This window comes from Mycobacterium shottsii (assembly GCF_010728525.1).
Lineage (GTDB): Bacteria > Actinomycetota > Actinomycetes > Mycobacteriales > Mycobacteriaceae > Mycobacterium > Mycobacterium marinum.
In genome coordinates this window covers 749,110-864,452 of sequence record NZ_AP022572.1, presented here as the reverse complement: position 1 = coordinate 864,452, position 115,343 = coordinate 749,110, and the positions used below count along the sequence as shown (strand labels likewise).

The window sequence follows — 115,343 nt, the reverse complement described above, 5'->3', positions numbered from 1 at the left end:
GAATCCAGACCGGACGCCAGGATCACCACTTGCCGCACACCGGCGTCGGCCACACCCAGAAAGAACTCATCGAAGAATGCCGTCCGCGTCGCCATGAAGTCGATCATCTGGCGGACCCGAGCCCCCACCTGTGACTCGATTTCTGGTGCGCCGGCCAGCAAAGAGGGGTTGGCGAATATGCTCCACATGCCATCGCCGGCGGCGTCGACAAAGACTCGCGCGAACGGGTCCTCGATGAGGGGGTTCTCGCTCTCGGTCTCCGCGGCCCGGGAGGCTGCCACACCCAAGGCGGTGGCTCCCACGCTCTCGGTGATGGTCCAGGAATCATTGTCGGTTCGTGGCATTGCCAGCCTCCCAGGCAGAAATGGGTTCCTGCCATCCAGTCTTGCAGCCGCCGCGGGCCGTGGCCGCTCGCCGGGAGTGTCCTACGCTTTTTCCCAGAGGGTCTACAGGTTGCAAGGGAGCACCATGACACGGACGCCGCAGGAAGTATTCGCCCACCACGGCCGTGCGCTCGCCGCCGGTGACCTCGACGAGATCATCGCCGACTACGACGACGACTCCGTGCTACTGACCGCTGCGAGTGTCGCGCGCGGCAAGGATGCCATCCGCCAGGTGTTCGTCAAGTTGCTCGACGACCTACCCGGGGCCACCTGGGACCTGAAATCCCAGGTCTTCGACGGCGACCTGTTGTTCCTGGAATGGGCCGCCGATTCCGCGCACCACCGGGTTGACGACGGCGTGGACACCTTCATCTTCGACGGCGGCATGATCCGGGCCCAAACGGTTCGATACACGCCACAAGCCAAGGGCTGACGCCGATGCACCCGGTGGATCCCGACGCGGTCGCGGAATGGATGTCCGGGCAGGGACTGGGTGAAGGTCCCTTGTACGACGTCTGCGCGGTCACCGGTGGAACACAGAACGTGATGCTGCGGTTCACCCGCTCCGGACGCGCCTACGTGCTGCGCCGCGGCCCCCGCCACCTGCGTCCGCGCAGCAACAGCGTGATCCTGCGCGAGACCAAGGTGCTTGCGGCGCTGGCCGGCACCGACGTTCCACACCCACGTTTGATCGCTGCCTGCCCGGACCCCACCGTGCTCGGTGATGCGGTCTTCTATCTGATGGAACCCGTCGAAGGCTTCAATGCCGGTGAGGGGCTGCCGCCGCTGCACGCCGGGGACGCGAGCATCCGGTTTCAGATGGGCCTGTCGATGGCCGACGCGCTGGCCAAGCTCGGCGCGGTCGACCATGCCGCCGTGGGTCTCGCCGACTTCGGCAAGCCGGCGGGATTTCTGGAACGCCAGGTGCCGCGCTGGCTTGCCGAACTGGAGTCCTATCGGCAGTACGACGGCTACCCGGGACCCGACATCCCCGGCATCGGGGAAGTGTCCGCCTGGCTGGACAGCCATCGCCCGACGGCGTGGACGCCCGGCATCCTGCATGGCGATTACCACATGGCCAATGTCATGTTCTCCCGCACCGGACCGGAGGTGGTGGCCATCTGCGATTGGGAGATGTGCACGATCGGTGACCCGCTGCTGGATCTGGGCTGGCTGCTGGCCACGTGGCGGCAGTCCGACGGGGCCAGCGTGTTCGGCCACGCCCTGGGCGCCCAAGACGGGTTGGCCAGCACCGACGATCTGCTGCAGCGATATGCGGCCAACACCACGCGAGATCTATCTCACATCACCTGGTACACCGTGCTGGCCTGCTTCAAGCTCGGCATCGTCATCGAGGGCACGCTGGCACGCTCCTGCGCGGGCCAGGCCGAGAAAGAAGTGGGCGATCAGCTCCATGCCGCCACGGTGCACCTGTTCGAACGGGCACTGGGGCTGATCGGCGCCTAGGTCCTGTCTGCTAATTGCGGACGCGGTGGTAGGTGATGATGGCGGCCAGGGTGACACCGCCGAGGTAGGTCAGGGCGTATTTGTCGTAGCAGGTGGCGACCGCGCGCCAGTGTTTGAGCCGGTTGAAGCTTCGCTCGACGGTGTTACGGTGCTTGTAGATTCGGCCTGAGAACCCCGGAGGCCGTCCTCTGTTGCGGCCTTTGGCTTTGCGGCGGGTGATCTGGTCGCTGCGCTCGGGGATGGTATGGGCGATCTTGAGCCGGCGCAGCTGTGCCCGCGTCGAGTCATAGGAGTACGCCTTGTCCGCCAGCAGGCGAAACGGGGCGTATGAGTTGCTGCACCGGGCGGCCAGCAGTGGCCAAAGCATCGGATTATCACCGGCTTGACCGGCCGACAGTGCCAGGGTGACCGGACTGCACAGCTGGTCGGTCAAGGCGTGGATCTTGGTAGTCAGCCCGCCGCGGGAACGCCCAATGGCGTGGTCATCGGGCTCATCGAGATATTTCTTGTAATTCGACAGATCCCCCTGTGCGGCGCCCGGAGCGCGCTCCGGCTGCGTGTCGGTGGGCGCGCACACTGGTCGAATCGACCGACAACAGTGCGCCCAGGTCGGCGTCCTCGGCGTCGAGGTCAGAGGCGATCGCCGCGAAGATCCGCGCGTAGATGCCATCGACCGACCAGCGTAGATGCCTCTCGGCCACCGATTGCCAGGGACCGAAGTGCTCGGGCAGGTCACACCACGGAGATCCCGTACGGTAACGCCAGATAATGCCCTCCAGAGTACGTCGATGATCGTTCCACGGCCGGCCACGCCGCCGCCCCGCAGGCAACACCGCCACGATCAGCGACCACAAATCATCAGAAATCGCATGCGTCCGCATCACCCAAACAGCATCAGCCAAAACACCATTCACATTAAGCAGACACGCCCTAGCCCGCAGCCCGGGTAGCGGCGCGGCGCCGACGCAGAAAAGCCCGAACCCCCATCGAGGGTTCGGGCCGATTCCCGCCAACTCAGATGTCCTTAGACATCACAGAGCGCGCCCGAAGGGATTCGAACCCCTAACCTTCTGATCCGTAGTCAGATGCTCTATCCGTTGAGCTACGGGCGCCGATGTTCAGTTGTGTCCCCGAAGGAACCGCGCGGAGGCGAGAGGATTTGAACCTCCGGTCCCCTTGAAGGGGGACAACTCATTAGCAGTGAGCCCCATTCGGCCGCTCTGGCACGCCTCCTTTGGACTTCCTGAGGGTACCCGACGCTGGGAACCCCCCGAGCCGCCGGAGGCTTAGCGTACACAGCCGCAACATATGCTGTCGAAGTGACCGCCCGCCTACGCCCCGTATTGGGCGGGTTGCCAGTCTACGTTCCCGGCAAAACAGTGCCGGGAGCCATCAAACTGGCCAGCAATGAGACGGTGTTCGGCCCCCTGCCCAGCGTGCGCGCGGCCATAGAACACGCCACCCAGTCGATCAACCGCTACCCCGACAACGGCTGTCTTGCGGTCAAGGCGGCGTTGGCCCGCCACGTCAGCTCGCTGAGCGCGGCGGACTTCGGCCCCGAGCACATCGCCGTCGGGTGCGGTTCGGTGAGTCTGTGCCAGCAGCTGGTGCAGATCACCGCCTCGGTGGGAGACGAGGTGATTTTCGGGTGGCGCAGCTTCGAGCTCTACCCACCCCAGGTGCAGGTGGCCGGCGCCACCGCCATCCAGGTGCCGCTGACCAACCACACCTTCGACCTCGAGGCGATGCTGGCCGCGGTGACCGAGCGCACCCGGCTGATCATCGTCTGCAACCCGAACAACCCGACGTCGACGGTGGTGCAGCCGGAGGCTCTCGCCGAGTTCGTTCGCTCGGTTCCGCCGCACATCCTGGTCGCCATCGACGAGGCCTACGTCGAGTACCTGCGCGACGGCACGGTTCCCGACAGCCCGCACCTGGTCCGCACTCACAGCAACGTCGTGGTCTTGCGAACCTTCTCCAAGGCGTACGGCCTGGCGGGCCTGCGCGTCGGCTACGCGGTGGGGCAGCCCGACGTGATCGCCGCGCTGGACAAGGTCTACGTGCCGTTCACCGTGTCCAGCCTCGCCCAGGCCGCGGCCATCGCCTCGGTGCAGGCCGCCGATGAGCTGTTGGCCCGCACCGACGCGGTGGTGGCCGAACGCGGCAGGGTCAGCGCCGAACTGCGTGCCGCCGGCTTCACCGTGCCGCCGTCACAGGCCAACTTTCTGTGGCTGCCGCTGGAAGACCGGACCACCGACTTCGTCACACAGGCCGCCAAGGCGCACATCGTGGTCCGCCCTTACGGGGTCGACGGGGTGCGAGTCACCATTGCCGCTCCCGAAGAAAACGACGCCCTGCTGCGGTTCGCCCGCTGCTGGATCACCCACCGCGACGGTGCGCGATGAGCGCCCGTGACACGTTCACCGAGCTGAAGAACCGTATGGGTGCGATTCCGGATGCGGAGCTCGACGACTTCTGGGCGACCCTGGAACCGGCAACCATCGACGGCATGATCGGCGAGTGGAAGGGCGGTGAGTTCGACACCGGTCACAAGATGAACGGACAGTTGGAAAAGGCCCGCTGGTTCGGCAAGACCTTCGCCTCGCCCACCGATGTGCAGCCACTGGTGTGCCTGGACGCCGATGGAAACAAGTTCTCCAGCGTGGCAATGGGCAAGGGCGAGGCCAGCCTGTGGCTCGAGGACTTCCGGGGAGAAACCACCGCCACGATGGTCTACGACGGCCAGCCGGTGCACGACCACTTCAAGCGGATCGACGACGACGCGGTGATGGGCATCATGAACGGCAAAGGCGTTCTCGATAGCGGCCGCTATTACTACTTCTATCTGGAACGGGTGTAGGGCCGCGCCGAGGCGTGGAGGGTGCCTACCTGATCGGGTTGCGGCCGGTGAAGGCGACCAGCCGGTGCAGCCCGCTGACATCGTCGCCAACCTGGACCGGATCATCGAACCCGGCGGCACCGCGTTCGTGCGGCTGGATCAGATTCTGCGCTAGACCCAGGACATAGTCGGCCAGCGAGTCCGGGACGTGAATGTCATGCCCCACCGCCGTCGCGTAGTCCCACGCGTGCACCAGGAATTCAATCGAGAACACCGAGACGGCCACCCTGGCGGGCATCGAGGCGGGGCCCAGCGGCACGTCGCCCTCCATGCCGCGGCGATGCCAGGCATCCAGTGCCGGACGCGCGGCGCTGACCACCTGACCTTCCGCCGAGGAGGTGTGGTCGCGCATCGTGAATTCGGCGCCGGCCATACCGCCGAGCACCACGATGGAGTTCAGCAAGTGCCCAGTCAGCCCGGACACGTCGTACTCGGGGCACGGCGTTGGCCGGAACAGGTCACCATCTCCGATCGGGTGCAGCAGCTGCTGCAAGACCGCCAGGGCGCGTTCGGCGCTGGCCAGCTCGTCGGTCGGCGGAGAATCTGGTCCGGGTCGCAAATCAGAGGCCATATCCGCCACGCTACGGTCTGGACATGGGCGAAACATACGAATCTGTCACCGTCGAGATCAAAGACCAGGTCGCACAGGTGACGTTGATCGGGCCGGGCAAGGGTAATGCAATGGGACCCGCTTTCTGGTCGGAGCTGCCGGAAGTCTTCGCGGCGCTGGACGCCGACCGTGATGTGCGGGCGATCGTCATCACCGGGTCGGGCAAGAACTTCAGTTACGGACTGGACGTGCCGGCGATGGGTGGAACTTTCGCCCCGCTGATGGCCGAAGGGGCGCTGGCGCGTCCCCGCACCGACTTTCATGCCGAGGTGCTGCGGATGCAGAAGGCGACCAATGCGGTCGCCGATTGCCGGACCCCGACCATCGCGTCGGTGCACGGCTGGTGCATTGGCGGCGGCGTCGACCTGATCTCGGCGGTGGACATGCGCTACGCGAGTGCGGATGCGAAGTTCTCGATACGCGAGGTCAAGCTCGCCATCGTCGCCGACATGGGCAGCCTGGCCCGCCTTCCGATGATCCTCAACGACGGTCATCTGCGGGAGCTGGCGCTGACCGGTCGGGATATCGACGCCGCTCGGGCCGAGAAGATCGGCCTGGTCAACCAGGTGTTCGAAGACGCCGACGCAACCTTGGCCGCCGCCCACGCCACCGCCACCGAGATTGCCGCCAATCCCCCGCTGGCGGTGTACGGCGTCAAAGACGTCCTCGACCAGCAGCGCGCGTCGGCCGTCGCGGAAAACCTGCGCTACGTCGCGGCCTGGAATGCGGCGTTTCTGCCGTCCAAGGACCTCACCGAGGGGATATCGGCGACCTTCGCCAAGCGGCCGCCCCAGTTCACCGGGGAGTAGCCGGCGGCCTCCACGTACCCTCGCGGTGTGGCGAGTATGACCGAAGACGGCAGGATTCGAGTCCCGGCCGACCTTGACGCCGTCACGGCGCTCGGTGCGGAAGATCACTCCGAAATCGACAGTGCGGCTATCGAGCGGATCTGGCAGGCCGCTCGGTACTGGTACCAAGCCGGGATGCATCCGGCGATCCAGTTGTGCATCAGGCACAACGGCCGGGTGGTGCTCAACCGGGCGATTGGCCACGGCTGGGGTAACGCACCCAGCGATGCGCCCGACGCCGCGAAAATCCCGGTCAGCACCGATACACCGTTCTGTACGTATTCCTCGGCCAAGGCCATCACCGCCACGGTCGCGCACATGCTGGCCGAGCGCGGGCACTTCTCGCTCGATGACCGCGTCTGCGAGTACATACCCAGCTACACCAGCCACGGCAAAGACCGCACCACCATCCGGCACGTGCTGACCCACAGCGCCGGTGTCCCCTTCCCCACCGGGCCCCGCCCCGACGTCACCCGGGCCGACGACCACGAGTACGCCGCACGCAAGCTGGGCGAGCTGCGGCCGCTCTACCCGCCGGGGCTGGTGCACATCTACCACGCGCTGACCTGGGGACCGTTAATGCGCGAGATCATCTGGGCCACCACCGGCAAGGAGATTCGCGACATCCTTGCCACCGAGATCCTCGACCCGCTGGGCTTTCGCTGGACCAACTTCGGCGTCGCCGAGGAGGACCTCCCGCTGGTGGCGCCCAGCCACGCCACCGGGCGACCGTTGCCCCCGGTGATCGCCGCGGCGTTCCGCAAGGCGATCGGCGGCACCGTGCACGAGGTCATCCCCTACACCAACAAGCCGCTGTTCCTGCGCACCATCATCCCGTCGTCCAACACGGTGTCGACCGCCAACGAGCTGTCCCGTTTCATGGAGATCCTGCGCCGCGGTGGCGAACTCGACGGGGTTCGGATCATGGCGCCCGAAACGGTGCGCAGCGCGGCCACAGAATGCCGGCGTCTGCGGCCCGATTTCGCGACGGGACTCGCTCCCCTGCGCTGGGGAACCGGATTCATGTTGGGTTCAAACAGATTCGGACCGTTCGGCCGAAATGCACCGGCGGCCTTCGGACATCTCGGGCTGGTCAATATCGCCACCTGGGCCGACCCTGACCGCGGACTATCGGTCGGCCTCATCAACAGCGGAAAGCCCGGCAGGGATCCCGACGCCAAACGCTACGTCGCCCTCAAGAATGCCATCACCGCTGAGATTCCCCCGAAAACTGTCGAGTAATGTCGCCGATCGGGGCCCGCGAATTTTAGTGGAAGTAACCTGATATGTAGTCCTTGGCGTTGAGCACGCCCGAGGAATAATCAGCTAATTGTCCGAAACCGGAATCGCCGGTACCGGTACTGAAGAATCCCGAATTGACCGCTCCCACGTTGACAAATCCAGAGGTATTACCAACGGGCGTTCCCGATGGGTAGACGGTGTTTCTGAATCCGGAATTATAGTTGCCATAGTTCAGGAATCCCGCATTGTTGCTTCCAATGTTCAGAACGCCCGAATTGCTGGTCATCCCGGCCTCGTGCCCGGCACTGTCAGCACCCGAGTTATAGGTTCCCCTATTAGCGAATCCGGAGTTATAGTCACCGGTTCCCCTGATTCCCGAGTTTCCGGTACCCGTATTCATGAATCCCGAATTCGCGACGTTCTGATCAACTGGACTGCCGATGCCAGTATTGAGATCCCCGGAGTCGAAAAATCCCGTGTTACTGGCCCCCGAGTTGAAACCCCCCGTATTGTAGTTACCCGACCCTGCGTAACCGGTGTTCGAGTCGCCCGAGTTAAAGGCCAGTGTGTTCGAGCTTCCTGCATTGAAGCTGCCGGTGTTCGTGCTGCCGGCATTGAAGGCGGCGAAGTTGTTGTTGCCCGAATTGAAGAGCCCCGTGTTGACGTCACCCGAGTTGAACAAGCCCGTATTGAGGTTCCCGGAGTTGAAGAAACCCGTATTGGTGTCGCCGGAGTTTCCGATGCCCGTGTTGTGGGAGCCCGAGTTGAACCAACCGGTGTTGGTAGTCGCGCTCGACCCACCCGAGTTGAACAGGCCCGTGTTGAGGTCGCCGGAATTTCCGATGCCCGCACTCAAGTTCGGACCTCGACCCGTGCCAAGGCCCGAGTTGATGAAGCCCTTGTTCTCACTGCCCGAATTCAGGAAGCCGACATTATTGTCACCCGAGTTGAAGAAGCCGATATTGTTGTTGCCCGCGTTCCCGAAACCAATATTTCCGGAGCCCGAGTTCAGGCCGCCGATGCCTATCTGACCATCTCCGGTCAGACCGAACCCGATATTGTTGTTGCCGCTGTTGCCAAAGCCAATATTGTTGTTGCCGGAGTTCCCGAAGCCGAAGTTTCCGGAACCGATATTCCCGCTGCCAAAATTCGAATTTCCGTAGTTTCCGCCGCCTACGTTGTGGTTGCCGCTGTTGCCGTTACCGAAATTGTGACCGCCAGTGTTGCCGCTACCGAAATTGTGACCGCCGGTGTTACCGCCACCGAGATTGAAGTTGCCGGTATTCCCAATCCCAAAGTTGCCCTTGCCGATATTGCCGCTACCCAGGTTGAGGTTGCCGATATTGCCGCTGCCCAGGTTGAGCTTGCCCGCGTTTCCCCAACCCGGGTTGAAACTACCGGTGTTGCCGCTGCCCAGGTTGATTCCACCGGTTTTTCCGCTGCCGAGGTTCAGGTTGCCGGCGTTACCCCAGCCCAGGTTCAGGTTCCCGGTGTTACCGAGACCGAGGTTCAGCAGGCCACGGTTGCCGATGGACAGGCCCGGGATGACAAAGCCGCCGAGGCGACCGCCAGCCACCGCCGAGCTGACCGACCGGCCAGACAGGCCCGCCAACATCCGATGAAACGGGGTCAACTGTTCGGCGGCCGCCGAGCTGGTCGAGTGATAACCGACCATCGCGGTCACGTCCTGCGCCCACATGTCCTCGTAGTCCGTCTCAACCGCCGCGATCGCGGGCGCGTTCTGCCCGAAGATGTTCGAGAGCGCCAGCGACACAAACTGAGCGCGGTTGGCCGCGACCAAGGCCGGATGCACCGTGGCAGCGCGCACCGCCTCAAAGGCGCTTGCCACTACCCGGGCCTGGGCGGCGGCCTGTTCGGCCTGGCCCGCCAGGCCCTGCAACAGTCGCGCATGGGGGGTAGCTACCGCCGCCATCGCCGTCGCCGACGCGCCCTGCCAGGCCCCAGCCACCAGGTTTGCGTTCACCGACTCGAACGAGGACGCCGCCAGGCGTAACTCCTCAGCTAACCCATCCCAGACCTGCGCGGCCGAGAACATCTGCCCCGAACCCGGACCGAAATAAATTCGCGCCGGCGTTAATTCCGGCGGATCGACCAAGAAATTCACTAATGCTCTCTCTTTCCCGGAGGGGTCTCATTAGTAGCCAAATGCGTGGCAGTGCAGCGGCCGACTTCTGCCACCACTTTCTATACGAAATACCCTCCATTTTCCAGTCTTTCGTGACAGCAACTGACCTCATAGTCGGGGCTTTGATCCGGAAGTTACGGGGCTCCGGAAGATGCCAAAATGCGAATACTCGGTTGCGAATACCCAGCCGCGAATGCTCAAACAAGAATGCGTAGATGCGAATACTCAAAGGCACTGCCGAAAACTTGCCGGGGGTCGATCTTGCTCACGAAAATCCTCGGCTGGCAAAGTCGACACGGCACGTGCGGGCTGTGCCAGCCGGCCGCTCACCGCGCGGACGTGCGGTCCGGGCGCCTTGCTACTGAGCTGCTACCGGGCTGCTGCTCGATTGATCACATGGCGGTGGCGGAGGGATTTGAACCCCCGGACGGTTTTAGCCGTCTCTCGCTTTCAAGGCGAGTGCATTAGGCCGCTCTGCCACGCCACCGCTGCTAAGGGTAACTGGGCCCGATTCGGAGGTAGTAGCGTGGCGTTCGTGCACGCCATCGTCGCCGAATCCGCGGATCATCTGGTTTGGCAGCAAGTACCCGATGTCACGGCCGGGGCCGGCGAGGTAGTCATCAAGGTCGCCGCCGCCGGCGTCAACCGCGCGGACGTCTTGCAGGCCGCCGGCAAGTATCCCCCGCCGCCGGGAGCCAGCGAGATCATCGGCATGGAAGTCAGCGGCACCATCACCGATATCGGCGACGGTGTCACGGAATGGTCTGCCGGGCAAGAGGTTTGCGCACTGCTGGCCGGTGGTGGCTACGCCGAGTACGTGGCCGTTCCGGCCGGCCAGGTGCTACCGATGCCGCCCGGGGTCAGCCTGATCGACTCCGGGGCGCTGCCCGAGGTCGCCTGCACGGTGTGGTCGAACCTGGTGATGACCGCGCACCTGGGGCCGGGTCAGCTGGTGCTGATTCACGGTGGCGCTAGCGGCATCGGCAGCCACGCGATCCAGGTCTGCACCGCGTTGGGCGCCCGCGTGGCGGTCACCGCGGGGTCGTCCGAGAAGCTGCAGCTGTGTCGCGATCTGGGAGCCCAGATCACCATCAATTACCGCGACGAGGACTTCGTGGCGCGCCTGAAGCAAGAGACCGACGGTTCGGGTGCCGACGTGATCCTCGACATCATGGGCGCGGCCTACCTGGACCGCAACGTCGACGCGCTGGCCGTGGACGGACAGCTGGTGATCATCGGCATGCAGGGCGGGATCAAAGCGGAACTCAACCTGGGCAAACTGCTGACCAAACGTGCTCGCGTCATCGGCACCACGCTGCGGGCCCGGCCGCTGCAGGGTCCGAACGGCAAGGCCGTGATCGCCCAGGACGTGACAGCCTCGGTGTGGCCGATGATCGCCAGCAACCGGGTGCGGCCTATCATCGGCTCCCGACTGCCCATTCAGCAGGCGACACAGGCGCATCAACTGCTGCTGTCAGGTCAGAGCTACGGAAAGATCCTGCTCACCGTCGACGGCTAGCCGGGACGTAGGCCGTCGGGAAACCCCCAACCCCCGGGCTCAGCCCAACGAGGCCAGCGCACGCACCAGCTGGTCCACTTCGGCCATCGTCGAATAGTGGGCCAGCCCGACGGTCACCGCGCCGCCGACATCGTTGACGCCCAACACATCGAAAACCCGCGAACTGGAGTTGGAAACCGCCAGGATGCCGTTGTCGGCCAAGCGCTGCACCACCCGGTCGGCCGGCACGTCCTGCAGCGCGAAGCTGACCACCGGTATCCGCGCCTCCGGTCGGCCGATCAGCATCACCAGCGGCAGCGACCGCAGCGAGACCATCAGGTAGTCGAAGATCCGGTTCAAGTAGGCCGACGCGGACTGCATCGATACCGACAGGCGCTCGCGCCGGGTTCCGCGCGCCGACTCGTCGAGCGAGGCGAGGTATTCGATGCTGGCGACCACACCGGCCAGGAATCCGAATTGGTGTAAACCGGTCTCCAGCCGTTCCGGTCCGGTCGCGTGCGGATCGGTCGACACCGAGCTGAAGCTGTGCATGAGAGCCGGTTCCCGAAAGACCATCGCCCCGATGGGCGGACCGCCCCAGCCGACCGCGTTCATCGCGACCACGTCGGCCTCGGTCTCCTTGATGTCGAAAAGCCGGTAGGGCGCCGCAGCGGAATGGTCAACCACGACCAGGCCGCCGATGTCGTGAACCAGCTTGGTCATCGCCCGCAGATCAGTGACCGCGCCCAGGGTTCCCGAAGCCGAGGTGACGGCGACCAGCCGGGTCGACTTGCTGATCAGGCTCTCCCATTGCCAGGTCGGTAGCTCACCGGTCTCGATGTCGACCTCGGCCCACTTCACCTTGGCCCCGTAGCGGTGGGCGGCGCGCAGCCAGGGGGCGATGTTGGCTTCGTCGTCGAGGCGGCTGACGATCACCTCGTACCCCAGCCCCGCGCGTGACGACGGCGCCTCGGCCAGCGCCGACAACAGCACGGCACGGTCGGCGCCCAGCACCACACCGGCCGGGTCGGCGTTGACCAGATCGGCCACCGCCTCCCGCGCCGTTTGCAGCACGGCGGCGCTGCGCCGGGCGGACGGATGCGCGCCCGCGGTGCTGGCGGCCGAACGCCGGAAGGCCGTGGACACAGTGGTCGCGACGGAATCGGGAATGAGCATGCCGGTGGGTGCATCGAAATACACCCACCCGTCGCCCAAGGACGGGTGCAGTCCGCGCACCCGGGCGACGTCATATGCCATGCCTGCCACTTTAGAGAATCTAGCCACTCACGCGGATTGGTGACGTGTAGCGGGTGGCCCGGATCGTTCCAGACATTCCAACCGTTCCGGCTTCCGGAGCCAGGTCACCCGGCCCCGCCATACTAGTCGAGTGACCTTGTGGTTCGGAACGCTGATCGCATTGATCCTGCTGATCGCACCGGGGACCCTCATCGCACGTATCGCGCAGCTCAGTTGGCCGATCGCTATCGCGGTGGGCCCGCCGCTGACCTACGGCGTGATCGCACTGGCGATCGTCCCCTACGGCGCGCTCGGGATCCCGTGGAACGGCTGGACAGCACTGCTGGCGCTGGCCGGCGTGGCCGCGGCGGTAACTGGTTTCCAGCTGCTACTCGGCCGCTGCCGCGACAAGGAGGCAGAGGCCCGCGGTGTCAGCCGTGGCCCGGCGCTCACCGTCGCGGCGGGCGTGGCGCTGGGGACGCTGTTCATTGCCTGGGCGGCCTACCGAGGCATCCCGCACTGGCAGTCCATCCCCAGCACCTGGGACGCGGTCTGGCACGCCAACACCGTGCGCTTCATTCTCGACACCGGCCAAGCCTCCCCTACCCACATGGGCGAGCTGCGCAACGTCGAAACCCATGCGCTGTTGTACTACCCCTCGGTGTTTCATGGCCTGACCACGGTGTTCTGCCAACTCACCGGCGCGGCGCCCACCACCGGCTACACACTGAACTCGCTGGCCGCCGCGATCTGGCTGTTTCCGGTCAGCGCGGCAACGCTGACCTGGCGCGCGATGCGCAGCCACCTGACGGAATGGCGCACCGCGGGCTCCGCGGCGACCGCAGCGGCACTGTCCGCATCGTTCACCGCGCTGCCCTACGTGGAGTTCGACACCGCGGCCATGCCCAATCTGGCCTCCTACGGAGTCGCGGTACCCGCCATGGTGTTGATCACCTCGACGCCGCGGCACCGCGACCGCATTCCGATAGCGGTGCTGGCACTGGTGGGGGTGCTGTCGGTGCACATCGCGGGCGGCATGGTGGTGGTGCTCTTGGTCGCAGCCTGGTGGTTGTTCGAGGCGCTGTGGCATCCGGCGCGGGGCCGGCTGGCCGATCTGGCGACGCTGGCGGGGGTGGCCGCAATCTCCGGGTTGATCATGTTGCCGCAGTTCATCAGCGTGGAACAGCAGGAAGACATCATCGCCGGGCACTCGTTTCTCACCTACCTGAGCAAGAAGCGGGGCGTGTTCGATGCGGTGTTCCAGCATTCGCGCCATCTCAACGACTTCCCGGTGCAATACGCGCTGATTGCACTGGCCGCGATCGGCGGGTTCATTCTGCTGATCAAAAAGATTTGGTGGCCACTGGCGGTGTGGCTGCTGCTGGTCGTCATGAACGTCAACGCGGGAACCCCCTTGGGCGGTCCGATCGACACGGTGGCCGGGTCGCTCGGCGAGTTCTTCTACAACGATCCACGCCGCATCGCCGCCGCCACCACGCTGCAGCTGATGCTGATGGCCGGCGTGGCTTTGTTCTGGATCGTCACGCTGGTGGTGACGGCGGCGCGGGGCCTCACGAATCGATTCCGGCCACTGCCCCAACCGTTCTGGGTCTCGGTCACCGTGGCACTACTGCTGGGGGTCTGCCTAGTCAGCACCTGGCACTACTTTCCGCGCCATCGGTTCCTGTTCGGCGACAAGTACGACTCGGTGATGATCGACCAGAAGGACCTCGACGCCATGGCGTACCTGGCCACCCTTCCCGGCGCGCGCGACACCATGATCGGCAATGCCAACACCGACGGCACCGCCTGGATGTATGCCGTGGCGGATCTGCATCCGTTGTGGACCCACTACGACTATCCCGTGCAGCAGGGGCCGGGATATCACCGGTTCATTTTCTGGGCCTACGCAGGTAGAGGCGATTCCGATCCCCGGGTAGTCGAGTCGATCAAGGCACTCGATATTCGCTACATCCTGACCAGCAGCCCGACGGTCAGAGGGTTCGCCGTTCCCGACGGGATAGTCTCTCTGGAGAATTCGCCGTCGTGGAAGAAGATTTACGACAACGGTGGAGCCCGAATTTACGAGTGGCGCGGCAAGACCGCACAGACGCACTCCAAGTAGGTAGGTAAGAGGATGGTGACTGGATTGAGTACCGGCAACGATGACCCGGAGGCCGAGGACGTCGAGGTCATCGGTGGCATCGACCCGAGGCTCATGGCGGTAACCGACGAAGACTCCGACGAGCGCTTATTGACCGACCTGGTTGAACAGCCTGCCAAGGTGATGCGCATCGGCACCATGATCAAGCAACTGCTCGAAGAGGTCCGGGCCGCACCGCTAGACGAAGCCAGCCGCAACCGGTTACGCGACATCCACGCCACCAGCATCCAAGAGCTTGAAGAAGGCCTGGCACCGGAGCTGCGCGAAGAACTCGACCGGCTGACCCTGCCGTTCAACGAGGACGCCGCGCCGTCGGACGCGGAGTTGCGCATCGCACAGGCGCAACTGGTCGGATGGCTGGAAGGGCTGTTCCATGGCATCCAGACCGCCCTGTTCGCCCAACAGATGGCCGCCCGTGCGCAGCTGGAACAGATGCGCCAGGGCGCGCTGCCCCCAGGCATCGGCAAACCGGGACCTCACGGTCACGGCACCGGACAGTACCTCTAGACCGTGTCTGAGGCGCCACGGATCGAAACCCGCGACGCGTGGGTCGAATTCCCCATCTTCGATGCCAAGTCGCGATCGCTGAAGAAAGCCTTTCTGGGCAAGGCCGGCGGTTCCATCGGCCGCAACAGCTCCAATGTCGTCGTCATCGAGGCGTTGCGCGACATCACCATGTCCCTCGAACACGGCGACCGGGTCGGCTTGGTCGGCCACAACGGGGCCGGGAAATCCACGCTGCTGCGCTTGTTGTCCGGCATCTACGAGCCGACCCGCGGTCTGGCCAAAGTCACCGGCCGGGTGGCGCCGGTCTTCGACCTGGGGATCGGCATGGACCCCGAGATCTCCGGCTACGAGAACATCATCATCCGCGGCTTGTTCCTGGGACAGACCCGCAAGCAGATGCTGGCCAAGGTCGACGAAATCGCCGAATTCACCGAACTGGGCGACTACCTGTCCATGCCATTGCGCACCTATTCCACCGGCATGCGCGTCCGGCTGGCCATGGGCGTGGTGACCAGCATCGACCCGGAAATCCTGCTGCTTGACGAAGGCATTGGCGCGGTGGACGCCGAGTTCCTCAAAAAGGCCCAATCCCGGCTGCAGGGCCTGGTCGAGCGTTCCGGAATCCTGGTGTTCGCAAGCCATTCCAACGAGTTCCTGGCGCGGCTGTGCAAGACGGCGATGTGGATCGACCACGGCGAGATCAAGCTCAGCGGCGGTATCGAGGACGTCGTGCGGGCCTATGAGGGCGAAGACGCGGCCCGGCATGTCCGAGACGTGCTGGCCGAAACGCAGCGTGACAACATCGCTCAACAGCCGCTGGCGCACGAAGCTTCCGGGGATGAGTGACACCGTCATCGCCGTCGTGGTCACCCACCGGCGCCCCGATGAGCTGGCCAAGTCACTGGACGTGCTGAGCACTCAGACCAGGTTGCCCGATCACCTGATCGTGGTCGACAACGACGCTGCCGAGGGCTCCGGCGCCAACCGGGTTGGCGATCTTGTTGCGGGACAACCGATCCCCACTACCTACTTGAAGTCACGTCGAAACCTCGGCGGCGCGGGCGGTTTCGCGCTCGGCATGTTGCACGCGCTGGCACTGGGGGCCGACTGGGTGTGGCTGGCCGACGACGACGGACGCCCCCGGGACACCGGCGTATTGGCGACCCTGTTGGCATGCGCCGAAAAGTACGGACTGGCCGAAGTGTCACCGATCGTCTGCAACACGGACGACCCGCAGCGCCTGGCCTTTCCGTTGCGGCGTGGCCTGGTGTGGCGCAGGCACGCCAGCGAATTGCGCACCGAGGCGGGCCAGGAGTTGCTGGCGGGGATAGCCTCGCTGTTCAACGGAGCGCTGTTCCGCGCGTCGACGCTGGAAGCGATCGGCGTCCCGGACCTGAGGCTTTTCATCCGGGGTGACGAGGTGGAGATCCACCGCCGGCTGGTTCGGTCCGGCCTACCCTTCGGAACCTGCCTGGACACAGCCTATCTGCACCCGTGCGGGTCGGACGAGTTCAAACCGATCCTCGGCGGCCGGATGCACACCCAATACCCTGACGACCCCGGCAAACGGTTCTTCACCTACCGCAACCGCGGCTACGTGCTGTCTCAGCCCGGCCTGCGTAAGTTGCTGCCCCAGGAGTGGCTGAGGTTCGGCTGGTTCTTCCTGGTGACCCGCCACGACCCCAAGGGTCTGCAGGAGTGGATTCGGTTGCGCCGCTTGGGGCGTCACGAGAAGTTCGGAAAGCCCGATCTTGGAGGATCCACATGACGTTCATCGACGCGGCGGCCCAGTCCAGGACGTTCGCCCGCGCCCGGGGTGACCTGCTGGAGGGCTTTCGGCGCCACGAACTGTGGCTGCACCTGGGCTGGCAAGACATCAAACAGCGCTACCGCAGATCGGTGCTGGGACCGTTCTGGATCACCATCGCGACCGGCACCACCGCCCTGGCGATGGGCGGGCTGTACTCCAAGCTCTTCCACCTCGAGCTGTCCGCACATCTGCCCTACGTCACCCTGGGGCTGATCATCTGGAACCTGATCAACGCGGCCATCCTGGACGGCGCCGACGTCTTCGTCTCCAACGAAGGCTTGATCAAACAGCTGCCGGCACCGTTGAGCGTGCACGTCTACCGGCTGGTTTGGCGGCAGATGATCTTTTTCGCCCACAACATCGTGATCTACTTCGTCGTCGCGATCATCTTTCCCAAGCCGTGGTCCTGGGCCGACCTGTCGGTACTGCCGGCGCTGGGTTTGATCGTTCTCAATTGTGTATGGGTGTCAATATGTTTCGGCATCCTGGCGACCCGCTATCGCGACATCGCACCGCTGCTCAATTCGCTGGTGCAGCTGCTGTTCTTCATGACGCCGATCATCTGGAACGACGAGACCCTGCACCGCCAGGGCGCGGGTCGGTGGGCACGCATCGTCGAACTCAATCCCCTGCTGCACTACCTCGACATCGTGCGCGCGCCATTGCTGGGTGCCCATCAAGAGCTGAGGCACTGGCTGGTGGTGATCGCACTGACGATCGGCGGCTGGGTGCTGGCGGCGTTCGCGATGCGGCAATACCGCGCGCGGGTGCCCTACTGGGTGTAGCCGCTGTCGCGTAAACGCTTCGGCGGAAACCGCGGATATTTTGAGTACCACCGCGTAATCTCCAATCCATTCCAAACAGGCGGCGAGTGGCTGATCTGTGCACTGCCGCCGGCTAGGGGCGGGAGATTGCCGATGTCTTATCTGATCGCTTCGCCAGAGCACCTGGCAAGCTCAGCGCGGAATCTGGTCAGGCTGGGGTCGGTAATCACGGACGCGAACGTCGCGGCGGCCACTCCCACAACCGGTGTGCTTGCCGCGGCCGTCGACGAGGTGTCAATTCAGATCGCAGCACTGTTCGGCGCACACGCGCGCAACTATCAACAGCTCAGCGCCCAGGCGGCGACGTTTCACGAACAGTTCGTGCACACACTCGCCACCGCCAGTCGGGCATACGCCAGTGCTGAGGCCGTCAACGCGTCACCGTTGCAAACGCTAGAGCAGCAGGTACTCAGCGTGATCAACGCGCCGACCGAGGCGCTGTTGCGTCGCCCGCTCATCGGCGACGGCGCCAATGGGTCGGCGCCGGGCCAGGCCGGGGCGCCGGAGGGTTGTTGTACGGCAACGGCGGTAGCGGCCCAGCCGGCGCCGCCGGCCAAGCTGGTGGGGCCGGAGGCGCGGCCGGCTTGTGGGGTAGCGGCGGAACCGGTGGCGCAGGCGGTGCCGGCGCGGCCGGCGGCTCCGGCGGCAACGGGGGGCTGCTGTACGGCAACGGCGGTGCCGGCGGAACCGGCGGGATGGCACTGGCCGGGATCAACGGCGGCAGCCCGGGCAGCGGCGGCGACGGCGGCAGCGCTTTGCTGTTCGGCAGCGGCGGCGACGGTGGGCAGGGCGACACCGGGCTGGTCGGGGCCGATGGAAGCAACCCCACCCCCACCGGCACCCAGGCGGGCGATGGAAGCTCTGCCGGCCCAAATGCCGCGGTCGGCGACATCCTTGCAGTAAGCGGCGGGATTGGGGCCGACGGCCAGTCCGGTGGCCCGGGAGTGGGTGGCGGTAGCGGCGGAAACGGCGGCGCTGCGGTGGCCTACTCCAACGGCACCTCCGCCAACATGCTTGCGGCTAACGGCGGCGACGGCGGCGGCGGTGGCTTGGCCGGTGCCGGTGCTGCGGGCGGGGATGGCGGCACTGGTGGCGGGCCAGGTGTCCAAGATCTCTTGGGCGACTCGGGGAGTTCCGGTGCGGCCTTGGGCGGCGCTGGTGGCACCAGGGCATCCGGCGGCGCCCACGGCGGGGCCGGCGGTAACGGTGGTGAAGGCGGATACGCCTCGGCCACCAGTGACAATTACGCGGCTACCGCCACCGGCGGCCATGGCGGTATGGGCGGCGCTGGCGCCTCGGGTGCGGTCGGCCTCGACGGCGGAACCGGCGGGGCCGGCGGGAATGGAGGTCACGGCGGTCTGCTCATCGGCAACGGTGGCAACGGGGGCGCCGGCGGCATTGGTGGCAGCGGCGGTGCTGGCGACATCGGCGGGGCCGGCGGCAACGGCGGAGCGGGCGGCGTCGCCTCGTCAAGCGGCATCTCCACCAGCCACGGCGGCGACGGCGGCGGCGCCGGCGCCGGTGGGGTCGGCGGAGTAGGCGGCAAAGGCGGCAACGGCGGACTGCTGACGGGCACGGGCGGTGACGGCGGATCGGGCGGAAGCGGCGGCGACGGCGGTCTGGGCGGGAATGGCGGCCACGGCGGCGCCGGCGGCAAAGGGGGCAACGCAGACCAACACGCCGACGACGGCGCCCCGGGCATCGGCGGCGAGGGCGGTGACGCCGGCGCCGGTGGTACCGCAGGCAGCGGTGGGGCCGGCGGCGGTGCCGGGACCGGCGGCGCCCTACTCGGCTCAGCCGGGGTAGGCGGAGCTCTCGGCGCAGCTGGTCTCATGGGAGCGGGCGGCACTGGCGGCGCTCCCGGGTGACGGCCCACCCGAGCCCGCCGGTCCCGTACCGATAGGCAGACCGCCGACACCGACCGCGGTACCACCCGCGTAGCCGCGTGCTACCGGCCGTCTGATCAACGGTCTCACCTATCTCCTTGCCTACCAGCCCCCGCCGCCGGTTTGGTGCCGCAGCCGGGGCAGGCTGTAGAAGCGCCAGGTCACATCCAGCACGGCGGCCAGCAAGCGCCCGGGCACCCACGCCGGGGTGTCGAAGCTGATGGAGTAGTCCAGTCGCGTGCCGCGTCCGGGGACGGCGGTGAGTTCGATGCGGCCGAAATGATTGCGCACCGGGCCGCGAATGGTCCGATATTCGATGAGCCGGGCCGGCCGGTGACCGACAATCTCTTCCTGGATCGGCCAAACGCCCAACGCGCGTTGCGCCCGGACCGACCGCAGGCCGTCTGGCGCACGGGGATGCACCCCCGGCACGCACCCGCCGGTGGCGTACCGGCCACAAAGTCGCCAAATGGTGGGTGAGCACGTCGAAAGTCCACTCGGGTGGAGCGTCGAATTCGACGGTGTATTGCAGGCGGTGCCGCCCGACCGGCGCCGTGACCGCGGTGTCCCGCGTGCACTCGTCGAGCCGCGCGGAAAACCAGTCACGTAGGAACGGAAACACGTCCGCGCTCGCCGAGGGATGCAGCAGCGGGGATTCGTGGTTGTGATTGCGGGCGAATCCGTGGCGACGTGCGGCGGATTGGATGCGCCGGTCAGCGCTGCCGAATGCCTGCGCCAGCCGCTTGCAGCGCCCAGCGGGGGCGATGACGTCGCGGGGAGCTGTGATGGCGGGTGCGGGCACACGCACGGCCTGCAGCGCCGCCGACAACTCGCCGCCAGCGGGTTCGGCACGGCCCCAGGAGATCGCGTCTTGGAAGGCGGCCACTGGCTCGTCTTCGGGACCGAGCCGAAACAGCCGGGCCGGGAGCATACCGCGCCACATGCTGGCCTGCACGGTCGCGGCCACCACCCGATTCGCCAACAATGGGATATCGACGGCGCTTTCCACCAACACCAGTCCCGCGATCTGTGCTTGTTGCATCGTCTCCGCGGCGGCGCGGGCCAGTGCCACCCCGCCAAATGAGTGCGCCACCCAGAATGCCGGACGACCGTTGTGGGTGGCGATCAGCCGTTGGACGGCCGGCAGATCGATGCGAACCATCTCCTCCCAGCCCGCGCGGACCCCGGTATCGACCGCTACCCCACCTGCTCCACGCCGCTCGACGATCCATATGTCCAGGCCGCTACCTGCCAGCGCTTCGGCCAGCCCACCCCCACCCGGCCACAAATACAGACGACGGTTGTCGAACATCCCGGGAAGCAGCACCACCGGAGATCCCTAACCCTCACCGACTCGGGTGACCCGAAACCGGCCCCCGTCTGCGACGGTCATTGCGGTGATCTGCACTGGTTGCCGCGAATGCTGCTCGCTGATCCATTCAGCAAGCCGTGAATCGTCGTTCATGGTCTCCTAGGTCGCCGACCGTAGTCGTGGCATTCGTCGCGGCCGGCATTGGTCCAACGCCAGCCCTTCGCGAGTCCGTCGGGTAGTTGCTCACTACCGACCAGACATCTGGCAGCCATTCTTCTATGACCGCGATGAGCGCGACTCGCACCGTCCGAAAGAACTTCTTGCCCCCAATTCAGGAAACATCGGGTCTCACACTGCTAACATCTGAGTTTCGTTGATGGTCACCCTCCGGCGAATTCCGGTCGGTGTGGTGTTGGTCCGTTCCGGGGTGGGGTGATCAGTGATGTCGTTTGTGGTGGTTTCTGCGCAGGAGCTGGAGTCGGCGGCCGCGCTACTGGCCGGTGTCGGTTCCAATGTTGGTGCGGCCGGTTCGGCTGCGGCGGGTCCGACCGCTGCGGTGTTGGGCGCGTTGGGTGCCGATGAGGTCTCAGCGGCGGTGGCGGAGTTGTTCGGTGACCATGCTCAGGCCTATCAAGTGGTCAGTGCGCAGGCGGCTGCGTTTCATCAGCGGTTCGTGGTGGCGTTGGCCGCGGCGGCGGGCTCCTATGGCCGGGCCGAGTCCGCTGGTGCGGCGGTGTTACAGACGGTGGGCGCCGATGTGCTCGGTGCGGTGAATGCGCCGACGATGGCGGTGTTGGGGCGCCCGTTGATCGGTGACGGTGTTGATGCGGCCGCGGGCAGCGGCCACAACGGCGGCGCGGGCGGCCTGTTGTGGGGCAACGGCGGCGACGGCGGGGCCGGGGCGGCGGGTCAGGCCGGCGGCCGCGGCGGTGACGCCGGGTTGATCGGCACCGGCGGCGCCGGTGGGGCGGGCGGGGCCGGCGGCGCGGGCGGCAATGGTGGTGCCGGTGGGGCCGGGGGTCGCGGCGGACTGGTGTTCGGAGGTGGCGGAGCGGGCGGGGCCGGCGGTGACGGCGGGACCGCCACGATCGGGGCCCAGGGATTGGCGGGCCAGACCGGGCAAACCGGACACTCCGGCGGGGCCGGCGGTGACGGCGGGGCCGGTGGCCGAGGCGGCTGGCTGTGGAGTGCGGGTGGCGACGGTGGAGCCGGCGGTCTGGGCGGCACCGGCGGCGCGGGCGGGGCCGGGGGCACCGGTATCGCGGCCACCACGGCCGGCGGCATCGGACAAGCCGGCGGTGACGGCGGGGCCGGGGGCGCCGGAGGGGCCGGCGGTAACGGCGGAGCCGGCGGCTGGTTCGGCAGCACCGGGATGACCGGAGCCGGCGGGGCCGGCAGACACGGCGGCAACGGCGCGATCGCCGGCAATGGCGGTGCCGGCGCCAATGGTGACATGACCCACCTCGACGGCGGCAACGGCGGCAACCCCGGACTCGGCGGAGCCGGCGGAAACGGCGGCGCCGGTTCCCACGCCGGCGCTCACGGCCTGGCCGGGTCCTCCCCCACCACCAACGCCGGCCACGGCGGCAAAGGCGGGGACGGCTACACCTCCACCGACCCCGGTACCGACGGCGGCAACGGCGGTCACGGTGGGGCCGGCGGCTACTACGGCAACGGCGGGGCAGGCGGCAACGGCGGCAACGGCGCCACCGGCACCCTCGGGGCCGCACCCCTGGCCAAGGGCGAACCGGGCGGCGACGGCGGGGCCGGCGGCAACGGCGGGACCGGCGGGGGCGGCGGGGCCGGCGGCGTGATCTCTGGTGACGGCGGGGCCGGCGGGCACAGCGGGGGCGGCGGGGGCGGCGGTAACGGGGCGGCCGGGGCCAACGGCACCAACGCCACCATCGCCGGCACCAACGGCGGCAACGGCGGCAACGGCGGCAACGGCGGCAACGGCGGCAACGGCGGCGCCGGCGGGGCCGCAACCCACGGCAGCGCGGGCGCCAACGGGGCCGGCGGTAACGGCGGCGACGGCGCGATCGCCGGTGACGGCGCGATCGCCGGTGACGGCGGCAACGGCGCCAACCCCGGCATCGGCGGACGCGGCGGAGACGGCTACACCTCCACCGACCCCACCCTCAACGGCGGCAAAGGCGGCACCGGAGGCAACGGCGGCGACTACGGCAACGGCGGCGCCGGCGGAAACGGCACCAACCCCACCCCCCACCCCATCACCAGCCACGCCAACCCCGGCACCGACGGCACCACCAGCAACGGCGGGAACGGTACGACCGGCAGCGACGGCACCGCCGCAGGACAACAGGGCGGCACCGGTGGCGCCGGATACAACAGCGGCGGCCCGGGCGATACGAATCCCTTCGGAGGCAATGGCGGCACCGGCGGTATGGGCGGCCCCGGCACCCAAGGCGGCGCCGGCGGCAGCGGCGGCTACGGTCCGCTGGTAGGCGGTTGGGGAGGCGACGGCGGGGCAGGCGGCGACGGCGGCGGAGCAGGCGGCGACGGCGGCACCGGCGGCGCGTCGTCCGGCGCCAACGGCTTCACCGGCCAAGCCGGCAACGGCGGGGGCAGCGGCGGTAATGGCGGCGACGGGGGCGATGCCAACTACGCCATTCCCTGGGGCAACTCCGCCTACGCCGGCGATGGCGGCGACGGGGGCACCGGCGGCACCGGCAGCGATGGCGGCGCAGACGGCGCAGGCGGCGTAGGCCGCGCAGGCGGCGTAGGCCGCGCAGGCGGCGCCGGCGGACTCTACGGCAACGGCGGCAATGGCGGCACGGGTGGCACCGGAGGAGACGGCGGAACCGGAGCCACCGGAGGCACCGGAGGCACCGGAGGCACCGGCGGCAATGGCGGCGACTCCACCGGCGACTCCACCGGTAACAGCCTCTCGTCGCTCCCCGGGAACGGTGGCGACGGTGGGGACGGAGGTACCGGCGGCACTGGAGGCACCGGGGGCAGCGGCGGCGACGGCGGCGCCGCGGGTGCAGGCGGCACCTACGGGCAATCCGGCACCAACGGCACCGGAGGCGCCGCGGGCAGCGGCGGCGAGGGCGGTGCGGGCGGCACCGGTGGCGACGGCGGCAGCGGCGGCGTTACCTACGACAGCGACTACAACCCCGGCCCCCCTACGGCACCAGCGGCCAGTCCGGGGCTACCGGGGCGACAGGAGCTACCGGCCAAGCCGGCATGGCCGGTACCACCCCCGGCACCGGCACCCCGGGACCTGGAGGCGACGGCGGCGACGGTACCGGCGGCAACGGCGGCAACGGCGGACCGGGCTTCCCCTGATACGCGACGCGCGCCTCCGGGTCGCCACCGACGCGCGTGGCCAGCTAGCACCGCGCCACGGCCCAGCCGAATCCCTACAGCCCGCGCGCACCCGAGATTTCGGCGCCTATCGACCGCCCGACCCGTCACCTGCGAGCAGCGAGCTTGTCTGCTGGATCTGAATGAGATTGCCGCAGGTGTCGTCGAGAACCGCGGTGGTCACCGGCCCCATCTCGGTGGGTTCCTGGGTAAAGCGAACGCCGAGGGCCCGGAGTCGGTCGAACTCGGCTCGCACGTTGTCGACCGCGAAGGCCGTGAACGGAATCCCGTCGGAGCTCAGCGCGTCCTTGAACGGCTTGGCCGCCGGGTGCTCGTCGGGCTCGAGGACCAGCTCGGTGCCGTCTGGGTCCTCCGGTGAGACAACGGTAATCCATCGGAACTGGCCCATCGGAACGTCGTGTTTGGTCTGGAAGCCGAGGATTTCGGTATAGAAGCGCAGTGCCTTGTCTTGGTCGTCGACCAGGACACTGGCCAGATTGATCCTCATGTAGTCCCTCTTCCGGAGTCGGCGGTATCGATGCGCCACCTCTCGGCGATCTGGCCAAGAGGAGCGGTGTTGAGGTAGTGGAATTTTTGCCGGCCGCCGCGCTGCGTTTCGATCAACTCAGCCGCCTCCAGCACATCGAGGTGCTGCGAAATCGCCTGTCGTGTCGAACAAGTCCCATGTTTCGTAGTCAGACGAGCGCAGATCTCGAAGAGAGTTTGGCCGTTCCGGTCGGTCAGCTCGTCGAGGATTACACGCCGGGTGGGATCCGCCAGCGCCTTGAAGACATCGCCCACCTCTCGCACGATATGCAAGCCGCTACTTGCCTCTCAACGGATCGGCAAGCATCACGAAAAATGCCCGTGAAGCGTCCTCGGTGCATCACGTAAAAATGCCCGCGAAACGGTCGATCCTTGGCAGGCATGGGAAGTGGGCTGTCGATGTCGTCTCGGGCCGAGATCACCGCGAAGTTCGCCAGGGGGTATGTGGGGGCGCCGAAGGCGGACAAGGGGCAGATTCTGGATCAGGTGGTGGCGGTCACCGGCTGGTCGCGTGACAACGCCCGGCGGCGGTTGAGGGCGGCGGCCGCGCCGCCGGGAGCGGGTCGGCAGGTCGCCAAACGGACTCGCCGGCAACGCAATCCGAAGTACTCCTAGGATGCGCTCAAGGTGTTGCAGAAGGTGTGGGCGGCCTCAGGCGGGCAGTGCGGCCGGTACCTGGCCGCTTCCATGGCACTTCAGTTGGATGCTCTAGAACGCCACGGCGAACTGGTGGACGGCCGTGACCGTTACGGCCCGGCGGTGCGTGCCGAGCTGTTGGCGATGAGCAGCGCCACGATCGACCGCTACCTGCGCGGCGCCAAGGCCCGCGACCAGATCTCGGGTGTGTCGACGACGAAACCCTCCCGCTGCTGCGGTCCTCGATCACCATCTGCAAAGCAGGCGATGAGGCCGAAGAATCTCCGGGGTTCTTCGAAGGCGACACCGTGGCGCACTGCGGCCCGACACTGAAAGGTGAGTTCGCCCGCACGGTCAACCTCACCGACATGCACATCGGCTGGGTGTTCACCCGCACGGTGCGCAACAACGCCCACCCCCACATCCTGGGCGCCCTCAAAACCGGAATTACTAAAATCCCTATAAGGTAACGGGTTTGGACTTCGACAACGGCACCGAATTCCTCAATAAGGCGGTCATCAAGTGGGCCGCGGACATGGAGATCTTCTTCACCCGCTCACGACCCTACAAGAAGAACGACCAGGCCACCATCGAGTCCAAAAACAACCACCTCGTGCGTCGCTACGGGTTCTACTACCGCTACGACACCGACGAAGAACGCGCCGTGCTCAACCGGCTGTGGCACCTGGTCAACGACCGGCTCAACTACCTGACCCCCACCATCAAACCCATCAGCTACGGCTGCAGCCGCGACGGTCACCGCCGCCGGCTCTACGACAAGCCCCAGACCCCCCTGGACCGGCTGCTGGCCGCCGGAGTCCTCTCAGCGGCCCAACAAACAGAGCTGCTCACCTACCGCAACAGCCTCAACCCCGCCGCGATCGCCCACCAGATCGCCGACCTGCAAGCCGCCCTGCTCAGACTCGCCAAAGACAAGACCGAACAGCTCTACCTCACCGCCATACCCGCCGCTCTACCCGCCCTCAAAGCCGGCATCCGCATCAAAAGCAAGACCACCACCTGACCCCGATTTCGCGGGCATTCCTTACCTGATGCATGAACCAGGTTTCGCAGGCATCTTGACTCGATGCATCACGCGGATGAGGGCTTGCCAGCCACTCACACCCAGGTGAGCAATCGTTACCCAAACTCGGAAGCGTGTGTTATCACTTTGCTAGTGATTGCCGTGCTCATGGTGCGGTGATCGCGGATTTGGTGGTGTCGGGCGCCTAACGGTCGGGGGAACTAACGATGTCTCATGTCTTCGCGAGCCCGGAGGTGCTCAACGCCGCCGCTGCTGAGGTCTCGACCATCGGATCCAGCCTGCAGACGGCCAACGCGTCGGCGGCGGCGCCGACCACGGCCCTGCTGAGTGCGTTGGGCGCTGATGAAGTCTCAGCGGCGGTCACCGCGATGTTCGGCAACCACGCCCAGGCCTATCAGGCCGTCAGCACCCAGGCGGCGGAGTTTCACGACCGCTTCGTGGCCGCGTTGACCGCGGGCGCGGACGCCTACTCCAGTGCGGAAGCCTCGAGTGCCGCAACCTTGCAGAGCCTGCCCCAAGACCTGCTCAACGTGGTCACCGCGCCCACTCAGGCACTGCTGGGGCGGGCCCTGATCGGCAACGGCGCCAACGGCGCCGACGGGACCGGGCAGAACGGGGGCGATGGCGGCCTGTTGTGGGGCAACGGGGGTAACGGCGGAACCGGAGCGGCGGGGCAGGCCGGCGGCAACGGGGGCGCGGCGGGCCTAATCGGCAATGGCGGCGCCGGCGGGGCCGGCGGAGCGGGCGCCACCGGAGGCGCCGGGGGTACCGGCGGGGCCGGCGGCTGGTTGACCGGGGCCGGAGGGACCGGCGGGGCCGGCGGGACCGGCACTAGTGGCGGCGGGGGGATGGGCGGGGCCGGCGGGCAGGCCGGGTGGCTGTCCGGGGCCGGCGGGACCGGCGGGGCCGGCGGGGCCGGCGACAACGGCAGCGGTGGGTCCGGCGGCAGCGGCGGGGCCGGCGGCTTGTTCAACGCCGGTGGTGCCGGCGGCGCCGGTGGGACTTCCCTGGGCAACAGCGGCGACGCCGGCGGACAGGCGGACCGGGGGGGGCATCGTGGGGGGCGGCGCCGGGGGCGGGGCCTGCAGCGGCGCCGGCGGCACCGGCGGCGACGGCGGATTCCTATTGGGCCAAGGAGCGGCAGGCGGGGCCGGCGGCAACGGCGGGGCCGGCACTACCGGTATCTCCGGGCCAGCCGGTCAAACCGGAGGCGACGGCGGGGCCGCCGGCAACGGCGGAAACGGCGGCGCCGGCGGCAAAGGCGGGCTGCTGTTGGGCGGCGGCGGGCGCGGCGGGGCCGGCGGCCTGGGCGGGGCCGGTGGGGTCGGCGGCATCGGCGCGGCCGCCACCACGCCCGGCGCCACCGGAGGCGACGGCGGCAACGGCGGGCTCGGCGGGACCGGCGGCACCGGTGGAAACGGCGGCGCCGGCGGACAAGCCGGCCTGTTCGGCGCCCAGGGTCAACAGGGCGCGGGCGGGGCCGGCGGCAACGGCGGGACCGGTGGGATCGCCAGCGACGGCGGCACCGGCGGGGCCGGTGATGCCACCCATCTCGATGGCGGCAAGGGCGGCAACGGCGGAAATCCAGGGCTCGGCGGGACCGGCGGCGCCGGCGGAAACGGCGGTCTCTACGGAAACGGCGGAAACGGCGGAAACGGCGGAAACGGCGGAAACGGCGGAAACGGCGGAAACGGCGGAAACGGCGGAAACGGCGGAAACGGAACTGTTGGCGCCGCCGGCGTCAACCCCACCCCAAACCCGGTCCTCGGGCAGGCTGACCCCGGGACCGACGGTATTGACACCACCGGTATCGGTGGCGACGGCGGACCGGGTAGCCCGGGGGTGTTCGCCGGGCAGCAGGGCGGCAACGGCGGTGAGGGTGGCACGGGCGTCGATGTGGGTGGCGGCGGTGGTGATGGCCAAACCGGCGGTCCCGGCACCCTGGGAGGCAATGGCGGCAACGGCGGCACCGCCAGCATGGGCGGGTCCGGCGGCGGCGGCGGGTCCGGCGGCGATGGCGGCGGCGGGGGCGGCGCCGGGGGCAACGGTGCGATCGGCGGCTTTTCCGGCGGCAACGGTGGGGACGGCGGTAGCGGCGGGTCCGGCGGCGGCGCGGGGGGCAACGGCGGCGATGGCGGCAACGCCACCGACCTCATGTTCGCCAACGGCGGCAACGGTGGCACCGGGGGTGAGGGAACCGCCGGCAGCGGTGGTGGTAGCGGCGGCAACGGAGGCGCCGGCGGGGCGGGCGGACTGTACGGCAACGGCGGCAACGGCGGCACGGGTGGCTCGGGTGCCGCCGGTGGCGTCGGCGCCATGGGCGGTAACGGAGGAAATGGCGACAGCGGTGGCACTGGCACGACTGCCGGCGCCGACGGCAATGGCGGCAACGGCGGCACGGGTGGCGCCGCTGGCTCGGGTGGAATGTTCGGCCAGATGGGCGACGCGGGCGACGGTGGTGACGCCGGCACTGGCGGCGAGGGCGGCGACGGCGGGACCGGCGGCAGCGGCGCAATGTCGGGCCAGACCGGTGACCAGGGCGCCGGCGGGACACCGGGCACCGCCGGCGCATCGGGCTAATCAGGGACGGCCCGCTCGCCGCACGCGCTTTACCGGTCCTGGGCCTCGGGCAGCCGATAGAACGCGGCCGAGTTCTCCCACAGCACCTTGCTGGCGCCCGCGTCCCCGAGCGCCTCGCTGATCAGATCGATGTCGCTGTCCTCGAACGGGCGCCGAGCACGCGTCGAGGGCAGGTCAGTGCCGAACATCAGGGCATCGGGGTTGACCGCGTGGATCGTCTTCACCGTGTCCCGCACATCCAAACCGACCCGGCCGAAGCCGGTCGCCTTGACCCGAATCCCCTTGTCCACCAACGGCAGCAACAGCTCAACCCCTTCGGCTGACATGCCCAGATGGTCGATGCTGACCGCTGGCAGCGCAATGAGCTGATCGGCCGACTGCCCGAGGTGCGCGGCATCGACATAGAGCTCGACATGCCAACCCGCAATGTCGTGGACCCGGCGGGCGAACGAGTTCAATTCGTCGATGGTTTCGGACCCACCGCGATAGAGATTGAACCGGACCGCACGGATTCCGGCGGCATCAAGATCGCGTATCTCCGCGTCCGAAGTCGTCGAGGGCAACTGAGTGACCCCGACAAAGCCGGGCCCCAACCGCGCCAGCGAATCCCGCAAATACCCTTGGTCGAACCCCTGGAATGACCCTGAAACAACGGCACCGCCCCGGATGCCCAGCCCGGCGGTGCGGGCGCGGTAGTCGCCGATGGTAAAGGCGGGCGGGAAATAGCCATCGTTTCCGATCAGCGGAAACGAGGGGTCGATGATGTGGAAATGCGCATCGAATAGCCTTGCCGGCGGCTGCCGCTGCGATGCCCGCATGACAAATCTCCTGTCCCGCGCAGCCTGCCTGCGACGATGGCGGCACGCCAGGCTACCAACCCCGCGAAACCCGTGCCGGCGACACCGGTATTGGCCGCCTTTGCTCTGGTCTCCCGCCGGAGCCATAAGGTGTTCCGACACGCCGCCGCACGTATACTTCATCAATGAAACGGCCTTCACGATATTTCGAAATCAGCTGACAAGTCCTGCCATTGCGTGTGAGCATCGATTCACGTCGCTATTGCCGATGAGACTCGAAGGGTAGCGGATGGAAATTCTGGTCATCGGGGGCGCGGGCTTCCAAGGCAGCCACCTGACCGAATCCCTATTGGCCGATGGATATTGGGTAACCGTCCTCAATACACCTTCTAAAAACACCACTCGCAACATGCAAGGGTTCCAATCGCATGAACGGGTTTCATTTATCTCCGGATCGGTAACCGACGGGGAGACGGTGTATCGCGCGGTGCGTGATCACCACGTCGTATTTCACCTGGCGGCCAGAACCAACGTTGACGAGTCGCTTAGCGAACCGAAAAGCTTTCTCGAAACAAATGTCATGGGCACCTACCGAGCACTCGAAGTGGTGCGCCGCTACCGCAACCGGCTGATATAAGTGTCCACCTGCGAAGTTTACGGAGATGGGCACAATCTCGAGGAAGGCCAGCGCCTCGACGAACACGCCGAACTCAAACCGAATAGCCCCTACGCCGCGTCCAAGGCCGCCGCCGACCGGCTGTGCTACTCGTATTTTCGCTCCTTCGGAATCGACGTCGCCATCGTCCGCCCGTTCAATATCTTTGGAATTCGCCAAAAGACCGGCCGATTCGGCGCGCTGATTCCACGGCTCGTCCGACAGGAAATCAATGGCAAGAACCTGACAATTTTCGGCGCGGGGACTTCGAGCCGCGATTATCTCTACATCAGCGATATCGTGAACGCCTACAACCTGATATTGCAAACCCCGTCCCTGCGTGGCCAGACCATCAATTTTGCCATCGGTAAAGACACCTGCGTGAAGGATATCGTCGAGTACGTCGCAGGTAAATTCGATGCCACAATCGAACATCGCGATGCCCGCCCTGGGGAGGTCCAGCGATTTCCCGCCGATATCTCATTGGCGAGAAGCATCGGATTCGAGCCGCAAGTCGATATTTGGGAAGGCATCGACAGGTACATCACCTGGACTAAGGATCAGCCCCAGCAAGCATACGAGCTGGACGGGCTCGGCGACAGGTCGACCGCGAACGGATGACCGTCCCCCACTAGCGCTGGGGCGCGGTAATCGTGCACAGGGTGGCCGGCGGATAACTGCCCGACACCGCCCGCAGCCGCCCGGGCGGCGGCCACGGCCGCAGCCCCAGGTTGGCGAGATAGCGCAGCGGGTTGACGTGCGAGCCGCGCTGTCTGACCTCGAAATGCAGATAGCCGTCGTCCGAGTCGCCCTCCGCGCCGATCGCGCCCAGCCGCGCACCCGCACGCACCTGGTCGCCAACCGACATTCCGTTTCGCTCTGCCGGGCGAAACACATAGACGACGTCGAAACCCGGGCCCTGCGAGATCGTCATTGACAGCAAGCCGTCGACATCATCGACAGCGCTGACCGCCCCGGACACCACGGCGTACACAGGTGTTCCCGGGTCGGCGGCGAAGTCGACACCGGGGTGAAAACCACCGGCGCGTTGCCCGTATCCACGGCCGATGGCCCGCGGTTCCCGGTCAATCGGCAGCCGCCCGCCCGGCTCGAGCGGGTCGAAGTCGCCGCGGATGCGCCGCTGATAGTCGGCTTTGAGCAGGTCGACCTCGTCGAGCGCGTAACCGAACAGCAGGGACCGGTCGTAGGCCACCCCGAAGTTGTGCCGGTAGTCCGGATCGAGCCGGAGATAGTGCTCGACTCTCGAGATCCGCTCCGCCAGCGTCGACCAACCGTCGTGCACCAGCCGGACCCCCTCCAGCCGGCCGATCCGACCGTGGTCGGTGATATTGGCCGGCCAGTGCGGGTTGTGCATCAGCTTGATCCCGGCACGCAGCCCCGGAGACCAGCGCCAGAAGGGCCCGCGCAGCGCTTCAGCGGTTCCCATGACCGGAATCAGCTCGGGGTACTCGGGATCGTCCCAGCTGGACACGATCGGGCACAGCAGCGCCGCCACGTCCTCGGGGGTGCGGGCCAGGGCCGCACGGACATCGATGTCGGTCTCGACAAGCCAATCCGCGTCGACCATCATCACCCAGTCCGGGCGGCAGAAATCGGCCATCCGATACAGCAGTTCCAGCCCGGTGGACTCCGGAATCAGCCAGGGCGTGGCGGGAAGATCAGAACGGGCACGCACCACATTCGTCACCGCAGGGTGGTTCGCCAGAATCTCGGCGGTGTCATCGGTGCTGCGGTCATCGATCACATAGATGTCGTCGCTGAACGCAGCCAACGAGTCCAACGTGCGCACCAACGTCCGTCCGGCGTTGTGCGCGCGTGTTACCGCCAGAATCCGCATGCAGTCTCTCTATCACCCGAGAACGCAAAAGCCAGTAGCTGGAAGAATATGCAAGTGTGAGCGACGCCTCGGTGATCGGTTGCGTCGGGACGTTGGTGGTCGCGACCCGCGGCAAACATGGTGCCGGCGAGGTCCTGCTCACCGTTCGGGGCTCCAAGGAGGCCTTCCTGGCACGATCTGACCATCCGTTACCCAAAGGCACCACGGTGCTGGTGGTAGGGGTTCGGGGAGCCCGGACGGTGCTCGTCGAGCCCTGGAACGATCTGGTCGTAACCGAACTTCTCTGATCCAAACCACGAAAAATTCAAGGAGTCCAACAATGCTCGGTTACAAGGTTCCCGATCCGGATGAGGCAATGCTGATATCCGGGGGCCGGGTCAAAGGCAACGCGCCGTTTCGCGTGGTAACCGGCCACGGGTCCTTCGTCGTTCCGTTCTTCCGTAAGGTCCGCTTCCTCACGCTGGCGATGTGTGAAGCCGAGGTCGCCGAGAAATGCGTGACGCAGCAGGGCATCACGCTCAACGTCCGGGCGGTCATCGCCTTCAAGGTCGGCAACGACACCGAGAGCATCATCGCCGCGGCGCAACGATTCCTCTCCGAACAAGACCAGATGTCGGTCTTGACCGGGCGCATCTTTGCCGGTCACCTGCGCTCGATCATCGGCTCCATGACCGTCGAAGAGATCATCCGGGAGCGCCAAAAGCTCGCGACCGAGGTGCTCGACGGTTCCAAGGAAGAGATGGCCCGAATCGGCCTCAACGTCGACGCCCTGCAGATCCAGTCGATCGATGACGACGGGCTCGGCTACATCGACGCGATGTCGGCACCGCACAATGCGGCGATCCAGCAGCAAGCACAGATCGCCCAGGCGCAGGCCAACCAGTTGTCCGCCGAGGCAGAGCAGGAATCGCAGCGCAAGCAAGCCGAATTCGCCCGTGAGACCGCCATTGTCAAGGCGCAATACAAGGCCGGAGGTCGACAAGGCCCAGGCCGCCCAGGCCGCCCAGGCCGGTCCGCTGGCCGAGGCCCAGTCCCAGCGCGAGGTGCTCGAGATGCGCACCGAACTGGCCGAGCGGGCCGCCGAGTTGCGCCAGCAGGAGCTGGTCGCCGAGGTGGTCAAGCCGGCCGAGGCCGAAGCCGAACGGGTCCGCATCCTGGCCGTCGCCGACGCCGAGAAGATGAAGATCCAGGCCGAGGCCGCGGCGTCGCACAACCGGGTGGCGCTGGATCGCATGCTCATCGACCAGCTGCCCGACATCGTCGAAAAGGCCGCCCTGGGTCTCTCGGGCGCAAATCTCACCGTGCTCAATGGCGCCGACGGGCTCAGCCAGGTGGCCGCGGGGCTGGTCTCTCAAGGGGTCGCCATTTTCGACGCGATGCGCGGCAGCGTCGCTGACGACAACGACGGGAAGAACGCGGTGGCGCCCTGGAACGCCGGAACCACAGACAACGTCTAGCAAGGCGGTTGGCGCCACCGGCGGGTGGCCACGACGGTCCGGGGCAAGCCGCCGGACTTTATCGGGCTGTAAACGCTTCACGAATACAGGTGACGGCGGCCTGTCAGTGGTGTAACACTGGAACGCCACATGGCCGATGAGTTATTGGCAAACGGAACTACGGGCAACCCACATCGGACGAAAGGTCGACGGACGTGAGTGAGGAAGTCCAATCACCAGGGCTGGCAGAGGCAGCGCGCGATAACCTCGCCGCCGAGCTGGCCCGGCTCCGGCAACGCCACGACCGGCTGGAGATCGAGGTCAAAAACGACCGCGGAATGATCGGCGATCACGGCGACGCGGCCGAGGCGATTCAGCGCGCCGACGAACTGGCCGTGCTGACCGAACGGATCCACGAGCTCGATCGGCGACTGAAAGCCGGGCCGTCCAACGCGACCGGGTCCGAAACGCTGCCAAGTGGCACCGAGGTCACCTTGCGCTTCGACGATGGCGAGGTGGTCACGATGCACGTGATCGCCATCGTCGAGGAGAACCCGGTCGGCCACGAGTACGAGACGCTGACCGCGCACAGCCCGCTGGGGCAGGCCCTGGCGGGGCGCCAGGCGGGTGACACGGTGACCTACTCCACCCCGCGCGGACCGAGCCAGGTGGAACTCCTCTCGATCAAGTTGCCCACCTAGTAGCGCCCGTTCCCGACAGAACGCCAGAATCGCTCGCCAACCTGGTTAGACTTCCCCCGATGATCCCGCCAGAGCCCGCTGCCGCGCCCGCCGAAGAGCACCAGCGCCAGCATTTGCATCTGACGACTCAGATGATCCGCTTCATCGTGACCGGCGGTTTCGCGGCAATCGTCGACTTCAGCGTGTACGTGGTGCTCTACAAGGTGGTCGGCCTGCAGGTCGACCTGTCCAAGTTCATCAGCGTCGTGATCGGCACCATCACCGCCTACCTGATCAATCGCCGGTGGACGTTCCAGGCGGCACCAAGCGGGGCGCGATTTGCCGCCGTGATGGCTCTCTACGGGGTCACCTTCGCCGTGCAGGTCGGAATCAACCACCTCTGTCTTGCACTTATGCACTATCGCGGGTGGGCCATACCGGTCGCATTCGTGATCGCCCAGGCCGTTGCTACGGTGATCAACTTCGTGGTGCAGCGGGCCGTGATCTTCCGCAGGCACTGAGCCGGTCCCGCCCAAACTGCACTTTCCCCGCCGGCAAAACGCCCGCTACCGGCGTGAGCGTGGGCATCCTTGCCGAACCAAGCGGTACCCTCTTTGACGATGTTTAGCGCGCCCGTTCCCACCACACCCACCCGGCTGACCGGATGGGGTCGAACCGCGCCGTCGGTTGCCGAGGTGCTCCGCACCCCAGATCCCGAGGTGATCGCGACAGCAGTCGCGCGTGTCGCCGACTCCGGTGCCAGGGGCGTCATCGCCCGCGGCCTGGGCAGGTCCTACGGCGACAACGCGCAAAACGGCGGCGGGTTGGTGATCGACATGAGCCCGCTGAACAAGATCCACTCGATCAGCGCCGACAGCAAGCTTGTCGACGTCGATGCCGGGGTGAATCTCGACCAGCTGATGAAGGCGGCGCTACCGCTGGGCCTGTGGGTCCCGGTATTGCCGGGCACCCGGCAAGTCACCATCGGCGGTGCGATCGCATGCGACATCCACGGCAAGAACCACCACAGCGCGGGCAGCTTCGGCAACCATGTGCGCAGCCTGGACCTGCTGACCGCCGACGGCGAAGTCCGCCACCTCACCCCGACGGGCACCGAGACCGCAGACACCGAGCTGTTTTGGGCCACCGTCGGCGGCAACGGCCTGACCGGGATCATCCTGCGCGCCACCATCGAGATGACGCCCACCGAGACGGCGTACTTCATCGCCGACGGCGACGTCACCGCCAGCCTGGACGAAACCATCGCGTTGCACAGCGACGGCAGCGAAGGCAACTACACCTATTCCAGCGCCTGGTTCGACGCGATCAGCGGGCCGCCCAAGCTGGGCCGTGCCGCGGTGTCGCGCGGCTGCTTGGCCACCATCGACCAGCTCCCCACCAAGCTGCAACGGGATCCGCTGAAATTCGACGCGCCGCAACTGCTCACATTTCCCGACGTATTCCCCAATGGGCTGGCCAACAAATACACCTTCGGGCCGATCGGCGAGCTCTGGTACCGCAAGTTCGGCACCTATCGGGGCAAGGCCCAGAATCTGACGCAGTTCTACCACCCGCTGGACATGTTCGGTGAGTGGAACCGCGCCTATGGTCCGGCGGGTTTCCTGCAATATCAGTTCGTGGTTCCCACCGAGGCGGTCGACGAGTTCAAGCGGATCATCGGCGACATCCAGGCCAGCGGGCACTACTCATTTCTCAATGTGTTCAAGTTGTTCGGCGCCGGGAATCAGGCCCCGCTGAGCTTCCCGATTCCCGGCTGGAACATCTGCGTCGACTTTCCGATCAAGGCGGGTCTGAACGAGTTCGTCAGCGAACTCGATCGCCGGGTCATGGAATTCGGCGGCCGCCTCTACACCGCCAAGGACTCTCGTACCACCGCTGAAACCTTTCACGCCATGTATCCGCGCATCGACGAATGGATCGCCGTGCGCCGCAAGGTGGACCCCTGCGGGGTGTTCGCCTCCGACATGGCCCGACGTTTGGAACTGCTCTAAATGGTGCTGGACGCCGTAGGAAATCCCCAGAGCGTGCTGCTGCTCGGCGGCACCTCCGAAATCGGTCTGGCCATTTGCCAGCGCTACCTGCGTAACGCTCCGGCCCGGATCGTGCTGGCCTGCCTGCCCGATGACCCGGGCCGCGACGACGCGGTCGCGCAGATGAAGGCCGCCGGCGCCTCCTCGGTCGAGCTGATCGACTTCGACGCGATGGACACCGACAGTCACCCGAAGGTGATCGAGCAGTCATTCGGCGGCGGCGATGTCGACGTGGCCATCGTCGCGTTCGGTTTGCTCGGCGATGCCGAAGAGCTGTGGCAAAACCAGCACAAGGCCGTGCAGATCGCCGAGGTCAACTACACCGCGGCGGTGTCGGTGGGCGTGCTGCTGGGCGAGAAGATGCGGGCCCAGGGCTTCGGCCAGATCATCGCCATGAGCACGGTGGCCGGTGAACGCGTACGACGCTCCAACTTCGTCTACGGATCCACCAAGGCCGGCCTGGACGGCTTCTACCTCGGGCTGTCAGAGGCTCTGCGTGAACACGGGGTTCGTGTCCTGGTGATCCGGCCGGGTCAGGTGCGCACCCGGATGAGCGCACACGTCAAGGAAGCTCCACTGACGGTGGACAAGGAGTACGTCGCCAACCTCGCGGTGACCGCCGCCGCAAAAGGTAAGGAACTGGTTTGGACGCCAGCAGCATTTCGCTACGTGATGATGGTGTTGCGTCACATCCCGCGGAGCATCTTCCGCAGGCTGCCAATCTGAGCATGCGTAATGCACTGGCCACCCTCGGCCAGATGGCGGCCGCGGTACTGGTGGCCGTGACCGTCGCGGTGGTCGCCCTGTCCGCCATTTCGCAGGTGCAGTGGCCGGCCTTTCCGTCGTCCAACCAGCTGCACGCGCTGACCACCGTCGGCCAGGTCGGCTGCCTGGCCGGCCTGCTCGGCGCCGGCTGGGCCTGGCGACGCGGCGGCCGGCTGCGGTGGCCGGCTCAGCTGGGTGGCTTGGTGTTCGTCTCGGCGTTCACCGTGGTGACGCTCGGCATGCCGCTGGGGGCCACCCGGCTGTACCTGTTCGGCATCTCGGTGGACCAGCAGTTCCGCACCGAATACCTGACCCGGCTGACCGACAGCCCGGCACTGCACGACATGACCTACATCGGGCTGCCGCCGTTCTACCCGCCGGGCTGGTTCTGGATCGGCGGTCGCGCCGCGGCGCTGACCGGCAGCCCCGCCTGGGAAATGTTCAAGCCGTGGGCCATCACCTCGATCGCCGTCGCGGTCGCGGTCGCGCTGGTGCTGTGGTGGCGAATGATTCGCTTCGAGTACGCGCTGCTGGTCACCATCGCCACCACGGCGGTGACGCTGGCCTACAGCTCGCCGGAGCCCTACGCCGCGATGATCACGGTGCTGCTGCCGCCGGTGCTGGTGCTGACGTGGTCGGGCCTGCGCGCCGGCGCCCCGCCCGCCCCCGAACGTCACGCCAGCGTGGCGCCCGACGCCGAAAGCCACGCTGACGTGACGCTGGGCGCCGCGGCGGCTCGGGGCTGGGCCGCGGTGGTCGGCGCCGGGATCTTCCTCGGCTTCGCCGCCACCTGGTACACGCTGCTGGTGGCCTACAGCGCGTTCACGGTCACGCTGATGGCCGCGCTGTTGGCCGTGTCGCGGTGGCGTCGCGGCGGGCTCAGGGCCGCGGTGGATCCGCTGCGACGGCTCGCCGTGATCGCCGCGATCGCCGCGACGATCGCGTCCACCACCTGGCTGCCCTACCTGTTGCGGGCGGCCCGTGACCCGGTCAGCGACACCGGCAGCGCCCAGCACTACCTGCCCGCCGACGGCGCCGAACTGACCTTCCCGATGCTGCAGTTCTCGCTGCTGGGCGCGCTGTGCATGCTGGGCACCCTGTGGCTGGTGGCGCGGGCACGGTCCTCGACCCGGGCTGGCGCCCTGGCCATCGGGGTGCTGGCCGTCTACCTGTGGTCACTGCTGTCGATGCTGACCACGCTGGCGCGCACCACCCTGTTGTCGTTCCGGTTGCAGCCGACCCTGACCGTGCTGTTAGTCACGGCCGGGGTCTTTGGCTTCCTGGAAGGAACGCGTGCGCTGACCACCCGCAGCCGCGCCGCGCTGCCCGTCGCCGCCGCGATCGGGCTGGCCGGGGCGATCGCGTTGAGCCAGGACATTCCCGACGTGTTGCGGCCCGACCTCACGATTGCCTACACCGACACCGACGGGTACGGCGAGCGCGGCGATCAGCGCCCGCCCGGTTCCGAGAAGTACTACTCGACGATCGACACGGCCATCCGAAAGGTCACCGGCAAGCCGCGCGATCAGGTCGTCGTGATGACCGCCGACTACAGCTTCCTGTCCTACTACCCCTACTGGGGTTTTCAAGGTCTGACGTCGCATTACGCCAACCCGCTGGCGCAGTTCGACAAGCGCGCGGCCCAGATCGAGAGCTGGGCCAGGCTCAAGACGTCCGACGAGTTCGTCCAGGCCCTGGACAAACTGCCCTGGCCGGCGCCAACGGTTTTCCTGATGCGACGCGGCGCCGGTCCCGGTTCGGGCGCTAGCTACACCCTGCGGCTGGCCGAAGACGTCTACCCCAACCAGCCCAATGTCCGGCGTTACACCGTCGACCTCAAGGCGGCGCTGTTCGCCGACCCACGCTTCACCGTCGAGACCATCGGCCCCTTCGTGCTGGCCATCCGCAAGCCGGCGGCGAGCGCCTGATGGCGACCGAGACCGCACCCGGCGCATTGGAACAATTACCATCTACGTCCGTGAGCGATTCGGGAGCAAAGTACCGGATTGCCCGACTCGTCGCCGTGCTCACGGGTCTGCTGGGGACCCTTCTGGCGCTGGCAACCCCGCTGCTGCCGGTCGACCAGACCACGGCCAAGCTGAATTGGCCGCAGAACGGCACGTTCAGCAGCGTCGAGGCACCGCTGATCAGCTATGTGGCCACCGATCTCGATGTCACCATCCCCTGTTCGGCGGCCGCCGGGCTGGCCGGCCCGCAGAAAAACGGCAAGACGGTGCTGCTGTCGACGGTGCCCAAGCAAGCCCCCAACGCCGTCGACCGTGGACTACTCGTTCAGCGCGCCAATGACGATCTGGTTCTCGTGGTGCGCAACGTCCCGGTGGTCTCCGCGCCGCTGAGCCAAGTGCTCAGCCCCGCCTGCCAGCGTTTGACCTTCACCGCGCACGCCGAGAGCGTCACCGCCGAATTCGTCGGGCTCAAGCAGGGCCCCAACGCCGAGCATCCGGGCGAGCCGTTGCGCGGCGAACGCAGCGGCTACGACTTCCGGCCGCAAATCGTCGGGGTGTTCACCGATCTGACCGGGCCGACACCGCCGGGCCTGAGCTTCTCCGCAACCATCGACACCCGCTACAGCAGCAGCCCCACTCCGTTGAAGATGGCCGCGATGATCATCGGCCTGCTGTCCACCGCGGTCGCCCTGGTCGCTCTGCACATCCTCGATACCGCCGACGGCACCCGGCATCGGCGCATCCTGCCGCCGCGCTGGTGGTCGATCGGCGCGCTGGACGGGCTGGTCACCGCCGTGTTGGTGTGGTGGCACTTCGTCGGCGCCAACACCTCCGACGACGGCTACATCCTGACCATGGCCCGGGTGTCCGAGCACGCCGGCTACATGGCGAACTACTACCGCTGGTTCGGCACGCCCGAGGCGCCGTTCGGCTGGTACTACGACCTGTTGGCGATGTGGGCCCATGTCAGCACCGCCAGCGTCTGGATGCGCCTGCCCACCCTGTCGATGGCATTGACCTGCTGGTGGGTGATCAGCCGGGAGGTCATCCCGCGGCTGGGGCACGCCGTCAAGACCAACCGGGCCGCGGCCTGGACGGCCGCGGGCATGTTCCTGGCGGTCTGGCTGCCGCTGAACAACGGGCTGCGCCCAGAGCCGATCATCGCCCTGGGCATCCTGCTGACCTGGTGTTCGGTCGAGCGAGCGGTGGCCACCAGCCGGCTGCTGCCGGTGGCAATCGCCTGCATCATCGGTGCCCTGACCCTGTTCTCCGGGCCTACCGGCATCGCCTCCATCGGCGCGCTGCTGGTCGCGATCGGGCCGCTGCGCACCATCCTGCACCGCCGCTACAAACAGTTCGGCGCGCTGCCGCTGCTGGCGCCGCTGCTCGCCGCGGCCACCGTCACCGTGATCCTGATCTTCCGTGACCAGACCTTCGCGGGAGAGGCTCAGGCCAGCGTGCTCAAACGCGCCGTCGGCCCCAGCCTCAAGTGGTTTGACGAGCACATCCGCTACGAGCGACTGTTCATGGCCAGCCCCGACGGCTCGGTGGCCCGTCGCTTCGCGGTCCTGGCGCTAATCCTCGCGCTCGCCGTCGTGGTGGCGATGTCGCTGCGCAAGGGCCGGATTCCTGGCACTGCGGCAGGCCCCAGCCGCCGCATCATCGGCATCACGATCATCTCGTTCTTGGCGATGATGTTCACCCCGACCAAATGGACCCACCACTTCGGGGTGTTCGCCGGGCTGGCCGGCTCGCTGGGAGCGCTGGCCGCCGTCGCCGTGACCGGCGTGGCGATGCGCTCGCGTCGCAACCGCACCGTGTTCGCCGCCGTGGTGCTGTTTGTGATGGCGCTGTCGTTCGCCAGCGTCAACGGCTGGTGGTATGTCTCCAACTTCGGCGTTCCGTGGTCGAACTCGTTCCCCAGACTGCGGTGGTCGCTGACCACCGCACTGCTCGAGCTGTCGGTGATCGTGCTGGTGGTGGCCGCCTGGTTCAACTTCGTCGCCACCGGGGACGGGCCGCCCAGGACCCGCCTCGGGGCGCGGCTGGCGCCGATCGTCCAAGCGCCGCTGGCCATTGCCACCTGGTTGCTGGTGACGATGGAAGTCGTCTCGTTGACCCAGGGCATGATGTCGCAGTACCCGGCGTGGTCGGTGGGCCGGTCCAACCTGCAGGCGCTGACCGGCAAGAGCTGTGGGCTGGCCGAAGACGTGCTGGTGGAGCTGGATCCCGACGCGGGAATGCTGCCCCCGATGAGCGCTCCGGTGGCCGATGCGCTGGGCGCCGGCCTGTCAGACGGGTTCACCGCCAACGGAATCCCCGCCAACGTCTCCGCGGACCCGGTGATGGAGCGCCCGGGCGACCGCAGCTTCGTCAACGACGACGGTCTGGTGACCGGCACCGAGGCCGGCACCGAGGGCGGCACCACTGCCGCACCGGGCATCAATGGCTCGCGCGCGCGGCTGCCTTTCAACCTCGATCCGGCGCGCACGCCGGTGCTGGGCAGCTGGCGATCCGGCATCCAGGTGCCTGCCATGCTGCGGTCGGGCTGGTATCGGCTGCCCCCCGCGGATCAGCGGAGGAAGACACCGCTACTGGTGGTGTCCGCGGCCGGCCGGTTCGATCCCCGCGAAGTCCAGGTGCAGTGGGCCACCGATGAGCAAGCGGCAGCTGGGAAGCACGGCGGCTCGATGGGGTTTGCCGACGTCGGCGCAGCACCGGCGTGGCGCAACCTGCGGGCGACGCTGTCCGCCATCCCCGACTCCGCCACGCAAATCCGCCTGGTGGCCGACGACAACGACCTGGCTCCGCAGCACTGGATCGCCCTGACCCCGCCGCGGATCCCGCAACTGCGCACGTTGCAGGAGGTGGTGGGCTCCAAGGATCCGGTGTTCCTGGACTGGCTGGTGGGCCTGGCCTTCCCGTGCCAGCGGCCATTCGGCCATCAGAACGGTGTCGATGAATCACCGAAATGGCGGATCCTGCCGGACCGGTTCGGCGCGGAAGCTAACTCACCCGTGATGGACAAGAACGGCGGTGGCCCGCTCGGCGTCACCGAGCTGCTGTTCCATGCGACGACGGTCGCCAGCTACCTCAAGGACGACTGGTTCCGGGACTGGGGCGCGTTGCAGCGCCTCACCCGGTACTACCCGGAGGCCGAACCGGCACGGCTGCAGCTGGGCACGGCAACCCACAGCGGTCTGTGGAATCCGGCACCCTTGCGTAAGGGTTAGCGGGGCCCCGAGGCGGTGGGCAACCGCTTTGCGGACTCGCAGCCGCGCCGCACCCAATCCGCCTGTCCGACCCTTCGCCACGGCGCCGGAATCGCTTTGCGGCGGCGCGTCCTGACGGCGCTGGATCCGCCGATCCGGGCCCTCCCCGGAGCCGCTTTGCGGCCCCGCGTCCTCACCGCGCTAAGCCGCGTCGCCTACGATCGACCATCGTGTCCCTCGACGGTAATGAGCGATCTCAGCGGATCGCCCGGTTAGCAGCCGTCGTCTTGGGAGTCGCCGGGCTGGTCCTGTGCGCCTTGGTTCCGCTCCTTCCGGTGAAGCAGACGACGGCGACGATCCTGTGGCCCCAGGGCGCCTCCGCGGACGGCGACATCAGCCAAATCACCGCCCCATTGGTGTCCGGCGCGCCGCGCGCATTGGACATTTCACTGCCTTGCGCGGCGATCGCCACCCTGCCCGCCACCGGCGGTCTGGTGCTGTCCACCCTCCCCTCCGGGGGCGTGGATACCGGCAAGAACGGGCTGTTCGTCCGCGCTGACAAGGACTCGGTCGTGGTCGCATTCCGCGACACGGTGGCCGCGGTGGCACCGCGCGCCGCGATCGCCGAGGGCCGGTGCAGCGCGCTGCACATCTGGGCCGACGCCACCGGCGCGCACGCGGATTTCGTCGGCATTCCCGGTGCCGCGGGCACCCTGCCCCCGGAGAAGAAGCCTCAAGTCGGTGGCATCTTCACCGACTTGAAGGTACAGGCCCAACCGGGGTCGTCGGCGCGCATCGACGTCGACACCCGATTCATCACCGCGCCCACGGTCACCAAGACCATCGCCATGATCCTCGGTGCGATCGCGGTCCTGGGCGCCATCGTGGCCTTGGCCGCCCTGGATCGGCTGAGCCGCGGCGGTGACGCGCTGCGCGACTGGCGCTCCCCCATCGCCTGGCTATCCAGGTACCGACCGCGGCTGCCCCGGCTGTCGCGCTGGCGCGTCGGGTTCGCAACCTGGCTCACCGACGCCGCGGTGATCGCCACGCTGCTGCTCTGGCATGTGATCGGAGCCCTTTCCTCCGACGACGGCTACAACCTGACCATCGCCCGGATCGCTCCCCAGGCCGGCTATGTGGCCAACTACTACCGATACTTCGGGACCACCGAGGCCCCCTTCGACTGGTATCACGAGCTGCTGGCACACCTGGCGCAGATCAGCACCGCCAGCGTCTGGATGCGGTTGCCCGCCACCCTGGCCGACATCGCCTGCTGGCTGCTCATCAGCCGTTTCGTGCTGCGCCGGCTCGGCCCCGGCAAGAACGGCCTGGCCGCCAATCGGGTGGCCGTGTTCACCGCCGGCGCGGTCTTCGTGGCCGCCTGGCTGCCGTTCAACAACGGCCTTCGCCCCGAGCCGCTGATCGCCCTTGGCGTGCTGGTCACCTGGGCACTGGTGGAACGCGCCATCGCGCTGAGCCGGCTGGCTTCGGCCGCGATCGCGATCATCGTCGCGATGCTCACCGCGACGCTGGCACCGCAAGGTTTGATCGCGGTGGCCGCGCTGCTGACCGGGGCGCGCGTCATCGCCGGGATCATCCGTAAGCGCCGCGGCACCGACGGTCTGCTGGCCCCGCTCGCCGTCCTGGCCGCATCGCTGTCGCTGATCACCGACGTGGTGTTCCGCAACCAGACGCTGGCCACCGTGGCCGAGGCGGCACGGATCAAGTACAAGGTCGGCCCGACCATCGCGTGGTACCAGGACTTCCTCCGCTACTACTTCCTGACCGTCGAAACCAACATTGACGGGTCGATGACCAGGCGCTTCGCCGTGCTGGTGCTGCTGCTCTGCCTGTTCGGCTCACTGGTGGTGCTGCTGCGGCGGGGCTGGGTGGGCGGTTTGGCCCGCGGCCCGGCCTGGCGACTGATCGGCACCACCGCGGTTGGTCTGCTGCTGCTGACCTTCACGCCGACCAAGTGGGCCGTGCAGTTCGGCGCCTTCGCCGGGCTGGCCGGTGCGCTGGGGGCGGTGATGGCATTCAGCTTCGCCCGGATCGGCCTGCACAGCCGACGCAACCTCACGCTCTACGTGACCGCCCTGTTGTTCGTGCTGGCGTGGGCCACCTCGGGCATCAACGGGTGGTTCTACGTCGGCAACTACGGGGTGCCCTGGTACGACATCCAGCCGGTGATCGCCAGCCATCCGGTGACCTCGATGTTCCTGACCCTGTCGATCCTGACCGGGCTGCTGGCCGCCTGGTACCACTTCCGGATGGACTACGCCGGGCACACCGAAGTCAAGGACAACCGGCGCAACCGGGTGCTCGCCTCCACCACGCTACTGGTGGTCGCGGTCATCATGGTCCTGGGCGAAGTCGGCTCGATGGCCAAGGCCGCGGTTTTCCGCTACCCGCTCTACACCACCGGCAAGGCCAACCTGGCCGCCCTGGCTTCGGGGCTATCCCCGAACAGCTGCGCGATGGCCGATGACGTGCTGGCCGAGCCCGATCCCAATGCCGGGATGCTGCAACCGCTTCCGGGGCAGACCTTCGGACCGGGCGGACCGCTGGGCGGCATCAACCCGTTCGGGTTCAAGCCGGAAGGGGTCGGCGAAGACCTCAAGTCCGACCCGGTGGTCAGCAAGCCCGGCCTGGTCAACTCCGACGCATCGCCCAACAAGCCCAACGCCGCCATCAGCGACTCCGCCGGCACCGCCGGCGGCAAGGGCCCGGCCGGCATCAACGGATCCCACGCGGCGCTGCCGTTCGGACTGGACCCGGCCCGTACCCCGGTGATGGGCAGTTACGGGGAGAACTCGTTGGCCGCCACGGCGACCTCGTCCTGGTACCAGTTGCCCGGCGATTGGAAGGCCAACATCGCCGCCCAGCCGCTGGTCGTGGTCACCGCGGCTGGGGCCATCTGGTCCTACAAAGAGGACGGCGACTTCATCTACGGGCAGTCCCTGAAACTGGAGTGGGGCGTCACTCGCCCCGACGGCACCACGCAGCCGCTGGGGCAGGTATTCCCGATCGACATCGGGCCACAACCGGCGTGGCGCAACCTGCGCTTCCCGCTGGCCTGGGCCCCGCCGGAGGCCAACGTGGCGCGCATCGTCGCCTACGACCCAAACCTGAGTCCCGAACAGTGGTTCGCCTTCACCCCGCCCCGGGTGCCGGTTTTGGAAACGCTGCAGCAGTTGATCGGATCGAAGACCCCGGTGTTGATGGACATTGCGACCGCAGCCAACTTCCCCTGCCAGCGGCCGTTCTCCGAGCACCTCGGCATCGCCGAACTGCCGCAGTACCGCATCCTGCCTGACCACAAGCAGACCGCGGCGTCGTCGAACCTGTGGCAGGCCGGCCCGACCGGTGGGCCGTTCCTGTTCACCCAGGCGCTGCTGCGAACCTCGACCATCGCCACCTACCTGCGCGGTGACTGGCATCGCGACTGGGGATCGGTGGAACAGTATTACCGCTTGGTGCCGGCCGATCAGGCGCCGGAGGCCGTTGTGCAAGAGGGTGTGATCACAGTGCCCGGCTGGAGTCGCCAGGGACCGATTAGGGCGCTGCCATGAGCGGCACGAACGAAACCGAACAGGCCACCGCCGCCACCACCGCCAGCGCCCGTGAGGTGCGGGTGACCCGATGGGTAGCCACGATCGCGGGCCTGATCGGCTTCGTGCTCTCGGCGGCCACCCCGCTGTTGCCGGTCGTGCAGACCACAGCGATGCTCAACTGGCCGCAAAACGGGCAGCTGAACAGCGTGACCGCGCCGCTGATTTCGCTGACGCCGGTGAATCTGACGGCCTCGGTGCCCTGCAGCGTGGTGCGCGACATGCCCGCCAAGGGCTGGGTGGTGCTGGGCACCGCACCCAAGCAGGGCAAGGACGCCAACCTGCAGGCGCTGTTCGTCGTCGTCAACAGCAAGCGCGTCAACGTCACCGACCGCAACGTGGTGATCCTGTCGGTGCCACGCGAGCAGTTGGATTCCCCGCAATGCGAGCGCATCGAGATCAGCTCGACACATGCCGGTACCTTCGCCACCTTTGTCGGCCTCAAGGATCCCTCCGGCGCCCCGCTACGCAGTGGCTACCCGGATCCCAACCTGCGCCCTCAGATCGTCGGGGTCTTCACCGATCTGACCGGACCCGCGCCGGACGGGCTGCGGCTCTCGGCCACCATCGACACCCGGTTCTCCACCACACCCACCACGCTGAAGTTGCTGGCGATCATCGGTGCGATCCTGGCCACCACCGTCGCGCTGATCGCGCTCTGGCGCCTCCACCGGCTGGACGGGCGTCGGCTACGCAGCCTGTTCCCGGCTAACTGGCGCACCTTCACCCTGGTCGACGCCGCGGTGATATTCGGATTCCTGCTGTGGCACGTCATCGGGGCGAACTCGTCCGACGACGGCTACATCCTCGGCATGGCCCGGGTCGCCGATCACGCCGGCTACATGTCTAACTATTTCCGCTGGTTCGGCAGCCCCGAGGACCCGTTCGGCTGGTACTACAACCTCCTTGCGCTGATGACCCACGTCAGCGACGCCAGCATTTGGATGCGGTTGCCCGACCTGTTCGCCGGGCTGGTGTGCTGGCTGTTGCTGTCGCGTGAGGTGCTGCCCCGGTTGGGGCCGGCAGTCGCGGCCAGCAAACCCGCCAACTGGGCCGCGGCGATGGTGCTGCTGACCGCGTGGATGCCATTCAACAACGGACTGCGTCCTGAAGGCATCATCGCGCTGGGCTCGCTGGTCACCTACGTGTTAATCGAGCGGTCGATGCGTTACGGCCGACTGACACCGGCGGCGCTGGCGATCATCTCCGCCGCGTTCACCCTCGGTGTGCAACCGACCGGGCTGATCGCGGTGGCCGCGCTGGTGGCCGGTGGCCGCCCCATCCTGCGGATCCTGGTCAAACGCCGGCGCCAGGTCGGCACGTTGCCGTTGCTGTCGCCGATGCTGGCGGCCGGCACCATCATCCTGACCGTGGTGTTCGCCGACCAGACCCTGTCGACGGTGTTCGAAGCCACCCGGGTGCGCGGCAAGATCGGGCCGAGCCAGGCCTGGTACACCGAGAACCTGCGGTACTACTACCTGATCCTGCCCACCGTCGACGGGTCGCTATCGCGCCGGTTCGGCTTCCTGATTACCGCGCTGTGCCTGTTCACAGCGGTGTTCATCATGCTGCGGCGCAAGCGCGTCGCAGGTGTGGCGCGCGGACCCGCGTGGCGCCTGATGGGCGTCATCTTCGGCACCATGTTCTTCCTGATGTTCACCCCCACCAAGTGGGTGCACCACTTTGGGCTGTTCGCCGCGGTGGGAGCGGCGATGGCGGCGCTGACGACGGTATTGGTGTCTCCAACGGTGCTGCGCTGGTCGCGCAACCGGATGGCATTCCTAGCGGCGCTGCTGTTCACCCTGGCGTTGTGCTGGGCCACCACCAACGGGTGGTGGTATGTCGCCAGCTACGGGGTGCCGTTCAACAGCGCGATGCCCAAGATCGCCGGAATCACGGTCAGCACCATATTTTTCGTGCTGTTCGCGCTCGCCGTACTGTACGCGGCCTGGCTACACTTCGCCCCGCGCGGCAGCGGTGAAGGCCGGCTGACCCGCGCGCTCACCACGGCCCCGGTTCCCATCGCGGCCGGCTTCATGGCGGTGGTGTTCGTCGCATCGATGGGTATCGGGATTGTCCGGCAATACCCCACCTACTCCAATGGCTGGGCCAACCTGCGGGCCTTTACCGGCGGCTGCGGCCTGGCCGATGACGTGCTCGTCGAGCCGGACACCAACGCGGGTTTCATGACGCCGCTGCCCGGCGACTACGGCCCGCTGGGACCGCTGGGCGGGGTGAACCCGGTCGGGTTCTCCCCCAGCGGGGTTCCCGACCACACCGTCGCCGAGGCGATGGTCATGAAGCCGAACCAGCCCGGAACCGACTACGACTGGGATCAGCCGGTGAAGCTGAAGACCCCGGGTATCAACGGGTCCACCGTGCCGCTGCCCTACCAGCTCGACCCGGCACGGATTCCGCTCGCGGGTACCTATGCCACCGGGTCACAGCAGCAAAGCAAACTCACTTCGGCGTGGTACCAGCTGCCCAAGCCCGACGATGGGCACCCACTGGTGGTGGTGACCGCCGCGGGCAAGATCGCCGGAAACAGTGTGCTGCACGGCTACAACCCGGGACAGACCGTGGTGCTCGAGTACGCCAGGCCCGGTCCCGGCCCGCTGGTGGCCGCCGGACGGATGGTGCCTGACGACCTGTTCGGCGAGCAGCCCAAGGCCTGGCGCAATCTGCGCTTTGCCCGCGACAAGATGCCGGCCGACGCCGTCGCAGTCCGCGTGGTGGCCGAGGACCTGTCGCTGACACCGGAGGACTGGATCGCGCTGACCCCGCCGCGGGTGCCGGACCTGCGCTCGTTGCAGGAGTACGTCGGTTCGACGCAACCGGTGCTGCTGGACTGGGCGGTCGGGCTGGCGTTCCCCTGCCAGCAGCCGATGTTGCATGTCAACGGCGTCACCGAGATCCCGAAGTTCCGCATCACGCCGGACTACAACGCCAAGAAGCTGGACACCGACACCTGGGAGGACGGCGTCAATGGCGGTCTGCTCGGTATCACCGACCTGCTGCTGCGGGCCCATGTCATGGCGACTTATCTGTCCCGCGACTGGGCACGCGACTGGGGGTCACTGCGTCAGTTCGAGACCCTGGTCGATGCGCCGCCCGCACAGCTCGACTTGGGCACCGCGACACACAGCGGGCTGTGGTCGCCGGGCAAGATCCGCATCGGTCCGTAGCTGCCGCGAAGGACCGGTTCGTGGAAGTGAGTCGCACACCGCGCTTCGCGACCGGCGGCCTCGGCCATGACGCAACCTAAGCCGCACGGTATGCACCAGGCGTGCGACCACAGTGGCGCATCGATAGTGGCCGCGGTCTCTTCACGGCGGTCCGCCCTGACCGCGGCGGGGTTAGCCGTCGTCGGCGCAGGCGTTTTGGCCACGTCAGCCTGCGTTCCGGGCGAGTCGCCGGCGCCGCCCAACCCGGCCGCGTTGCCCGAAAATGCGCTGATCACTCTCGGGGTCGCCGCCGGCCCGCCGCCAACGCCCAACAAGATCGGAATCTCGTCGGTCCTGAAAATCGGCGGCGATCTCTATCTGATCGATTGCGGCTTGCGCTCGCTGAACGCGTTCACCAACGCGGGCCTGCAGTTCAATGACCTCAAGGCGATCTTCATCACCCACTTACACACCGACCACATCGTCGACTACTACAGCTTCTTCCTCTCCGGCGGCTTCCAAGCCCCGCCCGGGCGGGCGCCGATCCCGGTCTATGGTCCCGGTCCAGCCGGCGGATTGCCGCCAAGCGAAATCGGCAACCCGAATCCCGCCACCGTCAATCCCGCCAACCCGACGCCAGGGCTGGCCGCGACCACTGAAGCGCTGCACCAGGCCTTCGCCTACAGCAGCAACATCTTCATCCGCGACTACGGCATCGATAACGTTCAGGATCTGGCCAAGGTCATCGAGATCCCGGTGCCGGCGGGGTCGGACTATCGCAACACAGCGCCGAAGGTCAGCCCGTTCCCCGTGGTATCGGACGACAACGTATCGGTCACCACGACGCTGGTGCCCCACTACGACGTCTATCCCGCATTCGCCTTCCGCTTCGACGTGAAGAACCCGGCTGTGTCCATTACCTTCTCCGGTGACACCACCAAATCCGACAACCTCGTTGCACTGGCGAACGGCACCGACATCCTGGTCCACGAAGCGATGTTCAGCCTCGATACCGCCTACTACGGCAACGTCTTCCCGCCGGACTATCTGCCCAAGTCACACACCTCCGCCGAGCAGGTCGGCGAGGTAGCCGCAGTGGTCAAACCGAAGCATCTGATCCTGAGCCACTACGCACCCGACGACCTGCCCGATTCCCAATGGCTCGACAAGATCAACCAGAACTACTCGGGCAGAACCACTGTCGCCAAGGACGGGCAAATCTTCGCCCTGTGATCCGCTAAACCATGGCGGCGTTGCGTGAGCTGCGGGCGGTCGAGCCATTTTCGATTCGTGGTCACCCGGTAGGTGCCGTCGGTGAGGTTTCAGCGTCGGCGATGCGGTCAATATCCCGGTTCGGGCGGGCAAATCAAACGCACATAGACGGTGGGGCTGATGCGCAGGCTGGTACGGATATTGATGGTGTCCACAGCAATCACACTGGCAATCTCTGCGGGGGCAACGTTTCCGGCCGGCAGCGCAGGTGCCGTTCCGGATCCTCGAGGCGCCACTCGGGTTGGGTTACGCGCGGCTGGGCGACAATGCGATTTCAGCATCACCGCCTTCGCGCCCCAGGTGCCACCGGGCCCCACAGGCACCGGCTCGGCCCTCATCCGCACGGCCGGTTCCACGGTTGTCGCCGAGGTGCATCTGGTGAACACCGCGCTACCAGGCATGCACTATGACGTCGGCCTGATTCAGGCGCCCCGCCCGTCCTCGACCCCGTGCGGCCCCGGCGCGCCGGACACCGCCTTCACCGATCTGGACCTCGACGGGTCCGGCGCGGGGACGGTGACCGTTCAAGACGCCATCCGTCCGGGTACCACGGGGGTCTGGGTGCTGGTGCAACGTCCGAGCAGCTTTTCCCAGGACCCCGCCGAGGTCTACACCTCCGACTTTCTGGCTTCGATCTAGCGGGCATCGGGCCCGCCCGGGGCCGCACCGACTGTTCTGCCGCCAAAAGCGGGACTTCGTACCCTATCGCCGCAGCTTGTTGTGGTGATCCGATGGAGGTGATGCGCCAATGGCGGCCAATGTGGTCAAAGGAGGTACAGCCATGAGCGTCTCACTGGATTCGCAGGCCAGGACCCGGATGTTTGCCGGGTATTGGGTCCACTGCTCGTCATCGTCGATGTCACGGCGGTGGCCCGCGCCTCTGACATGCAGAACCTGCTGTCGCAATTCGAGGCGAATTCCCTGTGGACATGGGTCACCGGCGCCTTTGTGCTGGTGCTGGGGCTGGTGATGGTGGCCGGTCACCAGTACTGGCACGGCGCAGCGGCAATCATCGTGTCGGTGCTGGGCTGGATCGTCACGCTGCGCGGGGTGCTGCTACTGGCCTTCCCCAAGGCGTTTGTTTCGGCGGCCAACAGCATGATCGGTGCGCAAGCCGGGTGGGTGAGTCTTTGCGTCGTCTTCGCGCTGCTCGGGCTCTATCTGACCTATGTCGGCTGGGCGCCGGCGGCCAGCGGGCCCAGCCAGCACGAAGCGGCGGCGTCGCGAGACCTGCCGCGCGCTGCCTGAGCACCCGGCGCAACGCCTTCACCCGGCAGCACAGGTGTAATACCGTCGCGTCATGAGCCAGCGCGGCGGCGAGTACGAGACGGAGGGCGTCGACTGGTTGCCCTTCTCGACGCCCGAGAAGGCCCAGCGCTATCAAACGGAGAGCTATCGCGGGGCCGTGGGCCTCAACTGGTACTTAACCGACCCCACGTTGCGATCGACCGTGGCGTATTACCTGCAACCCGACGAGCTGGCGGTCGTCGAACCGCACCTGATCCGCACCGGCGAGCTGATGGGTGGTGCGGTGGCGCGGTGGGCCGAGGAAACCGACCGCGACCCGCCGCGCCTGCAGCGCTACGACCGCTGGGGCCACGACGTCAGCCGGATCGTCATGCCGGCATCCTTCACCCAGTCCAAGCGCGCCGTCCTCGATGCCCAGGCGGCATTGCGTGATGAGGCGCGAGGTGCCGGGATACGGCCGACCGTGGCGCTGTTTGCGGCCAGCTATCTGCTCAACCAGGCCGACATCGGCATGGGCTGCGCGCTGGGTACCGGCGCCGGGATGGTGCAGTCGCTGGTGGCCGCCGTCGCGCCGGCCGACGTGCGCGATCACGTCCTGGCCAAGTTCGACTCCGGCGAGTGGGCCGGCGAGACCGCCCGGTTGTTGACCGAACGCACCGGCGGCTCGGATCTGGGCGCGCTGGAGACGACGGCCACCCGAGACGGGGACTCCTGGCGGCTCAACGGCTTCAAGTGGTTCGCGTCCAACTGCGCCGGGCAGGCCTTCGTCGTGCTGGCCAAACCCGAGGGCGCTCCCGATACCACCCGCGGGGTCGCGAATTTCCTGGTACTGCGCACCCGCCGGGACGGATCGCGCAATGGCGTACGGGTCCGACGCCTCAAGGACAAGCTCGGCACCCGATCGGTCGCCTCCGGCGAGGTGGAATTCGTCGACGCCGAGGCCTTCCTGTTGTCCGCGGAGCCATCCGGCCCGCAATCTCAAGCCGGCACGTCCGGCGGGCGCGGCCTGGCCCGGATGATGGAGCTGACCAACGCGGCCCGCCTGGGCATCGCGTCGTTCGCGCTGGGTAACGCGCGCCGCGCCCTGGTCGAATCGCTGTGCTACGCCCGCCAGCGCCGGGCCTTTCGGCGGCGCGCTCATCGATAAGCCGCTGATGCGCCGCAAGCTCGCCGAGCTGATCGTCGACGTCGAAGCCGCCCAGACGTTGGTGTTCGACGGCCTCGGAGTGGCCAACCACCGCCAGCCCAGGACCATCCGCCAGCGCATCGCCGTTCCGGTTACCAAGCTCAAGGTCTGCCGGCTCGGGATCAGCGCCGCCTCGGATGCGATCGAGATCCACGGCGGCAACGGCTACGTCGAGAACTGGCCGGTGGCCCGCCTGCTACGCGACGCGCAAGTCAACACGATCTGGGAGGGCCCGGACAACATCCTGTGCCTGGACGTACGGCGGGGTATCGAACAGACCAGCGCCCACGAGACGCTGCTGGCCCGACTGCGTGACGCGGTATCGGTCGCCGACCGCGACGACACCACGCGATTGGTCGAGGCCCGCATCGACGATCTCGACGCGGCAATCACGGCGTGGACCAAGCTCGACAGGCGCCTTGGTGAGGCGCGGCTTTTTCCGCTGACCCAGTTCATGGGCGACGTCTACGCGGGGGCGCTGCTCATCGAGCGGGCTTCCTGGGAGCGCGAGGTCAGCGGCACCGACCGCGCGGCGCTGGTCGCCCGGCTCTACGCGGAACGGTATCTGGCTGATCGTGGGCCGCTGCGCGGCATCGACGCCGACTCCAAAGAGGCCCTGGATCGGTTCGGTGACCTCGTCGCGGGGGCGCTGGCGACCGCCTGATCGGCCTGGCCATGCCCGCGGGGCGGCCGAACCGACCAACTCCCAAGTAGAGACGAAAGTCCCTATTGGTCCGCGGCGAATTAGCGCGACCGTAAACCCCAACGCATCACGCTTGGGGTAAGGGGACACGGGATGTCGTATGTGATCGCGACGCCAGACATGCTCGCGGCGGCGGCATCGGATTTGACCAATATCGGCTCGACTCTTGGCGCCGCCAATTCCGCGGCGCTGGCACGGACCACCGGGCTGCTGGCCGCTGCCGAAGACGAGGTATCCACGGCCATCGCGTCGCTGTTTTCCGCCAGCGCCCGGGAATACCAAATGGTCAGCACCCAGGCGGCCCACCTGCACGCCGAATTCGTGCATTCGTTGACCAGGGCCGGCGCCGCCTACGCGGCTGCCGAGGCTGTGAATGCCTCTCCCCTGCAGACACTCGAACAGAACGTACTCGCGGCGATCAATGCGCCCAGCCAAGCGCTGACCGCACGTCCGCTGTTAGGCGACGGTGCCGATGGGGCGCCCGGCACCGGGCAAAACGGTGGCGATGGCGGCTGGCTGATCGGCAACGGTGGCAACGGCGGTTCTGTAGCACCCGGCGGCAATGGCGGTGCCGGCGGTTCGGCTGGATTGTGGGGACGCGGCGGCAATGGCGGAGCCGGGGGTACCGGTGTGGCTGGCGGGGCCGGGGGCAACGGCGGCTCCTGCGGGGCCAACGGGCTGCTCGGCGGCGGCTGGGGCCCGTTCAGCGGCGCTTCTGGCGGGGCCGGGGGTGCTGGGGGCCGGTGGAATCGGGGTAGCCGGCGGGCCCGGCGGCGACGGGGGTGCCGGTGGCGCCTGTGGCGCAAATAGCCAGCTGTTGTCGCTTTGGGGAAGTGCCGGTGGCGCCGGCGGCATCGGCGGGGCTGGCGGGACGGCACCGACGGGTCAGCTGGTGGTATCGGCGCTGACGGCGGGGCTGGCGGCCATGGGGGTGTCGGCGGGGCCGGCGGCGCCAACAACGCATGGTTGGGCGGCGCGGCCGGCAGCGGCGGAACCGGTGGCAGCGGCGGAACAGGTGGCCTCGGTGGGGCCGGCGGCAGCGGCATCGGCTACAGCACCGGCGGTGGGGCCGGTGGTGCTGGCGGGGCGGGCGGCGACGCTGGCACCGGTGGGGCCGCAGGTGCTACCGCATTCTTGGGGAGCGCCGGTGTCGCGGGTTCGGCGGGCAACGCAGGCCACGGCGGCAACGGCGGCAACGGCGCCGACGGAGACATCGGCGTCGCCGGTATCGGCGACGGCGGAACCGGCGGCAACACCACCGGCGGCACCAATGGATCCGGCGGCAACGCAGGCCACGGCGGCAACGCCGGCAACGGCGCCGACGGCAACACCGGGGACTACTACGTCTCCGGCGGAAGCGGTGGCCTGGGAGGTGACGGTGGCGACGCCGGCACCGCAGGACTGGCCGGCACCGGAGGCACCGGAGGCACCGTGGGCGCGTACAGCGCCGGCGGCGCCGCGCGTAACGGCGGCACCGGCGGGGCCGGCGCTCTGGGTGCCCCGGCCCAGTTCGGCTCTACCGGCTTTGCGGGCGGTGATGGCGGGGCCGGCGGGGATGGCGGCACCGGCGGCGGCGGCAATGGCGGAACCAACGGCAGCGGTGGCCACGGCGGCACCGGCGGGGCCGGCGGGGCCGGCGGCCAAGGAGGCGTGGGTTACACCGACGACGGCGGCAACAACGCCACCACCGGCGGCGACGGCGGCAACGGCGGCCAAGGCGGCCAGGGCGGGGTGCCTGGTGCGACCGGCACCGGCGGCACCGTGGGGATGGCAGGCAACGGCGGAGCCGGAGGTGCCGGTGGCCAGGGCGGCGCCGGGTTGTCCGGCCTGACCGGCGGCGACGGGTACGACGGCGGGCAAGGCGGTGCGGGCGGTACCGGTGGTGCCGGCGGCGACGCCGTCTCCGGCGCATACAACGGCCATGGCGGCGCGGGTGGCGACGGCGGGGCCGGCGGCCAAGGTGGTACCGGCTACGCCGACGACGGCAGCAACAATGCCGGCGCCGGCGGCAACGGCGGGATGGGCGGTCAAGGCGGTCAAGGGGGTGGCGCCGGCGCCGGCGCCGGCGCGGGTAGCGGCGCGGGCAGTGCGGGTACCGGCGGAGACGGCGGTACCGGCGGCGATGGCGGTGCCACCACCACCATCGGTCATACCGCCGGGGCCGGCGGAGACGGCGGCCAGGGTGGCGACGGCGGCGATGGTCTGGCCGATGCGGCCAGTAGCGGCGGCAAGGGCGGTGCGGGCGGTCTCGGCGGCAATGGCGGCGACGCCGTATCCGGCGCATACAACGGTCAGGGCGGTATGGGCGGTCAAGGGGGTACCGGCGGCCAAGGTGGTGACGCCGGCCCCGAAGGCAACGGCGGCAACGGCGGTGACGGCGGCACCGCCGGCGCCGCGGGCACGGGCGGTCTCGGCGGCACCGCGGGCACCGCGGGTACCGGCGGCACCGGGGGCGGTGGCGGCCAGGGCGGCGACACCACCGCCGCCGGGCACACCGCCGGCTGGGGCGGGAATGGCGGCTATGGCGGCCAAGGAGGCGGCGGCGCCGCCGGCCCGGCCGGTGGCAGCGGCTCCGACGGTGGGCAGGGCGGCCAAGGAGGCGCCGGCGGCACCGATGACGGCGGCGACAATGCCGGCACCGGCGGTGCCGGCGGCACTGGAGGCACCGGGGGCGCGGCCGGTGCGACCGGCAGCGGCGGCACGGTGGGCTTGGCATTCCCCGGCACCGCGGGCCACGGTGGTGACGGGGGTGCCGGCGGCGAAGGCGGTGCCACCACCATCGTCGGGCGCACCGCCGGTACCGGCGGGAGCGGCGGTCAAGGCGGTGACGGCGGCCCTGCTGCCGACACCGGCGGCACCGGCGGCGCCCGCGGTGCTGGCGGCGATGCCGTCGCCGGCGCAACCAACGGCAGCGGCGGCGCCGGCGGTCAGGGCGCCGCCGACGCCAAGGGCGGGCAGGGCTACGACGACAACGGCGCCAACAACGCAGGTGTCGGTGGCAACGGTGGCGAAGGCGGCACCGGCGGCAGCGGCGGAGCGGCCGGCGCCGGGGGTGACGGCGGCACCGCGGGCGCCGCAGGCACCGGCGGTACCGGTGGTGACGGCGGCAAGGGCGGCGCGACCACCATCAGCGGTCATCATGCTGGCTACGGCGGCAACGCCGGCGGCGGCGGCCAAGGTGCCGATGGTGCCCCCGGCCCGGCCGGCGGCAATGGCTACGACGGTGGCCAGGGCGGCGCGGGAGGCACCGGCGGCCAGGACGGGGATGCCGGCGCCGGCGCGACAAATGGCTACGGCGGCCAGGGCGGTATCGGCGGGACCGGTGGCCAGGGTGGTGGCGGCGGCGCCGACGATGGCAGCGACAATGCCGGCGCCGGTGGGAGCGGCGGCGCCGGCGGCCTGGGCGGTCAAGGCGGCGCGGCCAGCATCGGAGGCGTCGTCGGCACCGGCGGCACCGGCTTCTCGGGCGACGGCGGCGACGGCGGCGCGGGTGGCCAAGGAGGCGCCACCGCCGTCAGTGGTCACACCGCCAGGGCGGGCGGCACCGGCGGCACCGGCGGCGATGGCATCAATGGCCCCGCCGACCGTCCCGGCGGTCGCGGCGGCCAAGGCGGTCACGGCGGCAACGGCGGTAGCGGCGGCAGTGCCGTCGCTACCGCGACCAACGGCAGCGGCGGAGCCGGGGGCGCGGGCGGCACGGGCGGCCAAGGTGGCAACGGCTACGACGACGACGGCAGCAACAATGCCGGCGCCGGCGGCGACGGCGGCGTGGGAGGCACTGCCGGCGCGGTGGGCTCGGGTGGCTCCGGCGGCACTGCCGGTACCGCGGGAACGGGCGGCGACGGCGGCGACGGCGGCAAAGGCGGCGCCACCACCACCATCGGCAGTTCCGCGGGCTCCGGTGGCGATGGCGGGAACGGCGGCCTAGGGCGTGTCTGCTTAATGTGAATGGTGTTTTGGCTGATGCTGTTTGGGTGATGCGGACGCATGCGATTTCTGATGATTTGTGGTCGCTGATCGTGGCGGTGTTGCCTGCGGGGCGGCGGCGTGGCCGGCCGTGGAACGATCATCGACGTACTCTGGAGGGCATTATCTGGCGTTACCGTACGGGATCTCCGTGGTGTGACCTGCCCGAGCACTTCGGTCCCTGGCAATCGGTGGCCGAGAGGCATCTACGCTGGTCGGTCGATGGCATCTACGCGCGGATCTTCGCGGCGATCGCCTCTGACCTCGACGCCGAGGACGCCGACCTGGGCGCACTGTTGTCGGTCGATTCGACCAGTGTGCGCGCCCACCAACACGCAGCCGGAGCGCGCCCGGGCGCCGCACAGGGGGATCTGTCGAATTACAAGAAATATCTCGATGAGCCCGATGACCACGCCATTGGGCGTTCCCGCGGCGGGCTGACTACCAAGATCCACGCCTTGACCGACCAGCTGTGCAGTCCGGTCACCCTGGCACTGTCGGCCGGTCAAGCCGGTGATAATCCGATGCTTTGGCCACTGCTGGCCGCCCGGTGCAGCAACTCATACGCCCCGTATCACCTGCTGGCGGACAAGGCGTACTCCCATGACTCGACGCGGGCACAGCTGCGCCGGCTCAAGATCGCCCACACCATCCCCGAGCGCAGCGACCAGATCACCCGCCGCAAAGCCAAAGGCCGCAACAGAGGACGGCCTCCGGGGTTCTCAGGCCGAATCTACAAGCACCGCAACACCGTCGAGCGAAGCTTCAACCGGCTCAAACACTGGCGCGCGGTCGCCACCTGCTACGACAAATACGCCCTGACCTACCTCGGCGGTGTCACCCTGGCCGCCATCATCACCTACCACCGCGTCCGCAATTAGCAGACAGGACCTAGCCGGCGCCGGTGCTATCGGCCCCGCTGGCGCTGACGGCTCCACCGGCGGTCAAGGCGGCGCCGGCGGCGAGGGCGGCGATGGGGGCGACGCCGTCGCCGGCGCCACCAACGGCTCGGGCGGGGACGGCGGAGATGGTGGTAGCGGTGGCCAGGGCGGCGCTGGAGGGGTCGATGATGGCGGCGGAGCCGGCACCGGCGGCCAGGGCGGTGAGGGTGGTCAAGCCGGCGACGGCGGCGTGTCCGGTAGTGGCGGATTGTTCGGCAGTGGTGGCGACGGTGGCCACGGTGGCCAGGGCGGCCTCGGCGGCACCGGCGGTGACAGCGCACTGGGTACCGGCGGTGACGGTGGCCAAGGCGGCCAGGGGGGAACTGGCGGCACGGGCGGCTATGGCGCCTTCGAGGGCGGCTTCGGTGGCGACGGCGGCGATGGCGGAACCGGAGGGACCGGCGGCGTCGGACAGAGCGGCCTTCCCGGCACCGGTGGCACCATCGGCATCGCGGGCGTCCCGGGCAGCCTTGCTTCCGGCTCTACCGGTGGCGCCGGCGGCGACGGCGGCGACGGCGGACCGGGTTCGCCCTAGCCGGCCAGCAGACGCAGAATCGCACGCAAAACGTGTTTTGCGTGCGATTCTGCGTCTGCTCGCGCTACTGGGGGGCGGTACTCGCTAGACCGGGATCAGGCCGTGCTTGCGGCCCACCCGCCACCACAGCTGCTTGTCCCGCAGCAGGTGCATGGACTTGCGCAGCAGCAGCCGGGTCTGGTGCGGGTCGACGACTGCGTCGATGAACCCGCGCTCAGCCGCGATCCACGGGATCGCCATGTTCAGGTTGTAGCCCTCGATGAAGTCACGCTTGATCTTCTGGGCCTCGGGTGTGGTCGGGTCCGGGAAACGCTTCATCAGCAACTGCGCGGCACCGTCGGCACCGATCACCGCGATGCGCGCGGTCGGCCAGGCGAAGTTGAAGTCCGCGGTCAGCTGCTTGGAGCCCATCACCGCGTACGCACCGCCGTAGGACTTGCGGATGGTGATCGTCACCTTCGGCACGTCGGCTTCCACCACGGCGTACAGGAACCGCCCGCCGCGCTTGATGATCCCGTTCTTCTCCTGCTCGGCCCCCGGCAGGAAGCCGGGTGTGTCCACCACAAAGACCAGCGGGATCTTGAACGCGTCGCAGAACCGGACGAACCGTGCGGCCTTGTCGGAGGCTTCGTTGTCGATGGCGCCGGACATGTGCATCGGCTGGTTCGCCACCACCCCCACCGGGCGTCCGTCGACGCGCGCGTAACCGGTGATGATCGCCTGGCCCGCCTGCGCGGCGACGTCGACAAAATCCCCATCGTCGAAGATCCGCAGCAGAATCTCGTGCATGTCGTAGGCGGTGTTGTCCGAGTCCGGCACGATCGAGTCGAGCTCGAGGTCACTCGGGGTGATTTCGGGCTCCAGCCCGGGGTTGAACACCGGCGGGTCGCCAAAGCAGTCCGATGGCAGGAATGACAGGAAGTCCCGCACGTACTGGAATGCGGCGGCCTCGTCCTCGACCACCTGGTGGATGTTGCCGTAGCGGGCCTGCGAGTCGGCGCCGCCCAATTCGTCGAGGCTGACGTCCTCGCCGGTGACGTCTTTGATCACGTCGGGCCCGGTGACGAACATGTAGCCCTGGTCTCGCACGGCGACCACCAGGTCCGTCTGGATCGGCGAATACACCGCTCCCCCAGCACATTTGCCGAGGATGATGGAGATCTGCGGTACCTGGCCGGACAAGATCTCGTGGCGCCGGCCCAGCTCGGCGTACCACGCCAGCGAGGTCGCCGTGTCTTGAATACGGGCGCCGGCGGAATCGTTGATGCCGATGATCGGGCAACCGACCATCGAGCACCACTCCATCAGGCGGGCCACCTTGCGGCCGAACATCTCACCGACCGAGCCCTGAAACACGGTCTGGTCGTGGGAGAACACCCCGACCGGGCGGCCGTCGATCATGGCGTGCCCGGTGACCACCCCATCGCCGTACACCGCGCCCGGGTCACCCGGGGTCTTGCACAGCGCACCGGTCTCGAAGAAGGTGCCCGGGTCCACCAGCGCATGCACCCGTGCGCGGGCGCTCGGAATGCCCTTCTTGTCACGCTTGGCAGCGGCCTTCTCACCGCCGGGTTCTTTGGCCAGCTCCAGGCGTTCCCGCAGTTCCGCGAGCTTCTCGGCAGTGGAGTGCACCACAGGAGCTGGGCCTGGAGCTGTATCGGTCACTACTTGCCTACCTCACTGGTCGGTTCAGCCTTGATGTTGTCCACAGCGCGGCTCATGTGTTCGCCGACCTTGGCGATGATCGGCTCGTCGATGGCCTGGATGTGCTCGCCACCGATCGGCACGACCTCGAGGTCGGAAACATACTCGCCCCAGCCGCCGTCCGGCTGGCGAACGGCATACCGCGGCTCGAACATGATCGCGTCGTCATGGTAGCGATCGGCCATGTAGAGGGTGACATGCCCGTCGTACGGGTGGATCTCGGCGGTGTCGATCGCCCGGTTGTCCAGGTACGAGGTGCGTTGGTGCTCGATGATGCCGGCCGGGATCTCCACCCCGCTCTGGCTGACGGCGTCGAGAACGAACCGGACCTGACCTTCGTCGTCGAGCTCCTCGAGATGCTCGTACGGGATCGCCGGAACGGTGACGTTGAACGTCGTCTCGGCGAACTTGGCGTAGCGGTCCCAGCGCTTGCGGATCTCATCCTTGGTCTGGGGGATCTCCTCCCCCGCCCGCACCGCGTCGATCAGACCGACAAACCGGACGTCTTTGCCCAGGCGCTTAAGCCCGATCGCGCACGCGTAGGCCAGCACGCCACCCAGCGACCAGCCGACCAGGATGTAAGGCCCGTCGCCCTGCATCTCGATCAGCTTCGGCACGTATTGGGCCGCCCGCTCTTCGATTGATCCCTCGACCCGCTCGAAGCCGTACATCGGCGTATCCGCCGGCAACCGGTTCAGCAGTGGCTCGTAGACCACCGTCGAACCACCGGCCGGGTGGAACGCGAACACCGGCACCTTCGAGCTGCCCTCGGGACGGGCCCGCAGGGTGCGTACGAAGCCGTCGACGACACCGGCCTCCAGGTAGCCGCGCACCTTCTCAGCGAGCGCCTCGATGTTGTGCGAACTCAAGACGTCCTCGGTGGTGATGGAACCTTCCGCACGCTCGGACAGGCGTTGGGCCATCTTGGCGGCCTTGTCCTTATCCAGCTTGGGCAGCGGGTTGAAGATGCCCCCCGCCGACTTGCCGGTAACGATCGCCCAGGTAGCGAAGACGACACGCTCGGCGGCATCACGCGGCGGCACGTCAGAGTTCAGCGCCTTGGCGACCGCTTCCTGGTTGAGCGCATCGGCGGCACCCTTGAGATCCGGAGCCGAACTGGGCTGCCCCTTGCCGGACGGGCCGGCCGGGTCGGTGGGCGGCGGCGGCACGTCCGAGGGCGGCGGGGCGGCCGCCTCCTCCGCTGCCTGGGCAACCGCCTCCGCGGCGGGAGCCGGCGCGGAGTCGTGCTTGGCGTGCATCAGCTCCGCCTGAACCCTGGCGATTTCCTCGGCCGACTGGGTCTTCTGGTGCTCGTGCAGCTGCTCGATCTCATCACGGTGTTCGACCGCGTATTCGATCAGCTTCTCCACGTTGTAGAGGTTGGCGTCACGCACCGCCGTCAACTGGATGGGCGGCAGGTCGAAGTCGTACTCCACGCGGTTCTTGATCCGCACGGCCATCAACGAGTCCAGGCCCAGCTCGATCAGCGGCACCTCCCAGGGCAGGTCCTCGGGCTCATAGCCCATGGCCGATCCGACGATCAGGCCCAGGCGATCGGCGATGGTTTCGCCGGTATCCGGAGTCCATCTGCCCATGCCGCTCGGCATGTAACGGTTGGTCAGGCTGTCCGTCAGCGTCTCCGCGTCGGATTCCTCGGTCGCGTCCGCGGACGCGGACGGTGCCACGGCATCGACGGCACCGTCGACACCCGCCGCAACGGCGGTACCCGCGCCGACCGCAGCCGGCAACACCGCGTCCTGGCCGCCCCGGGCGACCAGGGCGTCATAGACGAGGGTGAACGATTCATCGATGCGGGCGTGCACCTGCACCGACGCGCCGCCGGGATGGCGGGCCAGGGTCGTCACCAGCCGCGCGCCCTCGCCGGGCAACGCGCGCTGCTCGGCAGCGCTGAGCCGGGCGTCCGGAAGCACCTGCGTGGCAGCGGCTCTGACCAGTGCGGCCAGATCGGTGGCCTCGCGCGGGGCGAATTCCCAGACGTGCCGGCCATCGGGCAAGGCGACATGGTTACCCGGCATGATCACCGACGCATCACCGGAGAACTTCGCGTCCAACCAGTGCTCTTTGCGCTTGAATCGGGTGGGCGGAATGATCGCGTAGTCCGCCGGCCCGGCCGGCCCCGGGAACAGGGTGCGCATGTCCAGGTCGTGGCCGTGCACGTAGAGCTGCGCCAGCGTCGAAATCATCGACTCGACTTCGTCTTGCTTGCGGGCCAGCGTCGGAATCAGCTGGGCGTCATGCAGACCGGCCGAGGCCGTGGTCAGGCCAACCTGCATCAGCGCGACGGGGTTGGGCGCCAGCTCCAGGAAGGTGGTGTGCCCGCTGTCGACCGCGTTGCGGATGCCGTGGGTGAAGTAGACGCTGTGGCGCAGGCCCTTCTTCCAGTAGTCAACATCGTGGATGGGGTCACTGCCGGGTTTGACGTAGCTGCCCTCGTGCACGGTCGAGAAGATGCCGGCGGTCGGGCTCATCGGCTTGATGCCCTGCAGCTCCGCGGCGAGTTCGCCGAGCAGCGGATCCATCTGCTGAGTGTGGCTGGCGCCCTTGGTCTGGAACTTGCGGGCGAACTTACCCTCGGATTCCGCGCGGGCGATGATCGCGTCGACCTGCTCCGGCGGGCCGCCGATGACGGTCTGGGTGGGTGCCGCGTAAACACACACCTCCAGATCGGGGAAGTCGGAGAACACTGTCTTGATCTCGTCGGCGGAGTACTCCACCAGCGCCATCAACCGGATGTACTCGCCGAACAGCATCGCCTCGCCCTCGCCCATCAGGTGCGAGCGCGAGCAGATCGCCCGGGTGGCATCGCGCAGCGAGAGACCGCCGGCGAAGTAGGCCGACGCGGCCTCGCCCAGCGACTGGCCGACCACCGCGGCGGGCTTGGCGCCGTGGTGGCGGAGCAGCTCACCGAGCGCGACCTGGATCGCGAAGATGGTGACCTGCGTGGTCTCGATGCCGTAGTCCTGCGAGTCGTCCAGAATCAGCTCGAGCACCGAGTAGCCTAGCTCGTCCTGGACCAGCGCGTCGACCTTCTCGATCCACTCGGCGAATACCGGGTTGCGCAGGTAGAGGCTCTTGCCCATCTTGCGGTGCTGCGCGCCGAACCCGGCCAACACCCACACCGGGCCGTTGGTCACCGGACCGTCAACGCTGAACACGCCGGGCCGCTGCTTGCCCTCGGCGACCGCGCGCAGGCCCTTGATGGCCTCTTCATGGTCGTGGGCCAGCACCACCGCGCGGGACCGGCCGTGGTTGCGCCGCGACAGCGAGCGGCCGATCGACTCCAGCGACGACGACTGGCCTTCGGGGCTTTCCATCCAGTCCGCCAATTCGGCGGCGGTGGCCTTCTTACGCGAGGTCAAAAACGCCGAAACCGCGAGCGGAATCAGGGGCTTGGTGGGCCCTTCGGCCTCTTCTTTGGCCGCGAGCTCTTCCAGCGCGACTTCCTTGAGCCGCAGCGCCTCCTCGGTGACCCCGGGCAGCTCGGGCTCCGCCTCTTCGGCTTGCCCGTAGCTGGGCGCGTCGGTGATAATCTCGCCGTACTCGTCGAAGCGCAGTGCGTGGCCTTCGGCGCTCGCCGCCTCGGACTCGCAGGCCTGCGCGGGTGCGGCCGGCGCCGACTCGGGATCGGGTTCGCGCTCGATGACATCGCGTGGCAGCACCTCGCGCACCACCACGTGGGCGTTGGCGCCGCCGAATCCGAAGCTCGATACCCCGGCCAGCGCATAGCCGCCGTATCGCGGCCAGTCGGTGGCCGCGTCGACCACCTTCAGGCGCATCGCGTCGAAGTCGATGTAGGGGCTGGGCCCGGCGAAGTTGATCGACGGGGGCAGCTTGTCATGCTGCAACGCCAGCACCACCTTGGCCATGCTGGCCGCACCGGCGGCCGACTCCAGGTGTCCGACGTTGGTCTTGACCGCACCGAGCAAGGCGGGCCGATCCGCCGCACGCCCCTTGCCAACCACCCGGCCCAGCGCCTCGGCCTCGATCGGGTCGCCCAGGATGGTCCCGGTGCCGTGCGCCTCGATGTAGTCGACGTTGCGCGGGTCGATGCCCGCGTCCTTGTAGGCCCGGCGCAACACGTCGGCCTGGGCGTCCTGGTTCGGCGCGATCAGGCCGTTGGACCGCCCGTCGTGGTTGACCGCGCTGCCGGCGATGACGGCCAGGATCTGGTCGCCGTCGCGGCGGGCGTCATCGACGCGCTTGAGTACCAGCATGCCGGCACCCTCGGAGCGGGTGTAGCCGTCAGCGTCGGCCGAAAACGACTTGATCCGGCCGTCCGGGGCCAGCACGGCGCCGATCTCATCGAAACCAAGCGTCACCATGGGGGTGACCAGCGCGTTCACCCCGCCGGCCACGACCACATCGGCCTCACCATTGCGCAGCGCTTGCACGCCCTGATGGACTGCCACCAGTGAGCTCGAGCACGCGGTGTCGATCGCCACCGAAGGCCCGCGGAAGTCGTAGAAGTAGGACACCCGGTTGGCGATGATCGACGTCGCGGTGCCGGTGATCGCATACGGGTGGGCGATGGTCGGGTCCGACACCGCCAAGAAGCTGTAGTCATTGTTGGAGACACCCACGTAGACGCCGACCGAGCCACCGCGCAAGCTCGACGGTGGGATGCGGGCGTGCTCGAGCGCCTCCCAGGTCAGCTCCAGCGCCATCCGCTGCTGCGGGTCGATGTTGTCGGCTTCGGTCTTAGCCACCGCGAAGAACTCGGAGTCGAAGCCTTTGATGTCGCTGAGGTAGCCGCCGCGAGTGCGGGCGTTTGCGACCCGCTCGGCGATCCGCGGCTCTTCCAGAAATTCCGACCAGCGTCCCTCGGGCAGGTCGGTGATCGCGTCGCGGCCCTCCAGCAGCGCGCGCCAGGTCTCCTCCGGGGTGTTCATCTCGCCGGGCAGCCGGGTCGCCAGACCCACAATCGCAATGTCGACCCGCTCGGCCGGGCCGTTGCGCGTCCAGTCAATGTTGTCGATGCCGTCGTCGGCGACTTCGGGCTCACCCTCGATGATGCGAGTGGCCAGCGACTCGATGGTCGGATGCTGGAAGGCAACCGCGACCGACAGGGTGACGCCGGTCATGTCTTCGATGTCGGCGGCCATGGCCACCGCATCCCGTGACGACAAACCGAGCTCGACCATCGGCACCGACTCATCGATGGAGTCCGGCGACTTCCCGACCGCCTTGCCCACCCAGTTGCGCAGCCACTGCCGCATCTCGGGGACCGTCATATCGGACTTGTTGGCTTGCGCGTCCTCGTTCGACTGGGGTTGGTCTGTGTCAGCCATGGCTACCTTTGCTTACGCTTGCTTACGATCCGGTGGCGAAGACTGTCGGGGAGCCGACGCCGCTGCGCAGGCTGCCGTCGATGTAGGCGGTGCGGCAGGCGCGGCGGCCGATCTTGCCACTCGAAGTCCGAGGAATGGTCCCGGCCGACACCAGCAGCACGTCCCGTACCGTCACTCCGTGACCGACGGCGACGGCCGCCCGGATGTCATCGGCGATCGGCTGGTATTCGAGCTTGTGGGTACCCGCGGCGCGTTCGCCGACGATCACCAACTGCTCGGAGGTGTCCTCGGGGTCGAAGCTCAGTCCGGCATGCGGGTCCTCGAAGACCTTCTGCGGCAATTGGTTGGCCGGCACGGAGAAGGCCGCGACGTACCCGACCCGCAGCGCCTTGGTGGACTCTTGCGCCGTGTATTCGAGGTCCTGCGGGTAGTGGTTGCGACCGTCGATGATGACCAGGTCCTTGATCCGGCCGGCGATGTAGAGGTGGCCCTTGAAGTAGGTCCCGTAGTCGCCGGTGCGCACCCACAAGCCATCGTCGGGAGCGCCCTCGGCATGCGACTCGGGAACCCGCGACTTGAGGATGTTACGGAAGGTCTGGGCGGACTCTTCTTCCTTGCCCCAGTAGCCGATACCCAGGTTGTTGCCGTGCAACCAGATCTCACCGATCTGGCCGTCCGGGAGCTCACTGGCCGTCTCGGTGTCGACGATGACCGCCCATTCATCGACACCGACCTTCCCCGCCGAAACCTGCGCGACGGCGTTTGGCGCGTCGGCGGCCACCTCGACGAAGCGCTGCTTGTTCAGCTCGTCGCGGTCGACGTGGATGACCGTCGGCACCTCGTCCATCGGTGTGGTGGAGACGAACAGGGTGGCCTCGGCCAAGCCGTAGGACGGCTTGACCGCGGTCTCGCGCAGGCCGTAGGGCTCGAACGCCTTGAAGAACTTGCGCATCGAAGCCGGCGACACCGGCTCGCTGCCGTTCAGGATGCCCTTGACGTTGCTCAGGTCCAGTGGCGGTTCGTCGTCGCGGGGCACACCGCGCATCGCGGCGTGCTCGAACGCAAAGTTCGGCGCGGCCGTGAAGGTGCCGCCGGTCTCGCCCGGCTTGCGGGCAAGCTCACGGATCCAGCGCCCGGGCCGGCGCACGAACGCGGCCGGCGTCATGAAGGTGAAGCTGTGCCCGAGCACCGACGCCAACAGCACCGTGATCAGGCCCATGTCGTGGAAGAACGGCAGCCAGCTGACCCCGCGGTCACCTTCCTGGCCTTCCAGCGCGTTGAGCACCTGCAGCACGTTGGTGGGCAGGTTCAGGTGGGTGATCTGCACGCCAGAGGGGACGCGGGTGGAGCCGGAGGTGTACTGCAGGTAGGCGGTGGTCAACTCGTTGGCTTCGGGTTGCTGCCAGGTGGAGGCGACCTCGGTTGGCACCGCGTCGACCGCGATCACTCGGGGCCGCTCTTTGGCCGACCGGCTGCGGATGAACTTCCGCACGCCCTCGGCGGAGTCGATGGTGGTCAGGATGGTCGACGGCGTGCAGTCGTCGAGCACGGCGTGCAGGCGGCCGACGTGGCCCGGCTCGGCCGGGTCGAATAGCGGCACCGCGATCCGGCCGGAGTAGAGCGCACCGAAGAACGAGATGAGGTAGTCCAGGTTCTGCGGGCACAGGATCGCGATGCGGTCACCCGGCTGAGTCACCTGCTGCAGCCGCGCACCGACGGCGCGGTTGCGGGCGCTGAACTCCGACCACAAGATGTCGCGCTCGACACCGTCGCGCTCGGTGGAGAAGTCCAAGAAGCGGTAGGCCAGCTTGTCGCCACGAACCCGTGCCCATTTCTCGACGTGACGAACCAGGTTCGTGTTCTCCGGGAACCTGATCTTTCCATTCACGATGAACGGGTTGTGGTACGCCATGGGGCCCTCTCCTGTCACAACACTGCTCAGTCGGCTACGCCGACGGGGTTACATTTCGGTCGGCTGGGCCGACGTTTTACATCTGTGCGCGGACCAGCCCTCGAGCACCGTCGCGCGAGCCACAGCTCGCGCGACGGTGCCAGCTTCGACCCGATGCGGCCTTCCACATGCTCTTAAATTTCTCTTAATGTTAAGGGGCGGGGCGCGACAGACCAAATCACAAAGTACCGCTGTTTGCGCCCGCCATCGCGAGCGAGTCGCTGTGTCCCCCTGGCGAGGCCCGTCGGCGGTCGCCGATCGCTACTACCGGGACTCGATCACCCGTGTTTGGGATGCGGTGCCTTGTCGATGAGTTCATGGGCCCAGTTCAGCGTCCACTCGGTAGCCGGCTCCCCATCGGAGCTCCAGAAGTCCGGGGTGGCATACATCGCGTGAACCGGCTGAACCGCTCCGCCGGCCAGGGTGTCCAGGGTGGTCGGCAGGTTAGCGGGGCTGAAAGCTTCTTGCGGGGCGGCGCAGATCAGGTCGCCCTCGGCGCAGATCTCGTTGGTCCGGTCATCGAGCGCACCGAATCCGCCGGGCCGGGGGCCGGTCATGGTCAATCCGAGCCCGGACAGCACCGGCACCTCGTGCAGGGTGATTTCGGCGCCTTCGCCCGGCGGGCTCGGCGGGATGTCGTTGCCCACCCCGGGCTGCCGGCGCCCGTCGGCGATCAGCGTCACACCCAGCACCAAGTCTTCGTCGACGGGTCCGCGGCCGTTGCCGATATCGCTGGCCACGTCGCCGGCGATCACTGCGCCCTGAGAAAACCCGACCAGTACGTAGCTGGTCAGGGGGCACCTGTTGTTCATGTCCGTCATTTCCGCGACCATCGCGCGGGTGCCTTCGGCCCGGCTGTCGTTATAGGACATCTGGCCGTCGGCACTCAACGGATTGTGGAACTGCGCGGTGTAGGGAACCGTGTAGGTCTGCACCCGGGATTCGGGGAAGTCCGTGGAGATCGGCCCGGTCACCTTCAGCAGCAACGCTTTGGGGAACGTCAGCGGGTTGAGCGGGTCATCCTGGGGCGATGACTCCCAGGTGCCCGGAACCGCGATCAACTGCACGTCGGGGCACGACGCATCCTGGAATGCCGGCCGGGGCTTGCGCGGGTGGGGGGTGGTGGGCGCCGGAGTCAAGATGCCCGGCGGTACCGCGCTCGGCGGAGTTTCGGAATGGCGCAGCAGGATCACCCCGGCCACGATGACCAACGCCACCACCGATGCCATCGCACCCACGGCGACCCAGGCAAGGATCCGGTGTCGGCGTCTCCGCCGGGAGTTCGTGGACATGTTCTCCTGCTGCAGGGTCGGTACTTATCAGTGTGGGTACAGGTGCTGGGGGCGGCGGTGTCGCGCCCGCTCACCACCCGAGCCACCCGAACTCACCCGCACCGCGTATCGACGCGACGGTACCGCCCTTAGCTGCACTCCATACACGGTACCGGCTCACCACGGGGTTACTTCCCGGCTGACAGATACAGCGGGTGTCGGGGCAGCGCCGTCAGCCGAGGTCGTGCGCCGGCCGGCTAGCGGATTGCGCCGACGATATCACCAGACATCGCACCCAGCTGCGCTGACCACGAGCCCCAGCCGTTGTCGCCTCCGCCCGGGAAATCAAAGTGGCCGTTGTGCCCGCCGACGTTGCGATACTGCTGGTAGAATGACCGGCTGTCGCCCATTGCCGCACCGGCCTGGCCGATCATGGCCGCGGGGTCACTGGCGCCCGGGTTGGTCGGACTCCACACCCACACTCGGGTGTTGTTCTGCGCCAGCAGGGCGGCGTGGACCCACGGGTCGTGCCACTTCCACCGGCCCAACTGTGGGGCACCCCACATGCCGTTGCCGTCCACTGCGTCGAATTGCTGCATCCCGGCCAGGATCGCCCCGTTGGTGGTGGTGCTCGACGGGTACAAGAACCCGGACAGCGATCCGGCGAAACCGAACCGGTCGGGGTGGAATGCGGCCAGCGCCATCGCGCCGTAGCCGCCCTGAGACGCACCGACCGCGGCGTGGCCGCCGGGCGCCAGGCCCTTGTTGGCGGCCAGCCAATCGGGCAGCTCACTGGAGAGGAAGGTGTCCCACTGCTTGCTGTCGTCCTGTTCCCAGTCGGTGTACATGCTGAACGCGCCGCCCGCCGGCGCGACCACCGAGATTCCTTTGCCGCCGAGGGTGTTCATCGCGTTACCCGCGGTGACCCAGTTGCTGACATCGGGGCCGGCGTTGAAGGCGTCGAGAAGGTAGGCCGCGTGCGGCCCGCCGGCCAGGAAAGCCACCGGGATGTCTCGGCCCATTGCGCCCGAGGGGACCATCAGGGTCTCGTACGGAGCGGCATTGGCCTTTCCGGTGGATCCCGTGGCCACCGTGATACCGCCCAACGTGACTGACAGCACGGCAACGCAGAGCAGCCGTATCACCACTGACACACCCCTCATGTCCACCTCCATCGTGTATCGCTGCGTGCTCACAGCAAGGCTCGGCCCGCACGTAGCTAACCACACCGGCTACGACCGGATAAAGGGGAGATAACACCAGAAATGATTAACGGCGGCGACCCCTGAGGGCCGCCGCCGTTAATCGCTGTTTTGTTAGTACGCCGAGCGCTTGGTACTAGGCGCCCTGGGTGTCACCGGTGTTGGGTGTCGCACCCAGCGTGTGCTGCAGGTCAGGCTTCATAGCGTTGAGCTGCGCACCCCAGTACTCCCAGCTGTGCGTGCCGTTGTCATCGAAGTTCCACACGGCGTTGTGGCCACCGGCAGCGTTGTACGCGGCCTGGAACTTCATGTTGCTGGTCCGGACGAAGCCCTCCAGGAACTTCGCGGGCAGGTTGTCGCCACCCAGGTCGGACGGCTTGCCGTTACCGCAGTACACCCAGATCCGGGTGTTGTTGGCAACCAGCTTGCCGACCTGCAGCATCGGGTCGTTACGCGCCCAGGCCGGGTCATCCTTCGGGCCCCACATGTCGGAAGCCTTGTAGCCGCCCGCGTCACCCATGGCCAGGCCGATCAGGGACGGGCCCATACCCTGCGACGGGTCCAGCAGTGCCGACAGCGAGCCGGAGTACACGAACTGGTCGGGGTGGTAGGCAGCCAGGATCAGGGCCGACGATCCCGCCATCGACAGACCAACCACGCCGCTGCCGGTGGGCTTGACACCCTTGTTGGCCGACAGGTACTGCGGCAGCTCGCTGGTCAGGAAGGTCTCCCACTTGTAAGTGGTGCAGCCAGCCTTACCGCAAGCCGGGTTGTACCAGTCCGAGTAGAAGCTGGACTGGCCACCGACCGGCATGGCGACCGAGATGCCCGACTGGTAGTACCACTCGAACGCGGGGGTGTTGATGTCCCAACCGCTGAAGTCGTCCTGCGCACGCATGCCGTCCAGCAGGTACAGCGCCGGAGAGTTGGCGCCACCGCTTTGGAACTGGACCTTGATGTTGCGGCCCATCGCCGCCGAGGGCACCTGCAGGTATTCCACCGGCAGGCCCGGCCGCGAAAATGCACTCGCGGTCGCCGAGCCGCCGACGAAGCCGACCAGACCCGATAGCAGGGCCGCGCCAACGGCTCCCACCATGAGTCGGCGCGGCGTACCCGTCACGGCGCCACGAAACCTGTCAACAAGCTTCATCCTTGCTTCCTCATCCTCATTCATTTAGGGGCATCCGGTTAGATCGGGCGCATCCTCAACTAGGTCAGACTGCGCGCGCTGGGCCGCAGTGCTCGTGTAGTCAACCACATCTTTGGGCCGATCCTCTCATCGAGGACGGCGCGCAGTTCGTTACCCAGCGGGGATCCGGACCGAATTTTCGGACCCGCCCGCCACCGTAACGTTGCGTTTTCGCACGTGTCCGCGGTTCCGTGCGCGCGGGCGACAGATCAAATGTGATGTTTCTGTCAGTATCCGATCAAACCAGGGTCAGCCCCGGCGTGCGGTGCGATCGAATCCGACCCAAATATTTACCAAACCGAATATTGTGCCGCGCAGCGGCACCCCCAAAACGGTCCGGCGCCACTACCTACTCGCTCATTCCCGAGGCGGGGCGGGCGGGACGTCGGGCACCTCGAGGCCACACCTGACCAGCTCATACAGCGGCACCCGGTTGATCCGGTACCGGGTGAACTCAAACGAGTGCACCACGTTGGACACGAACCGGTGCAGGCTCATCGGTGCCCGCACCGAGTTCAGCACCGCCTGGGTGGCGGGGCATCGCAGGGCGGCCTCGGCCTGCGCGACCCACTGCTGATCGAGGTAGGCGGGGACACCCGGATACCACTTCACCCACGGACCGTCGGCGATCACCCAGTCCGGGAACAGGTTCTTGTCGTGGCCGATACGGCCATGCTCGAGCCGCTCGGTGTGCGCGGCCAGCGGGTTTGCCAGACCGATCTGGTCCAGCACCCGGACGTCGAGCCCGACGTTCATGCCAACCATGCCCAAGTTGGTGAAAAACACCGTGTGCTGCGGCTTTTCGCTGGCCGGGATGCCGGGGGCCGATCCGGGCTTGATCATCGGCACCAGATCCCACTGGGTGTAATTGCCCGACGGCAACAGCAACGCCCCTTCCGGGGTGTTGTTGAGCGCCGTCAGAATGGCGGCCATCCGCGGGTAGTCGAGGTAGTCGGCGGCCGTCAGCGGGTGCGCGTGCCCGGTGGCCTGAGCGTAGAAACGGCGCTCATCGACGATCCCCGAATAGCTGACGTGGGTGGCGTCGTCACCCATCCCCGGCGAATTCTCCGCCCACAGTGACCAGCCCGCAACGCCCAACCACAGCACGCTGACGGCACCGGCCACCCAGTAGCCGGTCTCACGCGAATAGTCCTTGCCATCGGGCACGACCAGGGGAATGACGGCGACGGGCGCCAGCACGCAGAACAGCGGCGCCAACAGCACCCGGCCATGCATGAAGTCGCCACCCTGGCGAATCCAGTACAGCGCCTGCAGTACGCCACTGCCGGCCATGAAGACCACCACCGCGGTCGGGCTCTGCACCGCCCGGGCAAACCGTCCGTAATCGGGTGCCAGCACCGGGCGCAGGAACGCGGGCCGCCGCCGCGCGAACATCACAACCACTCCCAGCGGCACCACCAGCACCAGCGGCAGCCAAAGCGCATACGGCCGGTTGAAGTTCGTCAGGTAGACCATGCCCTGCGACCATTTGTCCCCCGCGGCGTCTTTGGCCAGCGCGGTGCCGGGAACCAGCAAGCCGTAGTAGCCCATCCGGAAGATCTGGTAGGCCACCGGCAGCAACCCACCGGCGAGCACGATCAACCCGCGACGACGCCAACTGCGGGCCGCGATCAACATCATGATCAGGGCCAGCCCACCGATCAGCGCCAGCTCCGGGCGCACCAGCACACTGCATCCGGCGACGAAGGCCAGCAGGCCGATGAAGACCGGGTGGTCCGAGCGACCCCGCAGCGGCTGCGACCAGCAGACCATCATCCACCACAGCAGTCCCAGGTAGGCCAGCACCAGACCGCTTTCCAGGCCGGACGTCGCGAAGTCACGCGCCGGGGGTACCGCGATGTAGACCAGCGCCCCCGCGGGCAACATGATCGCCCGACGGCCGCGCAGGCTCGGCGCATACAGCCGGCCGGCGCCCAGCATGAGCAGCACCACACCCAGCACCGACAGCGTCAGCGCTACCGCCAGCGCGACGTACTCGAGCCGCATCGGTCCGCCGACCCAGCTCGCCGCGTAGAGCAGATAGGTCCACACCGTCGAGGTGTTGGCCTCCACCCGTTCGCCCATGTTGAACACCGGCCCGTTGCCGGCCAACAGATTGCGCACCGTGCGCAGCACGATGAGTCCGTCATCGGCGATCCAGCGTCGTTGCCAGGCTCCCCACCCGAACAGCAGCGCAATGATCGCCACACCGATCCACAGGCTGATCCGGACCCAGGGGTCATACGGAAACGCCGGCCACCTGATTGGCCGCAGTACTGGCCGCCGTGCCAGCGCACCGGCCTGCAGGGCCTTGAGTCTGGAGCTAGCCGAAGGCAACGGCGGCCCCAACTGTTCCTATCCACGCCAGCGCCAACAGCTGCAACACCCGGTCCCGCAGGGCGATCTCCTCGGGCTCCCCGGCCAACCCCCCGTCGACATCGACCGCGTAGCGCAGGATGGCGATGGTGAACGGCACCATCGACGCCGCGAACCAGGATCCCGAGTAGTTGTCCCGCTCGAACGCCCACAGCCCGTAACACACCACCACGGCGGTGGCCGACAACGTCCAGACGAACCGCAGATAGGTACTCGTATAGCTTTCCAGCGACTTGCGGATCGCCGCACCGGTGCGCTCGGCGAGCTGCAGCTCGGCGTAACGCTTGCCGGCCACCATGAAAAGCGACCCGAACGCCGCCGTCAGCAAGAACCACTGCGACAGCCGGATGTCGGTGGCCGCGCCGCCGGCGATGGCGCGGATCAAATACGCCGATGACACGACGCAGATGTCGATCACCGCTTGATGCTTGAGGCCGAAGCAGTAGCCCAACTGCATGGCGAGATAAACGACCATCACCACGGCCAGGCTCGGGGTCAACCACCAGGCCAGCCCCAGTGACGTCACACCCAGCGCCACCGCCAACGTGTACGCCAGCCATTCGGGCACCACGCCGGCGGCGATGGGGCGAAACCTCTTGGTGGGGTGCTCCCGATCCGCCTCGACGTCTCGCACGTCGTTGATCAGATAGATGGCCGAGGCGGCCAGGCTGAACACCACGAAGGCCACCAAGACCTCGAACAGCACTTCCGCGTAGCCGTACCGGACCCCGCGGCCCGCCGCGGCCAGCGGGGCGGCCAGCACGAGCACGTTCTTCACCCACTGACGTGGGCGCATCGCCTTGACCACACCGGCCACCAGGTTGGTCGGGGGTCCGGTCACCACGTCTTCGCTCATAGCGACATACCTTTTGTCGAGACCTTGTCGAGTCGCGCGGCGATGGCCGCGACGCTGGCACCCACGCCGATGCCGGCGGCCACGTCGCTGGGATAGTGCACCCCCAGCAGTATTCGAGACAGGGCCATCGGCGGCACCAACACCGCCACGCCCGCAGCTTCGGGAACCCCGGCCGCCCTGCTGAGCAGGATGGCCGCGGCGGCCGTCGAGGTGGCGTGCGCGGACGGGAAACTCAGCTTGCTGGGCGTGCCGACGTTGACCGTCACGGCCGGGTCATGGGGCCGTTTGCGCCGCACCACCCACTTGATCACCACGGCGGCGGCGTGCGCGACGAAGGTGCCGGCCCCCGCGACCACCCACTCCCGGCGCCGGCTCGGGAACAGCAGCGCGCCCAGCGCCGACACCAGCAGCCAGCCCACGCTGTGCTCGCCGAAGTGGGAGAGCCCGCGCGCCGTGCCCAGCACCCCGGGGCGATCAGCCAGTGCCGACTGAACCACGACGATCGCCGCGGCTTCACCGCGCGGTGGCGCCGGTTCAGGCATGCTCGGGCTCGTGGCTCGTCGCCGGCAGCAGCGCCGTCTCCCATTTCTGCTTGCTCGACAGCACCGGCAACGCGTTGCGGTAGGTACTGCGCATCTCGTCGAATCGCTTGGACAGCTCCCGCTGACGGCGCAGCGACTGCCACAGCAGTGAGAGCATCTTGGCCCGGTCGCGCTGCCGATAGACCACGCCACACCCGTCGGCCGTCGTCACGGTGACGCCGTCGACCGTGCACAGCCGGAACCAGCGGGCGTCTTGGGTCGGCACGTTGAATTCCGGGCGGCCATGGTGGGCCGGGTCGGCCGTCTTGAGGTTGTGCAAGATGCCGCGGGCCAACCGGTAGCCGATCGTCACCGGGTTGGTGGGGGGCTTGTTCACGATGTTCTTGTGCAATGGCGGGGGCAGCTCACTGGCCGCGGGCAGCCCCACCGCATCCGGGTAGGACTTGCGAATGCGGTGCACTTCCGGCAGCGCCGATTCCAGGATCGAGAAGATGTGTTCGGGGCCGGCGAGGAAGTCGTCGATGGCCTTGTTCTGGATCTCCACCGTCGAATACTCGAGGCAAGCGAGGTGTTTCAGCGTCGCCTTGAGGTGACTGCGGACCAGTCCGGTGACGTCACCATCCCAGTGCATGGCCGCGACCACCAGCCGGTTGCGCAGGTGGAAATAGGCCTGCCAGTCGATGGCATCGTCCTTGTCGCTCCAGGCCATGTGCCACACCGCCGCCCCCGGCAGGGTGACGGTGGGGTAACCGTGTTCGGCGGCCCGTAGCCCGTAGTCCGCGTCGTCCCATTTGATGAACAACGGCAGTGGCTGGCCCAGCTCCTCGGCCACCTGCCGCGGGATCATGCAGGTCCACCAGCCGTTGTAGTCGACGTCGATGCGCCGGTGCAGCAGCTTGCTCTTGTCTTCGTTGTCGTTCAACGGGTATTCGGCGAAGTCGTGGTCATACTCGGCGTGCGAGGCCGCGGTCCACATGAAGTTCGCCCGGTTCACCACTTCGCCCATGATGTGCAGGTGTGACGGCTCCTGCAGGTTGAGCATCTGCCCACCCACCAGCATCGGGCTCTTGGCGAAGCGGTGCATCGCCAGCACCCGCAGGATCGAGTCCGGCTCGATGCGGATGTCGTCATCCATGAACAGGATCTGCTGGCAGTCGGTGTTCTTCAGCGCCTCGTACATGACCCTGCTGTAGCCACCGGAACCGCCCAGGTTGGGCTGGTCATGGATGGAGAGCCGGTCGCCCAAGCGGGCCGCGGCGGCCGGGAAGTCCGGGTGATCGCGCACTTTGCGGGTGCCTTGGTCCGGCACGATCACCGCGCCGACAACCTCGTCCACCAAGGGGTCCGCGGTGAGTTCGCGCAACGCGTTGGCACAGTCCGCGGGGCGGTTGAACGTCGGGATGCCGACCGCGATGTTGGCCGTTCCCGGCGCGGGCTCGGCCGCGTACCAGCCCGCGTTGAGCAAGGTCACCGCGGTGTCGGTGGTGATGTCGAACCAGATCCAGCCGCCGTCTTCAAACGGCGTCAGCGCCACCTCGATCTCGAGCACCGCCGGCTTGTCCTCATCACCGGCAAATGCGCGCCCTTCGACGAAGATGCGCGCTCCGGTGGCCTTGGTCCGGTAGACGTCGACGCGCCCGGCACCGGACAACTCGACGCGCAGCACCACGGACTTACAGATCGACCAGCGTCGCCAGTAGCTGGCCGGAAACGCATTGAAGTAGGTGGCGAAGGAGACCTCGGATTCCGGACCGATCTGCAGCGAAGTCCGGCTGGTCGCATGCGCGCGCCGAGCGTTGGTGGTCGACTCCTCGAGGTACAGTTTGCGCACGTCGAGCGGTTCGCCCGGACGCGGCAGGATGACTCGGGACAAAAGGCTTACGGCACTCATCCGCGCGCACTCTCCTCGGCCGGCGGTTCCGCCAGCGGTCTACCGTCGCGCAGGTGCGGCGCGAGGACGTTGTCATACATGCTCAAAGCGCTGGCAATGGCCATATGCATATCCAGATATTGATAGGTGCCCAAGCGCCCGCCGAACAGAACCTTCGATGACGCGGTCTCGGACTTCGCCCGGGTCCGGTAGGCGGCCAACAGGGCGCGGTCGGCCTCGGTGTTGATCGGATAGTAGGGCTCGTCCTCGTCTTCGGCGAACCGGGAATACTCGCGCATGATCACCGTCTGGTCCGACGGGTATTCGCGCTCGGGATGGAAGTGGCGGAATTCGTGGATGCGGGTGTAGGGGACGTCGAGATCGTTGTAGTTCATCACCGACGTGCCCTGGAAGTCTCCGATCGGCAGCACTTCCACGTCGAAGTCCAGGGTGCGCCAGCCCAGCCGGCCTTCGGCGTAGTCGAAGTAGCGGTCTAGCGGGCCGGTGTATACGACAGGAGCCTCGGGGTTGGCCGCGCGCAACTCGTCGCGGACGTCGAACCAGTCGGTGTCGAGCCGGATCTCGATGCGGTCGTCGGCGGCCATGTTCTGCAGCCACGCGGTGTAGCCGTCGACGGGCAATCCCTCGTAGGTGTCAATGAAGTACCGGTTGTCGAAGGTGTAGCGCACCGGCAGGCGGGTGATGTTCGCCGCCGGCAGCTGCTTCGGGTCGGTCTGCCACTGTTTGGCGGTGTACCCCTTGACGAAGGCCTCATACAGCGGGCGCCCGATCAGGGAGATGGCTTTCTCCTCGAGATTCTGGGCGTCGGCGGTATCAATCTCGGCGGCCTGCTCGGCGATGAGTTGGCGCGCTTCGGCGGGACTGAAGTACTTGCCGAAGAACTGCGAGACCAGACCCAGCCCCATCGGGAACTGATAGGCCTGCCCGTTGTGCATCGCGAACACCCGGTGGCGATAGTCGGTGAAGTCGGTGAACTGCCCCACGTAGTCCCACACCTTCTTATTGGAGGTGTGAAACAGGTGCGCACCGTACTTGTGGACTTCGATACCGGTCTGCGGCTCGGGTTCGGAATATGCATTACCGCCGATGTGCGGGCGCCGCTCGACAACCAGGACACGCTTGCCGAGTTGGGTAGCCACGCGCTCGGCGATCGTCAGGCCGAAAAATCCGGAGCCGACGACGAAGAGGTCAAAGCGTGCGGTCATCGGTTGCCTAGGGTATCCGACCTTCCTGCGAAAACCCGATTTGGCAGGACGACAAGGTCAGGGTTGCACCGGGTTTCGACAACCCAAGCAGGCCCTAAGCAGGTCTAAAGCGGGTCCGTTGACCCCGATGGGCCGAAGATGCCACCTTAGGTAGCGATTGCCTCACGATTCGATATAACCACACTAGTCTCACCAACCTCACTCGTACCATCGAGCGTGTGGGTTCGAGCAGCCGAGGACAGCCGGCGCGAACCGACGCAACACATAGTCCAGATTGAGGAGACTTCCGTGCCGAATCGACGCCGACGCAAGCTCTCGACAGCCATGAGCGCGGTCGCCGCCCTGGCAGTTGCGAGTCCATGTGCATACTTTCTTGTCTACGAATCGACCACCGAGACCAAGCCGACCGAGCACCACGAGTTTGTGCGGGCGGCCAGCGTGGCCGACCTGCCCACCGAGTTGATGACCGCGCTGTCGCAGGGTTTGTCCTCGTTCGGGATCAATCTGCCTCCAGTGCCCAGCCTCACCGGAGGTACCGGCACCGGCATGAGCCCAGGCCTGACCAGCCCGGGGTTGACCAGCCCCGGCTTGACCAGCCCAGGGCTGACCAGCCCGGGTCTCACCAGCCCAGGCCTGACCACCCCGGGTCTGACGCCGGGAATGCCGGGAGACTTGGCTCTGCCGGGCACGACGCTGCCCCCGACACCGGGCGCCGCCGTCAACCCCGCACTCACCAATCCGGCGTTGACCAGCCCGACCGGCTTGGCACCCGGCTTGACCAGTCCGACTGGCCTGGACCCGGCACTTGGTGGCACCAACGAGATTCCCATCACGACGCCGGTCGGCCTGGACCCCGGGATGGACGGCACCTATCCGATCCTGGGTGACCCCAGCCTGGGATACGGGCCGGGAACCTCCTCCCTGGGCGGCAGCGGCCTGGGCAGCAGCACCGGCGGCGGAATCCTCAACGACGTGATGCAGGCCGCCAACCAGCTGGGCGCAGGCCAGGCCATCGACCTGCTCAAGGGCGTGCTGATGCCTTCGATCATGCAGGCCGTCCAAAACGGCGGCGCAGCCGCGCCGGCGGCCGCAGCGGCGGTTCCCGAACTACCCGCCGCGGCAGCGGCACCCGCGGCGGCCGGACCTGCGGCAGTCGCACCGGCCGCGGCGGCTGCCGCAGCCGCGGTACCGCCGATCTAATCGGCACCTAGCGAAAGGCCTCAGAACCTGTCACCTGACGACACCGCAGAGTCACGCTGGACCCGAACCCACCCCCCAGCTACTTATCCTCTGCGGTGTCGTCGACAGGTTTTCGGCCCATTACCCGTGTCGCCTCACAAGAAACATCAGACACACAAGTAACATCCCTTTGGTGCCGTCCCGCAGTCGCGCACCGACCATGCTGCTCACCGCCATCGCGGCGACGGTCGTCATCGTCTCGTGGGTGCTGACCCGTCCCCCTCCCAGCACCCACGAGCAGCCGTCGGCTCAGGACACCCAGCTGGTCGAGCAGCCGCTGGTCGGCCTCGGCGGCGGCGTCACGGTGCGCGAACTCACCCAGGACGAGCCGTTCTCCCTAGTGGCGCTGAACGGGGATCTGGTCGGCACCTCGGCACGGATGCGGGCCAGGCAGTCGGACGGTTCGTGGGGACCGTGGTACCAGGCGGAGTACGAAACCGCCGCGCCCGACGAGCAAGGCGGGGCACCGGCAACGGCCGGGACCTCGGAGCGACCGCGTAGCACCGAACCGGTATTCGTGGGCACCACCAACACGGTCGAGATCGCGGTCACCCGCCCGATCGACGCCCCGGTGACTCAGCCGCCGCCCACCGGCGAACCCGAGCCCGTTGACCTTGGTTACCGTCCGGCCACCAAGGAGCTGCCGTTCGGGCAGAATATTTCGGCGGTGCTCATCTCCCCGCCGCAGGCCCCGGCCGGCACCCACTGGACCCCGCCCACCGGAGTCACCATGCCTGGCCAAGCGCCCCCCATCATCACCCGCGCGGATTGGGGAGCGGACGAAGCGTTGCGCTGTGAGAGCCCGGAATACGACCGGGCGGTACGCGCCGCGGTGGTCCATCATACCGCGGGCAGCAACGACTATTCCCCGTTGGAATCGGCGGGCATCGTCAAGGCGATCTACACGTATCACAGCAAGACGCTGGGCTGGTGCGACATCGCCTACCACGCGCTGGTCGACAAGTACGGTCAGATCTTCGAGGGCAGTGCCGGCGGGCTCACCAAACCGGTCGAAGGGTTCCACACCGGCGGATTCAACCGTGACACCTGGGGTGTCGCGATGATCGGCAATTTCGATGACGTCGCGCCCACGCCGCTGCAGATCCGTGCCGTCGGACGACTGCTGGGGTGGCGGCTGGGCATCGCCGAAGTCGACCCCAAGAGCATGGTGGAGCTGGAGTCCACGGGCAGTTCCTACACCACCGTTCCCGGCGGCGCCATCGCGAAACTGCCGGCCATCTTCACCCATCGCGACGTCGGCAACACCGATTGTCCCGGCAACGCCGCCTATGCCCTGATGGACGAGATCCGCGAAATCGCATCCCATTTCAACGATCCGCCGGAGGAGCTGCTCAAGTCCTTGGAGGGCGGCGCGATCTATCAGCGCTGGCAGGAGCTGGGCGCGATGAACAGCGTGCTGGGGGCACCGACATCTCCGGAAGCGGACGGGGCCGATGGCGCGCGCTACGCCACATTCGCCAAGGGCGCGATGTACTGGTCACCGACCACCGGTGCCCAACCAGTGACCGGCGCGATCTATGACGCGTGGGCCTCGCTGAGCTACGAACGCGGCACGCTCGGATTGCCGACCAGCGCCGAGATACAGGAGCCGCTGCGGATCACGCAGAACTTCCAGCACGGTGTATTGAATTTCCAACGGCTCACCGGCAACGTCTCCGAGGTCGTCAACGGGATCACCACACCGCTGGCGACCAAACCCCCGAGCGGGCCGATGGTGCCACCCGAGCACTTCTCGCTACCAATCCACCCGATCATTCCCTGAGGCGCGGCGACGCGCTCAGAACCACCAGCGCTCGAGCACCTTGGCGACACCGTCCTCACTGTTGGGGGCGGTGACCTCGTTCGCGGCGGCCAACGCGTCGGGATGGGCATTGCCCATCGCCACACCCAAACCGGCCCGCAACAGCATCGGCACATCGTTGGGCATATCGCCGAACGCCACCACGTCCGTATCGGCAATGCCCAAGGGCGCCGCGACGTCGCGCACACCGGTGGCCTTGCTGATGCCCAGCGGCACGATTTCGACCAGCCCGTTGTTGGTCGAGTAGGTGATGTCGCCCTCGATGCCCACGTGCTTGGCCAGTTCGGCCGCCATGTCCGCGCTGGCGGCACCGGCCTTGCGGATCAGCAGCTTGATCGCCGGGGCGCTGAGCAGGTCTTCGATCGACACCTCGGTGTTGTCCGGGTTGAGCCAGGCGTGCTCGTAGCCGGGCGAACTGACGAACTGTGGGGTCGCCGTGTCGTGGGCTCGCTCGCCGATTCGCTCGACCGCCAACCCAGACCCGGGAATTACCCGACTGGAAACCTCCGCCAACGTGGCCAGCGCCTCAACCGAGAGGGTGTGCGCCGACACCACCCGGTCGGTCGCGGGATCGTAGATGACGGCGCCATTGGCGCACACCGCCATCGGCGCGAACCCGAGTTCTTCGACGACCGGCCGTACCCAGCGCGGCGGCCGGCCGGTGGCCAGGATGAAGGTCGCGCCACCGGCAACCGCGGCGCGCACCGCATTACGGGTGCGCCCAGAGACGTGTTCATCATCGTTTAGCAAGGTGCCGTCGACGTCGCAGGCGATGAGCGCCGGCCGGCTCTCCGGTGTGGTCAGTGTGGTCCGCCTTTGCTGGAACTGCGTGAGGTAACGCCGTCATATCCACGCTTGCGGGCGCGTTCGGCCAACTCCGCGATGCGGAATTGGCTGGACTGCTCCGGACTTGGCGCGCCGCCACCCAGCCGCTGTGGCACCCAGAATTCCCCTTCGGGGTGAGGGTACTGCTCCTGCACCCAGTGCAGCATCGATTCCATCGCTTGCCGCAGCGTGGCGTTGAGTTCCGTCGGATCGCCCGCTGGCGGTAGCCCGGGTCCAATGGCCACACTGATCGGAACCTTGTTGCGGAACAGATTCTTGGGGTGACCCTTCGGCCAAATCCGCTGCGCGCCCCAGACGATCATCGGGACTATCGGTACCTGAGCCTCGAGCGCCATCCGGGCCGCCCCGGTCTTGAATTCCCGTAGTTCGAGGCTGCGGCTGATCGTCGCCTCGGGGTGTACCCCGACCAGTTCACCCTCACGCAGTCGTTGGACGGCGACCCCATAGGCATTGGCGCCCTCGGCGCGGTCAACGGGAATCAGCTGGGCGTGCTTGATCACATAGTTGACCGACCTCACCTCCTGCATCTCGGCCTTGATCATGAACCGCAGCCGACGTTTGCGTTCCTTGGCGGCAATGGAGGCGGGGACCCAGTCCACATAGCTGGTGTGGTTGAGGGCGATCAACGCGCCGCCCCGGTCGGGGATGTTCTCCAACCCGTAGTAGGTGATCTTGTTTCCGTTAGCGGCAACGATCGACGGAACAAGCACTTCCGTCATTCGGAAGAATGGCTCTGCCATCCTTCGGTTCCTCCTTCTGTTCTTCAGCCGCCGCTACCGCGATTGATGCGGTGTCCGGCCGGCGGCCCTGGCGGCAGCCTCGTCAGCGTCCAGCCGAGCTGCCTCGGCCGGAGTCGGCGCGGTGCCGCCAAGCCGGCGCGGCACCCAGTACTCCCCTGCTGGCTGCGGGTAGCTCCGTTGCGCCTCCTGCAGCAGCGTGGTCATCGCTTGGCGCAGGGCGGCGTCGGTCTGCGCAATGTCACCGGCAGCCGGTAAACGCGGGCCAACCTGCACGACGATCGGAACCTTGGCGCGTCCGATGTGCCTGGGCTGGCCCTTGGTCCAGATCCGCTGAGCACCCCAAACAATAACCGGCACAATCGGCACGTCTGCGTCCAGCGCCATCCGCGCGGCCCCGGTCTTGAACTCCTTGAGCTCGAAGCTCCGGCTGATCGCCGCCTCTGGGTAGACGCCGACCAGCTCCCCTTCGCGAAGGCGCTGCACCGCTAGGGCGTAGGCGCCCGCACCCGCGCCGCGATCCACCGGAATGGTCCGAGTGCGCTTGATCAGGAAGTTGACCACCTTCACTCGTTGCATTTCGGCCTTGATCATGAACCTCATGCGACGGTGCCGCCGATTCATGGCCAGCGCGGCCGGAAGCCAGTCGACATAGCTGGTGTGATTGATCGCGATCACCGCGCCGCCCCGCTCGGGCACATTCTCGACGCCGACATAGGTGATCCGGGTCCCCGTGGCCAGCACCAGCAACTTGGCCAGGATCTCGAGGGTCCGGTAGGTCGGCTCCGCCATGGGCTACTGCTCCGGCGCTCCCGCGGGATGGGCTCGTTGGGCACGGCGAGCGGCCCGCTCCGCCGCCTCCTGCGCATCCAGCCGCGCCGCCTCGGCCAGCGATGGCGCGCTGCCGCCCAGCCGGCGCGGCACCCAGAACTCGCCGGACGGATGCGGCCCGTACTGCTCCTGCGCTTGGTCCAGCAGGTGCTGCATCCGGGAGTGCAGCAGATTGCTCAGCTCCGCGGTCGGCAGCGTGGGTTCGATCGGTTCGCCGACGACCACCACGATCGGCACTTTCGGGCGGAACAGCTTCTTCTTGTGGCCTTTGGTCCAGATCCGCTGGGCGCCCCAGACGATGTGGGGGACGATCGGCACCCCAGCCTCGAGCGCCATCCGCGCGGCGCCGGACTTGAATTCTTTGATTTCGAAACTTCGGCTGATCGTTGCCTCCGGATAGACCCCGACCAGCTCACCGGCCTTGAGCAGGCGGACCGCAGCGTCATAGGACGCGGCGCCGTCGGCCCGGTCCACCGGGATGTGTCGCAGCTTGCGCATGATGGGACCGGTGATCTTCTGGTCGAAGACCTCCTGCTTGGCCATGAACCGCACCTTGCGCCCCAGCCGCTGCTGGTAGGCGGGCAACCCGCCGAAGGTGAAGTCGAGGTATCCGGTGTGGTTGATTGCGATGACCGCACCACCCTGGACGGGTATGTTCTCCACACCAGTCACGGTGATGCGGAGCCCCTGGATTCGCCACGTCAAGCGGGCAAGCTGAATGACCGTCCCGTATACCGGTTCCACAGCATTCAAGCCTAGTGCTCCCGGCCGGCGGTCGGTTGAAGTGGCGAATTTGAAGTCCGAAAGAGGAGTGCTTTGTCCTTCCCCGCCGCACCTCCCGCGGTGCCCCGGTTGTCCGGCGGCTTGCCGCCGGGCGCCCCGTGCAAGCCGTCTGGGCCAACGAACTGGGCGGTGTGACCTTCCGGGTGGGCCCCGGCGCCGAGTTCATCAAGGTGGCCAGAACCGGCGTCTTCGACTTCACCGCCGAGGCGCAACGCTTGCGCTGGGCGTCAGCACACCTCACCGTGCCGGCGGTGCTGGACTTCGGGGTCGAGCAAGACTGGGCGTGGCTACGCACCGCGGGGCTACCCGGCGTCTCGGCCGTGCACCCCCGCTGGGTGCCCGCACCCGATGTAGCCGTGCGGGCGATCGGTGTGGGGTTGCGCACACTGCACGAGCGCTTGCCGGTCCGAGCGTGCCCATTCGACTGGTCTGCGCAAAGCCGGCTGGCGCGGCTGACCGCGGCGGGCCGGGCTAATGTCGGCGCCCCGCCCCCGATCGATCGGTTGGTGGTCTGCCACGGCGACGCGTGTGCACCCAACACCCTGATCGCCGAGGACGGCAACTGTTGCGGCCACGTCGACCTCGGCACGCTGGGCGTGGCCGATCGATGGGCTGACCTGGCGGTAGCAACGTTGTCGTTGCAGTGGAACTTTCCCGGCCACGGTTGGGAGGCGAAGTTCTTCGCCGCCTACGGAGTGGCGCCGGACCCACGGCGAATCGATTACTACCGGCGGCTGTGGGGGGCCGAGGATCTCGACTCAAGCTAAGCTCGATGCTGCATTTGGCGCCGAACATGCGTCAGCAGTAGCTGTTGCAGGAAGGTATTTGTGCAGGTCACAAGCGTCGGCCACGCCGGCTTTCTGATTCAGACCCAGTCCGGCAGCATTCTGTGCGACCCCTGGGTCAACCCGGCCTACTTTGCTTCTTGGTTCCCGTTTCCGGACAACAGCGCACTGGACTGGGACGCCATCGGCGACTGCGACTACCTATATGTCTCGCATCTGCACAAGGATCACTTCGACGCCGAGAACTTGCGTTCGCACGTCAACAAAGACGCGGTGGTGCTGCTCCCGGACTTCCCCGTGCCGGATCTGCGAAATGAGCTCGAGAAGCTGGGATTTCACCGGTTCTTCGAAACCACCGACTCGGTCAAGCACCGGCTCAGCGCTCCCCGCGGCGATCTCGACATCATGATCATCGCGCTGCGGGCGCCGGCCGACGGTCCGATCGGTGACTCCGCGCTAGTGGTTTCCGACGGCGAGACCACCGCCTTCAATATGAATGACGCACGACCGATCGAGCTGGACATGCTGGCATCGGAGTTCGGCCACGTCGATGTGCACCTGCTGCAGTACTCCGGCGCGATCTGGTACCCGATGGTCTACGACATGCCGGCCAGGGCCAAGGAGGCGTTCGGCACCCAGAAGCGACAGCGCGGGATGGACCGGGCGCGCCAGTACGTCGCGCAGGTGGACGCGACCTGGGTGGTGCCGTCGGCGGGGCCACCGTGTTTTCTGGACCCCGAGCTGCGCGAGCTCAACGACGACCGCAGCGATCCGGCCAACATCTTCCCCGACCAGATGGTCTTCCTGGACCAGATGCGCATCCACGGCCATGATCGCGGTTTGCTGATGATTCCCGGATCGATCGCGGATTTCACCGGATCGACCCTGAATTCGCTGAGCCACCCGCTGCCCACCGAAGACGTCGAGGCCATCTTCACCACCGGAAAGTCCGCCTACATCGCCGATTACGCCGACCGGATGGCTCCGGTGATCGCCGCCGAACGGGCGAGTTGGGCCCCCGCCGACGGCGAGCCGCTACTCGAGCCGTTGCGCGCACTGTTCGAGCCGATCATGTTGCAGAGCAATGAGATCTGCGACGGTATCGGTTACCCCGTGGAACTGGTCATCGGCGCCGAAACCGTCGTACTGGACTTTCCGAAAAGGGCGGTGCGCGAGCCGATTCCCAACGAGAAGTTCCGCTACGGGTTTGCCATAGCGCCGGAGCTGGTGCGCACGGTACTGCGCGATCAAGAACCCGACTGGGTCAACACCATCTTCTTGTCCACCCGCTTCCAGGCCTGGCGAGTGGGTGGCTACAACGAATACCTGTACACGTTCTTCAAGTGCCTCACCGACGAGCGGATCGCCTACGCCGACGGCTGGTTCGCCGAGACTCACGACGACTCCGCTTCAATCACTCTGGACGGCTGGGAGATTCAGCGCCGCTGCCCTCACCTCAAAGCCGACCTATCGAAGTTCGGTGTGGTAGAAGACGATACGTTGACCTGCAACCTGCACGGGTGGCAGTGGCGCCTGGAGGACGGCCGCTGCCTCACCACCCGCGGTCACCAGCTGCGGAGCTCGCGGAAATGATGCGGTTCTACGACGACGGCGTGGTCCAGCTCGATGGCGCCGCGCTGACGTTGCGCCGCTACCACTTCCCGTCGGGCACCGCCAAGATCATCGCGCTGGACACGATCCGCGGCTACCGTGCCGAATCGCTGGGACTGCTCACCCATCGCTTTCGCATCTGGGGCAGCTCGGATCTGCACCGCTGGCTGCCGATGGACATGAACCGGCCGCTCAAGTCGACGTTGATCACCCTCGACATCCCCGATGCTCGTTGGCAACCGGCCTTCACCCCGGCGCGTCCAGACGATTTCATCGCGCTGCTCGACGAACTGCTCAGCGACCGGCGCTGACCCGCTAGCGGTCGGCCAGCGCCGCACGACCGGCGTTGAAACCGGGGATGAAGGTGATTCCCGGTCCGCCATGGCATCCCGCGCTGCCCAGGTAGAGCCCGGCGATCGGGATCAGTTGGCCGATGAAGCCTCTCGGCCCCGGGCGGTTCTGACCTACCTGGTCGGGGTGCAACAAGCCGTGGCAGTAGTCGCCAGCGGGCGCTCCGAACATGACGCCCATGTGCTTGGGAGTGAAGGTGGTGTGCCGGATGATGCTGCGCTCGAAGTTGGGCGCCAAGCGGGTGACCTTGTCGATCACCCGTTGCCCCATTTCGGTCTTGGCCTGTCCGTACTCATGGGAGTCTTGTTCGCCCTCGATCGGGAACCACATCGCGAACGCCGATGCGGCGTGCTTGCCCGGCGGTGCCAGGTCGGGGTCGTGCACCGACGGTACCTGCAGCACGACGGTCGGGTCGGCCGGCACGATCCCGCGGCGGCAGTCCTCCCACTGCTGCTGCACTTCCTCTGGCGTGCAGAAAATGCCGATCGAGGCCTGCATGGCCGGATCGTTGAGGGCCTCATACGGCGGCGCGAAAGCCGGGGCTTCCTCAAGAGCGAAGTGCATCTGCAGGTAGCTACCGCGGTGGTCGATGTGCGCGTAGCGGTCCCGGACATCGCTGGGCAGCACCGTCGGATCGATCAGGTCGTTGATCGTGACGTCTGGGGCAATCGCGGACACCACGATCGGGGCGGCCACGATGTCGCCCGCCTCGGTGCGTACGCCACTGATCCGCGCTCCGGCCTCGGCGTTGTCGACGAGGATCTCGCTGACCTTGGTGCGCAACCGCAACTCGCCGCCGTCGCGCTCGAACAGCCGGCACAGATGTGCGGTGAGTGTGCCGATGCCACCGCTCAGCATCTTCATCTGCACGAAGTCTCCGTCGGGGATACCCAGACCGAAGGCAAGCGCGGCGGCGCTACCCGGCGTGGCCGGTCCCCGGTAGATGGTGTTGACGGCAAGGACCGTCATCGAACCCCGTAGTGCGGCGTGCTTTTCCCGGTCCGGAAAGTACCGGTCCAGCACGTCGGTGACCGACCCGAACAGCATGTCGTCGATGGCCGATCGCTCGAATTCGTTGGTGGCGCACGCATACATCTGGTCGAAGGTCTTGGGGAGCGTGTCAGATTCGAACCGCCCGAGCTCCCGGGTCGGCGCCTGGCTCCAGGCCAGCAGGCCCGCCATCCCGGTGACCGCATCTGCCCCGTGCACCTCGTTGAGGTGGGCGAACATCTTCATCGGGTCGGTGTACTGGACCAACGGATCGTCGCCCACGCCGCGTAGGGCTACCGACATCACTTCCAGATCCACAGTCGGCAAGGTGTCCAGGCCGAGTTCGCTGATCACCGCGGCCGCCGTCGGGAACTGCACCGATCCGGCAATCTCGAACCGGTAGCCGTCAAACAGTTCGACGGTGAAGGCCATGCCGCCGGCGTAGAGCTTCGCGTCCAGGCAGAGGGTGCGCAGGCCCGCTCGCTGCAGCAGCACCGCGGCGGTCAGGCCGTTGTGCCCCGCGCCGATCACTATCGCGTCATACTCCGCCATGCTCTCGACCTCCCGAGTTGGAGGCTGGTACGGTCCGAAAGTTTTGTCAATTATGACGAAACAGTCCGGGGCCGGTCGGGGCACCAGGTGTCGGTGAGCCCGGCCCGCAACGTCTCCAGCGCCAGCTGACACACCCGCGCCAACTCGCCGAGGGACCGGTCTTCGCCCAGCATCCACACTTCCATCGCGCCGAACACCGCGGCCGCAATGCAACGCGCGGTCACCGCGGTGCGGACCCGGGCATCCGGGGTTTGCGCCGACGTTACCGCCGCGGCGCAGCTACGTCGTCGCAGCTGAGCCGCGATCACCTCGGCGAAGTCGGCCTGGACCTCCTGAATGTGCCGGACGATGCGGCTCGGGTCCAGCTCTCCACCGCGCAGGGTGGCGATTTTCGCAACGGCTTCAACGTCATACGGAAAGGCGAAGATCGCGGTCTGTACCGAATCGATGATCGTCTCGTCGACGGGGCGGGCGTCCAGCGCCGCGCGAAACCAATGTAAACCGGTGTAGTCGGCAAACAGCAGATCGTGCTTGGACCTGAAGTGGCGATAGAACGTGCGCAGTGACACCCCGGCATCGGCGGCGATCTGCTCGGCCGACGTCTCCTCGACGCCCTGGGCCAGGAATCGCACCACCGCGGCCTGACGCAGGGCCTCGCGGGTGCGTTCGCTGCGCACCGTCTGCGCGGGCCTGACCATGGCAGTAAGGTACCTCAACCCGCGACCCCGACAGTTATGTCAATATTGACAAAACTTCGGGATAGGGGTGAGACTGCGCCCATGGTGTCGCTTCTTGTCCACGCGGTTCTCGGAATTGCCGTCATCGGCTGGATCATCGCGTCGAACCCTCAGGTGTATGCCCGGCCGGCCGCAGGTGCGTGGTTCTCCCCGCTGGAATGCGTGTACTACGCGGTCGGCATCGCCTCGATCGCCTTGGGCTGGTACTTCAACATACGCTTCGTCCGCGAGTACCCGCACGGCGCGACCAACCCCATCTGGGGCCCCGGTAGCTGGGCGGACTACATCCGGCTGATGTTCACCAACCCGGCCGCCGGTTCGGCCAGCCAGGACTACACGATCGCCAACGTGATCCTGCTGCCGCTGTTCTCCATCGTCGATGGCTACCGAAGCGGTCTGCGCCGGCCCTGGCTGTACTTCGTGTCCAGCCTGTTCACCAGCTTCGCCTTCGCGCTGGCGTTCTACTTCGCCACCATCGAACGCCAGCACCGCCACGAACAGGCTCGCGACAAGGTGGGCGTCTAGCCCTTGGGCTCGAGCACCTCGGTGCCCACGAACCCAACCAGGGCCGCGGGAACCCGCACGCTGCCGTCGGGCTGTTGGTGGTTTTCCAGAATCGACACCAACCACCGCGTCGTGCCCAGCGTGCCGTTCAACGTAGCCGCGATCTGCGGTTTGCCGTTGGCGTCGCGGTAGCGCGTCGCCAGCCGTCGGGCCTGAAACGTGGTGCAGTTCGAGGTGGAGGTCAGCTCGCGGTAGGTGCCCTGGGTCGGCACCCACGCCTCGCAGTCGAACTTGCGGGCGGCCGAGGCGCCGAGATCGCCGGCCGCCACGTCGATCACCCGATAGGGGACCTCGATCTGCGCCAGCATCTCGCGCTGCCAGGCCAGCAGCCGTTGATGTTCGGCCTCGGCGTCGGCGGGGGCGCAGTAGACGAAGCCTTCCACCTTGTCGAACTGGTGCACCCGGATGATGCCGCGGGTGTCCTTGCCGTAGCTGCCGGCCTCGCGCCGAAAGCATGACGACCATCCGGCGTAGCGCAACGGCCCCTCGGACAGGTCCACGATCTCGTCGGCGTGATAACCCGCCATCGGCACCTCAGAGGTGCCCACCAGGTACAGGTCGTCGGCCTCGAGCCGATAGACCTCGTCGGCATGGGCGCCGAGGAATCCGGTACCGGCCATCACCTCCGGTCGCACCAGCACCGGCGGGATCATCGGGATGAAGCCGTTGCCGACGGCCAGCCGCAGCGCCAGCTGCAACAGACCCAGCTGCAACAACGCACCCTGACCGGTCAAGAAATAGAATCGCGACCCTGCCACCTTGGCGCCGCGCGCCATGTCGATCAGGCCCAGCGATTCGCCGAGTTCCAGGTGGTCTTTCGGATTGTCTATCGCGCGGGGTTCGCCGACCACGTCCAGCACCGCGTAGTCGTCCTCCCCGCCGGCGGGCACGCCGTCGAGGATGACGTTCGGTATTGCCATGTGTGCTGCGGTGAAGGCCGTCTCGGTTTCGGACTCCGTCGCCTCGGCGGCCTTGACCTGCTCGGCGAGATCCTTGGCCCGTTGCAGCAGGGCGGGACGCTCTTCGGGCGATGCACCACCCACGCCCTTGCTGGCGGCTTTCTGCTCGGCCCGCAAGGAGTCCGCGGTCGAGATCGCGGTCCGGCGGGCCGTGTCCGCCGTGAGCAGGGCATCTACCAGCGCCGGGTCTTCGCCGCGGCTGAGCTGGGATCGGCGTACGACGTCGGGGTCTTCCCGGAGCAGTTTCAGGTCGATCACGGCCGCAAGACTACTTTTGACGGGTTGGCCGCGTCGCGTCAGCTCGGCTTCTGTCGGGCTCTGGTATCACATGTGCAACATTGGTCACGTGGCTATGTGGGCCCTGTAAGAATGGAACTGATGTTGGACGCGCCCGAGAAGGAGCTCGCACCGGATAGCGAGCCTGACCCCGACGCCGAAACTGCCGCCGAAGCGGAGCAGCCGTCGGCCGGCTTCCGGTGGCCGCGTGCCCTGCAAGCGTCGGCGACCAGGCGCGGGTTGCTGCTCACCGCACTGGGCGGCCTGCTGATCGCCGGTTTGATCACCGCGATCCCCGACGTTGCCACCGGGCCGGGCCGGCTGGCCGGCTACATCGACAACAACCCGGTGCCCAGCACCGGCACCAAGAGCAACGCCGCTTTCAACCGCGCCACCACCGGCGACTGCCTGATGTGGCCGGAAAGCACACCGGAGGCGGCCACCATCGTCGACTGCGGCGATGAGCACCGGTTCGAAGTCGCCGAGTCCATCGACATGCGAACCTTCCCCGGTTCGGAGTACGGGCCCGACGCCGCTCCCCCATCACCGGCCCGCATTGAGCAGATCAGCCAGGAACAGTGCCAGGCCGCGGTGCGCCGCTACCTCGGCGCCAAGTTCGATCCCAACAGCAAGTTCACCACCAGCATGCTCTGGTCCGGCGACCGGGCGTGGCGCCAGGCCGGCGAGCGCCGCATGCTGTGCGGCCTGCAGTTGCCCGGTCCCAACAACCAACAGACCGCGTTCAAGGGCAAGGTCGCCGACATCAATCAATCCAAGGTCTGGCCGGCCGGCACCTGTTTGGGCATTGATTCGACCACCAACCAGCCAATCGATATTCCGGTCGACTGCGCGGCGCCCCATGCCATGGAGGTCACCGGCACGGTCAATCTGGCGGAGAAGTTCCCCGACGCCCTGCCGCCCGAGCCCGAGCAGGACGGGTACATCAAAGACACCTGTACCCGGCTGACCGACGCCTACCTCGCCCCCATCAAGTTGCGCACCACCACCCTGACCCTGATCTACCCCACGCTGTCGCTGCCGAGCTGGTCCGCGGGCAGCCGCGAAGTCGCGTGCAGCATCGGCGCGACGCTGGGCAATGGGGGCTGGGCCACGTTGGTGAACAGCGCCAAGGGGGAGCTGTTGATCAACGGGCAACCACCGGTGCCGCCGCCCGACATTCCCGAAGAGCGGCTCACGTTGCCGCCCATTCCGCTGCAGGTGCCGCCCGCCGCGCCCGCGCCCGCACCCCGGCAGACCCAAACGGCTCCGCCGAGCAATCAGCATCTACCCAATCAGCAACCGGTGGTGACGCCGTCGCGGGCCCCCGCCGCCCCGGCCACCACAACCCAGGCGACTCAGCCGCCGCCGGCGACCCAAAGTCAGCCGCCGCCCGCCGATGGCGGCGCACCACCGCCTGCCCAAGCACCCGAACCCGAGGCCCCCGCGCCCGCGGAACCCGCACCGGGAGGCTAGCCGGGTGGCGGTGCGGATGGACCCCCGGCGGTTCGACGAACTGGTCTCTGACGCACTGGACCTGATTCCGCCCCAGCTGGCGGCCGCTATGGACAACGTCGTGGTGCTGGTCGCCGACCGCCACCCCGACGAAAACGACCTGCTCGGCCTTTACGAGGGGGTCGCCCTGACCGAGCGTGATTCCGACTACCCCGGAGCCCTGCCGGACGCCATCACGATCTACCGGGAAGCGCTACTGGATGTCTGCGAGTCCGCCGACGAGGTTGTCGACCAGGTGGCGATCACGGTGATCCACGAGATCGCCCTCCATTTCGGTATCGACGACGACCGGCTGGGCCAGCTGGGCTGGGCGTGATCGGCCATCGAATTACGATGGGCGCGCCAACCCGGCGATGTCGGGGTGCGGTGCTATGAACGGTCTATGAGCACAGGCTGCCGCGACTGCCGGGCAGGCTTGGAACACTGCCACGGGACCTTGATTCGGCACGTGGAGGGTCCACTATCCGGCCGGTCGGAATGCACCGAATCCGATTGTGTCGACGCCGAGCTGATACCGCACACCTTCGTCGTCGACTGCGCGGCCATCGGCTGCACTTGCGGCGAGAGCGCCGCGGTCACCCTGGCGGGGTGACCGTCAGCCCATCGGGTCGCCGCTGGACGCCATGAGGTCGCCGGCGGCGGAGTCGACCTCGGCGCAGAAGGGCGGCGTTTTCGTTCCCCACCGGACGCAACTCCAGCGACCGTCGGTGATCGGGGTCAGCACCACCGATTCGGCGTTGTCCAGGTGGTTGTCCAAGGCGAAGTTGGCGTCCACCCCGGCGAGCACAGCACCGGCCAGCCGGATGGCCGCGCCGTGGCTGACCACGACGAGATCGCCGGTTCGGTCTTCGTCGTCCAGATAGCGCATTCGCAGGTCGTTGAGCACCGGCACATAGCGCGCCAGCACGTCGTTGGCGCTCTCACCGCCCGGCAACGGGACATCCAGCTCGCCGCAATGCCACCGCTTGTAGATGGCGTTGAATTCCGCGACGGCCTCGTCATCACAGCGGTTTTCCAGCTCGCCGACCTGTACCTCGTGAATGCCAACCACCTCGTGGGCCGAGACGGCCAGTTCGGCGGCGATCACCTCGGCCGTCTGCGACGCCCGAGTAGCGATCGAGTGCACCAGCATGGCGGGACGAATCAAACCGCCGCGCGCGAAGGCCTGTGCCTGCTCCCGGCCCGTCGGGGTCAACTCCGCCCCCGGCGGCAGCGTGTCCAAGCGACGCTCGACATTGCTGACCGACTGACCGTGGCGAACCAGCACCAGACGACCGCTCATAGCGGCGGCTCCAGGCTTGCTTCGGGCTTGCCTTCGCGCAGCTGCTGCAGCCAGATCGCCGCCTCGTCCGCCGGCGGCGGCTGCGCCGCATAGGTCTGACCCGTCGGCCAAGAACCCAGGTATCGCACATCAGCACAACGACGGTGCAGCGCCTTGAGTGCCTCAGCGACAGCATCGTCGGCGATGTGGCCCACACAGTCGACGAAAAACATGTACGTGCCCAGCCCGGTACGGGTGGGCCGGGACTCGATTCGGGTGAGGTCGATGCCGCGCATACCGAACTCGGTCAGTGCATCCAGCAGGGCACCGGGCACGTTGGCTATACGCAGCACCGCCGAGGTGCGATCGGTGCCGGTACGCGGCGGCGGCGGTCCCGGTACACCGATGAGCAAGAACCGGGTGCGGGCGTTGGACTCGTCAACGACGCCGTCGGCCAGCGACTGCAGCGCCCAGTGAGCGGCGGCCAGCGGGGACGTCACGGCGGCGTCGAACTGCCCCTCCGCCACCTGGCGGGCCGCGTCGGCGTTGGAGTACGCCGGATGCAGCTCGACGCTGGGCAGATGAGCGGTCAGCCACTGTCTAACCTGCGCCGCTGCCACCGGGAAAGCCGCCAGGGTCCGTACGTCGGCCGCGCCGACGCCGGGCTTGACCACGATGCTGAAGGCTACGTCGAGCGTTGTCTCGGCAAACACCTGCAGCGGCGACCCGATGGCCAGGCTGTCCAGGGTGGGGGACAGCGAGCCGTCGATCGAGTTCTCGATCGGCACGCAGGCGAATTCGGCGGCACCGGTACGGACGGCGTCGAGTGCGGCGGGAGTGCTTTCGACCGGCAGCGGTTGCGCGCCTCCGTCGTCGTGGCCTGGGACCAGGCCGCCAGCCGCTATCTCGAGTAGCGCCGCTTGGGTGAATGTCCCTTCCGGACCGAGATATGCGATGCGCGCCACGCACACAACATTAACGGCGACGCTCGCCCTTTCGGTGCTTGCAGCCACCACCCCGGTAAGTTAACTTAGGCTTACCTAAGACCATGGAGGAGTTTGTGATGCTGCCGCTCACCAACCCGGCGCCGACGACCGCCGAACGTATTCGCAGCGCATGCGCCCGGGCCGGCGGTGCCCTGCTGGCGGTGGAACGGGACGGACCCGTCGCCACACCCATCCATCACCTGATGCCCGACGGGTCTTTTGCGGTGGCAGTTCCCATCGAGCACCCGGGTGCGGGCACCGGCGATCCCGGGCAGCCCCCGTGGCAGGCCCTCCTCGAACTAACGGACTACGCCCCGCTGCCGGTGCGTGAGCCCGTCCGCTCGCTGGTCTGGATACGCGGGCGCCTGCACCCCGTCCCCGCGGACATGATCGGCGCGACGCTCGACCTGATCGCCACCGAGAACCCCAATCCAGCCTTGCTGCAAGTCCAGACACCTAGATCCGCACCGGCGCACGGCGCGGAGATCCGATACGCATTGCTGCGACTGGAGATCGAGTCGGTGGTCGTCACCGACGCCACCGGCGCGGAACCGATCAGCGTCGTGGACCTACTGGCCGCGCGGCCGGATCCGTTCTGCGAGATTGAGTCGAGCCTGCTGCGCCACCTGACGACCGACCATCAGGACGTGGTCGCGCGGTTGGTGTCGCGCCTGCCGGCCCCGCTGCGACGCGGTGAGGTCCGCCCGCTTGGCCTCGACCGCTACGGCGTGCGGTTTCGCATCGAGAGCAACGACGGCGACCGCGATATCCGGCTGCCGTTCCATCGCCCGGTCGACGACATGCACGGGCTCAGGCAGGCCATCCGGGTGCTGCTGGGCTGCCCGTTCGGCAACGGTCTGCGCGCCCGGCGATAACCGCCCGGGGCCAACCCGTTGCGCCCCGCGCGCCGTGGCGGCCGGCTGCGTTCCGGTGTCCTGGCACGTACGTTGTCCAGGTGAACGGCGATCGACCCGCGCAGTTTCGGCGACCCCAGCCTCCGATCCCGCCGCAATCGGAACCCTCGCAGGTCATCCGGCGCGACACGCTGCCCCTGCGCCGTCCCGCCGAACCCACCGGGACGCCACCGCATCAACCAACCTCAGCGCCACCTCCACCCAGACCGGCCACCGGCCCCGTCGGCCCCCGACGCCGGCGGCGCACCCCCGCCCCGGCGCCGCCGCCACGTCCGGCTGCACCCAAAGCGCGCCGCAAAAAGACCGAGAGCCGCTGGGGCAAGATCGTTGCGCTGAGCCTGCTGACCGCCGTGTTACTGGCCGGCGCCGGCATTCTCGGCGGGGCTTTGTGGCTGGACACGGCGCTGCACCGGGAACCGGTATTGCGCGACTATGCCGACCGGCCCGGCCCCGGGCGCGGCACCAACTGGCTGATCGTCGGCTCGGACAGTCGCCAGGGTCTGACCACCGAGCAACAGCAGGAGCTGACCACCGGTGGGGATCCCGGAGACGGGCGAACCGACACCATCCTGCTGGTCCACCTGGCCGAACTCGGATCGAGCACCCCGACGGCCCTGGTATCGATCCCGCGCGATTCATATGTCCCGGTTCCCGGGTATGGCCGCGACAAGATCAACGCGGCTTTCGCCACAGGCGGGGCACCCTTGCTGGTGCAAACGGTCGAACAGGCCACCGGCCTGCGAATCGACCACTATGCCGAGATCGGATTCGGCGGATTCGCCGAACTGGTCGACGCGCTCGGCGGTGTCCGGATGTGCTTGACGGAACCGATCGGCGATCCACTGGCCGGCATCGATCTAGCGCCGGGCTGCCAGCAACTCAACGGCCGAAGCGCACTGGGCTACGTCAGGTCCCGAGCCACACCGAGAGCCGACCTGGACCGAATGATCAACCAGCGCCAGTTCATGTCCGCGTTGCTGCGCCGGGCCGAAAGCCCCGCGGTGTGGCTCAATCCGTGGCGCTGGTATTCGGTGCCGCGCGCCGCAGCAGCGGCGCTCACCGTCGACCAGGGGGCCCACGTATTCGACCTTGCCCGGCTCGGGTGGGCGCTACACGGGCACCCGACGGCCCTGACGGTGCCGATCGGTGAATTCACCACCACCGACGTCGGCTCGGTCGTGGTGTGGAACCACGACGCGGCCGCCGAGATGTTCGACGCGCTGGCTTCCGACGCACCGATACCCGCCGACGCTTTCGACGGGCCACCATAACAACGCAATTTCGGCGCCCCGGGTGTGTTGTAGGTCATAAAGATGCGGAAAATGCGCCCATAATTCCGGCCCGGCTAGGTTTGCTTAGGCAAACCTGACCTTATCGATTTCGCGCATTGGCTTAGGAAAACCTTTCCTGAGTAAGTCATGCCTTCGTTGCAGGTGGCGTTTTACCTGCACTATTCTGGCGGCATGACCGACTACGACGGACCAAAGACGAAATTCCATGCGCTGGTGCAGGAACAAATTTTCAACGAATTCACCGCGGCCCAACAATACGTTGCCATTGCCGTTTATTTCGATAGCGAAGAATTGCCCCAATTGGCGAAGCACTTTTACTCTCAAGCGGTCGAGGAGCGCAACCACGCGATGATGCTGGTGCAGCATCTGATCGACCGCGACCTCCGTGTCGAGATTCCGGGAATCGACTCGGTACGAAATCACTTCGACAAGCCGCGCGACGCCCTGGCGTTGGCCCTCGATCAGGAGCGGGCAGTCACCGATCAGATCAGTCGGCTGACCGCGGTGGCACGTGATGAGAGCGACTTCCTCGGGGAGCAATTCATGCAGTGGTTCCTGCAGGAGCAGATCGAAGAGGTGGCGCTGATGGCCAGCCTGGTGCGCATTGCCGACCGGGCCGGGGCCAACCTGTTCGAGCTCGAGAACTTCGTTGCGCGTGAGGTCGGCCGGGCTCCGTCGGGCGCAGCCGCTCCGCGTGCCGCCGGAGGCAACCTCTAGGCCTCCGGCGGGGCAGCGGGGCCGCTACTCACGCCCGGCCGGCCATGCTGCAACCAGGCCTTGGCGCGGCCGGGGTGGTCGGTGGCCATCCATGCCACGCCGACGTCCCGGCAGAAATCGATATCTTCGTACTCGTCGACACCCCAGCAGTACACCGCTCGCCCCTGGGCGGCGGCGCGATCGACGAGTTGTGGATATTCCCGCAACACCGCCAGCGACGGTCCCACGGCGGTCGCTCCGACAGCCGAGGCGGCACCGCTGGCCAGATAGCGAGCCGTTTTGCCGAGCAGCACCGTTGGTAGCAGCGGTGCTGCTCGGCGAATCCGCCACACCGCGGCCGCCGAAAACGACATCACGACGGCGCGGGACCGGTCTGCGGACGCCGGTTGGGCAATGGCGAAGCGCTGCAGCAGCGCCAGCACCTTGCTTTCGACCAGCGACCCGTACCGCACCGGATGCTTGGTCTCGATAAAGACCTTCACCGGCCGTTTCCAATCCAGCACCAGCGAGATCAGCGCGTCCAGGGTCAGCAGGCTGGTATCTCCGTGGGCACCGTCCGGCCGCCAGCTGTCATGCCAGGCGCCGTACTCCAACTCACGCAGCTGATCCAGCGTCATCGTGCTGACCAACCCGGCCCCGGTCGAAGTCCGATCCAACCGGCGATCGTGCACGCAAACCAGATGACCGTCGCGGGTGAGCCGGACGTCGCACTCCACACCGTCGGCCCCCTGCTTGAGCGCCAGTTCGTAGGCGGCGAGCGTATGTTCCGGCCGGGCGCCCGACGCCCCGCGGTGGGCCACCACAAAAGGATGCCCGGCGATCACCTCGTCGGACCAGGCCATACCCATTATGCTGCCGGTTCCTGCCCCTCCAGCTCAACCGAATCAGCATCGGGGGCCGCATCGACCCGATCGTCTTCATCCGTGGCGGACCGGCCGGGTTGATCATCCTGACCCATCACCAGCCAGCGGTGCGCGGGCCGTTGCACCGGCTTGCGCTCGAATCCCTCGAAAACGCGAGAAACGGTGCCCACGGCGGCTGCCGCCAGCGCATACGCGACGACCACCATGACGGTGTTGTTCGCGATGCCCTGAGCGTCGCTGGAAAAGCTGGTGGCGATGGCGAACAGCGACGTGGCGGTGCTGACCACCCATGCGATCCACCACACCAGGATGGGTTTCTTCAACCGGTGATATGTGTCCTCGACCACGGCGAGTTCGATGAGATACACCGGCGCCCACAGCAGGTTCGCCAGCGGCGTCAGGCAACCGGCCCACAACTGCAGGGTGGAGCGGTGCTCGGGTAGGCCGTAGTAGGCGAAGGCGGCGGCCCGGCGCGCGACAAGCCACTTGATCAGTACGACGAAGCAGACGCCCATCGCGGCGAGCGCGGCGAAACTGACCGCCACTCCCACCCAGACCGCAATGCCGGCCAGCACGGAATTCAGCAGAATGTCGCGGTTGATGATCAGCAACACGTATCGCACCGCGTAGACAAATGCGGCGGCACCGAGAACCAGCATGGTGGCGAACAACAGAGTGCGTACGGTCGCTGCCGCCGGTCCCGTCTTGGTCGGTACCGGCACGGGCGAAGGGCCGGGCTCAGCGACGCGGTCGCCCAGTCCCCAGCGCGGCATCACCGTGTACCGGGGGGTGGGCCCGTACGCTCGTCGCCGGGGTCGGTGCGGTGGCGCAGCGCCCGGACGCACCGCTATCCAGCGAAAACCTAGTGGTAGCCGGGGCGCCGCCCGCCGCGCGGTAGACGCCACCCGTTGCGGGCCGACCGAGGTTCGCGACTGCGGGTCGGCGGCCGCAGCCCCGGTCAGCGGCGCCATCAGCGCTCCCCGACAACGGGGACACCACACGCGCTGTCGCTCGCGTACGTTCCACCGAGTGCCGCACTGGGAGCACACCTGTATCACCGGACCAGCGTAATGCGAGTCGGCACTCGTGGGCATACGGGCCGCGCGACCTCCGACTCAGCTACTTGTGGATATCCACAGTTTCCACAGGTTTATCCACAACATGGGTTGGGTGGGTTTTGGTTATCAACACAGCTTCTGTCGGTCAAGATCGGCCATCGCTGTGGATAACCCTCACCACCAACACCCGCCGATCGACAGCCCGGACCGGACCCGAGCGAAATGCATTGCCGCGCTATGCACTTGTACCCAGTTGGACGACTCGTCAAACGTGACCGACCACGGCCCACCGAACAGCGTCCGCCGGCGGCCCACATCGCCGCATTGATGCCCTCAACCTGGTGCGGTTGCCGACCCGCCAAGGCAAGAATTTTTCAAGCCGGGCACCAGGGGTTATGATCGCGGACGCCAGGTTCAGTGTGAGTCACCTCACTGTTGGAGGTGACCGTGCAGGTGAAAGGCGCTCGATGGCGACACATTCCTACGGCTCCGGGTCGACTCCCTCACCGAAGTCGCACTCCGGATCGCCCACCTGGAATCACGCCTACGTCATAGCCGCCCTGCGTGCGGGCCTGATTGCGCTGGCATTACTGGGAGTTCTCGCCCTCATCGTCTTGTATTAGATCCCCGACCAACCGGGTACCCGGCAGTATCAGCACGGTGGGGCGTCCTTGCGGCGCGAGCGCTCATGAAGCAGGGTTAACTACTGCAGCCCGCTGCGTGGCGGTCCCCACGCGAATGACTTATCGGACGATCGAAGGAAGGAATGCCGTGGCTGAATACACCTTGCCCGATTTGGACTGGGACTACGGAGCTCTGGAACCCCACATCTCAGGTCAGATCAACGAGCTTCACCACAGTAAGCACCACGCCACCTACGTCAAGGGTGCCAATGACGCCGTCACCAAACTCGAGGAAGCGCGCGCCAAGGAAGACCACTCGACGATCCTGCTGAACGAGAAGAACCTCGCTTTCAACCTCGCCGGCCACGTCAACCACACCATCTGGTGGAAGAACCTCTCCCCCAACGGTGGCGACAAGCCCACCGGTGAACTCGCCGCGGCCATCGATGAGGCGTTTGGGTCGTTCGACAAGTTTCGGGCACAGTTCCACGCCGCCGCGACCACCGTGCAGGGGTCGGGTTGGGCAGCGTTGGGCTGGGACACCCTCGGCAACAAGCTGCTGATCTTCCAGGTCTACGACCACCAGACCAACTTCCCGCTGGGCATTGTCCCGCTGCTGCTGCTCGACATGTGGGAGCACGCGTTCTATCTGCAGTACAAGAATGTGAAGGTCGACTTCGCCAAGGCATTCTGGAATGTCGTCAACTGGGCCGACGTACAGTCGCGCTACGACGCCGCCACCTCGAAAACTCGAGGATTAATCTTCGGCTGACTCGAATACCCAAAGGCTTGGGCGCCGCGAACACCATTGCGCGGCGCCCTTGCGTTTTAACCGGGCCTTAATATTTCGCGCTTACGAACACCGCTGAACGCCCGCCGTGTCGAGTTGCACGGCGCCAAAACCCCGCGCATGCTTGATCATTCGAGCTACCATTTATTCGAGCTACCAGCGTGGTTATTTCGGATGGAGGCGTCAACGGAGGGCGAGATGGATGCTGGGTCAGATGGGCCTATCGGTGTTGCACCCTTTCATTCTCGTGGTTCGCTGAAAGGGTTTGTCATCTCCGGGCGTTGGCCTGATTCAACGAAAGAATGGGCTCAACTGTTGATGGTCGCCGTGCGCGTCGCATCTTTGCCCGGGTTGCTTTCGACCACCACGGTATTCGGGGCGCGCGAGGAATTGCCCGATGAGCCCGAGCCCGGCACCGTCGGACTGGTGCTGGCCGAGGGCACGGTGTTCGGCGAATCCGCGATCCAGCCGGGATACTTCGCCGATCATCAGCCCCCCCGCACTGCTCATGTTGCATCCGCCGTCAGAAACCACGCCGTCGCTGCCGGAGTGCACCGGCGCCGCCTCGGGCTGTGTGCTGCTACCGGGGTTGCCGTATCTGGGATTGGAACATCGGGCGGCGTGGGTGGAGGCCGAAGCCGACGGAACCATCACATCGATGGTCAGCCGCGTCGGCGTTGACCCCATCAGCCATCCCGACACCGCAATTCTGGCGATGCTGCTTGCCGCATAAGGAGATTCGAACCAATAAGTTCGCGCGCCGAATCGACGGATACGGCCGCCCGAACTTCACCGCCACGGTGGCGCGCATCGAATCCGGCCGCTAGCCTGGGAAACTGTTAGCGAAGGGGAGTAGCCCCGAATCGTTGGGTCGACATACTGGCGCACAGCCCGGCCCGCGAACCGTCACACCGGACGGTGGGCGAGACCTTCGACCGATGTTCGATGACCGGACGGTCATCGGCACGTGTCGAGAGGTCGCCCGCATGCTTTCCGCCACAATGCTGAGTCTCGGAGTGGTTTTCCTTGCCGAGCTGGGCGACAGATCGCAGCTGATCACGATGACCTACGCGTTGCGGTACCGCTGGTGGGTGGTGCTGACCGGGGTAGCGATCGCATCCGTCACCATGCATGGTGTCTCGGTGGCGGTCGGCCACTTTCTGGGCACCACGGTGCCGGCCCGGCCGATGGCGTTTGTGGGAGCGATCGCCTTCCTGATATTCGCGGGCTGGGCCTGGCGCGAAGGCCGGGAAGACCCGGCCGGCGCCGACGAGGTCGCGCATCTGCCCAACCCCCGATTCGCGCTGCTCACCGTGGTGTCGTCGTTTGTCCTGGCCGAGCTCAGCGACAAGACAACCCTGGCCACGGTCACCTTGGCCAGCGATCACAACTGGGCCGGCGTATGGATCGGCACCACCTTGGGCATGATCGTGGCCGACGGCCTGGCAATAGGTGTCGGACTACTGCTGCATCACCGGCTGCCCGAACAGCTGCTGCATCTGCTGGCCAGCCTGCTGTTCCTGCTTTTCGGCTTGTGGATGCTGTTCGAGGGGGCGCTGGGATGGCGCTCGGTCGCCATCGGTGTGACCGCGGCGGTGGCGCTGGCCGCCGCTGCCGGAGCCGCGGCGCAAACTCTCCGGCGGCGCCGCAGCGCCGCCGCACTCGACACGAATTCACCCTCGGGCCGGTAGCCAACACCAACCGGCATCCACCGGGCTCCGACCATCCCGACCACCGCCCCCGACATCGTCGCACCGGTCCGCCGCCCGCCCCGGTTCCGTGCTGTCACCCGCCGAGCCTTCATGGACAGCAAAGCGCCCAATCCGACGTCCGCCATTGGCGTCTGGTTGCCCAGAATCGAGCGCGTTCCGCCGACGGGGAGCACCTTTGTTCCTTGCCAGCGCCGGTGCGCGTGGACCTTCGATCCCATCCGGACGCCGTATTCTGCGGATAACCTGTGAAATTCGTTCATCTTATGGACACCCCACCGAATCGGTTGGACGCTCGTCGGAGGCGGCTTGGGCACCTGTCCGACGCACCGGCACCCAATCGCCTCAGGTTTGCACTTGGTTGTTGACATAACTGTCGCTACCATGATCAGCAAATACATATAGATAAGCGTTCAATTTTGCAGCCCGGTGGAGGTCATATCGATGAGCACGACGTTCGCTGCCCGCCTGAACCGTCTGTTTGACACGGTGTACCCACCCGGACGGGGGCCGCATACCTCCGCCGAGGTGATTGCGGCGCTCAAGGCGGAGGGCGTCACGATGTCGGCTCCTTATCTATCGCAGCTACGCTCCGGCAACCGCACAAACCCTTCCACCGCGACCATGGCCGCCCTCGCCAACTTCTTTCGCATCAAGTCGGCCTATTTCACCGATGACGAGTACTACGAAAACCTCGATCAGGAACTGCAGTGGCTGGCCACGATGCGTGACGACGGCGTGCGCCGCATCGCCGTTCGTTCCCAAGGGTTGTCCACCCAAGCGCAGCAGGAGATCGTGGAGCGAATCGAAGAACTCCGCCGGACGGACCGCCTCGACGCTTAACGCGATTACCGCAGGGCCGGTCCCCCGACCTGAGGGATTGCCGACGCCCCTCCCGGATTAGGGTTGGGCCCAGCGAGCGCGCACGCACCGCGATAGTCCACAAGATACCGGGAGGCGGCCGGGAATGGGCCTGTTCCGCAAGCGAAAGAGCCGCGCGACGCGTCGCGCCGAAGCCCGCGCGATCAAGGCCCGCGCCAAGCTGGAAGCCAAACTGTCCGCCAAGAATGAGGCGCGCCGCATCAAGTCCGCGCGGAAGGCGACCGACAAGGCGCTCAAGGCGCAGCTCAAGGCGCAGCGCGACAGCGACCGGGCGGCATTGAAGGTCGCCGAGACCCAACTCAAGGCGGCGCGCGAGGGCAAGTTCCTCTCGCCCGCTCGAATCCGCCGGACACTGACGGTGTCTCGATTACTCGCCCCGATCCTTGCGCCGGTGATGTATCGCGCGGCCATCGCGGCCCGCGGACTGCTGGATCAACGGCGGGCAGACCAGCTCGGGGTGCCGCTGGCTCAGATCGGACAGTTCTCGGGCGACGGCGCACAGCTGTCCGCCCGGGTGTCCGGTTGTGAGCGGTCGCTGCGGATTGTGCAGGAAAAGAAGCCGAAGGACGCGGAGACCAAGCAGTTCGTCTCGGCCATCAGCGAGCAGCTCGCCGAACTCTCGGCCGCTATCACAGCAGCCGAGAACATGCCGGCCCAGCGGCGTCGAGCCGCGCATTCCGCGATCTCCTCGCAACTCGACGGCATCGAGGCGGACCTGATGGCGCGTCTAGGGCTAGCCTGAGTCAGCATGCCGGTCCTGCGCAGTTGGGTTTCGAGCAGCCGTGTTCAGTCACGAGCCAGATATTCGCGTGGTGTGGTTGCGCAGGTGCTCGGGAAGTTGCGGTTCGCGCCGTTATTGGTCGCCATCACGATTGTCGTCGCGCTGCCGGTTCCGGCGGCATCCGCGCAGGCTGGAGGCATGGCGGCGCACGAATCGGTGACCGTCGGCGCCAGTGGTGATGGCGGTGGCGATTCGGGCGAGGACCTGCCCGCCTGGCCGTTCGCGGTGGGAGTGGTCGCTGCGGTAGGCGCGGCAGCGCTGTGGGCTACGCGGCGCCGGCCGTAGCGGCTTGGGCCGGCGACCTGGTAGGCGAGGCAGACGACGAACCGTGTCCTGGCATGATGGACCCGAGTGTTTCGCGATCTAGTGAGCAATGAGGAAGCTGCAAAGGAGCGGCCGCATGGCAGACCCGCAGGATCGACCCGACGGCGAACCCGACGCGACAACGGGACAGCCGGCCAAGAAGCCGCCCGCCGACAAGGCTGCGAAGACACCGGCCAAGAAGACACCTGCGAAGAAGACGCCGGCCAAAAAGGCCCCCGCCAAAAAGGCACCGGCCAAAAAGGCCCCGGCGACCAAGCCGCCCGCGCAAAGCCCCGAACCGGCCCCGCAACCGACCGCGCTGGCCAACGTTTCACAGCAACAACCGAGCACCAACGGCCAACTCGCCGAAGCCGCTAAGGATGCGGCCGCACAAGCTAAGTCGACGGTGGACCGCGCCAACAACCCACTTCCCCGGGTCGCCGATGAGCAACCAAGCCACTCCACCGTTCCGCTGGTCGCCGCAATCGCATTGAGCCTGTTGGCGATGCTGCTGATCCGCCAGCTGCGCCGGCGCTGATCGATGGGAAACGTGGCGTTTCGGCCATCGGCCGATCTCGTTGACGACATCGGACCCGATGTGCGCAGCTGTGATCTTCAATTCCGCCAGTTCGGTGGCCGCGCCGAGTTCGCCGGACCGATCAGCACCGTGCGGTGTTTTCAGGACAACGCGCTGCTGAAATCGGTGCTCTCGCAGCCGGGTGAGGGCGGGGTGCTGGTGATCGACGGTGCCGGCTCCCTGCATACCGCCCTGGTCGGTGATGTCATCGCCGAACTGGCGCGCTCCAACGGCTGGGCGGGATTGGTGGTGCACGGCGCGGTCCGCGATTCGGCCGCACTGCGTGGCATTGACATTGGCATCAAGGCACTGGGCACCAATCCGCGCAAGAGCACCAAGACGGGGTCGGGTGAACGCGACGCCGAAATCACGCTGGGCGGTGTCACGTTCGCGCCGGGCGAGATCGCCTACAGCGACGACGACGGCATCGTGGTCGTCGCCGCCGTCGCAACCGAATCCTGAATCGCGGCTAAACCGGCACTGCGACCGGCTTTTTGGCGAATCGCAAACCCTCGTCGTCGATCTTGCCGCGGCGAATCAGATGAATATCGCGCAGATAGTTCTGGTTGAGTCGCCACGGCTTGCGTGAACCCTGCTTGGGAAGTTCGTCGATCACGCGCAGCACATAGCCCGGAGTGAACTCCATGAAGGGACATTCCTGCACATCCGAACCCGGGCGCTCCACGACGACGGAGTCATAGTCATTGGCGTCCATGTAGTTGAGCAGACGGCAAACGAACTCCGACACCAGATCCGCCTTCAGTGTCCACGACGTGTTGGTGTAGCCAACGGTGTAGGCCATGTTGGGCAGGCCGGAAAGCATCATGCCCTTGTAGGCCATCGCCTTGGTGAGATCCACCGACTCTCCGTCCACGATGACCGCCGCCCCGCCGAAGAGCTGCAGGTTCAAACCCGTTGCGGTGACGATGATGTCGGCCGGCAGCTGCTGGCCCGAGTTGAGCCGGATGCCGGTCGGCGTGAACCGGTCGATCGTGTCGGTGACCACATCGACCTGTCCGTGGCGAATGGCCCTGAACAAGTCGCCGTTGGGCACCAGGCATAGCCGCTGGTCCCATGGGTTGTAGTGCGGGCCGAAATGCTTTCGCACGTCATAGCCTTCGGGCAACTGACGCTGGGCCAGTCCCATGAAGTTCTTCCGCATTCGCCGCGGCCACTTGCGGCAGGCTCCGTATACGGCGGCCTGGCGCAGCACGTTCTTCCACCGCACCATGGCGTAGGCCATGTTCTCGGGAAGCCAGCGGTTGAGGCGCTCAGCGATGCTGTCCCGTTCTGGCTGGGAGACGATGTAGGTCGGCGAGCGCTGCAGCATCGTGACGTGCTTGGCCCCCGAGTTCGCCAGCGCCGGGACCAGAGTGACCGCGGTGGCACCGCTGCCGATCACGACGACGTTCTTGCCGTCATAGTCGAGGTCTTCGGGCCAGTGCTGCGGATGGATGATCGAGCCGGCGAAGTCCTGCGCACCGGCGAAGTTCGGGGTGTAGCCCTGGTCGTAGTTGTAGTAGCCGCTGCAGAGAAACAGGAACGAACAGGTGACGGCGCTCATGGCTCCGTTGCTCTCGATCTGCAGCGTCCAGCGGTTCTGCGCGTTCGACCAGTCCGCGCTGATGACTTTCTGGTTGAGCCGGATGTGCTTGTCGATGCCGTACTTGGCCGCCGTGCCTTTGACGTATTCGAGGATCGGCTTGCCGTCGGCGATGGCCTGGCGCTCGGTCCACGGACGAAAGCGGAAGCCCAGCGTGTGCATATCGGAGTCGGATCGGATGCCGGGGTAGCGGAACAGATCCCAGGTGCCACCCATGGCGGCGCGCTTCTCCAGGATCGCGTAAGACTTGGTCGGACAGCGGTCTTGAAGATGCCAGGCTGCACTCACGCCGGAGATACCCGCCCCAACGATCACGACGTCAAGATGCTCAGTCATGGCGCCACGCTATCAACGCTGTGTTGAGTCCGTCAACGGAGTGTCGAAACTCTCGACGCGCGGTAAGCTGCCGTGGTGTCTACTTCCACTGCCGGTCAGGCATCGCTGAGCCGGGGCCGCCGGAGCGCGCGACCATCCGGTGATGAGCGGGAGCTGGCGATCCTCAACACGGCCGAAAAGCTGCTCGAGGACAGTCCGATGGTCGACATCTCGGTCGACGACCTGGCCAAGGGAGCCGGCATCTCCCGTCCCACCTTCTACTTCTATTTCCCGTCCAAGGAAGCGGTGTTGCTGACCTTGCTGGACCGGGTGGTCAATGAGGCCGACGCGGCCTTGGACAACCTCGCCCAGGCACCCGACGTCGACCACGTAACGATGTGGCGCAACGGAATCAACGTGTTCTTCGAGACCTTCGGATCGCACCGGGCGGTCGTCCAGGGAGGTCAGGGCGTCCGAAGTATCAGCGCCGAAGTCCGGGAGCTGTGGTCGACATTCATGCAGAAGTGGATCGCCTATACCGCCAAGATCATCGAGTCCGAGCGCGAACGGGGCGCCGCGCCGGTGACGCTGCCCGCCCTGGAACTGGCCACCGCACTCAACCTGATGAACGAGCGGACTTTGTCGGCGTCGTTCCTGGCTGAGGAGCCGTCCGTGCCGGAGACACATGTGGTCGACACCCTGGTGCATGTCTGGGTCAGCAGCATCTACGGCGAGGCTCGCTAACCAGGAACTTGTCGGTCCGCGGTGCGAACATATGTTCGTGCGCGGCGATACCTCCATCCTGCACGCGGACCTGGATTCGTTCTACGCGTCCGTCGAGCGGCGTGACGACCCCTCGTTGCGGGGTCGGCCGGTGATCGTCGGCGGCGGTGTCGTGCTGGCGGCGAGCTATGAGGCCAAGGCATACGGGGTCCGCACCGCGATGGGCGGAACTCAGGCACGGCGGCTGTGCCCGCAGGCCGTGGTGGTGCCACCGCGTATGCGCGCCTACATGCGGGCCAGTGCTGCCGTGTTCGAGGTGTTCCGCGACTGCACTCCACTGGTGGAGCCGCTTTCGGTGGATGAGGCGTTTCTCGATGTGGCCGGCTTGCGCCGGGTCTCGGGCACACCGGTGCAGATCGCGGCGCGGCTGCGGGAAGACGTACGCGGGCGGGTCGGGCTGCCCATCACCGTCGGCGTGGCGCGGACGAAGTTTCTGGCCAAAGTCGCCAGCCAAGAGGCCAAGCCGGACGGCTTGCTGCTGGTGCCGCCGGAAGATGAGCTGGCATTCCTGCACCCCCTGCCGGTGCGCCGGCTCTGGGGAGTGGGCGCCAAGACTGCCGCGAAACTGCAGTCGCACGGCCTGTGCACCGTCGCCGACGTCGCCGAGCTCAGCGAATCGGCACTGAGCTCGATGCTGGGTGCGGCGATGGGGCGCCAGCTGTATGCCCTGTCCCGCAACATCGATCGGCGCCGGGTGAGCACCGGTGTGCGACGGCGTTCGGTGGGCGCCCGGCGCGCACTGGGGCGAGCGGGCAACGCCCTGTCGCCGGCGGAGTTGGACGCGGTGGTGGTCACGTTGATCGACAGAATCACGGGCCGGATGAGAGCTGCCGGCCGCACCGGCCGAACCGTGGTGCTGCGGCTGCGATTCGACGATTTCAGCCGGGCGACCCGGTCCCACACGTTGCCGTGGGCAACGTCGTTTACCCAGCCGATCCTCGCCGCGGCGCGACAGCTGGTGTGCTCGGCCGCGCCGGCTATCGCGCAGCGGGGATTGACGCTGGTCGGCTTCGCCGTGTCCAGCATCGACCCCGGCGGTGCCCAGCAACTGATGCTGCTGTTCGGCGGCGAGCCCAAGGCCATTGACGCGGCGGTGGACCGGATTCGGCGTCGATACGGCAACTCCGCGCTCACCCGCGCGGTGCTGGTGGGCCGGGCCCCGGACCAGGAGGTGCACCGTCTATCGGACTGAAGCCCAGTCGAGAAGTCTGTCGACCGGCCAGGTATTGATGATGCGATCGGCCGGAACTCCCGCGTCGAGCGCGCGCTGAGCGCCGTAGCCGAGGAAGTCCAGCTGGCCGGGTGCGTGTGCGTCGGTGTCGATGCTGAAGACACAGCCGATGTCGCGGGCCAGGTTCAGTAGCCGGGTAGGCGGATCGCGCCGCTCCGGACGCGAGTTGATCTCCACCGCGGTGCCGTGGTCACGGCAGGCGGTGAACACCGCTTCGGCGTCGAATTTGGATTCGGGCCGGATGCCACGGTTGCCCGTCACCAACCGGCCCGTGCAGTGGCCGAGCACATCGGCATGACCGTTGGAAGCGGCCCGCACCATCCGCCGAGTCATCGCCGCCGACTCCATCGAGAGCTTCGAGTGCACGCTGGCCACCACGATGTCGAGACGGTCGAGCAGCTCGGGTTCCTGGTCGAGGCTGCCGTCCTCGAGAATGTCGACCTCGATTCCGGTGAGGATGCGCATCGGGGCGAACCTCTCGCGCAGTTCGTCAATGACATCGAGCTGCCTGCGCAACCGCTCTGCCGACAGCCCGTTGGCGATCGTCAGCCGCGGCGAGTGGTCGGTTAGCGCGCAATACTCATGACCCAACGCCGCCGCGGTCTGCATCATCTCCTCGATCGGCGCCGAGCCGTCCGACCACTCCGAGTGCAGGTGCAGATCCCCACGCAGCGCGCCGCGAATCTCACCGCCGCCCAGATCTTGCGCCGCAGACCGCAGTTCGACCAGCAGATCGGGCTCCTGACCGGACCACGCTTGGCTGATGACCTTTGCGGTCTTGGGACCGATGCCCGGCAGCGACTGCCAGCTGTTGGCCCTGCCATGCCGCTGGCGCGCATCCTCGTCCAGTCTTTCGATGATGTCGGCGGCGTTGCGATAGGCGATGACCCGTCTGGGGTCCTGACGGCTTCGGTCCTTGTAGTAGGCGATCTGCCGAAGTGCGGCTACCGGATCCATGCCTTGTCGCTCACCTCAGCTGACCGACGATGAACCCCACGAAGACCACCGCGAAGCCCCCAATCTCACCCAGCATGAGCGAGACCATGAACACGCCGGTCCCCGGCACAGCAGGATCGAACTGATTCTCGGTGTCACGACGCGCGCCGTGGAAGATGTATGTCGCGATCGCAGCGACGAAAAAGAACACCATGACCATCGCCGCCGTGAGATTGAGCCACGCTGGCCAGACGCTCAGCTCGACGAAGACGGCAACCAGCAGCGTCGCGAACGCGTAGAGCAGCGCGGCCCGATGCGCGATATCGACGTAAACGTGCGCCCGGTGCCCATCGCTGACCATGACCTGCCGGTACTTCCACACTCCGAGCGCCAGGGCTAGCAGAAAGATGGCTCCCGCCGCCACCAGCGTGATGGCGGTGTCGACCCCAAGGATGTGGCTCATCGTTGTATGGAGACTAGTTGCGCCCCCGGCTTCATGGCGTTCTCCGACGTCACGCCATCGGGCACCGCGGTGGTTATGGATTTTGCATGTGTGTGACCCATTTGCTTGAACCGGCGATCACCCGGCAAATACCGTCGAATTCAGCTGCGTGACGAGTTAGTCGTCCGTGAGATACCGACAATTCTGAAGGAGAGGCCGTCATGTCGATCGTGAAGCACGAACGGCCAAACGCGGGATTCCCCATTCTGAAGCGCCCCGCGATGAGAATGGTGTTGGTTGGCGCTGCCGTCATTATCGGTTGCCTGGTTGGGGCGACACCGGCCGCCGCCAGTCCCGATGAAGTCATCGAAGAGCCCAACCCCTTCGGCGGCTTCAGCTGCAATTGTGGGCCGGCCGAGAGCCCGATCATGCCCGAGGAGATAACCCGCGGGCTAAGGGCAGGCCTCACCTAAACCGCCGGGAGCCGCACGGCCCCGCTGGCCTGCGCGCCGGTCGTCTGCTGCGCGTTAGCGGCCAAATCCAGATGATCTGCTAGCTTGGGTCACGTCGGTCACCGGGGTCCGCACCAGCTGGCCCCGCCTTGTCGTCGATGCAAATCTCGCGGCAAGCCAATCCCTTGTGTCTACGCCGTCGCGCCGCGATGTGCTCCAGGAGGAATTTCGAAATGCGTCACATCATGATGTTCGTGCTGATCACGTTTGCCACGCTCTTCGGCTCTACCGGCCTCGCCGCAGCCGCGCCACCCAAGAGCTACTGCGACGAACTCAAAGGGACCACCACCGGCGAGGTGTGCAAGATTCAGATGACCGAACCCGGCTACACCGTCGATATCAGCCTGCCAAGCAACTACCCCGACGGGAAGTCGCTGGAAAGCTTCGTCCGCGAGACGAGCGAACATTTCCTCGACAAGGCGAAATCCTCCACTGCCCGCGACGCACCCTACGAGCTCGACATCACCTCGACCAATTACGAGTCGGCGATTCCTCCGCGGGGAACGCAGAGCGTGGTGCTCAAGATTTATCAAAACGTCGGTGGCCCGCGCCCCCAAACCACATATAAGGCGTTCAATTGGGACCAGGCCTATCGCAAGCCGATCACTTGGGACAAGTTGTGGCAGCCTGAAACCGATCCGCTGAAGGTCGTTTTCCCAATCGTGGAAAGCGAATTGTTAAAGCAGTCCGAGGAGCAGGTGGTGATCGCATCCAGCGCCGGTCTGGACCCGAAGAACTACCAGAATTTCGCCATCTCCAATGACGGGATCGCGTTCTTCTTCAGCCCGGGGGAACTGCTGCCCGAAGCGGCCGGCGCTCGCCAGCATCGGGTCCCCCGCGCTGCGGTGGACCCGATGCTGGCCTAACCGCGGCTTGGCCTCAGGAGTTTGGGGGTGTGCGGGCGATGATGACCGGAATCCGTGCCGAGTTGATGACCGCTCGGCTGACCGAGCCGAGCAGCATGCCGGGGAACCCACCGCGGCCGTGGCTGCCCACAACCACAAGCTGAGCGTCGTGGGCGTGTTCGAGCAGCCGAGGTGCTGGTCGGTCGCTCACCACAACCTTGTGCGTAACCACATCGGGATAGCGTTCCTGCCAGCCGCAAAGGCGTTCCGCTAGGACTTCTTCCTCCTGGTCCTTGATGTTGCTCCACTCGATCGGCGCCCAATTGATGCTCGGGAAGTCGAGGGGACCCATGTCGGTCCAAGCGTGCAATGCCACCAATTCCGCGCCGCGCCGAGATGCCTCGTCGAAAGCGATCTCGGTGGCCAACTCCGAGGTGGGCGAGCCATCGACGCCCACCAGCACCGGCGCCTGTGCGGAACGCGGTGGCAGCGCTTCGTCGTCATGGATGATGGCAACGGGGCAATGTGCGTGGTGGGCCAGCCCAGAACTGACCGACCCCAGCAGGGCACTAGCCACCCCGCCCTGGCCGCGGCGACCCACCACGACCATCTCGGCCTGCTGGGACAGCTCCACCATGGCGGGCACGATCGCGGCATAGCGCACCTCGCTCGTGACGTGCGCTGCCCGACCCGGCGCGGCCGCGTCGACCGCCACCGCGTGGGCCTGCTGCACAATCTGGTGCGCCTGGTCTTCTCGCCAGCGTGCATAGTCGGCGGGCATCGCAACGTCTGCCCATCCGTTAGCGGGAGTCACCATGGGCGCGAAGACGTGCACCACCTTCAGCGGCACATTACGCATCTCAGCGTCCCGCGCGGCCCACTCCACCGCCAACGTGGACGCCGGCGAGCCGTCGACGCCGACCACAATTGCCGGGCTCGTGGACTCGGTCGACATAGACAACCTCCCTGCTCGCGCATCGCTACCGCATGTGGTCGACGTTCAAGCTTTGCCGGCCAACACCGACGTTAGTTAAAACGCGTGCGGGCGGCAGGAGGCGTTGGTCCCTTCTCCGTGGGCACTATTGCTCGCAGGCAAGTGTGCGAGGTTTCGCGGTCAGTAGGTCTAAAACCGCTGGCGCGCAGGGCAAGCCATACGCACGGTGACCGTTGACCTGCGCGGTCGTTTGCGGCAGTTGCGCCGCGACTACCGTCGAAGGCATGCGTTTCTCTTTCAAGACCTCACCGCAGAATACCACCTGGGAGCAGATGCTGGCGGTCTGGCAGACCGCCAGCATCTGGCATCGACGTCTACGAATCCGGTTGGACCTTCGACCACTTCTATCCGATCTTCAGCGACCCCACCGGCCCCTGCCTGGAAGGGTGGACAACGCTGACCGCGCTGGCTCAGTCCACCACCCGGCTGCGGCTAGGCACCCTGGTGACCGGCGTTCACTATCGCCATCCCGCGGTGTTGGCCAACATGGCCGCCGCACTCGACATCATTTCCCATGGGCGACTCGAGCTAGGGATTGGCGCCGGCTGGAACGAGGAGGAGTCCAGTGCCTACGGAATCGAGCTGGGCAGCGTCAAGGAACGCTTCGACCGATTCGAGGAAGCCTGCGCGGTACTGACCGGGCTGCTGAGCCAACCGAGCACCACCTTCGACGGGAAGTACTACCAGCTCGAGGACGCGCGCAACGAGCCCAAGGGCCCGCAGCGTCCGCGCCCGCCGATTTGTATCGGCGGTAGCGGGGAGAAACGTACGCTGCGGATCACCGCCCGCTATGCCCAACACTGGAATTTTGCGGGCGGAACTCCCGAGGAATTTGCTCGCAAGCGCGATGTATTGGCGGCACATTGCGCCGATATCGGGCGCGATCCGAAAGAGATCACGCTTTCAGCCCACCTGGGTTTGGCGCCGGAGCGCAACTTCGGGCAGGTGATCGAGAACGCCGCCGCGCTGGCGGCCGAGGGATTCGATCTGGGAATCGTCTATATCGCGCCACCGCATGACCCGGCCGTGCTGGAGCCGATGGCCGAGGCTATCCGCGAGTCGGGATTAATTGACGGATAAGCGATGCTTCTAATAACAACTCGATGAAGTCGAGCAAAACCGTTTGGCGCCGGCAAGTGCGCCGGGCCAGGCGCTAGACCGCGAACCGCAGCAGCTCTTCGGCCGTTGCCAGGCGCTCGTGTTTGGCAGGAAACCCGTGGCTTTTGACTGGGTGGCGAAACCATGAACAGGCGATTCGCCCCATCCTTGACCGGGGTAACGGGTTACTACGCACAGTGACACTCCCTGTGATCGGACAAACTACCTGGACCCCATGTGCGACGTCTATGTGACGGAGCCCAGATCGGCCAATTAGACACCCCGGCTCTGGCAAACCGAAAACGACGCGCCGAGCAATTATCAAATGTTTCTAATGTGGCTGTTGTGATTATTGAAGCGGTGCTGCGGTCGGTTTGATTGGGGCTGGCAACGCCGTGGAACCCATCAAATAGCGGTCCACTCCGGCCGCCGCGGCCCTGCCTTCGGCAATCGCCCAGACGATCAATGACTGGCCACGACCCATGTCTCCGGCAACAAAGACCCCCGGTGCTGAGGTCTCGAAGTCGTCGCCGCGGGCCACGTTTCCGCGGTCGGTGAGCTTGACCCCGAGGTCAGTGAGCAGACCGGGCTTCTCCGGACCAACGAAGCCCATCGCCAGCAAAACCAGGTCGGCCTCCAATTCGAAGTCTGACCCTTCGACCTTGACGAACTTGCCGTCGTGCATCGCGACTTCGTGCGCCTTGAGCGCGCGCACCCGCCCATC

At 67.0% G+C, this 115,343-nt stretch carries 84 protein-coding genes, 3 tRNA genes and 15 pseudogenes (2 of these 102 only partly in view); 61 read left to right on the top strand and 41 right to left on the bottom strand.

Annotated features, from left to right (window positions below):
* Positions 1 to 344, bottom strand: a pseudogene (locus G6N41_RS04060) (class I SAM-dependent methyltransferase) (it extends 602 nt beyond the left edge of the window).
* A 124-nt stretch (positions 345 to 468) separates the two neighbouring features.
* Between G6N41_RS04060 and G6N41_RS04055 the strand changes: the two are divergent.
* Both G6N41_RS04055 and G6N41_RS04050 read left to right on the top strand, forming a co-directional pair.
* Positions 469 to 816 carry a nuclear transport factor 2 family protein gene (locus G6N41_RS04055; protein ID WP_020731034.1) on the top strand — a complete coding sequence of 116 codons (348 nt, stop codon included), beginning with the start codon at positions 469 to 471 and terminating at the stop codon, positions 814 to 816.
* Positions 817 to 821: 5 nt separating this feature from the next.
* Positions 822 to 1,850 carry a phosphotransferase family protein gene (locus G6N41_RS04050; protein ID WP_198966671.1) on the top strand — a complete coding sequence of 343 codons (1,029 nt, stop codon included), beginning with the start codon at positions 822 to 824 and terminating at the stop codon, positions 1,848 to 1,850.
* Positions 1,851 to 1,860: 10 nt separating this feature from the next.
* On the opposite strand, the pseudogene G6N41_RS04045 reads toward G6N41_RS04050, so the two are convergent.
* From G6N41_RS04045 to G6N41_RS04035, 3 genes and pseudogenes are all read right to left on the bottom strand, one after another.
* Positions 1,861 to 2,734 (bottom strand): annotated as a pseudogene (locus tag G6N41_RS04045) (IS5 family transposase).
* Between the two features lie 155 nt (positions 2,735 to 2,889).
* A tRNA-Arg gene (locus G6N41_RS04040) sits at positions 2,890 to 2,962 on the bottom strand.
* Between the two features lie 32 nt (positions 2,963 to 2,994).
* Positions 2,995 to 3,083 (bottom strand) — tRNA-Ser (locus G6N41_RS04035).
* An 86-nt stretch (positions 3,084 to 3,169) separates the two neighbouring features.
* Between G6N41_RS04035 and G6N41_RS04030 the strand changes: the two genes are divergently transcribed.
* Positions 3,170 to 4,255, top strand: a complete 1,086-nt coding sequence (locus tag G6N41_RS04030) for a pyridoxal phosphate-dependent aminotransferase (RefSeq protein ID WP_198966670.1) — start codon at positions 3,170 to 3,172, stop codon at positions 4,253 to 4,255.
* Positions 4,252 to 4,710: a DUF4334 domain-containing protein gene (locus G6N41_RS04025; RefSeq protein ID WP_198966669.1), complete on the top strand. Its 459-nt coding sequence runs from the start codon at positions 4,252 to 4,254 to the stop codon at positions 4,708 to 4,710. Before G6N41_RS04030 ends, G6N41_RS04025 begins: the two co-directional genes overlap by 4 nt.
* 25 nt (positions 4,711 to 4,735) lie before the next feature.
* On the opposite strand, the gene G6N41_RS04020 is transcribed toward G6N41_RS04025, so the two are convergent.
* Positions 4,736 to 5,320: a TIGR03086 family metal-binding protein gene (locus tag G6N41_RS04020; protein ID WP_198966668.1), complete on the bottom strand. Its 585-nt coding sequence runs from the start codon at positions 5,318 to 5,320 to the stop codon at positions 4,736 to 4,738.
* A 23-nt stretch (positions 5,321 to 5,343) separates the two neighbouring features.
* On the opposite strand from G6N41_RS04020, the gene G6N41_RS04015 reads away from it, so the two are divergent.
* Positions 5,344 to 6,168: a crotonase/enoyl-CoA hydratase family protein gene (locus tag G6N41_RS04015; RefSeq protein WP_012396834.1), complete on the top strand. Its 825-nt coding sequence runs from the start codon at positions 5,344 to 5,346 to the stop codon at positions 6,166 to 6,168.
* Positions 6,169 to 6,204: 36 nt separating this feature from the next.
* Positions 6,205 to 7,449 carry a lipase LipE gene (gene lipE / locus G6N41_RS04010; RefSeq protein WP_020731039.1) on the top strand — a complete coding sequence of 415 codons (1,245 nt, stop codon included), beginning with the start codon at positions 6,205 to 6,207 and terminating at the stop codon, positions 7,447 to 7,449.
* Between the two features lie 25 nt (positions 7,450 to 7,474).
* Here the strand turns inward: lipE and G6N41_RS04005 are convergent, their stop codons facing one another.
* Both G6N41_RS04005 and G6N41_RS04000 read right to left on the bottom strand, forming a co-directional pair.
* On the bottom strand, positions 7,475 to 9,574 hold the full coding sequence (locus tag G6N41_RS04005; protein ID WP_198966667.1) for a PPE family protein: 2,100 nt from the start codon (positions 9,572 to 9,574) through the stop codon (positions 7,475 to 7,477).
* 418 nt (positions 9,575 to 9,992) lie between these two features.
* Positions 9,993 to 10,082: transfer RNA gene (locus tag G6N41_RS04000), tRNA-Ser, on the bottom strand.
* A 39-nt stretch (positions 10,083 to 10,121) separates the two neighbouring features.
* On the opposite strand from G6N41_RS04000, the gene G6N41_RS03995 reads away from it, so the two are divergent.
* Entirely contained in the window at positions 10,122 to 11,114 is a 993-nt protein-coding gene (locus G6N41_RS03995; protein ID WP_198966666.1) for an NAD(P)H-quinone oxidoreductase, read from the top strand.
* A gap of 39 nt (positions 11,115 to 11,153) precedes the next feature.
* On the opposite strand, the gene G6N41_RS03990 is transcribed toward G6N41_RS03995, so the two are convergent.
* Positions 11,154 to 12,350 (bottom strand): cysteine desulfurase-like protein, encoded by a 1,197-nt coding sequence (locus tag G6N41_RS03990; RefSeq protein ID WP_198966665.1) that lies wholly within the window; start codon positions 12,348 to 12,350, stop codon positions 11,154 to 11,156.
* Between the two features lie 130 nt (positions 12,351 to 12,480).
* On the opposite strand from G6N41_RS03990, the gene G6N41_RS03985 reads away from it, so the two are divergent.
* From G6N41_RS03985 to G6N41_RS29430, 6 genes and pseudogenes are all read left to right on the top strand, one after another.
* Positions 12,481 to 14,454: a DUF6541 family protein gene (locus G6N41_RS03985; protein ID WP_198966664.1), complete on the top strand. Its 1,974-nt coding sequence runs from the start codon at positions 12,481 to 12,483 to the stop codon at positions 14,452 to 14,454.
* Positions 14,455 to 14,466: 12 nt separating this feature from the next.
* Positions 14,467 to 15,000 (top strand): bacterial proteasome activator family protein, encoded by a 534-nt coding sequence (locus G6N41_RS03980; RefSeq protein ID WP_020731044.1) that lies wholly within the window; start codon positions 14,467 to 14,469, stop codon positions 14,998 to 15,000.
* Positions 15,001 to 15,003: 3 nt separating this feature from the next.
* Positions 15,004 to 15,846, top strand: coding sequence for a galactan export ABC transporter ATP-binding subunit Wzt/RfbE (wzt, locus tag G6N41_RS03975; protein WP_198966663.1), 843 nt, complete (start codon positions 15,004 to 15,006; stop codon positions 15,844 to 15,846).
* Entirely contained in the window at positions 15,839 to 16,768 is a 930-nt protein-coding gene (gene glfT1, locus G6N41_RS03970) for a galactofuranosyltransferase GlfT1 (protein ID WP_198966662.1), read from the top strand. The genes wzt and glfT1 overlap by 8 nt, the downstream gene beginning before the upstream one ends.
* Complete coding sequence (wzm, locus tag G6N41_RS03965; protein ID WP_198966661.1) at positions 16,765 to 17,595, top strand: galactan export ABC transporter permease subunit Wzm/RfbD; 831 nt, start codon at positions 16,765 to 16,767, stop codon at positions 17,593 to 17,595. The genes glfT1 and wzm overlap by 4 nt, the downstream gene beginning before the upstream one ends.
* A gap of 132 nt (positions 17,596 to 17,727) precedes the next feature.
* Positions 17,728 to 19,502, top strand: a pseudogene (locus G6N41_RS29430) (PE family protein).
* Positions 19,503 to 19,622: 120 nt separating this feature from the next.
* Here the strand turns inward: G6N41_RS29430 and G6N41_RS27900 are convergent.
* Complete coding sequence (locus G6N41_RS27900; protein ID WP_231609069.1) at positions 19,623 to 19,943, bottom strand: SRPBCC family protein; 321 nt, start codon at positions 19,941 to 19,943, stop codon at positions 19,623 to 19,625.
* 595 nt (positions 19,944 to 20,538) lie between these two features.
* A pseudogene (locus G6N41_RS27895) lies at positions 20,539 to 20,832 on the bottom strand (alpha/beta hydrolase); the annotation flags it as partial.
* A gap of 442 nt (positions 20,833 to 21,274) precedes the next feature.
* Here G6N41_RS27895 and G6N41_RS30240 point away from each other — a divergent pair.
* Positions 21,275 to 21,784, top strand: a pseudogene (locus G6N41_RS30240) (PE family protein); the annotation flags it as partial.
* A 2,463-nt stretch (positions 21,785 to 24,247) separates the two neighbouring features.
* Here G6N41_RS30240 and G6N41_RS03945 read toward each other — a convergent pair.
* Both G6N41_RS03945 and G6N41_RS03940 read right to left on the bottom strand, forming a co-directional pair.
* Positions 24,248 to 24,667 (bottom strand): VOC family protein, encoded by a 420-nt coding sequence (locus G6N41_RS03945; RefSeq protein ID WP_198966660.1) that lies wholly within the window; start codon positions 24,665 to 24,667, stop codon positions 24,248 to 24,250.
* On the bottom strand, positions 24,664 to 24,969 hold the full coding sequence (locus G6N41_RS03940; protein WP_198967713.1) for an ArsR/SmtB family transcription factor: 306 nt from the start codon (positions 24,967 to 24,969) through the stop codon (positions 24,664 to 24,666). Before G6N41_RS03940 ends, G6N41_RS03945 begins: the two co-directional genes overlap by 4 nt.
* Positions 24,970 to 25,104: 135 nt before the next feature.
* Here G6N41_RS03940 and G6N41_RS03935 point away from each other — a divergent pair, with 135 nt between their 5' ends.
* The 5 genes and pseudogenes from G6N41_RS03935 to G6N41_RS29425 all read left to right on the top strand — a co-directional run bounded on the left by G6N41_RS03935 (position 25,105) and on the right by G6N41_RS29425 (position 28,966).
* The gene (locus G6N41_RS03935) at positions 25,105 to 25,320 is read left to right on the top strand and encodes a hypothetical protein (RefSeq protein WP_198968069.1); all 216 of its coding nucleotides are present in this window, start codon (positions 25,105 to 25,107) and stop codon (positions 25,318 to 25,320) included.
* 72 nt (positions 25,321 to 25,392) lie between these two features.
* Positions 25,393 to 25,674 carry a hypothetical protein gene (locus tag G6N41_RS03930; protein WP_198965176.1) on the top strand — a complete coding sequence of 94 codons (282 nt, stop codon included), beginning with the start codon at positions 25,393 to 25,395 and terminating at the stop codon, positions 25,672 to 25,674.
* Positions 25,650 to 25,811: a hypothetical protein gene (locus G6N41_RS03925; protein ID WP_198913342.1), complete on the top strand. Its 162-nt coding sequence runs from the start codon at positions 25,650 to 25,652 to the stop codon at positions 25,809 to 25,811. The genes G6N41_RS03930 and G6N41_RS03925 overlap by 25 nt, the downstream gene beginning before the upstream one ends.
* Before the next feature lie 5 nt (positions 25,812 to 25,816).
* Complete coding sequence (locus G6N41_RS03920; RefSeq protein WP_231608572.1) at positions 25,817 to 26,365, top strand: hypothetical protein; 549 nt, start codon at positions 25,817 to 25,819, stop codon at positions 26,363 to 26,365.
* 227 nt (positions 26,366 to 26,592) lie between these two features.
* Positions 26,593 to 28,966, top strand: a pseudogene (locus tag G6N41_RS29425) (PE family protein).
* Positions 28,967 to 28,995: 29 nt separating this feature from the next.
* On the opposite strand, the gene G6N41_RS03910 reads toward G6N41_RS29425, so the two are convergent.
* Positions 28,996 to 29,784, bottom strand: coding sequence for an amidohydrolase family protein (locus G6N41_RS03910; protein ID WP_198966659.1), 789 nt, complete (start codon positions 29,782 to 29,784; stop codon positions 28,996 to 28,998).
* A gap of 268 nt (positions 29,785 to 30,052) precedes the next feature.
* Here G6N41_RS03910 and G6N41_RS03905 point away from each other — a divergent pair.
* Positions 30,053 to 31,039, top strand: a pseudogene (locus tag G6N41_RS03905) (GDP-mannose 4,6-dehydratase).
* Positions 31,040 to 31,049: 10 nt separating this feature from the next.
* Here G6N41_RS03905 and G6N41_RS03900 read toward each other — a convergent pair.
* Positions 31,050 to 32,276 (bottom strand): peptidoglycan DD-metalloendopeptidase family protein, encoded by a 1,227-nt coding sequence (locus tag G6N41_RS03900; protein ID WP_198966658.1) that lies wholly within the window; start codon positions 32,274 to 32,276, stop codon positions 31,050 to 31,052.
* 56 nt (positions 32,277 to 32,332) lie between these two features.
* On the opposite strand from G6N41_RS03900, the gene G6N41_RS03895 reads away from it, so the two are divergent.
* From G6N41_RS03895 to G6N41_RS27845, 17 genes and pseudogenes are all read left to right on the top strand, one after another.
* On the top strand, positions 32,333 to 32,563 hold the full coding sequence (locus G6N41_RS03895) for a hypothetical protein (protein ID WP_012396852.1): 231 nt from the start codon (positions 32,333 to 32,335) through the stop codon (positions 32,561 to 32,563).
* A 32-nt stretch (positions 32,564 to 32,595) separates the two neighbouring features.
* Positions 32,596 to 33,733: pseudogene (locus G6N41_RS03890) on the top strand (SPFH domain-containing protein).
* A 194-nt stretch (positions 33,734 to 33,927) separates the two neighbouring features.
* Positions 33,928 to 34,413 (top strand): GreA/GreB family elongation factor, encoded by a 486-nt coding sequence (locus G6N41_RS03885; RefSeq protein ID WP_012396854.1) that lies wholly within the window; start codon positions 33,928 to 33,930, stop codon positions 34,411 to 34,413.
* Between the two features lie 134 nt (positions 34,414 to 34,547).
* Positions 34,548 to 34,913 carry a GtrA family protein gene (locus tag G6N41_RS03880; protein ID WP_085979938.1) on the top strand — a complete coding sequence of 122 codons (366 nt, stop codon included), beginning with the start codon at positions 34,548 to 34,550 and terminating at the stop codon, positions 34,911 to 34,913.
* A gap of 99 nt (positions 34,914 to 35,012) precedes the next feature.
* Positions 35,013 to 36,404 carry an FAD-binding oxidoreductase gene (locus G6N41_RS03875; protein WP_198966657.1) on the top strand — a complete coding sequence of 464 codons (1,392 nt, stop codon included), beginning with the start codon at positions 35,013 to 35,015 and terminating at the stop codon, positions 36,402 to 36,404.
* Positions 36,405 to 37,169 carry a decaprenylphospho-beta-D-erythro-pentofuranosid-2-ulose 2-reductase gene (locus tag G6N41_RS03870; RefSeq protein ID WP_198966656.1) on the top strand — a complete coding sequence of 255 codons (765 nt, stop codon included), beginning with the start codon at positions 36,405 to 36,407 and terminating at the stop codon, positions 37,167 to 37,169. It abuts the gene before it with no gap.
* Between the two features lie 2 nt (positions 37,170 to 37,171).
* Positions 37,172 to 39,136: a galactan 5-O-arabinofuranosyltransferase gene (locus G6N41_RS03865; RefSeq protein WP_198967712.1), complete on the top strand. Its 1,965-nt coding sequence runs from the start codon at positions 37,172 to 37,174 to the stop codon at positions 39,134 to 39,136.
* Positions 39,136 to 42,408, top strand: coding sequence for an arabinosyltransferase domain-containing protein (locus tag G6N41_RS03860; RefSeq protein ID WP_198966655.1), 3,273 nt, complete (start codon positions 39,136 to 39,138; stop codon positions 42,406 to 42,408). Before G6N41_RS03865 ends, G6N41_RS03860 begins: the two co-directional genes overlap by 1 nt.
* 209 nt (positions 42,409 to 42,617) lie before the next feature.
* Complete coding sequence (locus G6N41_RS03855) at positions 42,618 to 45,959, top strand: arabinosyltransferase domain-containing protein (RefSeq protein WP_198966654.1); 3,342 nt, start codon at positions 42,618 to 42,620, stop codon at positions 45,957 to 45,959.
* Positions 45,956 to 49,183, top strand: coding sequence for an arabinosyltransferase EmbB (gene embB / locus G6N41_RS03850; RefSeq protein WP_198966653.1), 3,228 nt, complete (start codon positions 45,956 to 45,958; stop codon positions 49,181 to 49,183). The genes G6N41_RS03855 and embB overlap by 4 nt, the downstream gene beginning before the upstream one ends.
* A gap of 66 nt (positions 49,184 to 49,249) precedes the next feature.
* Positions 49,250 to 50,395, top strand: a complete 1,146-nt coding sequence (locus G6N41_RS03845; RefSeq protein ID WP_407663720.1) for an MBL fold metallo-hydrolase — start codon at positions 49,250 to 49,252, stop codon at positions 50,393 to 50,395.
* Positions 50,396 to 50,812: 417 nt separating this feature from the next.
* Positions 50,813 to 51,073, top strand: a complete 261-nt coding sequence (locus tag G6N41_RS27850) for a hypothetical protein (protein WP_231608809.1) — start codon at positions 50,813 to 50,815, stop codon at positions 51,071 to 51,073.
* A gap of 109 nt (positions 51,074 to 51,182) precedes the next feature.
* Positions 51,183 to 51,682: pseudogene (locus tag G6N41_RS03835) on the top strand (hypothetical protein).
* 52 nt (positions 51,683 to 51,734) lie between these two features.
* Positions 51,735 to 53,532 (top strand): annotated as a pseudogene (locus tag G6N41_RS03830) (acyl-CoA dehydrogenase family protein).
* A gap of 132 nt (positions 53,533 to 53,664) precedes the next feature.
* Positions 53,665 to 57,519: pseudogene (locus G6N41_RS03820) on the top strand (PE family protein).
* 26 nt (positions 57,520 to 57,545) lie between these two features.
* Positions 57,546 to 58,418, top strand: a complete 873-nt coding sequence (locus tag G6N41_RS03815) for an IS5 family transposase (RefSeq protein ID WP_407663773.1) — start codon at positions 57,546 to 57,548, stop codon at positions 58,416 to 58,418.
* Entirely contained in the window at positions 58,372 to 59,013 is a 642-nt protein-coding gene (locus G6N41_RS27845) for a hypothetical protein (RefSeq protein ID WP_231609067.1), read from the top strand. Before G6N41_RS03815 ends, G6N41_RS27845 begins: the two co-directional genes overlap by 47 nt.
* Positions 59,014 to 59,097: 84 nt before the next feature.
* Here G6N41_RS27845 and G6N41_RS03805 read toward each other — a convergent pair whose 3' ends face one another.
* The 11 genes from G6N41_RS03805 to glf all read right to left on the bottom strand — a co-directional run bounded on the left by G6N41_RS03805 (position 59,098) and on the right by glf (position 78,509).
* The gene (locus G6N41_RS03805; protein WP_198966648.1) at positions 59,098 to 60,678 is read right to left on the bottom strand and encodes an acyl-CoA carboxylase subunit beta; all 1,581 of its coding nucleotides are present in this window, start codon (positions 60,676 to 60,678) and stop codon (positions 59,098 to 59,100) included.
* Positions 60,678 to 66,026 carry a polyketide synthase Pks13 gene (pks13, locus tag G6N41_RS03800; RefSeq protein WP_198966647.1) on the bottom strand — a complete coding sequence of 1,783 codons (5,349 nt, stop codon included), beginning with the start codon at positions 66,024 to 66,026 and terminating at the stop codon, positions 60,678 to 60,680. The genes G6N41_RS03805 and pks13 overlap by 1 nt, the downstream gene beginning before the upstream one ends.
* A gap of 22 nt (positions 66,027 to 66,048) precedes the next feature.
* Positions 66,049 to 67,938: a long-chain-fatty-acid--AMP ligase FadD32 gene (fadD32, locus tag G6N41_RS03795; RefSeq protein ID WP_198966646.1), complete on the bottom strand. Its 1,890-nt coding sequence runs from the start codon at positions 67,936 to 67,938 to the stop codon at positions 66,049 to 66,051.
* 317 nt (positions 67,939 to 68,255) lie between these two features.
* Positions 68,256 to 69,269: a carboxylesterase Culp6 gene (gene culp6, locus G6N41_RS03790; RefSeq protein ID WP_198966645.1), complete on the bottom strand. Its 1,014-nt coding sequence runs from the start codon at positions 69,267 to 69,269 to the stop codon at positions 68,256 to 68,258.
* Positions 69,270 to 69,505: 236 nt separating this feature from the next.
* A complete protein-coding gene (locus G6N41_RS03785) occupies positions 69,506 to 70,411 on the bottom strand; it encodes an esterase family protein (RefSeq protein WP_198966644.1) in 906 nt (301 codons plus the stop codon).
* A gap of 175 nt (positions 70,412 to 70,586) precedes the next feature.
* Entirely contained in the window at positions 70,587 to 71,600 is a 1,014-nt protein-coding gene (ag85A, locus tag G6N41_RS03780; protein WP_012396870.1) for a diacylglycerol acyltransferase/mycolyltransferase Ag85A, read from the bottom strand.
* 396 nt (positions 71,601 to 71,996) lie between these two features.
* Entirely contained in the window at positions 71,997 to 73,976 is a 1,980-nt protein-coding gene (aftB, locus tag G6N41_RS03775; RefSeq protein ID WP_407663719.1) for a terminal beta-(1->2)-arabinofuranosyltransferase, read from the bottom strand.
* Positions 73,963 to 74,871, bottom strand: a complete 909-nt coding sequence (locus tag G6N41_RS03770; RefSeq protein ID WP_020731073.1) for a decaprenyl-phosphate phosphoribosyltransferase — start codon at positions 74,869 to 74,871, stop codon at positions 73,963 to 73,965. The genes aftB and G6N41_RS03770 overlap by 14 nt, the downstream gene beginning before the upstream one ends.
* The gene (locus G6N41_RS03765; protein WP_198966642.1) at positions 74,868 to 75,413 is read right to left on the bottom strand and encodes a phosphatase PAP2 family protein; all 546 of its coding nucleotides are present in this window, start codon (positions 75,411 to 75,413) and stop codon (positions 74,868 to 74,870) included. The genes G6N41_RS03770 and G6N41_RS03765 overlap by 4 nt, the downstream gene beginning before the upstream one ends.
* Positions 75,406 to 77,304 (bottom strand): glycosyltransferase, encoded by a 1,899-nt coding sequence (locus tag G6N41_RS03760; protein ID WP_198966641.1) that lies wholly within the window; start codon positions 77,302 to 77,304, stop codon positions 75,406 to 75,408. The genes G6N41_RS03765 and G6N41_RS03760 overlap by 8 nt, the downstream gene beginning before the upstream one ends.
* The gene (gene glf / locus G6N41_RS03755; RefSeq protein ID WP_198966640.1) at positions 77,301 to 78,509 is read right to left on the bottom strand and encodes a UDP-galactopyranose mutase; all 1,209 of its coding nucleotides are present in this window, start codon (positions 78,507 to 78,509) and stop codon (positions 77,301 to 77,303) included. Before glf ends, G6N41_RS03760 begins: the two co-directional genes overlap by 4 nt.
* Before the next feature lie 288 nt (positions 78,510 to 78,797).
* Between glf and G6N41_RS03750 the strand changes: the two genes are divergently transcribed.
* Together G6N41_RS03750 and G6N41_RS03745 are read left to right on the top strand one after the other, a co-directional pair.
* Complete coding sequence (locus G6N41_RS03750; RefSeq protein ID WP_198966639.1) at positions 78,798 to 79,709, top strand: hypothetical protein; 912 nt, start codon at positions 78,798 to 78,800, stop codon at positions 79,707 to 79,709.
* Positions 79,710 to 79,881: 172 nt separating this feature from the next.
* Complete coding sequence (locus tag G6N41_RS03745) at positions 79,882 to 81,531, top strand: LGFP repeat-containing protein (protein ID WP_198966638.1); 1,650 nt, start codon at positions 79,882 to 79,884, stop codon at positions 81,529 to 81,531.
* A 15-nt stretch (positions 81,532 to 81,546) separates the two neighbouring features.
* On the opposite strand, the gene G6N41_RS03740 is transcribed toward G6N41_RS03745, so the two are convergent.
* From G6N41_RS03740 to G6N41_RS03725, 4 genes are read right to left on the bottom strand one after another with little or no spacing between them, the layout of a single operon-like run.
* Positions 81,547 to 82,374 (bottom strand): HAD family hydrolase, encoded by an 828-nt coding sequence (locus G6N41_RS03740; RefSeq protein ID WP_198967709.1) that lies wholly within the window; start codon positions 82,372 to 82,374, stop codon positions 81,547 to 81,549.
* Positions 82,371 to 83,156, bottom strand: a complete 786-nt coding sequence (locus G6N41_RS03735) for a lysophospholipid acyltransferase family protein (protein WP_198966637.1) — start codon at positions 83,154 to 83,156, stop codon at positions 82,371 to 82,373. Before G6N41_RS03735 ends, G6N41_RS03740 begins: the two co-directional genes overlap by 4 nt.
* 33 nt (positions 83,157 to 83,189) lie before the next feature.
* Positions 83,190 to 83,945, bottom strand: a complete 756-nt coding sequence (locus G6N41_RS03730) for a lysophospholipid acyltransferase family protein (RefSeq protein ID WP_198966636.1) — start codon at positions 83,943 to 83,945, stop codon at positions 83,190 to 83,192.
* Positions 83,946 to 83,948: 3 nt separating this feature from the next.
* Positions 83,949 to 84,728: a lysophospholipid acyltransferase family protein gene (locus G6N41_RS03725; protein ID WP_020731080.1), complete on the bottom strand. Its 780-nt coding sequence runs from the start codon at positions 84,726 to 84,728 to the stop codon at positions 83,949 to 83,951.
* 72 nt (positions 84,729 to 84,800) lie between these two features.
* Here G6N41_RS03725 and G6N41_RS03720 point away from each other — a divergent pair.
* The 3 genes and pseudogenes from G6N41_RS03720 to G6N41_RS03710 all read left to right on the top strand — a co-directional run bounded on the left by G6N41_RS03720 (position 84,801) and on the right by G6N41_RS03710 (position 87,474).
* Positions 84,801 to 85,534, top strand: a pseudogene (locus G6N41_RS03720) (phosphotransferase).
* Positions 85,535 to 85,594: 60 nt separating this feature from the next.
* Complete coding sequence (locus G6N41_RS03715; protein ID WP_198966635.1) at positions 85,595 to 87,145, top strand: MBL fold metallo-hydrolase; 1,551 nt, start codon at positions 85,595 to 85,597, stop codon at positions 87,143 to 87,145.
* Positions 87,142 to 87,474: a hypothetical protein gene (locus G6N41_RS03710; RefSeq protein ID WP_198966634.1), complete on the top strand. Its 333-nt coding sequence runs from the start codon at positions 87,142 to 87,144 to the stop codon at positions 87,472 to 87,474. Before G6N41_RS03715 ends, G6N41_RS03710 begins: the two co-directional genes overlap by 4 nt.
* A 4-nt stretch (positions 87,475 to 87,478) precedes the next feature.
* Here the strand turns inward: G6N41_RS03710 and G6N41_RS03705 are convergent, their stop codons facing one another.
* Positions 87,479 to 89,056, bottom strand: a complete 1,578-nt coding sequence (locus G6N41_RS03705; RefSeq protein ID WP_198966633.1) for a phytoene desaturase family protein — start codon at positions 89,054 to 89,056, stop codon at positions 87,479 to 87,481.
* Positions 89,057 to 89,106: 50 nt separating this feature from the next.
* Complete coding sequence (locus tag G6N41_RS03700) at positions 89,107 to 89,754, bottom strand: TetR/AcrR family transcriptional regulator (protein WP_198966632.1); 648 nt, start codon at positions 89,752 to 89,754, stop codon at positions 89,107 to 89,109.
* A gap of 81 nt (positions 89,755 to 89,835) precedes the next feature.
* Here G6N41_RS03700 and G6N41_RS03695 point away from each other — a divergent pair, with 81 nt between their 5' ends.
* The gene (locus tag G6N41_RS03695; protein ID WP_198966631.1) at positions 89,836 to 90,318 is read left to right on the top strand and encodes a DUF2834 domain-containing protein; all 483 of its coding nucleotides are present in this window, start codon (positions 89,836 to 89,838) and stop codon (positions 90,316 to 90,318) included.
* Here G6N41_RS03695 and serS read toward each other — a convergent pair.
* A complete protein-coding gene (gene serS, locus G6N41_RS03690) occupies positions 90,315 to 91,574 on the bottom strand; it encodes a serine--tRNA ligase (protein ID WP_198966630.1) in 1,260 nt (419 codons plus the stop codon). The genes G6N41_RS03695 and serS overlap by 4 nt on opposite strands.
* Before the next feature lie 120 nt (positions 91,575 to 91,694).
* Between serS and G6N41_RS03685 the strand changes: the two genes are divergently transcribed.
* Both G6N41_RS03685 and G6N41_RS03680 read left to right on the top strand, forming a co-directional pair.
* A complete protein-coding gene (locus tag G6N41_RS03685; protein WP_198967708.1) occupies positions 91,695 to 93,065 on the top strand; it encodes a septum formation family protein in 1,371 nt (456 codons plus the stop codon).
* Positions 93,066 to 93,069: 4 nt separating this feature from the next.
* Positions 93,070 to 93,490 (top strand): annotated as a pseudogene (locus tag G6N41_RS03680) (metallopeptidase family protein).
* A gap of 209 nt (positions 93,491 to 93,699) precedes the next feature.
* On the opposite strand, the gene G6N41_RS03675 reads toward G6N41_RS03680, so the two are convergent.
* Positions 93,700 to 94,386, bottom strand: a complete 687-nt coding sequence (locus G6N41_RS03675; RefSeq protein ID WP_020731090.1) for a histidine phosphatase family protein — start codon at positions 94,384 to 94,386, stop codon at positions 93,700 to 93,702.
* Positions 94,383 to 95,330 (bottom strand): prephenate dehydratase, encoded by a 948-nt coding sequence (pheA, locus tag G6N41_RS03670; RefSeq protein WP_198966629.1) that lies wholly within the window; start codon positions 95,328 to 95,330, stop codon positions 94,383 to 94,385. Before pheA ends, G6N41_RS03675 begins: the two co-directional genes overlap by 4 nt.
* A gap of 98 nt (positions 95,331 to 95,428) precedes the next feature.
* On the opposite strand from pheA, the gene G6N41_RS03665 reads away from it, so the two are divergent.
* The 3 genes from G6N41_RS03665 (at position 95,429) to G6N41_RS03655 (ending at position 98,274) form a co-directional block, all read left to right on the top strand.
* Positions 95,429 to 96,226: a DUF2470 domain-containing protein gene (locus G6N41_RS03665; RefSeq protein ID WP_020731092.1), complete on the top strand. Its 798-nt coding sequence runs from the start codon at positions 95,429 to 95,431 to the stop codon at positions 96,224 to 96,226.
* 80 nt (positions 96,227 to 96,306) lie between these two features.
* The gene (locus tag G6N41_RS03660) at positions 96,307 to 97,536 is read left to right on the top strand and encodes an LCP family protein (protein WP_198966628.1); all 1,230 of its coding nucleotides are present in this window, start codon (positions 96,307 to 96,309) and stop codon (positions 97,534 to 97,536) included.
* A 192-nt stretch (positions 97,537 to 97,728) separates the two neighbouring features.
* Positions 97,729 to 98,274, top strand: coding sequence for a ferritin (locus G6N41_RS03655; protein ID WP_198967707.1), 546 nt, complete (start codon positions 97,729 to 97,731; stop codon positions 98,272 to 98,274).
* Here the strand turns inward: G6N41_RS03655 and G6N41_RS03650 are convergent.
* Together G6N41_RS03650 and G6N41_RS03645 are read right to left on the bottom strand one after the other, a co-directional pair.
* Entirely contained in the window at positions 98,271 to 99,116 is an 846-nt protein-coding gene (locus tag G6N41_RS03650) for a glycerophosphodiester phosphodiesterase (RefSeq protein ID WP_198966627.1), read from the bottom strand. The two genes, G6N41_RS03655 and G6N41_RS03650, sit on opposite strands and share 4 nt — an antisense overlap.
* Positions 99,117 to 99,121: 5 nt before the next feature.
* Positions 99,122 to 100,195, bottom strand: a complete 1,074-nt coding sequence (locus tag G6N41_RS03645; protein ID WP_198966626.1) for a DUF4328 domain-containing protein — start codon at positions 100,193 to 100,195, stop codon at positions 99,122 to 99,124.
* A 771-nt stretch (positions 100,196 to 100,966) separates the two neighbouring features.
* On the opposite strand from G6N41_RS03645, the gene G6N41_RS03640 reads away from it, so the two are divergent.
* The 8 genes and pseudogenes from G6N41_RS03640 (at position 100,967) to rraA (ending at position 106,322) form a co-directional block, all read left to right on the top strand.
* On the top strand, positions 100,967 to 101,590 hold the full coding sequence (locus G6N41_RS03640) for a superoxide dismutase (protein WP_015357664.1): 624 nt from the start codon (positions 100,967 to 100,969) through the stop codon (positions 101,588 to 101,590).
* A gap of 216 nt (positions 101,591 to 101,806) precedes the next feature.
* Positions 101,807 to 102,341 (top strand): annotated as a pseudogene (locus G6N41_RS03635) (peptidase).
* Between the two features lie 253 nt (positions 102,342 to 102,594).
* Positions 102,595 to 103,299 (top strand): TMEM165/GDT1 family protein, encoded by a 705-nt coding sequence (locus G6N41_RS03630; protein ID WP_198967706.1) that lies wholly within the window; start codon positions 102,595 to 102,597, stop codon positions 103,297 to 103,299.
* Positions 103,300 to 103,761: 462 nt separating this feature from the next.
* A complete protein-coding gene (locus tag G6N41_RS03625; RefSeq protein WP_198966625.1) occupies positions 103,762 to 104,160 on the top strand; it encodes a transcriptional regulator in 399 nt (132 codons plus the stop codon).
* 124 nt (positions 104,161 to 104,284) lie between these two features.
* A complete protein-coding gene (locus G6N41_RS03620; RefSeq protein WP_198966624.1) occupies positions 104,285 to 104,941 on the top strand; it encodes a DUF6474 family protein in 657 nt (218 codons plus the stop codon).
* A gap of 84 nt (positions 104,942 to 105,025) precedes the next feature.
* Positions 105,026 to 105,265, top strand: a complete 240-nt coding sequence (locus G6N41_RS03615) for a hypothetical protein (protein ID WP_020785528.1) — start codon at positions 105,026 to 105,028, stop codon at positions 105,263 to 105,265.
* A gap of 115 nt (positions 105,266 to 105,380) precedes the next feature.
* Positions 105,381 to 105,821 (top strand): Rv3852 family protein, encoded by a 441-nt coding sequence (locus tag G6N41_RS03610; protein ID WP_198966623.1) that lies wholly within the window; start codon positions 105,381 to 105,383, stop codon positions 105,819 to 105,821.
* Positions 105,822 to 105,824: 3 nt separating this feature from the next.
* Complete coding sequence (gene rraA, locus G6N41_RS03605) at positions 105,825 to 106,322, top strand: ribonuclease E activity regulator RraA (protein WP_198966622.1); 498 nt, start codon at positions 105,825 to 105,827, stop codon at positions 106,320 to 106,322.
* 7 nt (positions 106,323 to 106,329) lie between these two features.
* On the opposite strand, the gene G6N41_RS03600 is transcribed toward rraA, so the two are convergent.
* The gene (locus G6N41_RS03600; protein ID WP_198966621.1) at positions 106,330 to 107,799 is read right to left on the bottom strand and encodes a flavin-containing monooxygenase; all 1,470 of its coding nucleotides are present in this window, start codon (positions 107,797 to 107,799) and stop codon (positions 106,330 to 106,332) included.
* A gap of 75 nt (positions 107,800 to 107,874) precedes the next feature.
* Here G6N41_RS03600 and G6N41_RS03595 point away from each other — a divergent pair, with 75 nt between their 5' ends.
* Together G6N41_RS03595 and dinB are read left to right on the top strand one after the other, a co-directional pair.
* A complete protein-coding gene (locus G6N41_RS03595; protein ID WP_198966620.1) occupies positions 107,875 to 108,522 on the top strand; it encodes a TetR/AcrR family transcriptional regulator in 648 nt (215 codons plus the stop codon).
* Between the two features lie 31 nt (positions 108,523 to 108,553).
* Positions 108,554 to 109,753 carry a DNA polymerase IV gene (gene dinB, locus G6N41_RS03590; protein ID WP_198966619.1) on the top strand — a complete coding sequence of 400 codons (1,200 nt, stop codon included), beginning with the start codon at positions 108,554 to 108,556 and terminating at the stop codon, positions 109,751 to 109,753.
* Here dinB and G6N41_RS03585 read toward each other — a convergent pair.
* Both G6N41_RS03585 and G6N41_RS03580 read right to left on the bottom strand, forming a co-directional pair.
* Positions 109,742 to 110,749 (bottom strand): PHP domain-containing protein, encoded by a 1,008-nt coding sequence (locus tag G6N41_RS03585; protein ID WP_198966618.1) that lies wholly within the window; start codon positions 110,747 to 110,749, stop codon positions 109,742 to 109,744. The two genes, dinB and G6N41_RS03585, sit on opposite strands and share 12 nt — an antisense overlap.
* 10 nt (positions 110,750 to 110,759) lie before the next feature.
* Positions 110,760 to 111,191, bottom strand: a complete 432-nt coding sequence (locus G6N41_RS03580) for a hypothetical protein (protein ID WP_012396907.1) — start codon at positions 111,189 to 111,191, stop codon at positions 110,760 to 110,762.
* A 200-nt stretch (positions 111,192 to 111,391) separates the two neighbouring features.
* Between G6N41_RS03580 and G6N41_RS03575 the strand changes: the two genes are divergently transcribed.
* Positions 111,392 to 111,643, top strand: coding sequence for a hypothetical protein (locus tag G6N41_RS03575; RefSeq protein WP_198966617.1), 252 nt, complete (start codon positions 111,392 to 111,394; stop codon positions 111,641 to 111,643).
* Between the two features lie 212 nt (positions 111,644 to 111,855).
* On the top strand, positions 111,856 to 112,548 hold the full coding sequence (locus G6N41_RS03570; RefSeq protein WP_198966616.1) for an esterase: 693 nt from the start codon (positions 111,856 to 111,858) through the stop codon (positions 112,546 to 112,548).
* Positions 112,549 to 112,561: 13 nt separating this feature from the next.
* On the opposite strand, the gene G6N41_RS03565 is transcribed toward G6N41_RS03570, so the two are convergent.
* Complete coding sequence (locus G6N41_RS03565) at positions 112,562 to 113,482, bottom strand: universal stress protein (protein WP_198966615.1); 921 nt, start codon at positions 113,480 to 113,482, stop codon at positions 112,562 to 112,564.
* A gap of 263 nt (positions 113,483 to 113,745) precedes the next feature.
* Here G6N41_RS03565 and G6N41_RS03560 point away from each other — a divergent pair.
* Positions 113,746 to 114,601: pseudogene (locus G6N41_RS03560) on the top strand (LLM class F420-dependent oxidoreductase).
* A gap of 367 nt (positions 114,602 to 114,968) precedes the next feature.
* Here G6N41_RS03560 and G6N41_RS03555 read toward each other — a convergent pair.
* Positions 114,969 to 115,343, bottom strand: partial view of a glutamate synthase subunit beta gene (locus G6N41_RS03555; RefSeq protein WP_198966614.1) — the 3' end only. Its footprint extends 1,092 nt past the window's final position; the window shows 375 of its 1,467 coding nt (coding positions 1,093–1,467); its start codon lies beyond the right edge, outside the window — the gene reads right to left on this strand; it ends in the stop codon at positions 114,969 to 114,971.

Bases quoted from the DNA above. Each gene is read 5' to 3' on its own strand.
- G6N41_RS04055 (WP_020731034.1), top strand. From the start codon at position 469: ATGACACGGACGCCGCAGGAAGTATTCGCCCACCACGGCCGTGCGCTC.
- G6N41_RS04050 (WP_198966671.1), top strand. From the start codon at position 822: ATGCACCCGGTGGATCCCGACGCGGTCGCGGAATGGATGTCCGGGCAG.
- G6N41_RS04025 (WP_198966669.1), top strand. From the start codon at position 4,252: ATGAGCGCCCGTGACACGTTCACCGAGCTGAAGAACCGTATGGGTGCG.
- G6N41_RS04020 (WP_198966668.1), bottom strand. From the start codon at position 5,320: ATGGCCTCTGATTTGCGACCCGGACCAGATTCTCCGCCGACCGACGAG.
- G6N41_RS04015 (WP_012396834.1), top strand. From the start codon at position 5,344: ATGGGCGAAACATACGAATCTGTCACCGTCGAGATCAAAGACCAGGTC.
- lipE (WP_020731039.1), top strand. From the start codon at position 6,205: ATGACCGAAGACGGCAGGATTCGAGTCCCGGCCGACCTTGACGCCGTC.
- G6N41_RS03990 (WP_198966665.1), bottom strand. From the start codon at position 12,350: ATGGCATATGACGTCGCCCGGGTGCGCGGACTGCACCCGTCCTTGGGC.
- G6N41_RS03980 (WP_020731044.1), top strand. From the start codon at position 14,467: ATGGTGACTGGATTGAGTACCGGCAACGATGACCCGGAGGCCGAGGAC.
- glfT1 (WP_198966662.1), top strand. From the start codon at position 15,839: ATGAGTGACACCGTCATCGCCGTCGTGGTCACCCACCGGCGCCCCGAT.
- wzm (WP_198966661.1), top strand. From the start codon at position 16,765: ATGACGTTCATCGACGCGGCGGCCCAGTCCAGGACGTTCGCCCGCGCC.
- G6N41_RS03945 (WP_198966660.1), bottom strand. From the start codon at position 24,667: ATGAGGATCAATCTGGCCAGTGTCCTGGTCGACGACCAAGACAAGGCA.
- G6N41_RS03935 (WP_198968069.1), top strand. From the start codon at position 25,105: ATGTCGTCTCGGGCCGAGATCACCGCGAAGTTCGCCAGGGGGTATGTG.
- G6N41_RS03930 (WP_198965176.1), top strand. From the start codon at position 25,393: ATGGCACTTCAGTTGGATGCTCTAGAACGCCACGGCGAACTGGTGGAC.
- G6N41_RS03910 (WP_198966659.1), bottom strand. From the start codon at position 29,784: ATGCGGGCATCGCAGCGGCAGCCGCCGGCAAGGCTATTCGATGCGCAT.
- G6N41_RS03900 (WP_198966658.1), bottom strand. From the start codon at position 32,276: ATGCGGATTCTGGCGGTAACACGCGCGCACAACGCCGGACGGACGTTG.
- G6N41_RS03875 (WP_198966657.1), top strand. From the start codon at position 35,013: ATGTTTAGCGCGCCCGTTCCCACCACACCCACCCGGCTGACCGGATGG.
- G6N41_RS03870 (WP_198966656.1), top strand. From the start codon at position 36,405: ATGGTGCTGGACGCCGTAGGAAATCCCCAGAGCGTGCTGCTGCTCGGC.
- G6N41_RS03865 (WP_198967712.1), top strand. From the start codon at position 37,172: ATGCGTAATGCACTGGCCACCCTCGGCCAGATGGCGGCCGCGGTACTG.
- G6N41_RS03860 (WP_198966655.1), top strand. From the start codon at position 39,136: ATGGCGACCGAGACCGCACCCGGCGCATTGGAACAATTACCATCTACG.
- embB (WP_198966653.1), top strand. From the start codon at position 45,956: ATGAGCGGCACGAACGAAACCGAACAGGCCACCGCCGCCACCACCGCC.
- G6N41_RS03845 (WP_407663720.1), top strand. From the start codon at position 49,250: ATGACGCAACCTAAGCCGCACGGTATGCACCAGGCGTGCGACCACAGT.
- pks13 (WP_198966647.1), bottom strand. From the start codon at position 66,026: ATGGCTGACACAGACCAACCCCAGTCGAACGAGGACGCGCAAGCCAAC.
- fadD32 (WP_198966646.1), bottom strand. From the start codon at position 67,938: ATGGCGTACCACAACCCGTTCATCGTGAATGGAAAGATCAGGTTCCCG.
- culp6 (WP_198966645.1), bottom strand. From the start codon at position 69,269: ATGTCCACGAACTCCCGGCGGAGACGCCGACACCGGATCCTTGCCTGG.
- G6N41_RS03785 (WP_198966644.1), bottom strand. From the start codon at position 70,411: ATGAGGGGTGTGTCAGTGGTGATACGGCTGCTCTGCGTTGCCGTGCTG.
- ag85A (WP_012396870.1), bottom strand. From the start codon at position 71,600: ATGAAGCTTGTTGACAGGTTTCGTGGCGCCGTGACGGGTACGCCGCGC.
- G6N41_RS03770 (WP_020731073.1), bottom strand. From the start codon at position 74,871: ATGAGCGAAGACGTGGTGACCGGACCCCCGACCAACCTGGTGGCCGGT.
- G6N41_RS03765 (WP_198966642.1), bottom strand. From the start codon at position 75,413: ATGCCTGAACCGGCGCCACCGCGCGGTGAAGCCGCGGCGATCGTCGTG.
- G6N41_RS03760 (WP_198966641.1), bottom strand. From the start codon at position 77,304: ATGAGTGCCGTAAGCCTTTTGTCCCGAGTCATCCTGCCGCGTCCGGGC.
- glf (WP_198966640.1), bottom strand. From the start codon at position 78,509: ATGACCGCACGCTTTGACCTCTTCGTCGTCGGCTCCGGATTTTTCGGC.
- G6N41_RS03735 (WP_198966637.1), bottom strand. From the start codon at position 83,156: ATGGCAGAGCCATTCTTCCGAATGACGGAAGTGCTTGTTCCGTCGATC.
- G6N41_RS03730 (WP_198966636.1), bottom strand. From the start codon at position 83,945: ATGGCGGAGCCGACCTACCGGACCCTCGAGATCCTGGCCAAGTTGCTG.
- G6N41_RS03710 (WP_198966634.1), top strand. From the start codon at position 87,142: ATGATGCGGTTCTACGACGACGGCGTGGTCCAGCTCGATGGCGCCGCG.
- G6N41_RS03705 (WP_198966633.1), bottom strand. From the start codon at position 89,056: ATGGCGGAGTATGACGCGATAGTGATCGGCGCGGGGCACAACGGCCTG.
- G6N41_RS03700 (WP_198966632.1), bottom strand. From the start codon at position 89,754: ATGGTCAGGCCCGCGCAGACGGTGCGCAGCGAACGCACCCGCGAGGCC.
- G6N41_RS03695 (WP_198966631.1), top strand. From the start codon at position 89,836: ATGGTGTCGCTTCTTGTCCACGCGGTTCTCGGAATTGCCGTCATCGGC.
- G6N41_RS03685 (WP_198967708.1), top strand. From the start codon at position 91,695: ATGTTGGACGCGCCCGAGAAGGAGCTCGCACCGGATAGCGAGCCTGAC.
- G6N41_RS03675 (WP_020731090.1), bottom strand. From the start codon at position 94,386: ATGAGCGGTCGTCTGGTGCTGGTTCGCCACGGTCAGTCGGTCAGCAAT.
- G6N41_RS03665 (WP_020731092.1), top strand. From the start codon at position 95,429: ATGCTGCCGCTCACCAACCCGGCGCCGACGACCGCCGAACGTATTCGC.
- G6N41_RS03655 (WP_198967707.1), top strand. From the start codon at position 97,729: ATGACCGACTACGACGGACCAAAGACGAAATTCCATGCGCTGGTGCAG.
- G6N41_RS03650 (WP_198966627.1), bottom strand. From the start codon at position 99,116: ATGGCCTGGTCCGACGAGGTGATCGCCGGGCATCCTTTTGTGGTGGCC.
- G6N41_RS03630 (WP_198967706.1), top strand. From the start codon at position 102,595: ATGCTTTCCGCCACAATGCTGAGTCTCGGAGTGGTTTTCCTTGCCGAG.
- G6N41_RS03625 (WP_198966625.1), top strand. From the start codon at position 103,762: ATGAGCACGACGTTCGCTGCCCGCCTGAACCGTCTGTTTGACACGGTG.
- G6N41_RS03620 (WP_198966624.1), top strand. From the start codon at position 104,285: ATGGGCCTGTTCCGCAAGCGAAAGAGCCGCGCGACGCGTCGCGCCGAA.
- G6N41_RS03610 (WP_198966623.1), top strand. From the start codon at position 105,381: ATGGCAGACCCGCAGGATCGACCCGACGGCGAACCCGACGCGACAACG.
- rraA (WP_198966622.1), top strand. From the start codon at position 105,825: ATGGGAAACGTGGCGTTTCGGCCATCGGCCGATCTCGTTGACGACATC.
- G6N41_RS03600 (WP_198966621.1), bottom strand. From the start codon at position 107,799: ATGACTGAGCATCTTGACGTCGTGATCGTTGGGGCGGGTATCTCCGGC.
- dinB (WP_198966619.1), top strand. From the start codon at position 108,554: ATGTTCGTGCGCGGCGATACCTCCATCCTGCACGCGGACCTGGATTCG.
- G6N41_RS03585 (WP_198966618.1), bottom strand. From the start codon at position 110,749: ATGGATCCGGTAGCCGCACTTCGGCAGATCGCCTACTACAAGGACCGA.
- G6N41_RS03580 (WP_012396907.1), bottom strand. From the start codon at position 111,191: ATGAGCCACATCCTTGGGGTCGACACCGCCATCACGCTGGTGGCGGCG.
- G6N41_RS03575 (WP_198966617.1), top strand. From the start codon at position 111,392: ATGTCGATCGTGAAGCACGAACGGCCAAACGCGGGATTCCCCATTCTG.
- G6N41_RS03570 (WP_198966616.1), top strand. From the start codon at position 111,856: ATGCGTCACATCATGATGTTCGTGCTGATCACGTTTGCCACGCTCTTC.
- G6N41_RS03565 (WP_198966615.1), bottom strand. From the start codon at position 113,482: ATGTCGACCGAGTCCACGAGCCCGGCAATTGTGGTCGGCGTCGACGGC.